Annotated in this window: 99 protein-coding genes, 5 tRNA genes and 1 pseudogene (1 of these 105 running past the window's edge); 62 read left to right on the top strand and 43 right to left on the bottom strand. The window is 59.0% G+C overall.

The genetic code is table 11. The features are described from left to right. Nucleotides 1–463 precede the first annotated feature (463 nt). The 4 genes from cydB to BM216_RS28450 form a co-directional block, all read right to left on the bottom strand. Entirely contained in the window at nt 464–1,468 is a 1,005-nt protein-coding gene (gene cydB, locus BM216_RS28435; protein WP_093002987.1) for a cytochrome d ubiquinol oxidase subunit II, read from the bottom strand. Next, entirely contained in the window at nt 1,458–2,879 is a 1,422-nt protein-coding gene (locus tag BM216_RS28440) for a cytochrome ubiquinol oxidase subunit I (RefSeq protein WP_093002989.1), read from the bottom strand. Before BM216_RS28440 ends, cydB begins: the two co-directional genes overlap by 11 nt. Nucleotides 2,880–3,857: 978 nt before the next feature. Further along, on the bottom strand, nt 3,858–4,100 hold the full coding sequence (locus tag BM216_RS28445) for a DUF982 domain-containing protein (RefSeq protein ID WP_093002991.1): 243 nt from the start codon (nt 4,098–4,100) through the stop codon (nt 3,858–3,860). Between the two features lie 488 nt (nt 4,101–4,588). Further along, complete coding sequence (locus tag BM216_RS28450; protein ID WP_093002993.1) at nt 4,589–6,952, bottom strand: FdhF/YdeP family oxidoreductase; 2,364 nt, start codon at nt 6,950–6,952, stop codon at nt 4,589–4,591. 361 nt (nt 6,953–7,313) lie between these two features. Between BM216_RS28450 and BM216_RS33740 the strand changes: the two genes are divergently transcribed. Beyond that, the gene (locus BM216_RS33740) at nt 7,314–7,556 is read left to right on the top strand and encodes a hypothetical protein (protein WP_143102891.1); all 243 of its coding nucleotides are present in this window, start codon (nt 7,314–7,316) and stop codon (nt 7,554–7,556) included. Nucleotides 7,557–7,670: 114 nt separating this feature from the next. Here BM216_RS33740 and BM216_RS35215 read toward each other — a convergent pair whose 3' ends face one another. Together BM216_RS35215 and BM216_RS35220 are read right to left on the bottom strand one after the other, a co-directional pair. Beyond that, nucleotides 7,671–7,811, bottom strand: coding sequence for a BA14K family protein (locus tag BM216_RS35215; RefSeq protein WP_348272025.1), 141 nt, complete (start codon nt 7,809–7,811; stop codon nt 7,671–7,673). Beyond that, complete coding sequence (locus BM216_RS35220) at nt 7,808–8,035, bottom strand: hypothetical protein (RefSeq protein ID WP_348272026.1); 228 nt, start codon at nt 8,033–8,035, stop codon at nt 7,808–7,810. Before BM216_RS35220 ends, BM216_RS35215 begins: the two co-directional genes overlap by 4 nt. A gap of 1,082 nt (nt 8,036–9,117) precedes the next feature. Between BM216_RS35220 and BM216_RS35125 the strand changes: the two genes are divergently transcribed. Continuing rightward, the gene (locus BM216_RS35125) at nt 9,118–9,252 is read left to right on the top strand and encodes a hypothetical protein (protein ID WP_280141713.1); all 135 of its coding nucleotides are present in this window, start codon (nt 9,118–9,120) and stop codon (nt 9,250–9,252) included. 313 nt (nt 9,253–9,565) lie between these two features. Here BM216_RS35125 and BM216_RS28470 read toward each other — a convergent pair whose 3' ends face one another. Together BM216_RS28470 and BM216_RS28480 are read right to left on the bottom strand one after the other, a co-directional pair. Then, entirely contained in the window at nt 9,566–10,504 is a 939-nt protein-coding gene (locus tag BM216_RS28470) for a DUF808 domain-containing protein (protein ID WP_093003000.1), read from the bottom strand. An 873-nt stretch (nt 10,505–11,377) separates the two neighbouring features. Next, nucleotides 11,378–12,262 (bottom strand): MBL fold metallo-hydrolase, encoded by an 885-nt coding sequence (locus BM216_RS28480; RefSeq protein ID WP_093003172.1) that lies wholly within the window; start codon nt 12,260–12,262, stop codon nt 11,378–11,380. 589 nt (nt 12,263–12,851) lie between these two features. Here BM216_RS28480 and BM216_RS28485 point away from each other — a divergent pair. Genes BM216_RS28485 through BM216_RS28495 form a run of 3 tightly spaced genes read left to right on the top strand, consistent with a single transcriptional unit; the run spans nt 12,852 to nt 14,777 of the window. Continuing rightward, complete coding sequence (locus tag BM216_RS28485) at nt 12,852–13,394, top strand: hypothetical protein (RefSeq protein ID WP_093003004.1); 543 nt, start codon at nt 12,852–12,854, stop codon at nt 13,392–13,394. After that, entirely contained in the window at nt 13,387–13,803 is a 417-nt protein-coding gene (locus BM216_RS28490; RefSeq protein WP_093003006.1) for a phage holin family protein, read from the top strand. The genes BM216_RS28485 and BM216_RS28490 overlap by 8 nt, the downstream gene beginning before the upstream one ends. Further along, nucleotides 13,803–14,777 carry a DUF3618 domain-containing protein gene (locus tag BM216_RS28495; RefSeq protein WP_093003008.1) on the top strand — a complete coding sequence of 325 codons (975 nt, stop codon included), beginning with the start codon at nt 13,803–13,805 and terminating at the stop codon, nt 14,775–14,777. The genes BM216_RS28490 and BM216_RS28495 overlap by 1 nt, the downstream gene beginning before the upstream one ends. Nucleotides 14,778–14,817: 40 nt before the next feature. On the opposite strand, the gene BM216_RS28500 is transcribed toward BM216_RS28495, so the two are convergent. Further along, nucleotides 14,818–15,060 (bottom strand): hypothetical protein, encoded by a 243-nt coding sequence (locus BM216_RS28500; RefSeq protein ID WP_093003010.1) that lies wholly within the window; start codon nt 15,058–15,060, stop codon nt 14,818–14,820. A 378-nt stretch (nt 15,061–15,438) separates the two neighbouring features. Here BM216_RS28500 and BM216_RS28505 point away from each other — a divergent pair, with 378 nt between their 5' ends. Then, entirely contained in the window at nt 15,439–18,966 is a 3,528-nt protein-coding gene (locus tag BM216_RS28505) for a hybrid sensor histidine kinase/response regulator (RefSeq protein WP_143102892.1), read from the top strand. A gap of 688 nt (nt 18,967–19,654) precedes the next feature. On the opposite strand, the gene BM216_RS28510 is transcribed toward BM216_RS28505, so the two are convergent. Next, a tRNA-Val gene (locus BM216_RS28510) sits at nt 19,655–19,730 on the bottom strand. Between the two features lie 275 nt (nt 19,731–20,005). Between BM216_RS28510 and BM216_RS28515 the strand changes: the two genes are divergently transcribed. The 20 genes from BM216_RS28515 to BM216_RS28610 all read left to right on the top strand — a co-directional run bounded on the left by BM216_RS28515 (nt 20,006) and on the right by BM216_RS28610 (nt 39,481). Continuing rightward, nucleotides 20,006–20,082, top strand: a tRNA-Asp gene (locus BM216_RS28515). A gap of 56 nt (nt 20,083–20,138) precedes the next feature. Continuing rightward, nucleotides 20,139–20,215: transfer RNA gene (locus BM216_RS28520), tRNA-Asp, on the top strand. 702 nt (nt 20,216–20,917) lie between these two features. Further along, nucleotides 20,918–21,283, top strand: coding sequence for an NADH-quinone oxidoreductase subunit A (locus BM216_RS28525; protein ID WP_093003014.1), 366 nt, complete (start codon nt 20,918–20,920; stop codon nt 21,281–21,283). Beyond that, nucleotides 21,274–21,855: a NuoB/complex I 20 kDa subunit family protein gene (locus BM216_RS28530; RefSeq protein WP_093003016.1), complete on the top strand. Its 582-nt coding sequence runs from the start codon at nt 21,274–21,276 to the stop codon at nt 21,853–21,855. Before BM216_RS28525 ends, BM216_RS28530 begins: the two co-directional genes overlap by 10 nt. A gap of 18 nt (nt 21,856–21,873) precedes the next feature. Beyond that, entirely contained in the window at nt 21,874–22,476 is a 603-nt protein-coding gene (locus BM216_RS28535; RefSeq protein WP_093003018.1) for an NADH-quinone oxidoreductase subunit C, read from the top strand. Nucleotides 22,477–22,560: 84 nt separating this feature from the next. Continuing rightward, the gene (locus BM216_RS28540; RefSeq protein WP_093003020.1) at nt 22,561–23,751 is read left to right on the top strand and encodes an NADH-quinone oxidoreductase subunit D; all 1,191 of its coding nucleotides are present in this window, start codon (nt 22,561–22,563) and stop codon (nt 23,749–23,751) included. A gap of 98 nt (nt 23,752–23,849) precedes the next feature. After that, nucleotides 23,850–24,782, top strand: coding sequence for an NADH-quinone oxidoreductase subunit NuoE (gene nuoE, locus BM216_RS28545; protein WP_093003022.1), 933 nt, complete (start codon nt 23,850–23,852; stop codon nt 24,780–24,782). 91 nt (nt 24,783–24,873) lie between these two features. Beyond that, nucleotides 24,874–26,178: an NADH-quinone oxidoreductase subunit NuoF gene (gene nuoF / locus BM216_RS28550; RefSeq protein ID WP_093003024.1), complete on the top strand. Its 1,305-nt coding sequence runs from the start codon at nt 24,874–24,876 to the stop codon at nt 26,176–26,178. Between the two features lie 82 nt (nt 26,179–26,260). Next, on the top strand, nt 26,261–28,342 hold the full coding sequence (gene nuoG / locus BM216_RS28555; RefSeq protein WP_093003026.1) for an NADH-quinone oxidoreductase subunit NuoG: 2,082 nt from the start codon (nt 26,261–26,263) through the stop codon (nt 28,340–28,342). 7 nt (nt 28,343–28,349) lie between these two features. Then, nucleotides 28,350–29,393: an NADH-quinone oxidoreductase subunit NuoH gene (gene nuoH, locus BM216_RS28560; RefSeq protein WP_093003174.1), complete on the top strand. Its 1,044-nt coding sequence runs from the start codon at nt 28,350–28,352 to the stop codon at nt 29,391–29,393. Nucleotides 29,394–29,432: 39 nt separating this feature from the next. Beyond that, a complete protein-coding gene (nuoI, locus tag BM216_RS28565; protein WP_093003028.1) occupies nt 29,433–29,921 on the top strand; it encodes an NADH-quinone oxidoreductase subunit NuoI in 489 nt (162 codons plus the stop codon). Between the two features lie 126 nt (nt 29,922–30,047). Beyond that, nucleotides 30,048–30,662 (top strand): NADH-quinone oxidoreductase subunit J, encoded by a 615-nt coding sequence (locus tag BM216_RS28570; RefSeq protein ID WP_093003030.1) that lies wholly within the window; start codon nt 30,048–30,050, stop codon nt 30,660–30,662. Between the two features lie 19 nt (nt 30,663–30,681). Then, nucleotides 30,682–30,990: an NADH-quinone oxidoreductase subunit NuoK gene (gene nuoK, locus BM216_RS28575; protein WP_093003032.1), complete on the top strand. Its 309-nt coding sequence runs from the start codon at nt 30,682–30,684 to the stop codon at nt 30,988–30,990. A 7-nt stretch (nt 30,991–30,997) separates the two neighbouring features. Next, the gene (nuoL, locus tag BM216_RS28580) at nt 30,998–32,998 is read left to right on the top strand and encodes an NADH-quinone oxidoreductase subunit L (protein ID WP_093003034.1); all 2,001 of its coding nucleotides are present in this window, start codon (nt 30,998–31,000) and stop codon (nt 32,996–32,998) included. Continuing rightward, nucleotides 32,998–34,509: an NADH-quinone oxidoreductase subunit M gene (locus tag BM216_RS28585; RefSeq protein ID WP_093003036.1), complete on the top strand. Its 1,512-nt coding sequence runs from the start codon at nt 32,998–33,000 to the stop codon at nt 34,507–34,509. Before nuoL ends, BM216_RS28585 begins: the two co-directional genes overlap by 1 nt. Nucleotides 34,510–34,527: 18 nt before the next feature. Beyond that, nucleotides 34,528–35,970, top strand: coding sequence for an NADH-quinone oxidoreductase subunit NuoN (nuoN, locus tag BM216_RS28590; protein ID WP_093003038.1), 1,443 nt, complete (start codon nt 34,528–34,530; stop codon nt 35,968–35,970). Nucleotides 35,971–35,972: 2 nt separating this feature from the next. Next, nucleotides 35,973–36,743, top strand: coding sequence for a biotin--[acetyl-CoA-carboxylase] ligase (locus BM216_RS28595; RefSeq protein ID WP_093003040.1), 771 nt, complete (start codon nt 35,973–35,975; stop codon nt 36,741–36,743). An 8-nt stretch (nt 36,744–36,751) separates the two neighbouring features. Next, on the top strand, nt 36,752–38,422 hold the full coding sequence (locus BM216_RS28600) for a ribonuclease J (protein WP_093003042.1): 1,671 nt from the start codon (nt 36,752–36,754) through the stop codon (nt 38,420–38,422). 266 nt (nt 38,423–38,688) lie between these two features. Then, nucleotides 38,689–39,093 (top strand): methylmalonyl-CoA epimerase, encoded by a 405-nt coding sequence (gene mce / locus BM216_RS28605; RefSeq protein ID WP_093003044.1) that lies wholly within the window; start codon nt 38,689–38,691, stop codon nt 39,091–39,093. A 112-nt stretch (nt 39,094–39,205) separates the two neighbouring features. Beyond that, the gene (locus BM216_RS28610) at nt 39,206–39,481 is read left to right on the top strand and encodes a DUF1467 family protein (protein ID WP_093003046.1); all 276 of its coding nucleotides are present in this window, start codon (nt 39,206–39,208) and stop codon (nt 39,479–39,481) included. A gap of 225 nt (nt 39,482–39,706) precedes the next feature. Here the strand turns inward: BM216_RS28610 and BM216_RS33745 are convergent, their stop codons facing one another. Then, a complete protein-coding gene (locus BM216_RS33745) occupies nt 39,707–39,922 on the bottom strand; it encodes a hypothetical protein (RefSeq protein ID WP_143102893.1) in 216 nt (71 codons plus the stop codon). 68 nt (nt 39,923–39,990) lie between these two features. Here BM216_RS33745 and proS point away from each other — a divergent pair, with 68 nt between their 5' ends. From proS to BM216_RS28625, 3 genes are all read left to right on the top strand, one after another. Next, entirely contained in the window at nt 39,991–41,313 is a 1,323-nt protein-coding gene (gene proS / locus BM216_RS28615; RefSeq protein WP_093003048.1) for a proline--tRNA ligase, read from the top strand. Nucleotides 41,314–41,402: 89 nt separating this feature from the next. Then, nucleotides 41,403–42,719 carry a lipoprotein-releasing ABC transporter permease subunit gene (locus BM216_RS28620; protein ID WP_093003050.1) on the top strand — a complete coding sequence of 439 codons (1,317 nt, stop codon included), beginning with the start codon at nt 41,403–41,405 and terminating at the stop codon, nt 42,717–42,719. Between the two features lie 6 nt (nt 42,720–42,725). Next, entirely contained in the window at nt 42,726–43,412 is a 687-nt protein-coding gene (locus BM216_RS28625; RefSeq protein WP_093003052.1) for an ABC transporter ATP-binding protein, read from the top strand. Between the two features lie 2,054 nt (nt 43,413–45,466). Here BM216_RS28625 and BM216_RS34825 read toward each other — a convergent pair. Further along, a complete protein-coding gene (locus tag BM216_RS34825; RefSeq protein ID WP_348272024.1) occupies nt 45,467–45,688 on the bottom strand; it encodes a HipA domain-containing protein in 222 nt (73 codons plus the stop codon). Further along, nucleotides 45,630–45,905 carry a HipA domain-containing protein gene (locus BM216_RS34830; protein WP_244530382.1) on the bottom strand — a complete coding sequence of 92 codons (276 nt, stop codon included), beginning with the start codon at nt 45,903–45,905 and terminating at the stop codon, nt 45,630–45,632. The genes BM216_RS34825 and BM216_RS34830 overlap by 59 nt, the downstream gene beginning before the upstream one ends. An 868-nt stretch (nt 45,906–46,773) precedes the next feature. Here BM216_RS34830 and dnaE point away from each other — a divergent pair. After that, nucleotides 46,774–50,268, top strand: a complete 3,495-nt coding sequence (dnaE, locus tag BM216_RS28640) for a DNA polymerase III subunit alpha (protein WP_093003056.1) — start codon at nt 46,774–46,776, stop codon at nt 50,266–50,268. A 29-nt stretch (nt 50,269–50,297) separates the two neighbouring features. Here dnaE and BM216_RS28645 read toward each other — a convergent pair whose 3' ends face one another. The 4 genes from BM216_RS28645 to BM216_RS28660 all read right to left on the bottom strand — a co-directional run bounded on the left by BM216_RS28645 (nt 50,298) and on the right by BM216_RS28660 (nt 54,110). Continuing rightward, nucleotides 50,298–51,629: a L,D-transpeptidase family protein gene (locus tag BM216_RS28645; RefSeq protein ID WP_093003058.1), complete on the bottom strand. Its 1,332-nt coding sequence runs from the start codon at nt 51,627–51,629 to the stop codon at nt 50,298–50,300. Nucleotides 51,630–51,762: 133 nt separating this feature from the next. Further along, entirely contained in the window at nt 51,763–53,079 is a 1,317-nt protein-coding gene (locus BM216_RS28650; RefSeq protein ID WP_244530376.1) for a DNA polymerase IV, read from the bottom strand. A gap of 64 nt (nt 53,080–53,143) precedes the next feature. Then, nucleotides 53,144–53,797, bottom strand: coding sequence for an HAD family hydrolase (locus BM216_RS28655; RefSeq protein WP_093003062.1), 654 nt, complete (start codon nt 53,795–53,797; stop codon nt 53,144–53,146). Nucleotide 53,798: 1 nt separating this feature from the next. Next, nucleotides 53,799–54,110, bottom strand: coding sequence for a DUF3572 domain-containing protein (locus BM216_RS28660; protein ID WP_244530377.1), 312 nt, complete (start codon nt 54,108–54,110; stop codon nt 53,799–53,801). A 131-nt stretch (nt 54,111–54,241) separates the two neighbouring features. On the opposite strand from BM216_RS28660, the gene BM216_RS28665 reads away from it, so the two are divergent. After that, entirely contained in the window at nt 54,242–54,613 is a 372-nt protein-coding gene (locus BM216_RS28665; protein WP_093003064.1) for a response regulator, read from the top strand. A 16-nt stretch (nt 54,614–54,629) separates the two neighbouring features. Further along, entirely contained in the window at nt 54,630–56,000 is a 1,371-nt protein-coding gene (locus BM216_RS28670; RefSeq protein ID WP_093003066.1) for a PleD family two-component system response regulator, read from the top strand. 558 nt (nt 56,001–56,558) lie between these two features. Here BM216_RS28670 and BM216_RS28675 read toward each other — a convergent pair. The 9 genes from BM216_RS28675 to topA form a co-directional block, all read right to left on the bottom strand. After that, nucleotides 56,559–56,897, bottom strand: coding sequence for a hypothetical protein (locus tag BM216_RS28675; RefSeq protein WP_093003068.1), 339 nt, complete (start codon nt 56,895–56,897; stop codon nt 56,559–56,561). Nucleotides 56,898–56,961: 64 nt separating this feature from the next. Next, complete coding sequence (locus BM216_RS28680; protein ID WP_093003070.1) at nt 56,962–57,258, bottom strand: addiction module antidote protein; 297 nt, start codon at nt 57,256–57,258, stop codon at nt 56,962–56,964. Then, nucleotides 57,259–57,510, bottom strand: a complete 252-nt coding sequence (locus BM216_RS28685) for a type II toxin-antitoxin system RelE/ParE family toxin (protein ID WP_244530378.1) — start codon at nt 57,508–57,510, stop codon at nt 57,259–57,261. It lies immediately after the preceding gene. A 1,007-nt stretch (nt 57,511–58,517) separates the two neighbouring features. Further along, nucleotides 58,518–58,685, bottom strand: a complete 168-nt coding sequence (gene rpmG / locus BM216_RS28690; protein ID WP_003547442.1) for a 50S ribosomal protein L33 — start codon at nt 58,683–58,685, stop codon at nt 58,518–58,520. Between the two features lie 91 nt (nt 58,686–58,776). Beyond that, nucleotides 58,777–59,961, bottom strand: coding sequence for an MFS transporter (locus BM216_RS28695; RefSeq protein ID WP_093003072.1), 1,185 nt, complete (start codon nt 59,959–59,961; stop codon nt 58,777–58,779). A 10-nt stretch (nt 59,962–59,971) separates the two neighbouring features. Further along, nucleotides 59,972–60,658, bottom strand: coding sequence for an NUDIX domain-containing protein (locus tag BM216_RS28700; protein WP_143102894.1), 687 nt, complete (start codon nt 60,656–60,658; stop codon nt 59,972–59,974). Next, the gene (locus BM216_RS28705; RefSeq protein WP_093003074.1) at nt 60,655–61,101 is read right to left on the bottom strand and encodes a DUF983 domain-containing protein; all 447 of its coding nucleotides are present in this window, start codon (nt 61,099–61,101) and stop codon (nt 60,655–60,657) included. Before BM216_RS28705 ends, BM216_RS28700 begins: the two co-directional genes overlap by 4 nt. Before the next feature lie 3 nt (nt 61,102–61,104). Next, nucleotides 61,105–63,408: a ribonuclease R gene (rnr, locus tag BM216_RS28710; RefSeq protein ID WP_093003180.1), complete on the bottom strand. Its 2,304-nt coding sequence runs from the start codon at nt 63,406–63,408 to the stop codon at nt 61,105–61,107. Between the two features lie 68 nt (nt 63,409–63,476). Next, complete coding sequence (topA, locus tag BM216_RS28715) at nt 63,477–66,161, bottom strand: type I DNA topoisomerase (RefSeq protein WP_093003076.1); 2,685 nt, start codon at nt 66,159–66,161, stop codon at nt 63,477–63,479. Between the two features lie 641 nt (nt 66,162–66,802). On the opposite strand from topA, the gene BM216_RS28720 reads away from it, so the two are divergent. Further along, complete coding sequence (locus BM216_RS28720; protein ID WP_093003182.1) at nt 66,803–67,411, top strand: recombinase family protein; 609 nt, start codon at nt 66,803–66,805, stop codon at nt 67,409–67,411. A 221-nt stretch (nt 67,412–67,632) separates the two neighbouring features. Here BM216_RS28720 and plsY read toward each other — a convergent pair whose 3' ends face one another. The 3 genes from plsY to BM216_RS28735 form a co-directional block, all read right to left on the bottom strand. Further along, complete coding sequence (plsY, locus tag BM216_RS28725; RefSeq protein WP_093003078.1) at nt 67,633–68,250, bottom strand: glycerol-3-phosphate 1-O-acyltransferase PlsY; 618 nt, start codon at nt 68,248–68,250, stop codon at nt 67,633–67,635. 80 nt (nt 68,251–68,330) lie between these two features. After that, entirely contained in the window at nt 68,331–69,620 is a 1,290-nt protein-coding gene (locus BM216_RS28730) for a dihydroorotase (RefSeq protein WP_093003080.1), read from the bottom strand. Beyond that, nucleotides 69,617–70,555, bottom strand: coding sequence for an aspartate carbamoyltransferase catalytic subunit (locus BM216_RS28735; protein ID WP_093003082.1), 939 nt, complete (start codon nt 70,553–70,555; stop codon nt 69,617–69,619). The genes BM216_RS28730 and BM216_RS28735 overlap by 4 nt, the downstream gene beginning before the upstream one ends. 342 nt (nt 70,556–70,897) lie before the next feature. Between BM216_RS28735 and BM216_RS28740 the strand changes: the two genes are divergently transcribed. From BM216_RS28740 to BM216_RS28750, 3 genes are all read left to right on the top strand, one after another. Beyond that, a complete protein-coding gene (locus BM216_RS28740) occupies nt 70,898–71,254 on the top strand; it encodes a hypothetical protein (protein ID WP_093003084.1) in 357 nt (118 codons plus the stop codon). A gap of 1 nt (nt 71,255) precedes the next feature. Then, on the top strand, nt 71,256–71,873 hold the full coding sequence (locus BM216_RS28745; protein ID WP_093003086.1) for a PIN domain-containing protein: 618 nt from the start codon (nt 71,256–71,258) through the stop codon (nt 71,871–71,873). 495 nt (nt 71,874–72,368) lie between these two features. Further along, the gene (locus BM216_RS28750; protein WP_093003088.1) at nt 72,369–74,021 is read left to right on the top strand and encodes an acyl-CoA dehydrogenase family protein; all 1,653 of its coding nucleotides are present in this window, start codon (nt 72,369–72,371) and stop codon (nt 74,019–74,021) included. Here the strand turns inward: BM216_RS28750 and BM216_RS28755 are convergent. Beyond that, nucleotides 74,003–74,938: an AEC family transporter gene (locus BM216_RS28755; protein ID WP_093003089.1), complete on the bottom strand. Its 936-nt coding sequence runs from the start codon at nt 74,936–74,938 to the stop codon at nt 74,003–74,005. The genes BM216_RS28750 and BM216_RS28755 overlap by 19 nt on opposite strands. 170 nt (nt 74,939–75,108) lie before the next feature. On the opposite strand from BM216_RS28755, the gene BM216_RS28760 reads away from it, so the two are divergent. From BM216_RS28760 to BM216_RS28785, 5 genes are all read left to right on the top strand, one after another. After that, nucleotides 75,109–75,753, top strand: coding sequence for a TetR/AcrR family transcriptional regulator (locus BM216_RS28760; RefSeq protein ID WP_093003092.1), 645 nt, complete (start codon nt 75,109–75,111; stop codon nt 75,751–75,753). Nucleotides 75,754–77,688: 1,935 nt separating this feature from the next. Then, nucleotides 77,689–79,848 carry a UDP-forming cellulose synthase catalytic subunit gene (bcsA, locus tag BM216_RS28770; RefSeq protein ID WP_093003096.1) on the top strand — a complete coding sequence of 720 codons (2,160 nt, stop codon included), beginning with the start codon at nt 77,689–77,691 and terminating at the stop codon, nt 79,846–79,848. Beyond that, nucleotides 79,845–82,268 (top strand): cellulose biosynthesis cyclic di-GMP-binding regulatory protein BcsB, encoded by a 2,424-nt coding sequence (locus BM216_RS28775; RefSeq protein WP_093003098.1) that lies wholly within the window; start codon nt 79,845–79,847, stop codon nt 82,266–82,268. Before bcsA ends, BM216_RS28775 begins: the two co-directional genes overlap by 4 nt. Beyond that, entirely contained in the window at nt 82,265–83,311 is a 1,047-nt protein-coding gene (locus BM216_RS28780) for a family 8 glycosyl hydrolase (protein WP_093003100.1), read from the top strand. Before BM216_RS28775 ends, BM216_RS28780 begins: the two co-directional genes overlap by 4 nt. Beyond that, nucleotides 83,302–85,512 carry a cellulose synthase gene (locus BM216_RS28785; protein ID WP_244530380.1) on the top strand — a complete coding sequence of 737 codons (2,211 nt, stop codon included), beginning with the start codon at nt 83,302–83,304 and terminating at the stop codon, nt 85,510–85,512. The genes BM216_RS28780 and BM216_RS28785 overlap by 10 nt, the downstream gene beginning before the upstream one ends. 64 nt (nt 85,513–85,576) lie before the next feature. Here the strand turns inward: BM216_RS28785 and BM216_RS35225 are convergent. After that, a pseudogene (locus BM216_RS35225) lies at nt 85,577–85,820 on the bottom strand (hypothetical protein); the annotation flags it as partial. A 926-nt stretch (nt 85,821–86,746) separates the two neighbouring features. Between BM216_RS35225 and BM216_RS34280 the strand changes: the two are divergent. Beyond that, nucleotides 86,747–86,914 carry a hypothetical protein gene (locus tag BM216_RS34280; protein ID WP_177230958.1) on the top strand — a complete coding sequence of 56 codons (168 nt, stop codon included), beginning with the start codon at nt 86,747–86,749 and terminating at the stop codon, nt 86,912–86,914. Beyond that, nucleotides 86,911–87,243 carry a DUF6105 family protein gene (locus BM216_RS28795; RefSeq protein ID WP_093003104.1) on the top strand — a complete coding sequence of 111 codons (333 nt, stop codon included), beginning with the start codon at nt 86,911–86,913 and terminating at the stop codon, nt 87,241–87,243. Before BM216_RS34280 ends, BM216_RS28795 begins: the two co-directional genes overlap by 4 nt. Here the strand turns inward: BM216_RS28795 and ruvX are convergent. Then, nucleotides 87,180–87,674, bottom strand: a complete 495-nt coding sequence (ruvX, locus tag BM216_RS28800) for a Holliday junction resolvase RuvX (protein WP_093003106.1) — start codon at nt 87,672–87,674, stop codon at nt 87,180–87,182. The genes BM216_RS28795 and ruvX overlap by 64 nt on opposite strands. Nucleotides 87,675–87,698: 24 nt before the next feature. Then, nucleotides 87,699–88,004, bottom strand: a complete 306-nt coding sequence (locus tag BM216_RS28805) for an alkylphosphonate utilization protein (RefSeq protein WP_093003108.1) — start codon at nt 88,002–88,004, stop codon at nt 87,699–87,701. Between the two features lie 246 nt (nt 88,005–88,250). Between BM216_RS28805 and BM216_RS28810 the strand changes: the two genes are divergently transcribed. The 9 genes from BM216_RS28810 to BM216_RS28850 all read left to right on the top strand — a co-directional run bounded on the left by BM216_RS28810 (nt 88,251) and on the right by BM216_RS28850 (nt 94,135). Continuing rightward, nucleotides 88,251–88,961: a metal-dependent hydrolase gene (locus BM216_RS28810; protein WP_093003110.1), complete on the top strand. Its 711-nt coding sequence runs from the start codon at nt 88,251–88,253 to the stop codon at nt 88,959–88,961. A gap of 113 nt (nt 88,962–89,074) precedes the next feature. Continuing rightward, nucleotides 89,075–89,362: an Asp-tRNA(Asn)/Glu-tRNA(Gln) amidotransferase subunit GatC gene (gatC, locus tag BM216_RS28815; protein WP_093003112.1), complete on the top strand. Its 288-nt coding sequence runs from the start codon at nt 89,075–89,077 to the stop codon at nt 89,360–89,362. Nucleotides 89,363–89,422: 60 nt separating this feature from the next. Next, a complete protein-coding gene (gatA, locus tag BM216_RS28820) occupies nt 89,423–90,904 on the top strand; it encodes an Asp-tRNA(Asn)/Glu-tRNA(Gln) amidotransferase subunit GatA (RefSeq protein ID WP_093003114.1) in 1,482 nt (493 codons plus the stop codon). Nucleotides 90,905–90,924: 20 nt separating this feature from the next. Then, nucleotides 90,925–91,407 (top strand): GNAT family N-acetyltransferase, encoded by a 483-nt coding sequence (locus BM216_RS28825; RefSeq protein WP_093003116.1) that lies wholly within the window; start codon nt 90,925–90,927, stop codon nt 91,405–91,407. Nucleotides 91,408–91,624: 217 nt separating this feature from the next. Further along, nucleotides 91,625–91,698: transfer RNA gene (locus tag BM216_RS28830), tRNA-OTHER, on the top strand. Next, nucleotides 91,697–91,768: transfer RNA gene (locus BM216_RS28835), tRNA-Leu, on the top strand. Before BM216_RS28830 ends, BM216_RS28835 begins: the two co-directional genes overlap by 2 nt. A gap of 299 nt (nt 91,769–92,067) precedes the next feature. After that, a complete protein-coding gene (locus BM216_RS28840) occupies nt 92,068–93,210 on the top strand; it encodes a slipin family protein (protein WP_093003118.1) in 1,143 nt (380 codons plus the stop codon). Between the two features lie 69 nt (nt 93,211–93,279). Beyond that, on the top strand, nt 93,280–93,549 hold the full coding sequence (locus BM216_RS28845) for a hypothetical protein (protein WP_093003120.1): 270 nt from the start codon (nt 93,280–93,282) through the stop codon (nt 93,547–93,549). Nucleotides 93,550–93,625: 76 nt separating this feature from the next. Next, the gene (locus BM216_RS28850; protein WP_093003122.1) at nt 93,626–94,135 is read left to right on the top strand and encodes a GNAT family N-acetyltransferase; all 510 of its coding nucleotides are present in this window, start codon (nt 93,626–93,628) and stop codon (nt 94,133–94,135) included. Here BM216_RS28850 and BM216_RS28855 read toward each other — a convergent pair. Both BM216_RS28855 and BM216_RS28860 read right to left on the bottom strand, forming a co-directional pair. Then, a complete protein-coding gene (locus BM216_RS28855; RefSeq protein WP_093003124.1) occupies nt 94,132–94,455 on the bottom strand; it encodes a DUF1294 domain-containing protein in 324 nt (107 codons plus the stop codon). The genes BM216_RS28850 and BM216_RS28855 overlap by 4 nt on opposite strands. Before the next feature lie 89 nt (nt 94,456–94,544). Further along, nucleotides 94,545–95,150, bottom strand: a complete 606-nt coding sequence (locus BM216_RS28860) for a LysE family translocator (protein ID WP_177230959.1) — start codon at nt 95,148–95,150, stop codon at nt 94,545–94,547. Nucleotides 95,151–95,379: 229 nt separating this feature from the next. Between BM216_RS28860 and gatB the strand changes: the two genes are divergently transcribed. From gatB to BM216_RS28890, 6 genes are all read left to right on the top strand, one after another. After that, nucleotides 95,380–96,882 (top strand): Asp-tRNA(Asn)/Glu-tRNA(Gln) amidotransferase subunit GatB, encoded by a 1,503-nt coding sequence (gene gatB, locus BM216_RS28865; RefSeq protein ID WP_093003128.1) that lies wholly within the window; start codon nt 95,380–95,382, stop codon nt 96,880–96,882. Between the two features lie 5 nt (nt 96,883–96,887). Continuing rightward, complete coding sequence (locus BM216_RS28870) at nt 96,888–97,394, top strand: GNAT family N-acetyltransferase (protein ID WP_093003130.1); 507 nt, start codon at nt 96,888–96,890, stop codon at nt 97,392–97,394. 25 nt (nt 97,395–97,419) lie between these two features. Continuing rightward, nucleotides 97,420–97,881 carry a GNAT family N-acetyltransferase gene (locus tag BM216_RS28875; RefSeq protein WP_093003132.1) on the top strand — a complete coding sequence of 154 codons (462 nt, stop codon included), beginning with the start codon at nt 97,420–97,422 and terminating at the stop codon, nt 97,879–97,881. Between the two features lie 100 nt (nt 97,882–97,981). Continuing rightward, nucleotides 97,982–98,380: an NADH:ubiquinone oxidoreductase subunit NDUFA12 gene (locus BM216_RS28880; RefSeq protein WP_093003134.1), complete on the top strand. Its 399-nt coding sequence runs from the start codon at nt 97,982–97,984 to the stop codon at nt 98,378–98,380. A 77-nt stretch (nt 98,381–98,457) separates the two neighbouring features. Continuing rightward, on the top strand, nt 98,458–98,889 hold the full coding sequence (locus BM216_RS28885; protein ID WP_093003136.1) for a DUF2155 domain-containing protein: 432 nt from the start codon (nt 98,458–98,460) through the stop codon (nt 98,887–98,889). Between the two features lie 267 nt (nt 98,890–99,156). Next, a complete protein-coding gene (locus BM216_RS28890) occupies nt 99,157–99,387 on the top strand; it encodes a hypothetical protein (protein ID WP_093003138.1) in 231 nt (76 codons plus the stop codon). A 67-nt stretch (nt 99,388–99,454) separates the two neighbouring features. Here BM216_RS28890 and aat read toward each other — a convergent pair whose 3' ends face one another. The 6 genes from aat to BM216_RS28920 form a co-directional block, all read right to left on the bottom strand. Then, nucleotides 99,455–100,072 (bottom strand): leucyl/phenylalanyl-tRNA--protein transferase, encoded by a 618-nt coding sequence (aat, locus tag BM216_RS28895; RefSeq protein WP_093003140.1) that lies wholly within the window; start codon nt 100,070–100,072, stop codon nt 99,455–99,457. 159 nt (nt 100,073–100,231) lie between these two features. Continuing rightward, nucleotides 100,232–101,578: an acetyl-CoA carboxylase biotin carboxylase subunit gene (gene accC, locus BM216_RS28900; RefSeq protein ID WP_093003142.1), complete on the bottom strand. Its 1,347-nt coding sequence runs from the start codon at nt 101,576–101,578 to the stop codon at nt 100,232–100,234. A 9-nt stretch (nt 101,579–101,587) separates the two neighbouring features. Beyond that, nucleotides 101,588–102,055: an acetyl-CoA carboxylase biotin carboxyl carrier protein gene (gene accB, locus BM216_RS28905; protein WP_093003144.1), complete on the bottom strand. Its 468-nt coding sequence runs from the start codon at nt 102,053–102,055 to the stop codon at nt 101,588–101,590. A gap of 29 nt (nt 102,056–102,084) precedes the next feature. Beyond that, entirely contained in the window at nt 102,085–102,522 is a 438-nt protein-coding gene (gene aroQ / locus BM216_RS28910) for a type II 3-dehydroquinate dehydratase (protein WP_093003146.1), read from the bottom strand. A 142-nt stretch (nt 102,523–102,664) separates the two neighbouring features. Continuing rightward, the gene (locus BM216_RS28915) at nt 102,665–103,426 is read right to left on the bottom strand and encodes a DsbA family protein (protein WP_093003148.1); all 762 of its coding nucleotides are present in this window, start codon (nt 103,424–103,426) and stop codon (nt 102,665–102,667) included. Nucleotides 103,427–103,720: 294 nt separating this feature from the next. Then, nucleotides 103,721–106,588, bottom strand: a complete 2,868-nt coding sequence (locus tag BM216_RS28920; RefSeq protein WP_093003150.1) for an Rne/Rng family ribonuclease — start codon at nt 106,586–106,588, stop codon at nt 103,721–103,723. Nucleotides 106,589–107,301: 713 nt separating this feature from the next. Between BM216_RS28920 and BM216_RS28925 the strand changes: the two genes are divergently transcribed. The 3 genes from BM216_RS28925 to prfB all read left to right on the top strand — a co-directional run bounded on the left by BM216_RS28925 (nt 107,302) and on the right by prfB (nt 112,417). Next, nucleotides 107,302–108,456, top strand: a complete 1,155-nt coding sequence (locus BM216_RS28925; protein WP_093003184.1) for an N-acetylmuramoyl-L-alanine amidase — start codon at nt 107,302–107,304, stop codon at nt 108,454–108,456. A 260-nt stretch (nt 108,457–108,716) separates the two neighbouring features. Then, the gene (locus BM216_RS28935; RefSeq protein ID WP_093003154.1) at nt 108,717–111,176 is read left to right on the top strand and encodes a penicillin-binding protein 1A; all 2,460 of its coding nucleotides are present in this window, start codon (nt 108,717–108,719) and stop codon (nt 111,174–111,176) included. 109 nt (nt 111,177–111,285) lie between these two features. Beyond that, nucleotides 111,286–112,417, top strand: a protein-coding gene (prfB, locus tag BM216_RS28940; RefSeq protein WP_143102896.1) for a peptide chain release factor 2 whose coding sequence is annotated in 2 segments (ribosomal slippage) — nt 111,286–111,354 and nt 111,356–112,417 — 1,131 coding nt in all. Because the reading frame shifts where the segments join, the coding sequence is not laid out codon by codon here. Between the two features lie 160 nt (nt 112,418–112,577). Here prfB and BM216_RS28945 read toward each other — a convergent pair. Beyond that, nucleotides 112,578–113,771, bottom strand: coding sequence for a multidrug effflux MFS transporter (locus tag BM216_RS28945; RefSeq protein WP_093003158.1), 1,194 nt, complete (start codon nt 113,769–113,771; stop codon nt 112,578–112,580). A gap of 169 nt (nt 113,772–113,940) precedes the next feature. Here BM216_RS28945 and BM216_RS28950 point away from each other — a divergent pair, with 169 nt between their 5' ends. Then, nucleotides 113,941–114,594 (top strand): TetR/AcrR family transcriptional regulator, encoded by a 654-nt coding sequence (locus tag BM216_RS28950; protein WP_093003186.1) that lies wholly within the window; start codon nt 113,941–113,943, stop codon nt 114,592–114,594. A gap of 21 nt (nt 114,595–114,615) precedes the next feature. Here BM216_RS28950 and BM216_RS28955 read toward each other — a convergent pair whose 3' ends face one another. Then, nucleotides 114,616–115,343, bottom strand: the 3' portion of a protein-coding gene (locus BM216_RS28955) for an NAD kinase (protein WP_093003160.1). 46 nt of this gene lie beyond the right edge of the window; the window shows 728 of its 774 coding nt (coding positions 47–774); its start codon lies beyond the right edge, outside the window; the stop codon is at nt 114,616–114,618.

The raw sequence follows: 115,343 nt of genomic DNA on the forward strand, positions 1-115,343 counted from the left end.
TATCATGCGGAAGCTCGTTGTCCTCGCAAATGCACTCCTGCGAAAACAGCAAAAATGGACGCCAAAACCCGCTTGATCAAAACGGATACTTTAGCCCTGGAAGAACCCTGACCTTGAAGACAAGATCGAGGCCGGCTCCCAAGGAGAGCTAACGCCAAGGCATACGCGCCTCGCGAACACACGAATCTTGGGGGAAGCCCGACTATTCGATGTCGCGCATCTGAGCGGTATCCACCAGCTTCCTCTCCAGTAAGTCAGCGAGACACGCCGGCATCAGCGGCAGGGCGAATACCTGTCGCGCGCCGAATATCAGCCGAGCAGTGAGCTGTGCGGCCTATTGTTATCTGGCGGATGAAGGTCAGCTCAGTAAACTGCGTACGACGAGCCCAACGAGCGTCACAGTAATGACGCCGGCTGCCCACAGCGCAAGAAACCATGCCACCTTACAAGCGGCTTCTCTCATTCAGTGATAACCTTCTTCAGGATCAATTTTGCCTCTGAACACCCAGTACGCATAGCCGGTATAACCAAGGATAGTGGGTACCAGAACGGCCGCTCCGACCAGCAGAAACTTGAGAGAGCTTTCCGGGGCCGAGGCATCCTCGATCTTGAGCACGCCCGGGATCATGTACGGATAGAAGCTAATTCCTAAGCCGGTGAAGCTCAGAACGAACAGCCCGAGGGCGGCGAGGAAAGGCTGCAGATGCCTGCCACGATTCAACCCATGCCAGAGAGCGAAAGCACAGACTGCCAGCAGTAGCGGAACAAATGACGAGAAAAAAGCTGTAGGCCATCCGAACCAGCGCTCGAAGTAGATCTCGTTGATGAAGGGCGTCCACAGAGACACAATACCGATCAAAGCCAAAAGCATGAAGCTCAGAGGCTTCGCGAGGCTGGCAGCGCGGGTCTGGATAGCTCCGCTAGTCTTGAGGTTCAACCAGGTGACGCCGAGAAGGGAATATCCGACGAGGACCGCAGACCCCGTCAAGACCGAAAACGGCGTGAGCCAGTCCCACCAGCCACCGGCATATTGCCTTCCCTCAACAGCGATCCCCTGGACAAGCGCTCCCAGAGCGATGCCTTGCATCAAAGCTGCAACAGACGATCCGATCCAGAAGGCAAAGTCCCACAGGTGGGACTCATGATGCGTGCGCCACCGGAACTCGAAAGCGACCCCTCGGAAGATTAGGCTGACCAGCATCAGCATAATCGGCATGTAAAGCGCGGGTAAAATGATAGCATAAGCAAGTGGGAAAACTGCCATCAGTCCGCCGCCGCCGAGCACCAGCCAGGTCTCATTGCCGTCCCACACCGGTGCGATGGAATTCGTCATGACGTCGCGGTCGCGGCGCTTGCGGAAGAAGGGGAAAACGATGCCGATCCCCAGATCAAAGCCGTCAAGGACGACATAGGCGAGCACAGCGAATGCGATGATTCCTGCCCAGATGAACGAGAGGTCAATGTCCATGACGTCCTCCTTGCGGATGATCCTGGGTCGGGCCGGGCGTGATGCCGGCGGTGCGTATTGGACCTGCGTTCAGTTCGTGATCCTCAAGCGGTGTAGGCGGCCTTCGCATCAGTTTTAGGAGGTAGTAGACGCCGGCACCAAAGACGATGAAATAAACAACGATGAAGGTGAGAAGCGACGCGCCGACGGCTGGCGCGGAAACGGGCGAGAGACTTTCGGCCGTCCTCAGGTGACCGTAGACGGTCCAGGGTTGTCGGCCCACTTCAGTTGTGTACCATCCAGCAAGAACGGCTATGAAACCGGAACCTCCCATTCCCACCGCTGCTCGGTGAAGCCACGTTGTCTCATAAAGCCGACCCTTCCAGCGCGCCCACAGCGACCAGATGCCGACAGCAAGCATTAGAAAGCCTATTCCGACCATCACCCGAAAAGTGATGAACGGCAATAGGGCCGGAGGACGCTGATCGCGAGGCCATTCCTTCAATCCCTTGATCTCGCCATTCAGCTCGTGCTTCAGAATCAGTGATCCAAGCTTGGGGACCTCTACCGCGTAGCGTGTGGTCTCCGCCGCGTCATCCGGGACGCCGAACAAAATGAGCGGAGCGCCATTCTTATGCGTCTCGTAATGTCCCTCGATTGCGGCAATCTTTGCAGGCTGATGTTCCAGCGTGTTCAAACCATGTAGGTCGCCCACAACGATCTGCATCGGCGTGACGATCGCGGCCATCCACATTGCCATGGAAAACATAATCCGCGCCTGTCGGTTCTCCTGGTCTTTAAGAAGATGCCATGCACCAACCGCACCCACGGCAAATGCCGTCGTCAGGAAGGCCGCCAGAACCGTGTGAGACATCCGGTAGGGAAATGAGGGGTTGAAGACGATTTGCCACCAATCCTGTGGGATGAAAACGCCATTGGCGTCGATCCTAAAACCCGCCGGGGTATGCATCCAGCTATTTGCCGAGGTGATCCAAGTCGCAGATATTAGCGTGCCGATCGCTACCATGGCTACAGCGATCATATGCGCCGTGTCACCTACCTTTTCGCGGCCAAACAGCGCGATACCGAGGAAGCCAGCCTCGAGGAAGAAGGCGGTCAGAACCTCGTAACCCATCAGCGGGCCAATGACAGGCCCTGCCTTATCGGAGAACACCGACCAGTTAGTACCGAACTGGTAACTCATCACGATCCCGGAGACGACGCCCATAGCAAAAGTCACAGCGAAGATTGTCTTCCAGTACTCGAATAGTTTCAGGTAAGCCGCGTCCCTCTTCCAGAGCCAAAGCGCATTAAGGACCGCAAGATAACTCGCCGTTCCAATTGAGAACGCCGGGAATATGAAGTGGAATGAGACAGTAAATGCGAATTGTATACGGGCCAGTATCTGCGCTTCGAGCCCCAAAAAGGTCATGACAATGTCCTCAATGAAAGAGTTCGCTGGCCAGGACCTGGCAGCCTATCAACCCACCAATCGTGAGCAACGCGAAGAGTTGCAGCGCCTAACCCGGGTACGATCATCGCGGGCGACCCCGGCAGCTCCTCAGGAAAATCATTCGCAAACTCTTCCTCAAGCTATTGAAATTTACAGCTTCGCCTTGAGCCCGAATTCTTAGATACTTTCGGTCGCGACTTTGAAGGAACGACCTTGATGAGCGGCCCTGATAGGGGCGGCACCGTTCGTCGGATCGCGCTCGAGCCTCTAACCTGAGCATACTTATCCTGATAGGGTGCCAAACAGCAGCTGAGGCCCCTAGTTCCATCTCTCGGCGCCGGTTTGTTCAAATTGGTGGTTTGACTGTCGACGCAGGGTGCCAAACGTTCCTAGGTTTGACCTCGGCCTGCCCTGCCTGTTGGAAGCTGGCTCAAAAAATGCGTGCCACTTGCTGGTGATTTGCAGGCATAGTTACAAACCAGCAGCAGGCTTGCGCGGTCTCTGGTCGCCGTCTTTTATCATTCGGCGAAGTTTCCAACACGCCGCTGGCGATGATGATGCTCGTGCGGCAAGTGCGCCCCCCGTCTCTGAGCCGCGGGTGGGGCCGTGTAAGCGAGCGAGACGAAACATAGCCAGATCAGTCACAGACGGAGCGGCAAGTCCAGTTCGAGAAGCACGCAAACTACGAGCGGCCGTGAATGGCTCGAGGCGACAGCTTCGATTCGGCATCAGGACATCTCCCGCATCGCCATTAGCTACTTCAGGGATGCCACACAGCTGAGCCGTTCGTAGAGATTTCCCCAACTCAACTAAATCAAGGGCGTTCTTGCGTGCCTTGGTTCGCGATCGCTCCCAGGTGACAGAACTCGATAGAAGCCGACAGCCTCTGCGGACGCTGCCGCTGACGTGGCAGGAGCGGACGCACCGTGCAACTGGCCCAGCGTTCACCAAAAGTTTTCATCGCTGAAACCGGCTTGCCTCTCTGGCCGCCCTTTCGAAGTCGCGGCGCGCTTGCTCCGGCGTGATGCGATCTTCAAGTGCTGCCCGGCAAGCGACTTTTGCTTTGATGAACGGCGCACCGGCCATCGTAGGCCAACCTTCGTTGAGCAGGGCCAACGCCTCGAACGGGCCAGCCACTTCACGATGCGCAAAACCCGGCAGCGCAATGATGACGGGTTTTTCCCAATCTCCGGTAGCCATGAGTTACTCCTTCCTTAACTGCCAGGCTAGATCTTGTCATCATCTCTTCCTAGTGCCCCGACCACATGCCCCCACGACCAAGCGGCCAGGTTGATCTGAGAGCGTGGAGGCCGCTGACAAGCCTCTCAACTCCGTGAGATCGATCGAACAGGCGAGCCTTACGAGAGTTCCCCTCGTTCTTGCCCAGTTTCGGCCAACCGCTGAAATCGAAGACGCCTGGAAACGTGGTTTGCTTCCGTCAGTTAGCGGCGGCACAACCAACACAGGAGCCGAAAATGGCAAACGCTGACCGAGAGCATATCGATTGAGGATCGCATCGTAAGGGTGACGAAACAGGTGCCATGACGGAACAACTAGGCAGTGGCATCCGACCCGTTGCCGTCTTCGTCAGCAATTAGCCATTGCCAGCCTAATGTGTCGGCTCGGGCATGGCCTGAGGCGCTCTACGTCTACTTTCTTACAGCTCGCTCATTTCACCGAGACCCATTCTATGCCACTGGATTGATCGCAGTCGGCCGGGCCGGATAGGATTCTGGTACTTCCGATTTACTGCACACAGGTGTGCCTGCGCGGCTGGCGGAAACGATCACAGGCACGGATTTGGCAGCTGGCGTATTGCTGCGACGGTCACGATGAGCGAGCGAGAGCAGGGCGTTCGTTTCAGGATAATAGGCCGCGCAACAGCCCTTCGGCACATCGTATGCGACAACCTTGAACCCTGCGGCGTGGCGTTCTATCCCGTCGCGCGTCGCAGCCGTGAATTCAACAATCGAACCCTCGCTCAAGCCATGCTCAACCATATCCGTGTCGTTCATGAAGACGACCATTCGCTCACCCGAGACGCCCCGGTAGCGGTCATTGTTCGAGTAAATGGTGGTGTTGAATTGGTCGTGGCTGCGAATTGTCATTAATTGAAGGTGTGGCTTTTCTGGTGTGTCATCGTCTTGGTCGCGAATATCCGGGTCAAAGAGAAAGTTTGCCTTGCCTGTGGGCGTGTCCCATTTGCGCTCACTTGCCCCGTTTGGCAGGCGGAATCCACCCGGTTGCGAGATGCGCGCGTTGAAGTCTACGAACTCATCCGGAAAGACTGCTTCGATTTTCTCTCGGATGCGGCTATAGTCTAAAATCAATGCATCCCAGTCGATTGCCGCACGGTCGGCGACGGTCTTCTTTGCGAGGTTTGCGATGATCCATGGCTCCGACCGGCATAACTCATTGGCCGGAGCGAGCCTCCCCGTCGAACCATGAACTACGCAGAAACTGTCTTCTACAGTGATGGTTTGTGCCTTCCCATCTTGCAGATCGAGCTCCGTGCGTCCCAAGGCTGGAAGGATATAGGCCTGCTTCCCGTGGGTGAGGTGGCTGCGGTTCAGCTTTGTCGCGACGTGCACGGTTAGCTCGATCTGGGGCACTTTCTTAGCAACGCGCTCACTGTCGGGTATCGCGCGAAAGAAATTGCCGCCCATTGCAAGAAATGCGTCAACGTCACCGCGAAGGATGGCCTCGCAGCACTCGGCGGCGTCATGGCCGTGTTCTCGCGGGCTGCGGAAGCCAAATGCCCGGTCAAGGTTGACGAGAAAATCCTCTGTCGGGGTCTTGTTGATGCCAACAGTCCTGTCACCCTGGACATTCGAGTGGCCGCGCACCGGACAAGCCCCGGTTCCAAGGCGACCGATATTGCCCCGAAGGAAGAGCAGGTTAAGGATCTGGTGCATCGCGTCACCGCCGTGCTTATGCTGGGTGATGCCCATGCCCCAGCAAGCAATGACCCGCTCCGCCTTCATATAGACTATCGCAGCCTGCTGGATCTGATCCCGGGTGAGGGCCGTATAGCGCTCGATCTCCTCCCACGTCAGCGCGCGGACGTGATCCGCGAAGGCTTCAAAGCCATGCGTATGCTCTGCAATGAAATTAAGATCCAGCAAACGAGCGGCCCCGTTGGTTTTAGCCAAATCATCGGCTGCAATCACCGCTTTGCAAATACCCTGCATTGCCATGATATCGCCGCCCGTCCGGAGCTGAAAATAATTAGAGCTAATTGGCTGGCCGCGGCCCGTCAGCATCTCAACCGGGTTTTGCGGATCGGTAAATCGTAGCAGAGCTCTCTCCTTCAACGGGTTGAAGGTAACGATGGGGATACCGCGCCTGGCCATGTCGTGCAGGTAGCCCATCATACGTGGGCTGTTGGTGCCGGGATTCTGGCCGATGATGAAAAGGGCGTCGCAATGCTCCCAATCCTCAAGCGTTACCGTCGCCTTGCCAACTCCAATACTTTCCGGCAGGGCCATGGTAGTTGTCATATGGCACATGTCTGAGCAGTCTGGAAAATTGTTGGTACCGAGTAGCCGGCCGTAAAGCTGCCAAAGGAAGGCTGCTTCGTTGGACGTTCGGCCTGAGGTATAAAGCTCCACGCGCTTCGGATCGAGACGGCGCAGAATTTCGCCAATTTCCGTAAGTGCCGTTTGCCAGTCTACGGATTGACACGTATCTGTCCGAGCGTTGTAGCGCAGCGGATGGGTCAGACGCCCATGGGCTTCGAGTTCATGGTCCGTCCAGGCCTTCAAATCTTCCACTCGATGCTGCGCAAAGAATTCCGGGCCTGTCCGCTTCTTTGTTGCCTCCCAAGCCACTGCCTTGGCACCGTTTTCGCAGTATTCCGCGAAATGCGGCTTGTCAGGATCTGGCCAGGCGCAGCTTGGGCAGTCGAAACCGCCGGGCTTGTTCATCGACAGAAGTGCCCGGTTGCCTTTGATCAACACCTGCTGATTGCTCAGGTGACGCTCAACAGCGTTGAGAGCGCCCCAGCCACCAGCGGGGGCCGGTTGCGCATCAGCTTTTCGACCGTCAGTCATCGATTATCCCTTTTGAGCCGGAAAAGGCTGCGAACAGGCGAGAGCCACTGAAGTTCCATTCCGGAGCGCATCAAGGTCTGAGCCCAACCGCGCTGCGGCAAGAGTCATCAACCTGGATCAAAATGCTCAGCCGCTGCCAAAAGTACGAACGCGGCGATCCCCAGATAACGATGGAACTCGCATCCACGGCTCCAGTTCGCGAGCGGTAACTTGTCGGTGGTCTGCCGAGGAAGCTGACCAGAGAAAGTTTCCCTGCTGCGGAAGCAACGAGGAACAGGCCGCACCGGGACGGCGAACAGACAGACCCGCTGCAAAACTGAAGCGGCCCGTGCGTTCCGCTGCGGGCAGGTCAGGAGGAAGAATGATGTCGTATTACGCGTGGAAAGTTTCAGCGCCCGGCCGACCGGATATCGAAGGTTTTGGTACACTTGGCGATCTTGAGGCATATTTGAACGCTTCGGGACTGGAAGGAGCCTCGCCATCGAGACCTATCATCGAGCATACGTTGCGAATGCAGCATGAGGGGCAGAGCTACTACAAACAACCGACGCCATCGCAGGAGCGATGGTCGCTGCTATGGATCGAACTCCCGGCCCGCTGCTAGGCGATGAGATTCCACACCCCCAGTTGGACTGCCTTTCAGCAGCTCGGCGAAAATGAGAAGGGTGTTCGGTAAGAAAAAGGCGGCATCTCAGCCGCCTCTCTCTGCTGCGATGCCTCAATTATAAGGTGAGTTGCACTGAGCGCGAACGCCTGCGCGCGGCGCGTACGTATTGTCATACGCCCGATAAGAACGATATCGATTAGCACACCACTGCTGATGGCTCCCGCTACCCGAGATTCTGGGCTGGCTTGTCACAGCACCGCCGATAATCGCACCCGCTCCGAACGCTGCCAGCGGATACCAGAAGCCATCGGAATGACGTCGATACCCGCGGCGGTAATCACGATAGCCGCGGTGACCTCCATAATAACCAGCACGGCGCTCGCGCCATTCACGGCGGTCGCGGCGTTCTTCACGCCACTCACGACGATCACGTCGCTCGCGCCAATCGCGGCGATCCCACTGAACGGATTGAACATCGGTTACCCGGGTGGGCTGCGACACCGACGGAAGCGGCATAGCAGAGGCTGAGCCGAGTGACGTGATCCCCATCATTGCGGAAAGCGAAAGGGCAGCTAAGGCTTTAGTGATATTTTTCATCTGTTTCCTCCTAAGGATAAGCCAAACGGCTTAACCCGTCTGAATGTTCCGCCAGGGGCAGACGGGACCGCGAATGCTCACCAGACGATCCCTCGCTTTCCGGCACCGTGAAAACAGGCTTGGAAGTCGCCGCGTGACCCGAAGCAGCGCGCGCATCTCATCTGATGCCATTGTTGATGCCATGGAACGTCCGCCGCCCGTGGGTTGTTCTATAGCCGCCCGTCGGCTTCTCCAGGACGATGGGTGGTCACGCCCCCTGCTGCGCCCCTCGTGGCAGGGGGAATTTCGTTTAACGATCGAAGCGACCCTCGTTCGGGTTGTAAGCTCTCCTGAGCGACTGGCTGAGCCCTCGCTTTGCGCGCAATCGACAGAATGTTGTTGGAGAACGCCAAGCCGCTGATTGCAGCATCATCTCTGACCATGGAGACCTCAAAAAAGAAGAGCGCTTCTCGCGACAACATCATCCGCGTATTCGAGGGGCACGCGCCTAAAGGGCAGCTTCTGTCCTGGGAATAAAATCTTGCGGCTTCCGCTGTGAAGCGGCGAGTGAATTCTTCTTGTTCCATGCTGATTTGCAAGCTCCTCGACTTTCAAAAACGAGGGGCGCCCCTCGCGAGCGTTTGCAAATTATTAAGGGAACGTCGCATCCGGACGGGCCCGAAGGTGGTTCACGTTAAGACCGCGGGATACAATGCCCACATGAGCAAGGGGTTAGGGGCCGAGTTCAAGGACTGCGCGACAACTGGAAGCCGACGGTTAGCGCTGCGCCCCGTCTGTTTGCTTTCAGGGGAGACTTCTCCTTTCCGTCGGCCGCTTGCGTAGTGACTAGTACTTCGACTGAGACGGAACTTCGGGACCGTATGCTAGTTCGTGCCCTACTGACGCCAAGGGTCCTAGGAGAGCTCGGTAAATGTATCATCGGCGGTATGATCTCCGCGAAGAGGGCGATGGGACTTGGACTGTGTTTGACATATTCACTGGTGTGGCAGCTGAAGTCTTCGACGAGCCCCTGATCGGGCTCGACCTAGATGAGGCCGAAGACATCATCCAGATCCTCAACCGGGTTGACCGTCAGCGGGTGGGGTCGTGGGTGTAGACAGTCGGTCATGCTGCGGCTGCGGCTTTTCGCGGCCCCGGATTCTGGCACGCGGCCAACCGCGGCCCATGTGCGCTCAACGTTAGGCGGCATTGCCCAGTTTCTGTTGCTGAAGGCACGCCGGCCAAGGTTGAGGATCACAACCGGCGGGGCCTCAGTCTTTGTGATTGCCTGTATCGGATTGCCTACCGAACACCACGAATTGGTATGAAGGCGGTGCCGGCGAACAGGTGGCTAGCTAAATCTAATCCGAATGCCCTTAGTGCGTACCACGCTGTTTAGCAGCGAATGCCGTTTCGCCTAGTCACTCAAACTATTTGACGCAATGCTTCCAGATTCCATGCATCGTGACCGCGACGGCACCGATGACTATGCCGACGATCGCTTGAACAAATGAGGTTGCGATCCAGCGTGTGATCGCCGGAACAACGACAATCGCTTGTTCAACAAAACGAGCGAAGCCTTCAATCATGTGTTCCGGGTAATGCAGACCCATTCCGGCAAGGCTGTGGACGACGATGCTGCCGCCCACCCATAACATCGCCGCCGTTCCGATGGCCGCAAGCAACCTCAGGAGCACAGGAACCCCTTTGACGAGGCCCACCCCAATCACCTTTGCTGAACGATTTTTGCTTTGCTTGAGGTATAAACCAATATCATCAGCTTTTACGATCAAAGCAACAACGCCGTAGACACCTGCAGTGATCAGAACCCCAACTGCCCCCAGAACCGCAGCCTGCGAATAAATAGTCAGGCTGGACACCCCCGCCAGCGTCAGTGCCATGATCTCCGCCGAGAGTATGAAGTCGGTGCGGATTGCGCCGGCAACTTTTTCGCTTTCCAACTTGGCCGGGTCGATCGACACTTTCTGGCCCGCATCGTGAAGCGAAGCATGGGGGAATACCGCCTGGTGAAGCTTCTCGGCGCCCTCATAACACAGGTAAATGCCGCCGAGCATCAGCAGAGGCGTGATCAGCCACGGCGCGAAATAACCGAGGACCAGGCAGATCGGCAGGAGAAAGATCAGTTTGTTCTTTAACGATCCAAGCGCGATTTTGCCGATGATCGGCAGTTCGCGGGCAGGGGACAGGCCCACAACGTAAGTCGGCGTGACAGCCGTATCATCGATAACGACACCCGCAGCTTTTACGCTGGCTTTCGCTGTTTGCGCCGCGACATCGTCAACCGACGCTGCGGCAGCCTTTGCAATTGCAGCGACGTCGTCGAGCAATGCAATCAATCCAGTCGCCAATGTCGTTCCTTTCGTTCTGATTTCTGATTTGAAGTAGGGCGCCGAACGGCGCGGTGAAGGCGGCTTTGCGGAGCGACCGGTCCAAGTTACATCAAGCTGAAGACCGCCAAAGAATTTGGCGCAGCAGCCTTGTAGCAAAGCGCCGAATTCATCCGAGACTAGACCGCCACTTCGGCTCGATGGAATCCGGCCATGTGTATTCCATCACCGAACCGTCCGTCAGGGGAGACGGAACGTCTTTCCAGCCCCGTCGTCGGTAGAACTGCGAACCGCCCCCGGTTGCCGTGAGATAAAGAGGTGATCGTCCCCGGTTGGCCGCTTGCTTGATCGCTTCGTTGACGAGCGCCGACCCAACACCGACCCGCCGGTGATTAGCGTCGACCCAAAGCGACGATAGCCAAGGCGATAAATCTCGACGGGGGGCCGAGTTGCTTTCGACGACGGACACCGTACCGAGGAATGCGCTTTGATCGAGCGCAACGAGAACGAACGGAAATGCGCGGCCCACTATTGCCTCTGAAATCCTAGAGCGAACAGTCCCAATTGTCCGTTCCTCCTCCCCCCAATGAGCCCATATCCGGTTTGCGACCGTGTCTACCAGCCATGGGCATTGATGGAGATCAGATATTTGCATGGGCACCACACGGAGCGGTTGGAGACGAGGCGACGGAACATAGCTTCCAAACGGTTGTAGCATGGGCGAGTTCGCCACGACCCGCCCAGCGCTCCGCGGTCAGCAAGACGCCAAGGGACGAATGCTTGCTGACGAGTTGACCGTCAACCAGCCCTGCAGCCTGAACAACTCGGCGTAGTAGTCCTCACGCGCGTGGGTGCTATGAGACTTGCATGAACCGTGCTGAATAAGGACCAGGGCTAGCGATAGGCGTCATTGCCGGTCTTGCCAGGCTTGGCAGGATCCAGCGCATAACGCCCACCCTCCGGTACTGCGATTGCCACAAAATTCGCGGCGAGTTCCTGCAACCGTTTGCGAGCATTATCTCCACGCACCGGGCGGCCATGGCCACTGATGATGAGTTCAGGCTCCAGCGCGGCGAGGATAGCAACCGACTGTTCGGCAGCCTCCCAATCTTGAGTCAAGTATCGGGGTGGCCCGTGCATTTCTGGCTTTTGGGTGATGACCTCATACACCGACTCCTGCCCGGTTGTAATAATTGCGTCTCCTGCGATCAGGGTCCGGTCGCTCTCGCGCCAAAGGGAGATGTGGCCAGGCGCATGGCCGGGTGTATGCAACCAGCGCCAGTCCGGCATCTCAGGTATGCTCTGATCAGAAGGCAATACCTTCAACCAAGGGCTTACGTCTACGGGCGAACGCGGAAAGAGCGGCGAGATCAACGCGATTGCTCCTCCGCCGACGAATGCGTCGGCAGGAGGATATGAAGATTGTCCGTTCAGATATGGAAATTCCAGTGGATGAGCATAGACCGGCACGTTCCAGTGTCGCGCCAACGGCTCCAGAGCACCCACATGATCGAAATGACCATGGGTTAGGACAATTGCCGAAGGCCGGGTGTTGCGACCAAATCGGTGCTCCGCCGCCTCGAGAATCGCGTTTTTCGACGTGGGAAGTCCAGTGTCGATCAGCACCCATTCATCGCCTCTTGAGGGAGTGCCATAAAAGACGACATTGACGATTGACATCCGCAGGTAGGAAAGATCAGGCGCGATGATCGACGTATCGGATCCGGCTTGTCTCACCGGCGCGAGATCATCTTCTTCGAGGGCGAGCTGTAAGGTCATAAAAAGCTCCTTTGTGGCTTGAGAACCAACCGACTTCCTCAAAGTTCCATGGCAGCTTTCCCAAATTTCAAGCGCAAACTTTTGTCGCATCCTGGTCAGCATGCAGTGGATCAGCCGCTATCTGGCACGACAACGCGGCGCCCGCATCTTTGATGAGCATCAATCGGAAATGAGCGATAGCGCCATGTCTTCTGAGTGCCAAACCGTCGGTTCGCACGATGAAGGATGATGAAGCTTGGATCGAGCCCGTCCCCCTCAGTGCGGAGTAGCAGATGGTCTGACCAGTTCCGATTGTGAGCATTTATTCGCGCAGAGGGGGGGCCAAGAAAGCCGCCATAGACGCCCGGGATAATGGGATGCCGCCGGGTCGAAACGCCATGATCGCGGTGCGAAGACATGCGGACGACCAATTCCCAGCAGCGATGAATTTCTCCTGCGGATACCCGGGGAAGCAACGACGATCTCACTATTACTGGACGGCTATCTTTGATCGAGCAGCTAGCCTCTACCGTCGCGCTTTTTTTGAGGAACAATCGGATTTCCCTGATGTTGAGCGTGCTCCAGCAACAGCCAACCCTTGGAGAATCCAATGATCGATCGTGGAGAAAGTGCTTCCGGGTCCGCGACGGCGGATCTCAAACAAAAAGTCAGTGAAGATATCCGATCTGTCTCTGATTTCGCTAGCCGGGAGGTCGCAAGCGCATCGGACAAGGCCAACGACGCTGCGACCGACCAGAAGAACATCTTGGCGGAGAAACTGGGTGTCGTTGCGCACGCCTTAGAAAAGGTCGCCACCGAACTTGATAGCGGTGACAATCGTGACGTCAGCAAAGTTACTCGAAATCTCGGAACGAGCCTCCGTAGCGCGTCTGATAGCATTCAGGATCGCAGCTTGAGCGAGATTGCTGGAATGGCTGAAGACTTCGGCCGCAAGCAGCCCCTCGCATTTCTGAGCATAGCGGCCATAGCGGGTCTTGCTGCAAGCCGCTTCCTGACATCTTCGGCTCCCAAGTCGGGTCGGTCACAAAGCCATGGGACCGCCGCCAGTCGCCAGCTCTCGCCTTCTGGAGGACCGTCGACATCTGTAGCGCCTACCGGCCTTACCGCCGCGGAGGACCGCGCCCATGACTAATTCAACTGATCACCGATCCCTTCCAGAATTGGTTACCGGCTTGGTCGGCGACATTTCGGGCCTCTTCCGGAAAGAGATCCAGCTCGCAAAGTCAGAGGCGTCGGAAAAGCTGTCGCATGCTTTGACGGGGGTGGAAGCCTTCGCGGCAGGCCTCGTGCTGGCGATCTGCGCGGTGGGCGTATTGCTGGCGGCATTGGTGAAAGGGATCACGGCGCTGCTGGTCTCGCAAGGCATGGCAGAACCCAGCGCCGATGCACTTTCGTCTGTAATAGTCGGCGTCGTAGTCGCGTTCTTAGCCTGGGCGATTGCTTCGCGAGGACTGAAGGCCCTCAAGGGCGAAAATCTTAAGCTCGAGCGCACCTCCGCCGCCATGCAGCGCGACGCTCAGATCGTAAAGGATAGAACCTAATGGCCTATATGTCAGACAATCCCCGATCGGTAGAGATCGAACAAGAGATCGCTCAGGACCGCCAGCGCATCGAGGAACGGCTCGACGCAATCCAGCAGCTGATGTCGCCGGGCCAACTGGTCGACGAAGCACTTGCCTACGTCAAGTCGAGCTGCGGCGGCGAATATGCTTTGATCTTGGGGGCCGCGGTAAAAAATAATCCAATACCGCTGGCCCTCATGGGCGTCGGCCTTGCATGGCTTATGGCTGGACCGAAAAACAGCGTGGCATCCTACGCCCAAAGCTCGAGCGAAACGTACCCGCTTGCCACCACCAGCGGCAATCTGCGTCGAATTGGCCCCCCGGAAGCGGAAGGTGACGTCCACTATAGCCACTTCAGTGATGCTGCGGGAAGCCGATTTAAGGCTTTGACGGATGGAACAGGCCGTCGCGCTGGACATTTCAACGATGCCAGCGGAAAAACCTACCGCGGCTTTGCAGACGCCACCGGTCGGCCAATCCATGATATCCGGGATGAGGCCGGGAACCTCTTTGACGAAGCCTCCGGTTGGATATCCAACTCTTGGCAATCGATCACCGGCTCTGCAGGCAAGGCTGGACAACAACTTTCAAATGCAGCCGGCAGTGCGACCGACGTGGGCTCGCAACTAAATGACGCGGTGCTGAAGCATTTCAAAGATCAGCCTCTCGTTGGCGGCGCGCTAGCATTTGCGCTTGGCGCGGCAATCGGAGCGACACTGCCGCATACCCAGACGGAAGATGAGGCCCTCGGAGAGGCATCTGATCGCTTGAAGGACACGGTCTCGGCTGAGGTCTCGAAGACGGTCGACAAAGCCGGCGAAGCGGCGTCGGAAGCGTATCACAAAGCGGTGACTATCGCGTCCGATGTGCACGATGACGCGAGGGCTAGGATCGTCGCAGAGTCCGCGCCTACCACGAGGGCGGGCCCAAACAACTCTGACAACGACATCTAGCCTATTGCCTGTTCTTCGTTCTCGCCGGACAGGCATCGAACTACGCCACGGAAGCTACCGCGAAGAACATGGCCCAGCCGATGGGGCGTCCGATCCGCTCGCCAAACATACAACTGATTTCGAGACGTGTGGTCAGGGTCCAACGGCTTGCTGCCCGTGCCTTGATCGCCAGGCTTTTTTCTTGATCAGGTTGCCGCTTGTCGGAGCCCTCCTGCTGCCGGAGCTCCTTGTCGACTGTCTCGCGCGAACCTTCCGAGAAATCCGTGTCTTTTGGAGCGGACATCACCCACCGGCCCCTGCCCAAAGTTCCTGAGAACGGTCGCGTATGGACAAGCGTGATGACAGGAGGCCCAGACGTTAGCGGGAATGCCGCTCCGTGACGTAATCTCGCCTGTGGGTCCAGTGGCGTCGACACGACTACGGCGCTACGGTCGCGCTGGAACATACCCTCGATTTTCATTCCCGGTAACGTCGATGCGTCATGCCGGCGCGCGCGCAACATTGGAACTCAATCGATTTTTTTGGGAAGCCCTATTCCAAGAGCGAAGTATCACTGAACACTTTTGCCAGCTACCCTGATGTTTTCTCTGAAGAGCTTGCTGAACAGTCCTATCGGCTTTATGCCCGGTTGGCCAAGCGAACTCTGACATAAGCTGTGATCATGACCGAAGACAAGCACCTTCAGATCGTCGAACGGCTCAGCGCCGCCCAAGCGGCGGGAGGCGTCGGAAGTTTTTCAATAGACATCGCCAACGATCTTGTCACGGCCACGCCTGAATTCTCGAAACTGTACGGCTTGGATCATCTCATGGTGCGACCGGCAACCGATTTCGAAGCTGTCGTTCTTGTGGATGACCAGCCGGTCGTCTCACATCCTGGTAACCGTCGGATGGGAAATGCTGCCACAGAGGTCGAATACCGGATCCGCCGGCACGATGGCGAAATCCGCTGGATCGCCCGAAAAGGCGAATTTGAGCGCGATGCAAGCGGCAATCCGATCCGTTTTATCGGTATCGCCCGTGATGTAACATCCAGGAGGGTAGCAGAGGACAATCTCAGGAAGACGCAGGAAAAGCTCACTCTAGCTCTGGAGGCGACCGGGGTTGGGACGTTTGACTATGATCTCGTCCATAACGTGCTTGAATGGGACGACAGGTGCCGGGAGCTGTTCGGGCTTCCGGACGAGGCTCCTGTCTCCTACGAGACATTCCTAAGCGGTTTGCATCCGGATGACCGGGACAAGATCGATGCTGCCGTCAAGGCAGCGGTCAACGTTGAGGGAAATGGGGAATACGACGTAGCCTACCGTACGGTTGGCGTCGTGGACGGCGTTGTTCGCTGGGTCGCGGCGAAAGGCCGGACGTTCTTCGAGAACGGGATAGCTCTCCGTTTTATCGGAACAGTCCGCGACGTGACTCAGGCGCGGCTGGAGGAGATGGCGCACAGGGAGACAGAGGAGCGCTATCATCTCGCAAGCCGTGCAACCAACGACGCGATATGGGACTGGGATTTCTCCACGAACTTCGTGCTGTGGAACGAGGCGCTTGTGAAGGCATACGGCCATCGCATGGAGAATGTTGAGCCGACGGGAGAATGGTGGATAAAGCACATCCACCCGGACGACCGCTCCCGCATCGACCGATCGATCCATGCGGCTATCGATGGATCAGATGCGGATTGGAGTGGCGAATATCGCTTCCGCCGGGCCGACGGGACCTATGCGCCCGTGCTGGATCGCGGACACATCATCCGGGATGAGATGGGCAGCGCAATCCGCATGATCGGCGCTATGCTCGATCTCACCCGCGTCCAGGAAGCAGAGGCCGCCCTTCGCGAGAGCGAGCTGCGTTATCGCAGTTTGTTTGCCTCTCTGGATGAGGGCCTTTGCATGATCGAATTTGTCGACGGTCCGGACGGACCGCTGAGTGACTACGTCCATCTCGAATACAACGAGGCTTACAAGCGGCAGTCCGGCGTGCCTGATATCATCGGGAAAACCGTTCGCGAGGCCTTCCCGCAGGAGGCCGATAAATGGGTCGAGTTCTATCGCACTGTTTTGGAGACAGGAGAGCCGCGGCGGCTTGAACTCGCATTTGACGAGACCAAGCGTATCCTCGATGTCGGTGCCTTCCGCGTCGAGCCGCCGAGCCGGCGCCAGATTGCAGTCATCTGTCAGGATGTCACCGCGCGCCGAAGGGCTGAACAGGCGCTACAGGAAATGAACGAGACGCTCGAGCGGCGCGTGGCGGAGCGAACCGCCGACCGCGACCGCATGTGGCGGCTGTCGACCGACATCATGCTTGTCGCCGACTTCTCCGCAAGGATAACTGCGGTCAATCCGGCCTGGAAATCCGTATTTGGCTGGGAGGAGGGTGAGCTGATTGGACGCTCCTTCATGGACCTCGTTCACCCTGACGATAGGCAATCCACGCTCGACGAAGTCGGTAAGCTTGGCCAAGGCGCGACGACTTTCCTATTCGAGAACCGTTACCAAGCCCATGACGGCAGCTATCGCACAATTTCCTGGACAGCAGTGCCTGATGACGCATTCATCCACGCTGTCGGGCGTGACGTCACCGAAGAGCGTGAAGCGGCGATCGCGTTGAAAAGGACGGAAACGGCCCTACAGCAGGCGCAGAAGATGGAGGCCATCGGAAACCTGACCGGTGGTGTGGCTCATGACTTCAATAACTTGCTTCAGGTGGTCGCCGGCAACCTGCAACTCCTTGCCAAGGACGTTGTCGAAAACGACCAGGCCCAGCGCCGTATCGTCAACGCTTTGGCCGGTGTTGACCGTGGATCAAAGCTCGCATCGCAATTGCTGGCCTTCGGTCGTCGCCAGGCTTTGGATCCCCGCGTTCTCAACATCGGGCGCCTCGTGCGCGGAATGGACGAGATGCTGCGTCGGACGATCGGCGAGGGTGTCGAGGTAGAGACGATCGTTTCGGGCGGTCTTTGGAATACGCTCGTCGATCCAATGCAGATCGAGAACGCGATCCTCAACCTTGCGATCAATGCGCGCGACGCGATGGACGGTTTCGGCAAGCTGACAATCGAAGTCGGAAATAGCCATATCGACGATGCCTATTCTAGGCTGCACCAGGACGTGCAACCGGGTCAGTATGTCGTCTTGGCTGTCACCGACACAGGCACGGGCATGTCGCCCGATCTCATAGAAAAGGTCTTTGAGCCATTCTTTTCGACCAAGCCGGAGGGGAAGGGGACCGGTCTTGGTCTGTCTATGGTTTATGGCTTCGTCAAACAGACCGGCGGTCACGTCAAGATCTACAGCGAGGTTGGCCACGGCTCGACCATCAAAATGTATTTGCCCCGCTCGATGGGGCAGGAAGATCTTGAGGTCGTGACCCTCGATGGCCCTATCGAAGGCGGCCCCGAGACCATACTCGTCGCTGAGGATGACGAGGGTGTGCGGGCCACCGTTGTCGAAATGCTACAGGAACTGGGGTACCGCGTCCTGAAAGCGCCCGATGCCAGCGCTGCTCTGAGCATATTGGAGAGCGGGATGCCAATCGATCTGCTGTTCACCGACGTTGTGATGCCTGGCCCTCTGAAAAGTGCCGAGCTCGCTCGCAAGGCGAAAGAACGGCTCCCTCACATCGCCATCCTGTTCACATCGGGCTATACGGAAAATTCGATCGTGCATGGGGGCCGACTCGATCCGGGAGTACAGTTACTTTCCAAGCCCTATACCCGGGAGGCTTTGGCGCGGAAAATCCGACATGTGATCAACAATGAGAAGCAGGTTTCGCTTGCGATGGCCGATCAGAAGGCTTCTGATCGGGCGCCGGCGGAACCGGATGCTTCAGCTGAGAGCACGCTTATTCGCGTGCTTCTCGTCGAGGATAACGTTCTGATCCGCATTTCTGACGCTGATATGGTCATCGATCTCGGATACGAGGTTCTCGAGGCAGGTTCGGCGGAAGAGGCGCTCAATCTGCTTGACAATGCAGACGTCGACATTCTCGTCACAGATCTTGGACTGCCGGGCATGTCCGGAGAAGAGTTTGCGCGCGAGGTGCGCCGTCGGTGGCCGCAGATCGGCATCGTTTTTTCTACCGGGATGAATACCGCTCCAGATTTGGAAGACAACGCGAGGACAGCCCTGTTGCAGAAACCTCATGGTTTGAACGACTTCAAAGCGGCGTTGGACGCTGTTACTGGAGATTAGGACCGATTGCATGCATGTCGGAGAAATCCACGCCGTCGCTCAATCGGAGGCTAACGTGACTATCCACGAGTTACAGCGCAAGTCGTCATCGGCGAGAAAAGCGTGTTCAAGAGGCATGACGCGGCGAGCACGCAGAGGTCGTGATAACGAAAGGAGTCGCCGGTACACGCGTCCAGGGTCGGGCCTGCCGCAGGATTCATGAGGAGGATGAGCGCTGGTTGCGGCTCACGGCGCACAAGGAACGTACGCGGTTTCCCCATGAGATCGAATCGGCGTCTTACGCCAGGTCTGTTCACGGCAAAGGGTAAAACCGAGACCGGCAGCCGGACGTACATGAACAGCTGGCGGCAAAGGCTTACAAGGCCACCAGCCCCAGGAATGCGTTCAAGGATTGGTGCGTCGAGTCTGATTTGCCAGAATGCTCGGCCGCACGGAACGCGTAAAGGAGTTGCCGTGGCAGATGCTGAAGCGGGCTCTACGCTTTCCGAATCACGCGTCGCGATCGGACGGGCGGATCTCCACAAAACCAAGTTTTTTTAGCGAACAGCCGGAAAAGAGGGGGATGCGTTGGAATGACTTCGATCGTCAAGAAGCCCGGGATAATCTAGATCTTCTCACTACCGCGGCAAAAACGCCACTAGACGAAGTGACCACTGCAACTTTGGAAGATGGACTTTGATCTGGGGAATGGTGGGCGATGAGAGACTCGAACTCCCGACATCCTCGGTGTAAACGAGGCGCTCTACCAACTGAGCTAATCGCCCTTCGCGAGACCGGGTCGTCCCCGCCGCGTCAGTGGCGCTGATCTATGCGGATCGTGAAAAAACCGCAAGAGCCTTCTTGATGTTTTTTTGAATTTTTCGTCGAAACCCTGCAAAATATGATGGTCGCAGTGGAAAGAGGAATTGCGTCATTGTTTTGTCTTGAAACCTGCTTGACACCCGTTCGCGAACCTCTTAGGAAGCCGCCAACCGAGCGATTGAGGTCGCCCGGCCAAGTGGTTTCCCCGAAGGTTCCGAGGGGTTCCCTTGAAGAATGTGCGGGTGTAGCTCAGTTGGTTAGAGTGCCGGCCTGTCACGCCGGAGGTCGCGGGTTCGAGCCCCGTCACTCGCGCCATTCTTCGTCTCTTTACTCTCTTCCGGTTGTCTGGAAGATGCCGAAAGGCAATATGCGCGGGTGTAGCTCAGTCGGTTAGAGTGCCGGCCTGTCACGCCGGAGGTCGCGGGTTCGAGCCCCGTCACTCGCGCCATTTTTTTCCGCATCGGTTAGTATGCTGGCGACCATGGTCGCACTTCGGGAGTGTGCTTGTTTTTCCCGCGGCTCACTCACCCGTTCCTATAGATCGTTTCGCTGCTTGTTGCCCTACATGCCGTGCCGCCGGTAAGGGCAGGAGTCGGCCGACTGGGTTGCGTAAGTTGCTCGGAGGGTTGGATGTTGCATCGCAATTACGTGATCGACCGCGATGTCCGGCTGCCGTTTTGTCTCCTGCGTCACCTACAGAGGATTGATTGGAGGCCTCCCGCATCACGCGAGTTCTCATTGTGCACTGCGGCAACCGTTTGATTACCCTACCGGCTTTTGGCGAGTTGATCTGGATCAATATGGTGCGACTCGGCTGCGCGGTATCGTCGCAGGATGTCCGGTCGTAGTCACAGTTGGCAAAACGCAAATCATCCTGCAAACCTTGAAGTTCCTGCTCCTGTTAATAATTATCCGAGATAATTTCGCTGCTGCAGCACGAGCATTTTCCCTGCGTTTCCGCCATTCTGGCACGGTGTGCGACATTTAGTCGTCTTCCACACCGCTATGCGTGTGCGGTGCGCCGTTAAAGCACTTGCGTGGGGGGCTCGGCTGCGCTAGTCACGGGCTTGTTTGCAATGCACGTTCGCTTGCCGTGCACTGGTTAGAATAAAGTGCTTCCCGGCGCTTATGCAGGCAGGGATGGAATATCATGAGTGAACTCCTCGCGTCATATATCCCGATTGCTATATTTATCGGAATCTCACTGGTCATCGGCCTGGCGCTTCTGGTTGCCCCGTTCGCCGTGGCATATAAGGCGCCCGACGCAGAAAAGCTTTCCGCTTACGAATGCGGCTTCAATGCTTTTGACGACGCGCGCATGAAGTTCGACATCCGATTCTACCTCGTGTCGATCCTCTTTATTATTTTTGATCTTGAGGTCGCCTTCCTTTTCCCTTGGGCCGTATCCTTCGGCGAAATGGGTTGGTTCGGCTTCTGGTCGATGATGGTCTTTCTTGGTGTTCTCACCATTGGCTTTATCTACGAATGGAAGAAAGGAGCGCTGGAATGGGAGTAGTCGATAGCGGCAGCACCCTCGTTGCGCCTCGGCCGAAAGGCATAATAGATCCGAATACCGGGAAGCCGATTGGCAGCGACGACGCTTTCTTCGGTGAAATCAACAATGAGCTGGCCGACAAAGGTTTTCTCGTTACCTCTACCGACGAGCTGATCAACTGGGCCCGTACCGGCTCCCTTATGTGGATGACCTTCGGTCTTGCCTGTTGTGCTGTCGAGATGATGCAGCTCTCCATGCCGCGTTACGACGTCGAACGTTTCGGCTTTGCGCCACGCGCCAGCCCACGCCAATCCGACGTTATGATCGTCGCCGGAACGCTGACCAACAAGATGGCGCCCGCACTGCGCAAGGTTTACGACCAGATGCCGGAGCCGCGTTACGTCATTTCGATGGGCTCCTGCGCCAATGGCGGCGGTTACTACCACTATTCCTATTCTGTCGTGCGCGGTTGTGACCGCGTCGTGCCGATCGATATCTACGTGCCGGGCTGTCCCCCCACGGCAGAGGCGCTGCTTTACGGCGTGCTCCTGCTGCAGAAGAAGATCCGGCGCACCGGTACGATCGAGCGTTGAGGGCTTGAGGAGGATATCATGACTGAAGCCCTGCACGATCTTTCCACCTATATCCGCGAAGCTCGTCCGTCGCTCGTGGAAGAGGCCATTCTTGCCTATGGCGAACTGACGCTCGTCTCCGATGGCGAAAGCGTCATCGAGCTCCTGAGCTTCCTGAGGGATGACGCCCGTTGCGGCTTCGTCAGCTTTATCGATATCTGCGGTGTTGACTACCCGGCGCGCGCCAAGCGGTTCGACGTCGTCTATCACCTGCTGTCGCCGAAGCAGAACCTGCGTATCCGCGTGAAGCTCGCAACGGCAGAGGACGAAGCCGTACCGTCTGCTTGCCAGGTTTACCCTGGAGCTGACTGGTTCGAGCGCGAAGCATGGGACATGTATGGGATCCTCTTCACCGGACATCCTGACCTTCGCCGCATTCTCACTGACTACGGCTTTGAAGGTCATCCGCTGCGTAAGGATTTCCCGACCACCGGTTATGTCGAGGTTCGATACGACGACAGCGTCAAACGGGTCGTTTACGAACCGGTCGAGCTTCGCCAGGAATTTCGCAGCTTCGACTTTTTGAGCCCTTGGGAGGGGACCGACTACGTTCTTCCGGGCGACGAGAAAGCCAAGACGTAACGACCTGACGCTGGCGCGGCGCCGCGCCGGACGCCTCCACGTTTTCCCCGCCCGGGCGCTTGAGCGCTGGCACGGAGCAACAGCATGACTGAGCATAACGTTCGCAACTTCAACATCAATTTTGGGCCGCAGCACCCGGCCGCCCACGGCGTCTTGCGCCTCGTGCTTGAGTTGGACGGCGAAATCGTCGAGCGCGTCGATCCCCATATCGGTCTGCTCCACCGCGGCACCGAAAAGCTGATCGAGGCGAAGACCTATCTCCAGGCTTTGCCCTATTTCGATCGTCTCGATTACGTCGCTCCGATGAACCAGGAGCATGGCTATTCCCTCGCCGTCGAAAAGCTGCTCGGGATCACTATCCCCATCCGCGGCCAGCTCATTCGCGTACTTTATTCGGAAATCAGCCGCATTCTGTCGCATCTTCTCAACGTCACAACCCAAGCGATGGACGTGGGCGCGCTCACCCCGCCGCTATGGGGTTTCGAGGAACGCGAAAAGCTGATGGTTTTCTATGAGCGTGCCTCTGGTTCGCGCATGCACGCAGCCTATTTCCGTCCCGGCGGCGTCCACCAGGATCTGCCGGTTGAGCTGGTAGAGGATATCGGCAGGTGGTGTGACGAATTCCCGGCCAAACTCGACGACATTGATAATCTTTTGACCGGCAACCGCATCTTCAAGCAGCGCAATGTCGATATCGGCGTCGTCAGCCTCGACGATGCTTGGGCCTGGGGCTTTTCCGGCGTCATGGTACGTGGTTCCGGTGCTGCCTGGGACCTGCGCAAGTCGCAGCCCTATGAGTGCTATAGCGAACTCGATTTCGACATTCCAATTGGCAAGAACGGCGACTGTTACGACCGCTATCTGATCCGCATGATCGAGATGCGCGAATCCTGTAAAATCATGAAGCAATGTGTCAATCGCCTGCTCAGCGATGCCAAGACTGGCCCAGTCTCTTCTATTGACGGAAAGATCGTGCCGCCAAAGCGCGGCGAGATGAAGCGGTCGATGGAAGCACTCATCCATCACTTCAAGCTTTATACCGAAGGCTATCACGTGCCGCCCGGAGAAGTTTACGCGGCCGTTGAGGCTCCGAAGGGTGAGTTTGGTGTGTTCCTCGTTGCTGACGGTACCAACAAGCCCTATCGATGCAAAATTCGTGCCCCAGGCTATGCGCATCTGCAGGCAATGGATTTCATGTGTCGCGGTCATCAGCTCGCGGACGTTTCCGCCGTGCTGGGCTCGCTTGATATCGTGTTTGGCGAGGTGGATCGGTGATGGCTCAAGTCATCGCTGCCATGTCTGCCTATGCTTGGAAGGCCGTTTTTTCGGCGGCGTCCCAGCGTGTCTCAACTACTGATAAGGCGTGATAAAGAATGTCCGTTCGTCGACTAGCCGAAGAGCAGTTCCAGCCGGTTAACTTCGCGTTTAGCGAGGAAAATGCGGCATGGGCCGAGGCAACGATCAGGAAATATCCGGAAGGCCGGCAGCAGTCTGCTGTCATCCCGCTGCTCATGCGAGCGCAGGAGCAGGACGGCTGGGTCACCCGCGCCGCGATTGAGCACATCGCTGCCAAGCTGGATATGCCCTATATCCGCGTCATGGAAGTGGCGACCTTCTACACCCAGTTCCAGTTAAAGCCGATCGGTACCCGCGCGCATATCCAGGTTTGTGGCACCACGCCCTGCATGCTGCGTGGCTCCGAAGACCTGATCAAGGTCTGTCAGCGCAAGATCCATCACGACCCGCTGCATCGCAACGAGAGCGGCACGCTCTCCTGGGAGGAGGTTGAATGTCAGGGCGCTTGCGTCAACGCACCAATGGTCATCATCTTCAAGGACGCCTACGAGGACCTGACGCCTGAGCGCTTGGAAGAGATCATCGACCAGTTCGAGGCAGGCAAGGGCGCAGACATCAAGACCGGTCCGCAGATCGATCGACACGAATCGGCCCCTGAAGGCGGCGCCGTGACGCTGCTTGAAGATATCAAACCGGTCCGCACCAATCTTGAGCCGAAGGCAGAGCCGGTCGAAGAGGCGGCATCCGTCCCGCCAGCTGATGCCGCGCGTCCAAAGGACACCGCGCCCGAGACCGACCCCAAGCTGAAGACACCCGTAACGGCGCCCAAGGCTGCAGCGAGAAACGCCAAGATCGCCGAAAAGGGCGAGGCGACGACGACCACTGCCAAGGCGGCTCCTAAGGCGCGTGGAAGCAAAGCGGAAGGCGCTCCTGCGGAGCCTGGTGTGCCGTCTGGTGAGACCAAGCCGAAACGGGTTCGCAAACCCAAGACCGAAGGCGAGGTCTCGTGATGCTGAAAGTAACCGTGGCACCGGTCGTATTTCCGGAAATGCCAGTAACGAAATTTGATATGCTAATGTCGGCCGAGTAGGTGGATAGATCATGCTGAAAGACCAGGACCGCATCTTCACGAATATTTACGGCCTCAAGGACAAGTCTTTGAAAGGCGCGATGAGCCGTGGCCATTGGGATGGAACGAAGACGATCATAGAAAACGGCCGCGACTGGATCATCAATGAGATGAAGGCGTCGGGACTTCGTGGTCGTGGTGGTGCAGGCTTCCCGACAGGCCTCAAGTGGTCCTTCATGCCGAAGGAGAACGACGGTCGTCCTCACTACCTCGTTGTCAATGCCGATGAATCCGAGCCCGGAACCTGCAAGGACCGCGAGATCATGCGCAACGATCCGCACACGCTGATCGAAGGCTGCGTGATCGCTGGCTTCGCCATGGGCGCGCACACCGCCTACATCTATGTCCGCGGTGAATACATGCGCGAACGCGAAGCCCTACAGGCCGCGATCGACGAATGTTATGCTGGTGGTCTGCTCGGCCCGAACAACAAGAACGGCTGGGATTTCGACATCTACGTCCATCATGGCGCCGGTGCCTACATCTGTGGCGAAGAAACGGCGCTGCTCGAAAGCCTTGAAGGTAAAAAGGGTCAGCCCCGTTTGAAGCCGCCGTTCCCGGCCAACATGGGCCTCTACGGCTGCCCGACCACGGTCAACAACGTTGAATCGATCGCCGTCGCCCCAACCATCCTGCGCCGCGGCGCCGCCTGGTTCTCGGCCATCGGCCGCCCGAACAATGTCGGCACCAAACTGTTTATGGTGTCGGGCCACGTTAACAAGCCCTGTACTTTCGAAGAAGCGATGGGTCGAACCTTCCGCGAGCTCATTGACACCCATTGCGGCGGCATCCGCGGCGGCTGGGACAATCTGCTTGCCGTTATCCCAGGTGGCGCATCCTGCCCGATCGTGCGGGGCGAGGACATGGCAGACGCGATTATGGATTTCGACGGGATGCGCGACGTCAAGTCCTCCTTCGGCACCGGCGGCATGATCGTCATGGACAAGTCGACCGACGTCATCAAGGCGATCTGGCGCATTGCGGCCTTCTTCAAACACGAAAGCTGCGGCCAGTGCACTCCGTGCCGCGAAGGCACCGGCTGGATGATGCGCGTTCTTGAGCGAATGGTCCGGGGTAATGCACAAAAACGCGAAATCGACATGCTGTTCCAGGTCTCGAAACAGATTGAAGGCCACACGATCTGCGCGCTCGGCGACGCAGCCGCTTGGCCGATCCAGGGTTTGATCCGCAATTTCCGTCCGGAGATCGAGGCACGGATCGACCAGTACACGCACAACGCGACCTCTCAGGGCGCCGTCATGGAGGCCGCCGAGTAACGCACTGGAAAGGGCGACCGGCTGTTGAAATGGACTAGTTCCGGGCGCAGGCTCGGGTTGAACACAGGACGTAAGTGATACGATGACGAAGCTGAAGGTAGACGGCAAGGAAATCGAGGTCCCGGATCATTTCACGCTGCTTCAGGCGTGCGAGGAAGCCGGCGCTGAGATCCCGCGCTTTTGTTTCCACGAGCGTCTGTCCGTGGCGGGTAATTGCCGCATGTGCCTCATCGAGGTGAAGGGTGGCCCGCCTAAGCCGGCAGCCTCCTGCGCCATGGGTGTGCGCGACGTGCGCGGCGGCCCGAACGGCGAATTGCCGGAAATCTTCACCAACACGCCAATGGTGAAAAAGGCCCGCGAAGGCGTAATGGAATTCCTGCTCATCAACCATCCGCTCGATTGCCCGATCTGCGACCAGGGCGGCGAATGCGACCTGCAAGACCAGGCCATGGCTTTCGGCATCGACAGTTCCCGCTATGGCGAGAACAAGCGCGCCGTCGAAGACAAATATATTGGCCCTCTCGTCAAGACCGTGATGAACCGCTGCATTCACTGCACACGCTGCGTCCGTTTCACGACCGAGGTTGGTGGCATCTCCGAACTTGGCCTGATCGGTCGCGGTGAGGACGCCGAGATCACGACCTATCTTGAACATGCTATGACGTCTGAGCTGCAGGGCAACGTGATTGACCTCTGCCCGGTCGGTGCTTTGACATCGCGTCCCTTCGCTTTCACGGCCCGTCCCTGGGAACTTGGCAAAACTGAATCAATCGACGTCATGGATGCAGTCGGCTCCGCGATCCGCGTCGATACCCGCGGCCGAGAAGTCATGCGCATTATGCCGCGTGTCAACGAGCAGGTGAACGAAGAGTGGATCTCGGACAAGACCCGCTTCATCTGGGATGGCCTGAAGACCCAGCGTCTCGACCGCCCTTACGTCCGCAAGGACGGCCGTTTGCAGCCAGCGACCTGGGGTGAAGCGTTCGGCGCCATCAAATCTGCCGTCTCCGCGACGTCCGGTGCCAAGATCGGAGCGATCGCAGGCGATCTCGCTTCCGTTGAAGAGATGTATGCGCTGAAGGAACTCCTCGCCTCGCTCGGCTCGGAAAACCTCGACTGTCGCCAGGACGGGACGGCGCTTGATCCGTCGCTCGGTCGTGCAAGCTATCTGTTTAACCCGACAATCGAAGGCATCGAACAGGCAGGCGCGCTGCTCATCATCGGTGCTAACCCGCGCCTCGAGGCCGCTGTTCTTAATGCAAGAATTCGCAAGCGCTTCCGTCGCGGCAACTTCCCGATCGGGGTGATCGGCGAGGTTAGCGATCTGCGGTATGCCTATGATTATCTCGGCGCCGGCTCGGAAACACTTTCCGATCTCGCATCGGGAGCAAACGGCTTTGCTGAAAAGCTTCGCAGCGCCAAGAAGCCGATGATTATCGTAGGGCAGGGGGCTCTATCCCGTCCGGACGGTCTGGCCGTTCTCCAGGCGGCTTCCCAGCTCGCCGGCTCAGTCGGTGCGTTGACTGAAGAGTGGAATGGCTTTGCCGTTCTCCACACCGCGGCATCGCGCGTCGGCGGCCTCGATCTCGGTTTCGTGCCGGGGGCGAAGGGTGCCGATGCGGCAACCATGCTGCGCTCGATGGACGTTCTCTTCCTGCTTGGCGCCGACGAGATGAACTTCTCTGCCAAGTACGCAAAGTGCACGGTCTACATTGGCAGCCATGGTGACGCCGGCGCAATGAACGCCGATGTCATTCTGCCGGGTGCCGCCTATACTGAAAAGTCAGGGACCTGGGTCAATACCGAAGGCCGCGTCCAGATGGGCAACCGCGCCGGCTTTGCGCCGGGCGAGGCTCGAGAGGAATGGGCAATCATCCGCGCGCTCTCTGACGTGCTTGGCAAGAAGCTGCCGTTTGATAGCCTGTCGGCATTGCGTGCGGCCCTCTACCAGACTTACCCGCACTTCGCCGCCATCGACGAAATCGCCGCAGGCTCTGTCAACGACATCGCTACGCTCGGCCAGAAAGCCGAAAGCTTGTCGAAGGGTGGTTTCACCTCGCCGGTCAAGGACTTCTATCTGACAAACCCGATCGCTCGCGCATCTGCCGTCATGGCGGAATGCTCGGCGCTGGCCCGCAACAATTTCCAGGCTGCGGCGGAGTAATATGAATATGGACTCGTTCTTTTGGACTTATGTCTGGCCGGCGCTGATCATGGTTGGTCAGTCACTGCTTCTGTTGGTCTGCCTGCTCGTCTTTATCGCCTACATCCTGCTTGCGGACCGCAAGATCTGGGCAGCTGTCCAGCTGCGTCGTGGACCGAACGTTGTCGGTCCTTTCGGCCTATTCCAGTCCTTTGCCGACCTTTTGAAGTTCATTCTAAAAGAGCCGATCATTCCGGCCGGTGCCAACAAAGGTGTTTTCCTTTTGGCCCCTCTGGTATCGGTAACGCTTGCGCTCGCCACCTGGGCGGTCATTCCGCTCAATGACGGCTGGGTCGTTTCCAACATCAATGTTGGCATCCTGTACGTCTTTGCGATCTCGTCGCTTGAGGTCTACGGCATCATCATGGCCGGATGGGCGTCGAACTCGAAATATCCATTCCTTGGCGCGCTGCGCTCGGCTGCGCAGATGGTGTCCTACGAAGTCTCGATTGGTTTTGTCATCGTCGCGGTGCTTCTTTGCGTCGGCTCGCTCAACCTGACGGACATTGTCTATGCCCAGCAGGACGGCCTTGGCACCAAGCTCGGTTTGCCGAACTCCTTCCTCGACTGGCACTGGCTGTCGCTCTTCCCGATGTTCGTGATCTTCTTCATCTCGGGTCTTGCCGAAACCAACCGTCCGCCCTTCGATCTTCCGGAAGCTGAATCCGAACTTGTCGCGGGCTACATGGTCGAATATGCGTCGGCCCCGTACATGATGCTGATGCTCGGTGAGTATGCCGCTATCCTGCTTATCTGCTCGCTGACGACGATCCTCTTCCTCGGTGGCTGGCTGCCGCCGGTTGACTTCTGGCTGATCAATTGGGTCCCGGGCATCATCTGGTTCGTGCTGAAGGCAACACTGGTTTTCTTCATGTTCGCCATGGTGAAGGCGTTCGTGCCGCGCTACCGCTATGATCAACTCATGCGTCTTGGCTGGAAGGTTTTTCTTCCTCTGTCACTTGCCATGGTCGTTGTCGTAGCATTTACGCTGAAGCTGACGGGATGGGCATGATCATGACCCTCCGCGCTTCCAGCATTATTGGAGAATAAGATGGCTATTGCTCAGGCTATCAACTCGCTGTTCCTGAAAGAATTCGTCGGCGCCTTCTTCCTGTCGATGCGCTATTTCTTCAAGCAGAAGGCCACGATCAACTATCCTTTCGAAAAGGGCCCGATCTCTCCTCGCTTCCGCGGCGAACACGCATTGCGCCGTTATCCGAACGGCGAAGAGCGCTGCATCGCGTGCAAGCTGTGTGAGGCGATCTGTCCTGCTCAGGCAATCACCATAGAGGCAGGTCCGCGCCGCAATGACGGCACCCGCCGCACGGTGCGTTACGACATCGATATGGTGAAATGCATCTATTGCGGTTTCTGCCAGGAAGCCTGCCCGGTCGACGCGATCGTCGAAGGCCCGAATTTTGAGTTCTCGACGGAGACCCGTGAAGAACTCTATTTCGACAAGGCGCGTCTCCTGGAGAACGGCGACCGCTGGGAGCGTGAAATCGCCCGCAATATCGCAATGGACTCGCCTTACCGTTAAGGCGCGTCCGCCGGCCGCTAGATGGTGCCGGCTCATTGAAATTTAGTTCCGATGCTTGAAATTTCGCATCGGTCAGGCGGGTAGGGCGAGAAGCCCGATCCCGACGAGGGACGAGAAGGCACCACTATGGGTCTGCAGGCTATATTCTTCTATCTGTTCGCGTTCGTCGCCGTGGCGTCGGCGTTCATGGTCATATCGGCCAAGAACCCGGTTCACTCGGTACTGTTCCTGATCCTGGTCTTCTTCAACTCGGCGGGTCTCTTCCTGCTGACGGGGGCGGAATTCCTCGCGATGATCCTGCTGGTGGTTTACATCGGCGCGGTCGCGGTTCTCTTCCTCTTCGTCGTCATGATGCTCGACATCGACTTCGCCGAGCTGCGCTCCGGCATCGTACGCAACGCGCCGGTCGGCGTGCTGGTCGGCTTGATTGTCGCGGCCGAGCTGATCGTCGTCATCGGCGGCAGCGTGCTGACGCCGGAAGCCGCCAAGTCGATCACCATGCCGATCCCCAACCCGGCGGAACGGACCAACACGGCCGCCCTCGGCGACGTGCTTTACACGAATTACGTCTACTTCTTCCAGCTCGCCGGCATGGTGCTGCTGGTCGCGATGATCGGAGCGATCGTACTGACGCTGCGTCACCGCCAGAACATCAAGCGGCAGGATATTTCCCGCCAGGTCGCCCGCACGCCGGAGACCGCCGTCGAGGTGGTCAAGGTGAAAGCTGGCCAGGGCCTCTGAGGGAAAAAGGAATAGAAAAATGGAAATCGGTCTTTCCCATTACCTCACGGTCAGCGCCATCCTGTTCACGATCGGCGTGTTCGGTATCTTCCTGAACCGCAAAAACGTCATCATCATCCTGATGTCGGTCGAACTGATCCTGCTGTCGGTCAACCTCAACATGGTGGCCTTCTCGTCTTTCCTGAACGACATCGTCGGCCAGGTCTTCGCATTGTTCATTCTGACCGTCGCGGCTGCGGAAGCCGCCATCGGTCTCGCAATTCTCGTCGTCTTCTACCGTAACCGCGGCTCGATCGCGGTCGAAGACGTCAATATGATGAAGGGCTGATCGGGTCATGATCTACAAGGCAATCGTCTTTCTTCCCCTGATCGGCTTCCTGATCGCCGGCCTGTTCGGCCGCCAGATCGGCGCCAAGGCATCCGAATACGTCACCAGCGGCCTGATGATCGTCGCTGCTATCCTATCGTGGATCGTCTTCTTCAACGTGGCACTTCACCACGGGGAAGCTGGCGAAGTGATCAAGGTCTCAGTCCTGCGCTGGATCCAGTCCGGCGGCATCGATGTCGAATGGTCCTTCCGCATCGACACCCTGACGGCTGTCATGTTCGTCGTCGTCAACACTGTGTCGACGCTCGTGCATATCTACTCGATCGGCTATATGCACCACGACCCGCATCGGCCGCGCTTCTTCGCCTACTTGTCGCTCTTCACCTTCGCCATGCTCATGCTCATCACGGCAGACAACCTGCTGCAGATGTTCTTCGGCTGGGAAGGTGTGGGTCTGGCATCCTACTTGCTGATCGGTTTCTGGTATAAGAAGCCGTCCGCCTCGGCTGCCGCAATGAAGGCCTTCATCGTCAACCGCGTCGGCGACTTCGGCTTCATCCTCGGCATTGCCGGCGTCTTTGTCCTGTTCGGCTCGATCAGCTTCGAAACCATCTTCGCTGCCGCCGCCAACTATCTGCCGGCAGAAGGCGCTGCTGACGCTAACGCGGTCATCGTCAATTTCTTCGGCATGGAACTGACCAAGAGCACCGCGCTTACCGTCACCTGCCTTCTGCTCTTCATGGGGGCCATGGGTAAGTCGGCGCAGTTCCTGCTGCACACCTGGCTGCCGGACGCGATGGAAGGCCCGACCCCGGTCTCGGCCCTCATTCACGCAGCAACCATGGTCACCGCCGGCGTCTTCCTCGTCGCCCGCATGTCGCCGATCTTCGAACTGTCCCATGATGCGCTGACCGTCGTCACCGTCATCGGCGCGATCACTGCGTTCTTTGCGGCGACCGTTGGTCTCGTGCAGAACGACATCAAGCGTGTCATCGCCTATTCGACCTGCTCGCAGCTCGGCTACATGTTCGTCGCACTCGGCGTCGGCGCCTATGGCGCGGCAGTCTTCCACCTCTTCACCCACGCCTTCTTCAAGGCGCTCTTGTTCCTTGGAGCCGGTTCGGTCATCCACGCCGTCGATGGCGAACAGGACATGCGCTACATGGGTGGTCTGAGGAAGCACATCCCGATTACATTCTGGATGATGACGATCGGCACGCTGGCGCTCACCGGCGTCGGCATCCCCGGCACCATGCTCGGTTTCGCCGGCTTCTTCTCCAAGGACGTGATCATCGAAAGCGCCTATGCCGCTCACTCCTCGGTCTCCGGCTTCGCTTTCGTCCTTCTCGTCATCGCCGCGTTGTTTACCAGCTTCTACTCCTGGCGCCTGGCCTTCCTTACCTTCTTCGGCAAGCCACGCGCGAGCCATGAGGTCATGCACCACGTCCATGAGAGCCCGTTGGTCATGCTAGCGCCGCTTTACATCCTTGGCATCGGCGCGGTGCTTGCCGGTGTTGTTTTCGAGGGGTACTTCTTCGGCCATCACTACGAGGAATTCTGGAAGGGAGCGCTGTTTACGCTACCGGAAAACGAGATCCTTGAGCACTTCCACCACGTACCGCTTTGGGTGAAGTGGAGCCCGTTCGTCGCCATGGCGACCGGTTTCATCACCGCCTGGTTCTTCTACATCAAGTCGCCGGAAACCCCGAAGAAGCTCGCTGCGTCGCAGCAGGGCCTCTACCAGTTCCTGCTCAACAAGTGGTATTTCGACGAACTCTACGACTTCCTTTTCGTCCGCTCCGCCAAAGCTCTTGGCCGGTTCCTGTGGAAGAAGGGTGACGTCGGCGTCATCGATACCTACGGCCCGAACGGCGTTGCCGCCCGCGTGGTCGACGTCACCAACCGGGTCGTCAAGCTGCAGTCCGGTTATCTTTATCACTACGCCTTCGCAATGATGATCGGCATCGCCGCCCTCGTCACCTGGATGATGCTCGGGAGCTCCATGTAATGACCGACTGGCCAATTCTCTCGACAGTCACCTTCCTGCCGCTGGTCGGCGTGCTCCTCCTCCTGTTCATGAACGGGGAAGGGGAGAACGGTCGTCGCAACGTCCTAAACATTTCGCTTGCGACCACGGTCGTGACCTTTATCCTGTCGCTCTTCGTCTGGATCGGCTTCGACAACTCGGATGCCGGCTTCCAGATGGTCGAGAAGCATGCCTGGCTCGGCACCGGCATCGCCTATCATCTCGGTGTCGACGGCATCTCCATGCTGTTCGTCATCCTGACGACCTTCCTCATGCCCTTCTGCGTACTGGCAAGCTGGACGTCGGTCGAGAAGCGCATCAAGGAATACATGATCGCCTTCCTGCTGCTGGAAGTGGTCATGGTCGGCGTGTTCGTCGCGCTCGACGTGGTGCTCTTCTACATCTTCTTCGAAGCGACGCTGATCCCGATGTTCGTCATCATCGGCGTTTGGGGCGGCAAGGATCGCGTCTACGCGTCCTACAAGTTCTTCCTCTACACGCTGCTCGGCTCGGTGCTGATGATGCTCGCCATCATGGCCATGTACTGGAACGCCGGCACGACCGATATTCCGGAACTCCTGAAGCACGGCTTCCCGGCCGGCATGCAGACCTGGCTGTGGCTCGCCTGCTTCGCTGCCTTCTCGGTCAAGATGCCGATGTGGCCGGTTCACACCTGGCTTCCAGACGCCCACGTTCAGGCACCGACGGCAGGTTCGGTCATCCTGGCTGGCGTCATGCTGAAGCTCGGCGGTTACGGCATGATCCGCTTCTCGCTGCAGATGTTCCCGCTGGCATCCGATTACTTCGCGCCGCTGGTCTTCGCACTTTCCGTCATCGCCATCATCTATACCTCGCTGGTGGCGCTGATGCAGGAAGACATTAAGAAGCTGATCGCTTACTCTTCCGTCGCCCACATGGGCTATGTCACCATGGGTATCTTTGCGGCCAATGCGCAGGGTCTCCAGGGCGCCATCTTCCAGATGCTGTCGCACGGCATCGTCTCGGGCGCGCTCTTCCTCTGTGTCGGTGTCGTCTATGACCGCCTCCACACCCGCGAGATTTCGGCCTATGGCGGTCTCGTCGGCAACATGCCGAAATACGCCGTAGCCTTCATGATCTTCACCATGGCAAACGTCGGTCTGCCTGGTACCTCCGGCTTTATCGGCGAATTCCTGACGATCATCGGCGTCTTCCGCGTCAACACATGGGTCGCGCTTTTTGCCGCCACCGGCGTCATCCTGTCGGCTTCCTATGCGCTGTGGCTCTACCGCCGCGTCATTTTCGGGCCGCTTGAAAAAGAAAGCCTGAAGTCGCTGCTCGATCTGTCGGGCCGTGAAAAGGTCATCCTCTATCCGATGATCGCGCTGACCATCTTCTTCGGCGTCTATCCGGCTCCGGTCTTCGATGCGACCGCAGCCTCGGTGGACCTCGTGGTGAACAACTATTCCGCAGCCCTGCAGGCGGCGGCGAACCTTGCACTCAACGTGCAGTGAGACGGGACGAAATTTGATATGACCCCTGAACTTCTCTCACTCAGCCTGCAGCTGACCATGCCGGAGATCATTCTGGCAGTGGGTGCGCTCGCGCTTCTGATGATCGGCGTCTTTTCCGGTGAAAAGTCGGCCACCATGGTCACGGTGCTGTCGATCATCCTTATTGCAATTTCCGGCCTCTGGCTGATCTTCGCCACCGGAGAGGGCGAAGCCTTCGGCGGCGCCTCCCTGCTCGATCCTTTCGGTCGCTTCATGAAGGTGCTGGCGCTCATCGGCTCCATGGTCGCAATGCTGATGTCGCTGTCGAGCGCCCGCTCGCAGCAGCTCGACCGCTTTGAATTCCCGGTCCTGCTGGTCCTGGCGACCCTCGGCATGATGGTCCTGATCTCGGCAAACGACCTGATCGCCTTCTATATGGGCCTCGAGCTCATGTCGCTGTCGCTCTATGTCGTCGCCGCCTTCAACCGTGACAGCATCAGGTCTACCGAAGCGGGTCTCAAGTATTTCGTGCTCGGCGCCCTGTCGTCCGGCATGATGCTTTACGGCATGTCCCTGGTTTACGGCTTCACCGGCAATACCGGCTTCGACGAGATCGCCCGCGTCCTGACCTCCGATACCCGCCAGCTCGGCGTCATCTTCGGCATGGTCTTCATCCTTGCCGGCGCCTGCTTCAAGATCTCGGCCGTGCCGTTCCACATGTGGACGCCGGACGTCTATGAAGGTGCGCCGACTGCTGTCACCGCCTTCTTTGCATCGGCGCCGAAGGTGGCCGCCATGGCGATCCTCGTGCGCATCGTCTCGGAAGCCTTCCTGCCGATCGTCGCCGAATGGCGCCAGGTCATCGTCTTCGTGGCGATCGCCTCCATGCTGCTTGGCTCCTTCGCCGCAATCGGCCAGAAGAACATCAAGCGCCTGATGGCCTATTCGTCGATCGGTCACATGGGCTATGCGCTGGTTGGCCTCGCCGCCGGTTCGGAAACCGGCGTCTCCGGCGTCGTGCTCTACATGACCATCTACATGGTCATGACGCTTGGCACCTTCGCCTGCATCATGGCGATGAAGCGCGAAGATGGCACCTATGTCGAAAGCGTCGAGGATCTCGCCGGCCTGTCGTCCACCCGTCCGTTTATGGCGGTCGTTTTGACGGCGCTGATGTTCTCTATGGCCGGCATTCCTCCGCTTGCAGGCTTCTTCGCGAAATATTTCGTCTTCGTCGCGGCGATCGAAGCCAAGCTTTATGCGCTCGCCATCATCGGCGTGTTGTCCTCGGTCGTCGGCGCTTACTACTACCTGCGTCTCGTCAAGCTGATGTGGTTCGACGAGCCGAAGGGCGAATTCGCCCGCACCTCCGGCGAGCTGCGTCTGGTCTTTGGCCTCTCCGGCCTGTTCGTGACGGCCTACGTCCTAATCGGCGGACCGATCGGTGTGGCGGCCAATGCGGCAGCCCGGTCATTCTTCTGAGCATGGCTAGAAATAGCGGACGCTTCTCGCTGGAAGCGTTCCGCCATGTCGCTTTCAACGACATAGGCTCCACCAATAGTGAATGTCTCGCCCGCGCTCGCGCGGGCGATTCCGGTTTGTTGTGGGTGACCGCTGCACGCCAGACTGCGGGCCGTGGCCGACGCGGCCGTGCCTGGACCTCCGAGCCCGGCAATCTCTATGCCTCCTTGCTGCTCGTCGATCCGGCGCCGATCGCGCTGACCGCGTCATTGCCCCTCGTCGTTGCCATCGCCGTCCATGAGGCCATCCGTGCCGTGCTACCGCCGGGGGACGACGCACTGCAGGTGAAGTGGCCGAATGACATTCTGATCAACCGCAGAAAGACCTGCGGCATTTTGCTCGAGGGTGAACCTGTTGCCGACGGAAAACGGGCCTTGGCGATCGGCATCGGCATCAATATCCGCCACATGCCAGACAGCGCACCCTATGGCGTCACCCGGCTGGTGGACCACGGCGCGGCCGTCTCCCCGGACGAGCTTTTCGCTCATCTTTTCAAGTCGATGGCGGTGACGTTGGAATCATGGGATGAGGGGCGTGGCACGGTCGAAATCGTCAGCCGCTGGCGCAAGCTCGCCTGCGGCATCGGCGAGCGGATCACCGTCAATCTCCCCGACCGGTCGATCGAGGGCATTTTTGCCGGGATAGACGACAATGGCCTCCTGCTTCTGGACAGGGGGGATGGACAAGTCATGCCAATCGCGGCAGGTGATGTATTTTTTGCGAGAACGGAATAAGAAGAAGAATGGCTAAGCAAGACGAACTGGTGTTTCTGCCGCTGGGCGGCGTGGGCGAGATTGGCATGAACCTCGCTCTCTACGGCTATGGGCCGGCCGAGAAGCGCCAGTGGATCATGGTCGATTGTGGCGTGACCTTCCCGGGGCCTGATCTTCCGGGCGTCGATCTCGTGCTGCCCGATATCCGCTTCCTTGCCTCGCAGCGCAACAATCTTAAGGGCATGATCATCACTCATGCGCATGAGGACCATTACGGCGCGATGAACGATCTCTGGCCCGGCCTTAACGTGCCGGTCTATGCCTCGCCCTTTACGGCCGGCATGCTGGAAGCCAAGCGCAAATATGAGGGCAACCGCGCCGAAATCCCGATCACCATCTTCAAGGCCGGGGACCGCATCAATGTCGGCCCGTTCGAGATCGAGGCCGTTGGCGTCAACCATTCCATCCCTGAGCCGATGTCGCTGGTCATCCGCACGCCACTCGGCAATGTCGTCCATACCGGCGACTGGAAGATCGACGCCAAGCCGACGCTTGGGCCGCTAACCGACGAAGATCGCTTCCGCGCCATCGGCGACGAAGGCGTGCTGGCGCTGATGTGCGACAGCACCAATGCCTTGCGTGACGGCGTCTCACCCTCGGAAGAGGAAGTCTCCAAGGGGCTGCAGAAGGTTATCGAAGAGGCCAAGGGCAGGGTAGCCATCACCACCTTCTCGTCGAATGTAGGCCGCATCCGTTCGATCGCCGAAGCGGCAGACGCCGCCGGCCGTGAAGTTCTGCTGCTCGGTTCGTCGTTGAAGCGCGTCGTCAACGTCGCCCAGGACATCGGCATCATGGAAGGCGTCAAGCCCTTCATCGCCGAGGACGAATACGGCTATATCCCGCGCGACAAGGTTGTCGCCATCCTCACCGGCAGCCAGGGCGAACAGCGCGCGGCGCTGGCCAAGATCTCCCGCGACGAGATGCGCCATGTGGCGCTGACCAAGGGTGATACGGTTGTCTTTTCATCGCGTACCATTCCCGGCAACGAAAAGCCGATCATCGAGATCAAGAACGCGCTGATCGAGCAGGGCATCAAAATCGTCACCGATTCCGATGCGCTCGTACACGTCTCCGGCCACCCGCGCCGCAACGAGCTGCTCAAGATGTACGAGTGGACCCGGCCGCAGATCCTCGTGCCCGTCCATGGCGAGGCTGCTCACCTGACGGCCCAGGCCGAACTCGGCGCCTCCGCCGGCATCGCCACCATCCCGCGCGTTCGCAACGGCAACATCCTGCGCCTGGCACCCGGTCCGGCCGAGGTGATCGACGATGCACCCCATGGCCGTATCTTCAAGGACGGCAAGCTGATCGGCGATTTCGACGAGATGGCGATCGGTGATCGCCGCAAGCTTTCCTTTGCCGGCCACGTCTCGGTCAACGTCCTGCTCGACAGCCGCTACGAATTCCTTGCCGATCCCGACCTCGTCTCCTTCGGCCTGCCGGAATTCGACGACGAGGGCGAAGATATGGACGACGGTCTCTACGACGCCGTCCTCGGCGCCGTCGAAAGCATTCCACGCGCGCGCCGCAAGGATCTCGACATGGTGCGCGAAGCGATCCGCCGCGCCGTCCGCGCTGCCGCCAACATGGCCTGGGGCAAGAAGCCGGTCGTCACGGTGTTTCTGACGAGGGTGCAGTAGGGCGCTTCGGTAATCCGTCTTCCCGCCATGACGGGGAGACGGTGCCGGCAGGTGGATGAGGGGCAGACGGTCCGCAAGGCAGGTCCCTCACTCGGCATTGAACCTATCCCCGTGGGGGAGAGGCTTCGGAGCGGTGGCCGAAGGCAGAAATCGATGAAATCGATTTCAGGGAACGGAGGCCTGAGCGCGATGCCACGCGAAGGCAATCAAGATCTTAGCTTCGGCTAGGTCTCGGTGGTGAGGGGATCCGAGGAGGATGAAGACATATGATCGGCCGCGTCAATCACATCGCCATCGCCGTTCCGATCCTCCATGAGGCGGCGGCACTCTATCGCGATACGCTCGGTGCGCAGGTCTCCTCGCCAAAGGCACTTCCCGAACACGGTGTGACCGTCGTCTTCGTCACGCTGCCCAACACCAAGATCGAACTGCTCGAACCTCTCGGCGACGGGTCGCCGATCGCCGCTTTCCTGGAGAGAAATCAGTCGGGCGGCATCCATCACATCTGCTACGAGACCGACGATATCGAGAAGGCGGCAAAAAATTTGCAGGCCTCGGGCGCCCGCATTCTGGGTGATGGCAGGCCGAAGACCGGAGCCCATGGCAAGCCTGTCCTGTTCCTGCACCCGAAAGATTTTAACGGCACGCTGATCGAGCTGGAGGAGGTTTGATGCACGACGAAATTATGAATGAAAACAACGGTCTAGAAGCACGTTCGGAATCGCTTTCGCAGCGCCTTGAATCTATGTCGGAGGTCGCTCGCTGCGCCGGAGGTGACACGCCATGCCCATTCTGACCGTCGCGGCGATCTATTTCATTCTCTGGTGGACCGTCCTGTTCATCGTGTTGCCGCTCGGCTATCGCAGCCAGCAGGATGATGGCGATGTGACGCTGGGTACCGTTGAAAGCGCACCCGCGAGGTTCCGGGGCGGGCGGGTCATCCTGCTGACGACCGTCATCTCGGCCGCCCTCTATCTCGCCTATCATCTCGCCTCGACCTATTTCGGATTTGGCGTAGGCAGCATCCCGAACATCATTCCGAGCTTCAGCCAGGTTTGATCGACTGAAGATATGTCACTGACATACAATAATAATTTTCGGTGGAGGGATGGCCGGGCTTCCTTAAAGTCAAAAAAAAACAAGGCGGTTAAGCCTTGTTTTTCAGTTTCGCGTGACCTTCACCGTTGCCGGGGCTGCGACAAGCGCGCCAGAGATCTCATCCTCCCAAGACTTTGACCGCGAATGGCAAGAATTTGAACTTCATGCCTGTTTTATGAGCTGAAACTAGCTCACCGCTTGGGCTTTGTCATCATCTTTTTTGTATTTTTGCGACAGTTTGGCAAAAAAATCCTGTTGACGAATATGTCGCACCTCTTCCTTCATAAAAAACACATGTTCGCGACGCGGCTCGTCTTTTGAGCGCATTCGCCGCAACGTCTTCCCCCTGGCTTTCTTGCAGATCCGGGTTTCCTTGGCGCTTGGGAACCGATATGAAGCCACGCCATATGGTCCTTAAATCGGCCGATTCCCGATCGATCGGGATCGGCAAGCAAACGTCGGAAAGCTAGATGCGTCTATCCCGCTATTTCATGCCCATCCTGAAGGAAAACCCCAAGGAAGCGGAGATCGTTTCGCACCGGCTCATGCTGCGCACCGGCATGGTCCGCCAGCAGAGCCAGGGCATCTATTCTTGGCTGCCGCTTGGCAAGCGCGTGCTCGACAAGGTGAACGCGATCATCCGTGAGGAACAGAACCGCGCCGGCGCCATCGAGCTTCTGATGCCGACGCTGCAGTCGGCCGAACTCTGGCAGGAAAGCGGCCGCTACGAGGCCTATGGCAAGGAAATGCTGCGCATCAAGGACCGTCAGGAGCGGCCGATGCTCTACGGACCGACCAATGAGGAAATGGTCACCGATATCTTCCGGTCATATATCAAGTCCTACAAGAACCTGCCGCTCAACCTCTACCACATCCAGCTCAAGTTCCGCGACGAGATCCGTCCGCGCTTCGGCACGATGCGGTCGCGCGAATTCCTGATGAAGGACGCCTATTCCTTTGACTTAAACAAGGAAGATGCCGTCCATTCCTATAACAAGATGTTCGCGGCCTATCTGCGCACCTTCGACCGTCTCGGCCTGCGCGCCATCCCAATGCGCGCCGATACCGGCCCGATCGGCGGCAACCACAGCCACGAATTCATAATCCTCGCTGAGACCGGCGAATCTGAAGTCTTCTCGCACCGCGATTTCGTCAATTTCGACATTCCCGGCGAAGACACCAATTTCGACGATGTCGCCGGCATGCAGGCGATCTTCGATAAATGGACCTCGGTCTATGCCGCGACGTCTGAGATGCACGATGCGGCGGCGTTCGACGCGATCCCCGATAGCGATCGGCTCTCCGCTCGGGGCATTGAGGTTGGCCACATCTTTTATTTCGGCACCAAATATTCCGAGCCGATGGGCGCCAAGGTGCAGGGACCGGACGGCAAGGAGCACCTTGTCCACATGGGCTCCTACGGCATCGGCCCGACCCGCCTCGTTCCCGCCATCATCGAAGCCTCCCATGACGAGAACGGCATTATCTGGCCCGAATCGGTCGCGCCCTTCGATGTCGTGGTGATCAACATGAAGCCCGGCGACGAAGCCTGCGACCGGCTCTCGGAAAACCTCTATGCGACGCTCGGGAATGCCGGCAAGGACGTGCTTTACGACGACACGGACGACCGCGCCGGCACCAAGTTTGCCACCGCCGATCTGATCGGCGTGCCGGTGCAGATCATCGTCGGCCCGCGCTCGGCAGCCGTAGGCGAGGTCGAGGTAAAGGTTCGCCGTACCGGCGCCCGCGAGGTCATGACCCTCGAGGCCGCCCTGAACCGCATCACCGGCTGACGGCTTATCTGCCGTTCCGGTTCTATAGCATTGGGTGCGAGGACGGCGTACGGTCCGGTCCCGCACCGACCAAGACGAGGAAAGCGTGAATGTCGAGCATCGCTGCGGGTGGTGAGAAGGAAAAGGCGGAGAAGGCTCCAAAAGCCCCGCGCGCCGGAGCCTTTTCGGCCTTCGAGCGCATGGTTGCATGGCGCTACCTGCGCTCACGCCGCAAGGAGGCCTTCATCTCCGTCATTGCCGGCTTTTCCTTCATCGGCATCATGCTCGGCGTCGCAACCCTGATCATCGTCATGGCGGTGATGAACGGCTTTCGCACCGAGCTGATCTCCCGCATTCTCGGCATCAACGGCCACATGATCGTCCAGCCCATCGATCAGCCGCTCAACGATTATGCCGAATTGACCAAGAAGTTTTCCGCCGTTCCCGGCGTCAAGATGGCCTTGCCCTTGGTCGAAGGCCAGACGCTTGCATCGGGCAAGGGCGGTGCGGGCTCCGGCGCATTGGTGCGCGGTGTGCGTGCAGAAGACCTCGAAAAACTCCCGGAAGTCGCCGGCAACATCAAGCAAGGCGATATCGTTGGTTTTGCCTCGGGGCAAGGGGTGCTCGTCGGCTCGCGCCTCGCGGCTCAGCTCGGTATCACCGCCGGTGACCAGATCACGCTGATCTCGCCGGAAGGCGATGTGACCCCTATGGGCGTCAATCCGCGAGTGAAATCTTACCCTGTTTCGGGCGTCTTCGAGATCGGCATGTCGGAATACGACGCGACGATCATCTACATGCCGTTGGGTGAATCGCAGCTCTATTTCAATGCCGAAGGCATCGTCCAGTCGATCGAGCTGTTTATCGACGATCCCGACAATGTCGACGTGATGCGGCCGAAGATCGAGGAAGCTGCCGGCCGGCAGATCTTCATCACCGATTGGCGCCAGCGCAACCAGACCTTCTTCTCCGCGCTCCAGGTCGAACGCAACGTCATGTTCATGATCCTGACGCTGATCGTGCTGGTGGCGGCGCTCAACATCATCTCCGGCCTCATCATGCTGGTGAAGGACAAGGGTTCGGACATCGCCATCCTGCGCACGATGGGCGCAAGCTCTGGTGCCATCATGCGCATCTTCTTCATGACGGGCGCTGCGATCGGTCTGGTCGGCACGCTCGCCGGCGTGGCGCTCGGCGTCATCGTTTGCCTCAATATCGAATCAATCCGTCAGTTCTTCTCGTGGATTTCCGGCACGGTTCTGTTCAATCCGGAACTCTATTTCCTGAGCGAACTGCCGGCCGAAATGAGCATCAGCGAAACCGTGTCGGTCGTCACCATGGCGCTGACGCTCTCTTTCATTGCTACCATCTTTCCGGCGTGGCGGGCCTCCAGGCTCGATCCCGTCCAGGCCCTCCGATACGAATAGGTCTCCATGGCACTGCGCAAATCCGTCTTGAAGCTCACGGGCGTCGAACGCCATTACGGTCAGGGCGAAACCACGCTGTCGATCCTGAAGGGCGCCGATTTCGAATTGAGATCCGGCGAAATCGTCGCACTCGTAGCACCTTCCGGCACCGGCAAGTCGACCCTCCTGCATCTCGCCGGTCTGCTCGAACACCCCGATGGCGGTGACGTCTCGATCGGCGGCAGGTCGTGCAATGACCTTCCAGACGAAGACCGAACGGCGATCCGTCGCGCCGAGATCGGCTTCGTTTACCAGTTCCACCACCTCCTGCCGGAATTTTCGGCGATCGAGAACATCATGATGCCGCAGCTGATCGGCGGCCTGTCCAAGGTCGAGGCGAGGGGGCGTGCAGCCCAGCTTCTTGATTATATGCGCATCGGCCATCGCGCCGAACATCGCCCGGCGGAACTTTCCGGCGGTGAACAGCAACGCGTCGCCATCGCCCGCGCCGTCGCCAATGCGCCCCGCTTGCTTCTTGCAGACGAGCCCACCGGCAACCTTGATCCGAAGACCGCATCTTACGTGTTCGATGCGCTTGAAGCCCTGGTACGCCAATCGGGGCTTGCCGCCCTGATTGCGACCCATAACCACGAACTCGCTGCCCGCATGGACCGTCGAGTGACGATCGAAAGTGGCAAGGTAGTCGAGTTCTAGGAACTGAGCTGCAAGACTTCGATGCCGCGGTCGTGGTGGCCAGGAATTCCTTCGGAGCTCCGTTAGTTGCCATGAAATTTGCAGTCAGATCAAGGCTACCGGGTTCGTCGTTTAGCTATCGCGGTCGCGATCCGTGGCGCGTTTGTTGTGCGCAACGTCGTACATAACCCGCCGGCAATCGAAGCGGGATTGGCAGGGCTCGATGACGGCGGAGATTTTGCAGACGGTGGTGATCGCCCTTCTTAGCGCAGTCCAAAAAAGCTTAGGATTGCAAGTACGATGACGACCGCTCCGACGAGCCAGATGATGCTGTTCATTGAATTTCCTCGAAAATGTGAGTGCCTGACGGAAGCCAGAATGCGGCAGCTCTCGATATGTTCCTGACTTTTGAAAGCCGCCGTGTAAAGTTGCTCTCGGGAGATAGCTGACCTGAACATCAGAAGCTTGTCATCATCCAGTAGGTGGTGTGCGCCTGAACAGCACCGCATTTCTGAGGTTGTCAAATGAGAGGGTTCAACTTCTCCGTAAGAGGGAACTGCCCTTAGGCGCCAGTTGCCGCCAACGGTCGCGCTGACCCGTCCTGTCAACACCGCGATCCCATAATATGAGTGGTGGGTGGTGCGAAAAGCGGGGCACGTCCGAGCTTGAACGCTGTCTTCTCGAATAGCTTCAACTAATCCGCGCTTCCGGTCGCTGTGTTTGGCCGACGGAACCGAGCTGCCTAGCAACACCGCAAAATCCTGGGGACTTACGGCGTTGCCTCAATGTTTCATCCGAAAGGCCCACGTTCGAGCGTATTGTCAGTGGAGCGGCGGTGGTCGTGATCGGTTGCCCTCAGGAAGGCTAGTTGGTTAACAGTGCTTGTGCAGCTTAAGACCGGCTGAGCCAAACAGCTGATGGAGGGCGCGGTCCGCGCTGTTGGTGTCACAAGATGTCCTGCCGTGATAGCAGTTTTGTGTATGTGGAACTTTATGTTTCGATAAGAATGGTCAATGGCACTCGCAGTTCGAGGCGCTATGAAATAACCGCTTGGCGGGCGGCCGTAGACCCGAATAGCGCTAAGCAGGGCACCGCGAGCGGTTGCAAGCGCGTCCTCAACCGACCGGTTGGACTTCTGCATGATACGAATGATGGTCGAAAGGGCGCCGCGAGGGGAGAAGTTTGAGGGACTTCTGCGTTTGAGACATCACAACCCTCGCGGCACTACAGAACCGTCGCTCTTCCATTATGTTCCCGCAAAGCCGATGCTTACTCTATAAGCAGGTCGCGCCTCCACCACCAGGGCCTGATCCTACATCTCGATCGAGATCAATCATGCGACAGTGTGCGCATGGCGATCTGTCGTCACAGCGTTTTCCTAGATCCCGTTCTGGTCCCTTCGAAGGGCATGTGGGTACCCCCGACGTTTCAAAGACGGTAGAGCACCATGAATCACCCCAACCAAATACATGTGATTTGACGACTACACGTGCAGGTGGCATCGTGGCGTCGAACTGATCGGTTTGGTGAGCCACCATCTAGCTATCGGTGAAACTTCATGACCTTCAGTATATCCCCGGCGCGTTCCCTGCGCGTCGGGGCCGTCTCTTCAACCAGCGGCGTGTCGTAATCGCCCGTGCCTTCACCTGCGACGCATACTTGCAGACGCTTTCACCGGCTTTCTCAATCCGAAGACCGCGTTGTGGGTATTCGGTTGAAGCGCCCCAGGGGCAGTCTGATCTGGCTGGTTGCATCGCCAGCCATAATCACGGACACGCCGTCCGCGTGGACCATGACTAGTTGCGATAATCTCGCGCAAATAGATAACGACTGCCACCAGCTCGTAGCAGTGGTTTAACGCCTCGGGCTGGCCCTGCGCATATCGTCATCCCTCGTGGCGTCGGACGTTCATGTTGGCCGAGAAATACTATATTCATCCCGACCATGCGGCACGTGAAGTGTCTAATCCGGCCGACTACCGTCTCAGAGTTTGTCGAGTTCTTTAGTCCGGGCTTTAGATAGTCCAACTGTTTCAGCAAATCTTGGCCATCGGTCCACTGCCATTCGCACTTGATCTATAACATCCTTGGCATCTTGATTCGGGATTGATGCCCCCTAGCGACGGCTAAGAGGTGAGGCATTCCAGGCGTCCTACCTTCCCCGGCGATTGTAGCGCTTTGTTCCCCGCCTGGACCTGACGAAAAGGTAAGATCGTATGCAGGCGCCGAAAACCAACGATCATTTCCGTCCATGAGAAAAGCATGGTTTTTCGCGTGGTCGTCGCGGTTTTTTTGCATAGACGTTAAACACCATGTTTCGGAACATCTTGAGAACTTCCGCGGCGTCACGGGTCATCACATGCTCAAGCTTGTGCAGTTGCTCATAGTTAAGTGAGGGCTCGCGATGGCTGGCATTCAACAGGCCGCTCGCCGTATGCATGCGCAGTCTGCCATCAGCTGTTCTATCGAAACGTTTTGTCGCGAAAAGCCGTCTTCCTTTGCGGGTGTCAAACAGGCGGGTTCGGCCATCTCTAGTCCTGCTGCTAGCGCCATAAGGGCATAGGCTTTTTCTTCGGCGCCGATTTCCCGCGGGTCATCAGAACTTGCAGCCTTAACCATCCATCTTTCGAACCCCGGATTTATCTGCTGGCCATAGTCGAGCACACACCTTTTTCGTCCCCGTTGAATCCGATCATGATCTTTGGTCGTGCGCTCGCGGACCCGCCTTGCGCGCGCTGCAAGCTATCGATCTCAGCGATTGGGACCAGAGATGAGGGACTGGCCGCGGGAAAAGATGGATTTGGATCGTAGGGATAGTACCGCGTCAGATGTATTTCGCGCCTTATCTGCTCGACTGGCCGCTCGATCAACTCGCGGGGCAGCAAGCTTGCCGGAATGACTCGTGGTTCTCCCGCCATCGCGGGTGAGCGTCGCATGTCAATGTAAATTTGATCCGAGCTATGGCGACTTCATGCAAAACACGGAGCTCGGAAGGAAGGAATCCGTCATGTTTTCCCTCTGCATCTCGATATCCGCACGTAGTCAGTTTACGCTTCATTCACCTTCATGGCGGGGATAGTGCGGAAATTTCGTTGTCGGTTTGTTCTTTTGTTGACTCGTGTACTAAAGCGGAACAAAATAGAAACATAACGAACACGGAGACAACGATGACCGACCTTTTTCGTGACATTGCCGCTTTCGCATCCATCGCAACTTTCGTGACGACCCTTTCGATGATCATGATGGCGATGTAGGTAACAACCGGTGGCGCCTGTTTCTCGCGCCACCCGTTTCAAAACAAGTTGACGGTCGTATTCCGAACTGGACTTGCGGCCCCCGGCGCCCGAAAATACACCGATTGATTCAATGGGTACGGCGCGGATATGGCAGAGCAGAAAAGCACGGGATCGTCAGACGAGATCATCGGGGCGACACCGCAGTTTGTCCACCTGCGCCTGCATTCGGCCTATTCCCTGCTTGAAGGGGCGCTGCCGCTCAAGAAGGTTCTGGGCAAGGCGGTTGCGGACAATCAGCCTGCGATCGCGATTACCGACACCAACAACCTATTCGTCGCCCTGGAATTCGCCCAGAAGGCGATCGGCGACGGCCTGCAGCCGATCATCGGGTGCCAGTTGTCGATCGACATGGAGGACCAGACCGAAGAGCGACGCGGCAACCAGCTTGCCAAGCTGCCGGCGATCATTCTGCTTGCCGCCACCGCCGCAGGCTATGAGCGTCTCGTCGATCTCGTCAGTCGGGCCTATCTCGGCGGTGAAGGCAACAGCGAGACCTGCATCCGTGCCTCCTGGCTGGACGAGTCCGGCACGGATGGCCTGATTGCGCTCACGGGTGCCGGGTCCGGGCCGGTCGACAAGCCGATGAAGGATGGAAATGCCGGACAGGCCGCCGCCCGGCTGCTGCGGCTTAAGGATCTGTTCGGCGATCGCCTCTATATCGAACTGCAGCGTCACGGCAGCTATGATCGCCGCCACGAAAACCGGATGATTGATCTCGCCTATGAGCACGACGTGCCTCTTGTGGCGACCAACGAAGCCTTCTTCCTGACCAAGGCTGACTACGACGCCCATGACGCTTTGATGGCGGTCGCACATGGCGCGATCGTTTCCGACGACAGCCGTTTTCGCCTGACGCCGGATCACTATCTCAAGAGCCGCGAAGAGATGGCGAAACTTTTCGCCGATCTTCCCGAGGCGCTGGAGAACACGGTCGAGATCGCTCGCCGCTGCTCTTTCATCCTGAAGACCCGCAACCCGATCCTGCCGCGCTTCACCGGCGCGACCGATGATCCGGCGGAGGCTGAACGCGCAGAGGCGGACGAACTGCGCCGCCAGGCGGTCGAAGGCCTCGAGAACCGAATGGCGGAACTCGGCCTCAGCGCCGGGTTCACCGAAAAAGATTATCGCGAGCGCCTGGATTTCGAGCTCAGCGTCATTGAGAAGATGAAGTTCCCCGGCTACTTCCTGATCGTTGCCGACTTCATCAAATGGGCGAAGATCCAGAACATTCCGGTCGGCCCCGGCCGCGGTTCGGGTGCAGGCTCGCTGGTCGCCTATGCGCTGACCATTACCGATGTCGATCCGCTGCGTTTCTCGCTCCTGTTCGAGCGCTTCCTCAACCCGGATCGTGTCTCGATGCCGGACTTCGACATCGACTTCTGCCAGGATCGCCGCGAAGAGGTGATCCGCTATGTACAGCGCAAATACGGGCGCGAGCAGGTGGCGCAGATCATCACCTTCGGTTCGCTGCAGGCACGCGCTGCGCTGCGCGACGTCGGTCGCGTGCTAGAAATGCCCTATGGCCAGGTCGACCGCATCTGCAAGCTTGTGCCCAACAATCCGGCCAACCCGACGCCTCTGTCGAAGGCGATCGAGGAGGAGCCGAAATTCCAGGAAGAGGTCGACAAGGAGCCGGTTGTCGGCCGCCTGCTCGATATCGCCCAGAAGATCGAGGGTCTCTACCGCCACGCCTCGACCCACGCCGCCGGCATCGTGATCGGCGACCGGCCGCTGTCGAAGCTCGTGCCGATGTATCGAGACCCGCGCTCGGACATGCCGGTCACCCAGTTCAACATGAAGTGGGTGGAACAGGCCGGCCTCGTCAAATTCGACTTCCTCGGCCTGAAGACCCTGACCGTGCTGAAGACGGCTGTCGATTTCTGCCGCAAGCGGAATATCGAGGTGGATCTTGCAAAGATCCCGCTCGATGACGAACTGACCTACGCCATGCTGTCGCGCGGTGAGACCGTCGGCGTGTTTCAGGTGGAAAGTGCGGGCATGCGCAAGGCGCTGATCGGCATGCGGCCGGACTGCATCGAGGATATTATTGCGCTCGTAGCACTCTACCGCCCAGGTCCGATGGAGAACATCCCGACCTACAATGCCCGCAAGCATGGCGAGGAAGAGATCGAGTCCGTCCATCCCTCAATTGATTACCTCCTCAAGGAAACCCAGGGCGTTATCGTCTACCAGGAACAGGTCATGCAGATCGCTCAGGTCCTGTCGGGCTATTCGCTCGGCGAGGCCGACCTTCTGCGCCGTGCCATGGGTAAGAAGATCAAGGAGGAGATGGACAAGCAGAGCGAACGTTTCGTCGATGGCGCCATCAAGAACGGCGTCTCCAAGCCACAGGCGAAGAACATTTTCGAACTGCTCGCCAAGTTCGCCAATTACGGCTTCAACAAGAGCCATGCCGCGGCCTACGCGATCGTCTCCTACCAGACGGCCTACATGAAGGCCCATTACCCGGTCGAGTTCCTGGCCGCATCGATGACCTACGATATGGCCAATACCGAAAAGCTCAACGACTTCCGTGAGGATGCCGGCCGCCTCGGCATCAAGGTCATCCCGCCCTCGGTCCAGACCTCGTTTCGCCATTTCGAGACGGGTGAGGCGAAGATCTATTACGCGCTCGCCGCTATCAAGGGCGTCGGTGATTCCGCTGTCGAGCACATTACCGAAGTGCGCGGTGACAGGCCCTTCGCCAGCATCGAGGATTTCTGCCTGCGGGTCGATCCGAAGCAGATCAATCGTCGCGTCCTGGAGAGCCTGATTTCCGCCGGTGCCTTCGACTGCTTTGGCATCGACCGCGCTCAGTTGAGTGCCGGTCTCGACCGCGTCATCGGTTATGCCCAGCGAGCCCAGGAGGAGAAGGTCTCTGGCCAGTCGGATTTCTTCGGTTCATCGGCCAGTTCCGGGCCGGAAAAGTTGGTCCTGCCGACCTTCAATCCTTGGATGCCGTCGGAAATGCTGATGCGCGAATATCAGGTGCTCGGCTTTTATCTCTCGGCCCATCCGCTCGACACCTATGCCGATGTTCTCGCCAAGCTGCGCGTCCAGACGTTTGCCGATTTCGCGGCTTCAGTCCGTCAGGGCGCGACGGCCGGGCGGCTCGCCGGAACGGTGACGGGACGCCAGGAGCGCAAGACCAAGACCGGCAACAAGATGGGCATCATCACCTTCTCGGACTCTTCCGGTCAGTTCGAGGCGGTGCTGTTTTCAGAGGCGCTTGCGCAATATCGCGACCTGCTCGAACCAGGGAAATCGCTGGTCATCACCGTGCAGGCCGACGAGCGGCCGGAAGGTATCGGCCTGCGCATCCAGACGGCGCAGTCGCTGGAAGAGCAGTCTATCCGCATGCAAAAGGCGCTACGCGTCTTCGTGCGCGACGCGCGTCCGGTCGATACCGTCAAACGTCACCTGAAAGCCAGGGGCGAGGGTCTCGTCTCCTTCATCGTTATCAAGGATGACGGTCGGCGCGAGATAGAGGTCGAGCTGACGGACCGCTTCCGCCTGTCGCCTGAAATTGCCGCGGCGCTCAAGGCGGCGCCAGGTGTTCTGGATGTGGAATTGGTGCAATAGAAACGGGGCTTAAAGCCCCGTTTTGTCAATTAGTACAGACCGATACCGCCGACATATGAATCTCTTTTGGAGCGGCGTGCGGGTTTCTGACTGCTCTGGGCAGGCTGGGCCTGTACGAGGCTTGCCTCGGACTTCGTCAGCGTCACGAAATCCGTGCCCTTGCCGGTCTCCGGACCGAGGCCTTGATCGGTAATCGTCAGCGACGTGCCGTTGGTCATCAGCACGGCGATTTCCTCGCGAACGTCCTTCGGGATTTCGAGACGGTCGAGGGCGGCGGCTGCTGCATTCGGCTGGCTTGCATCGGCTGCCTTCTCGATGCCGAGATCCCGCATCTCGTCAGCGGTCAGCTTGTTCTCAAGCGTCACCGCATGCCATTCCGCCGTCTCGGCATCGCGCTTGATATGGTCGGCGGTGTAAAAATGCGTACCAAGCGCGCGCTCCGGATCCTTGATGCCGACCGGCGCCTCGAACAGCGGCTCGAAGCTGCGGCGCACGAGGATCTGTCCCGCGGGCGCTGCTTCCTGACCGGCCGAGTGATAGAGTGCTGCAAGGAACTCCTTGGAGACCAGCGGTCCGTTCAGTGGTAGGCCCTTCCAACGTTTGTAGCCGGCGATCGCATCGCGCGTCATCGGACCAGGAATGCCGTCTGCGGCGCCCGCATCGAAGCCGAGGCCGAGCAACAACGACTGTACGTCCATCATCGTCTCGCGGGCACCACGGCGGTGTACGAGGATGCGCAGCGGCGGCGCGTCTTCCGGCACGACGGCCTGCAACGAGCCTGTCGTCATCGGATCGGTTCCGGCCATGGCTACGCGATAGGGGCCATCTGAGGCTTTCTTCATGACGGTCGGGCGCAGGTCGACGTCCGACATGAATGGGGAATTTGGCGATGGCTTCAGCGGCATGAAGAGATTGGCGTTATCGATCTTCACCGGCGCCACCGGCGCGTCGGAAATGACCACATGTACGCCGCGATCGGTCATGTCGAAAATCGTCTTGGCCGTGCCAGGCGGAATACGCACGCAGCCGTGAGATGCCGGATAGTTCGGCACATGGCCTTCGTGTAGCGCGATACCCGACCATGTCAGGCGCTGCATGAACGGCATCGGCGCGTTCGAATAGATGTTGGATTCGTGGTACTTGCGCTTCTCGAGGATCGAAAAGATGCCGCTCGGTGTCGTATGCCCAGCCTTGCCGGTCGACACCTTCGTCGTCTGCACGACCGTCTCACCGTCATAGACGGTCATGGACTGCTTGTCTTTCGAGACGATAATCTGGAGGGTCGCGGTGTCGGCAAATGCGGACTGAGAGAGAATGGTCCCGGACAAGAGCCCGAGGCTGAACAAGACGCCACGCAACATGAAGACCTCATACGCAATACAATGGCAGACATGCTAGCGCAGCGAACTTAATGAAAATTTTACGAAAAGTGGCGGGATCGTGGCGCCGCATCACAAATCGTTGAACTTCGCCGCTTCGCGGCTTTGAAATCTCCTACCGGCGCTTGTCGCCAAACGTATAGCCGGTCTCGACGGCGGCTTTGCCGAACTTATCGCGCAACTTGTCCATTGCTGCTTCCGCCGCCGCGCGTCGTCCGGCCTGCTGGTCGACGAGGTCCGGCGGATCGGCGAGCGCCGGATCGCAGAGATCGGTGACGCCGATGCCGAGAAGACGAAACTTCGTCCCGTCAGTCTCCCGCTCCATCAACGACAGGCCGGTGCGAAAAATCTTGTCGGCAAGTTGGGTCGGATCTTCCAGCCGCTTGTTGCGCGTCCGGCTCTTGAAGTCGCTTGTCTTCATTTTGAGGACGACGGTCTGACCGGCAATCTCATGCTTCTTCAGCCGTGCCGACACCTTTTCCGAAAGACGCCGGAGAATGGGCACGAGTTCGTCATGGCGCGAAATGTCGTCGAAGAAGGTCGTTTCGGCAGACACGCTCTTGGCCGGGTCGTTCGGATGCACGTCGCGATCATCTATGCCGCGGGCGAGGCGATAGAGCCGCTGGCCCATCGTCCCGTAGCGCCGCATGAGGTCGCTTTCCTCCATCGTCTGGAGCTGGCCTATCGTGCGGATACCGTCAGCCTCAAGCGTGCTGTTGAATGCTTTGCCGACACCCCAGATGGTGGTGACTGGGCGGGGGGCTAGAAAGCCTTTCGCCTCGGTCTCGCCGATGACCGAAAAGCCGCGCGGCTTCTGCAGATCCGAAGCAACCTTGGCGAGGAATTTGCAATAGGAGAGCCCCACCGAGATCGAGATGCCGAGCTCGCTTTCAACGCGATTTGCAAGCTTTGCCAGGATGCGGGCCGGCGGGTCTCGGTGCAGCCGCTCGGTGCCGGCGAGTTCGAGAAAGGCCTCGTCGATTGACAACGGCTGGACGAGGGGCGTCAGTTCCATCATTAGCTGTCGCACCTGCCGGCCGACGGTCACGTATTTCTCCATGTTGGGGCGCACCACCACCGCGTCGGGGCACAGCTCCATTGCCTTGAACATCGGCATGGCCGAGCGCACGCCACTGATGCGGGCGATGTAGCAGGCGGTCGACACCACCCCGCGCTTGCCGCCGCCGATGATCACCGGCTTGTCGGCGAGGCTCGGATCGTCACGCTTCTCGATCGTAGCGTAAAAGGCGTCGCAGTCGATATGGGCGAGCGTCAGGTCATAGAGTTCGCTGTGATAGACAAGCCGCGGACTGCCGCAGGATCGACATCTCTTGATGTCGTTTTTCTGCTCGGCGAGGCAGTCGCGGCAGAAGCCGGTCTTCTTGTCGGTCACGGGAATGAGATCCGGAACAAATATTGAACATCGCCACACTAGGCCGTAATCCCGCATTTCTCAAGGGGATTGAGGGCTCTACCGGGCGCATGTCACATCGTCCTTAAGTGTGGGAGACATTCTCGATATGGGTGCGGATGAGGCTTTCGGCATGGGGCCAGTCCATCGCCCTGACGATCCCGTCATCTGGCTTCGGCGCCAGAAGATGCAGCGGCGAGTCGGGCATCATGTGGATGACGAGGCAGTTCTCGACATTGTCCCTGACGGAGTGGAGATTATGGGCCATGTCGTCCATGAACACCGAGGGCAGGGCGCGTCCGGCATGCAGCTTGTGCATGACCGGCCCTTTCGGCTCCAGCGTCGCCACCAGCGGAAAATCGAAGCCCAGCCGGTCCAGAAGCCGGCGCCGCGGCTCCTGGTAACGCGGCGGCATGGCGGTCAGGAAGACGACGTCGGCATCGTCGCCGAGCGTCTTTAAGGTTTCTACGGCAAGGTCGAAAGGCATCTGCCAGTCTTCCTGTGCCTCGAAGAAGCTTCCGATCAGGCCTTTGACCTGCGCCTCCTCCAGAGCGATCTGGGTTTCGATCGAGACGATATTGCCGGTCAGCCGGAATGAGCGGGGCAGCAATTCATGCCCGCCGCGACGCAGATAGTCGGCGAAGGGGGCGGCGAAATTCAAGACGACATCATCGACGTCGCAGACGATGAGAGGCCTGTCGCGAAGCCGGACATGGGAAATGTCGACGATCTCGGTCAATTCAGTATTCCCCCGAACCGAAATCAGGCCCCGAATAATGATGGGATGCAGCCACCACCGCTTCAGGCTTCGTCCCGGTCGCTTCGCAAAAGGCAAGCAGCGTCGGTTCGTGCCCCATGATGAAATCGATCATGCCCGCCAGAAAGCCCGGATCCGATATCGCATGACGAATCTGATCCGGGGTTACTCCGGAAAGTGCCAGGAAGCGCTGGAATATGTCCGGTTCGCTTGCCAGCCACCCGAGAACTGCCGCAGCCGTTTCCTCCGCTTGCACGCCCATTGCCTGCTGGTTTGCCGTGATTTTCGGGGGCATGTTCCTGAGGTTACCTCTTTTTCAACTAAATAGCTTTAGCGTCGTCGCGAGCGAAGTTCTGTGGAATCGATTTTCCGGGAGCTTATATGTCGAAGGAATGCTTGCAAGGCGTGATTTAAGGAACGGACCCCATGCCCAAACGGGTCATGATTGTTGAAGACAACGAGCTGAACATGAAGCTCTTCCGCGATCTGATCGAAGCATCGGGCTACGAAACTATTCAGACGCGCAACGGCATGGAGGCACTGGATCTGGCGCGCAAGCACCGGCCGGACCTCATTCTTATGGATATCCAACTGCCGGAAGTCTCCGGCCTCGAAGTAACCAAATGGCTGAAGGAAGACGACGAGCTTCACGTCATCCCGGTCATCGCAGTCACCGCATTCGCGATGAAGGGCGATGAGGAGCGCATCCGCCAGGGCGGCTGTGAGGCCTATGTCTCCAAGCCCATCTCGGTGCCGAAATTCATCGAAACGATCAAAACCTATCTCGGCGACGCGTGAGGACGGAAACAATAAGATGACGGCACGGATCCTGGTTGTCGACGATGTTCCGGCCAATGTAAAGCTATTGGAAGCTCGCCTCCTAGCAGAGTATTTCGATGTGCTGACGGCCGAGGATGGCTACAAGGCACTCGCCATCTGCGAAGGCACCCATGTAGACCTGATCCTGCTCGATATCATGATGCCCGGCATTGATGGTTTCGAAGTCTGTCAGCGTCTGAAGTCGAACGCCCGCACCGCCCATATTCCAGTCGTCATGGTGACTGCACTCGACCAACCTTCTGACCGTGTTCGTGGCCTCAAGGCCGGCGCCGATGACTTCCTTACCAAACCGGTAAACGATACTCAGCTGATTGCCCGCGTGCGCAGCCTTGTCCGGTTGAAAAGCCTGAGCGACGAACTGCGGATTCGTGCCGACACTGCTCAAAATCTAGGGATGGAAGACGTATCGAGAGGATTGGACGGTCGCGAAGAGTCGGCGCAGATCCTGCTCGTTGACGGCCGCGCAAGCTCCCAGGAGCGCATCATCAAGGCCCTGAAGTCAATCGGCGAGGTCACCGCGATCTCCGACCCGCAGGCAGCCCTGTTCGAGGCGGCCGAGAATGCCTGGGACATGGTGATCGTCAACGCCAATTTCGAAGACTACGACCCGTTGCGGCTCTGCTCGCAGCTGCGCTCCCTAGAGCGCACCCGCTTCTTGCCGATCCTGTTAGCGGCAGAGGTGGGGGCCGAGGATATGGTCGTACGAGCGCTCGATCTTGGGATCAACGACTACATTCTCCGGCCCGTCGATCCAAACGAGCTCTTGGCCCGTGCGCTGACGCAAATCAAACGCAAGCGCTACAATGATCGTCTGCGCATGAGCGTCCGCCAGACGATCGAACTCGCCGTGACAGATCCTCTGACCGGCCTTCACAACCGTCGTTACCTCGACAATCATCTTAAGATGCTGTTCGACCGTTCGGCTGCCAGAGGGCGCCCGCTCTCGGCCTGCATCGTCGATATAGATCGGTTCAAGTCGGTCAACGACGACTTTGGCCATGATGCCGGCGATGAGGTGCTCAAAGAGTTTGCCAAGCGCATCCGCGCAACCGTTCGTGGTGCAGATCTAGCGTGCCGCTTCGGGGGCGAAGAATTCGTCGTTGTCATGCCGGATACCGACTCCGAGACCGCTGGCGTCATCGCGGAAAGGCTGCGGGCGATGGTGGAAAGCACACCATTCGTCGTCAAGAGCACGGGGACGCGGCTGGAAATGACGGCTTCCTTTGGCCTTTCTTGCAGTGCAGAGGGCGCCGAGACGCCGGCACAACTGCTCAAACAGGCCGACCTGGCGCTCTACAGGGCAAAGGCCGAAGGACGCAACCGAGTCGTCGCCAACGCAGCTTGACCGCAGGTCGAGCTGGGTCGCCTCGGGCGCAGCTGGCTGGCGTGCCCATTTCCACCGTTGATAACAATTAATTGCGGGTGTGAATTAAGGTAGGATCTTCTTCGCGCCGATCGACCTGTTCAAGGCAGATACCTCTTGTGGCGTGAGCGTATGATAGTTCGGCCAAGTCTTTCGGTCGCCATGTGAGGGAAGTTGCAAGCGGCGTCAGCCCACATCATTTATTTCTGTAGGGGGCTTGGATTTCATATCTGCAATCAACATGTAAGAACGGCGTAGGCGAAGCGCCAGAGATTTGCTCGGTGACCGGAATTACTTACAACTTTTGGTGATTATCTGAGGTCGGAAGAACTTGGGCATTCAAATTTTAACCAACACCGAACCCAAATTGGTCGCCGCGTTAAGAATCTATTGATTTTCTTTTTGCTTTGCGCAATTTTGACTCTAACGGAAGATTGTGCCTTTGCGCACTCTGATACCCCATGATGCTCAGGTCCGCCGCATCTCCTGGGTCGTGGGGTCGGTCGACCGGCAGGCATGCTACTACGGTTCCTCGTGCCGTTATTGCCGGCTGGTCGACCCCCTTTTCCAAAAGCGCCGCTCCCGGCCGGGATGCGGCGCTTTGTCGTTTCCAGGCCAAAGGCCTGCGGAGCGGCAATCGACGTCCTGGATGTCGTAGCACTCCTGGCTTTCCAGCGTTGCAACTGACCAGCTTTCACAATCCGGGGAAAGCGCCGTAGCGGCAAGCCAACATAGGCCACAGCCTGCTTGATCGACCTTATCCGCGATCGGAAGATGCGAATATTCAAATACGCTGGCCGCGATTACGACCGGCAGGGTGACCAGCGTGTGAGCAAGAATGATGCCGCTCAGCGAGCTATTGAGACCGATCGCGGACAACTTGGGCTCCCGGTCAGGCGAGGAGCCGTTCTCAACACCGCCGGTCTAGAAAACGGTAAGTGGTTCAAGCCGCCTTTCCGGCTTGAACCACGGTAAGTTGGAGCCCGAGCGCCTTCATCACGCCAAGCAAGGTCGAGAGCTTGGGGTCGCCTTTTTCGCTGAGGGACTTGTAGAGTGCTTCACGGGTTATCCCGGCATCCTTGGCGACGGCCGTCATGCCTTTCGCCTTGGCGATGTTGCCGAGGGCTATGGCAATATCGGTGGTGTCGCCATCTTCAAAAGCTATTTCGAGATACTCCTGGATAGCTTTGTCGCTTGTGAGAAGTGCGCTTGGGTCCCACGCAGTTGTTTCGATAGCCATTCAGACCTCCTTCGCCATCTCTATGGCGCGTTTGATATCTCGATCCTGCGAGCCCTTATTGCCGCCGGAAAGCAGGATCACCACTTCCTTGCCTTGCTGGACAAAGTAGACGCGATAGCCGGGGCCGTGATCAACACGTAGTTCACCGATGCCGCTAAAATACTTGGCGTCACCGAACAGACCGACGCCAAGACGATCAATCCGCTTCTGGATGCGAAGCTGGGCGGTACGATCCTTGAGGACAAGAACCACCTGGCGAATACATCTGTTTGGCGGATTTCAATCATGTGTAACCTTTAGATTACGGGTGCTGCCTCGTCAAGGAGAGTGTGAACTATAGGTTACGGATGTCAGCTAAGCTACCTTGGTGATAAGCAGGTACCGAGCACGATAATTTCAAGTCCGTCATCGTCGAACTGGTCGAAGTCGGGTTTCAGATGCGGACGTAGTTTCTGCGCCAGCGTCTTGTCATCGATGGCTTCTCCATAGAAATCTCCTCCTGTCAGCGTCGATTGAACTTTCCCTTGAACTCAGCATCTCCATGGTAGCACGGATGGCCGCTGATAGACTGAGGCGGCCGAGTTGAAGCGGCCCACAGCCTCGTTAGGCACGAAAAAGATTTGCATCTGCCGCGCGTCAGCGACTGCCTGTAGGGTCGCAGCCTCCGGGTTGATTTCAGCACACTCGAGAAGAGAAGTATCGGCCTAGTCGAGGCAATCAGTGCCCGAGGTCACGTGAGACATCAACGCAGCTTTTCTCAAAGCTCTGCCTTGCTTCAAAAATGACAGCACGTCTCGCACCTACTGATTGTGCATGATTATATCGGATGAAAATATTAAGATTTATTAGGCCTGCGATATCGGTGCCTGAGATGAATTTAGCTACATAAAATACCAGAAATATGAAGTTAAAATCATTTTTGTCCTTTCGGAGCCCGCTGACCTTGTGGACACGCCGATGCAAAGCATGGGCCGGTCAGGCATGAAACAGCGTATGAATAACGACAGTGGAGGCGCTTGCAGCCCTTGGCCAGCCGAGCGTAGTCGGCGCGTGGCACGTGATCTTTGAGGCGGCACCAAAATCCGCCGATGCTGTTTTCACACTCTTGAAATCATGAACCGTTGATCTGAAAAGGACCGCCAAAGCCGCCCGCGGGAGTAAAACGAGCAGCGCGGTCTGCGCAAAATCGGCGAGAGAGCCCGAAAAGAAAAGGCGCCTGATCTTTCGATCGGCGCCTCTTAAAACCGGAAGATCAAGAATTACTTGATCTTGGTTTCCTTGAATTCAACATGCTTCTTCGCGACCGGGTCATACTTGGTCTTGGTCATCTTGTCGGTCATCGTGCGGCTGTTCTTCGTGGTAACGTAGAAGAAACCGGTGTCAGCCGTCGACAGCAGCTTGATCTTGATGGTCGTAGCTTTCGCCATGGTTGTTCTGCCTCTAAGAATAGGGAAGCCGCGGACGCCTATGTGCTCCACGGCTAAATCTGGCGCGAAATTACAAATCGCGCGCCAAAAGTCAACTCCGTTTTGGTCGGAAAAACGGGCGGCTGAGCGCGATAGCCACGTAAAAGCCGAAGAAAGCCGCCAGCGCCCAGGCGAAACCGCTATTGCCTGCCACGTCCATGGCGGCACCGATGCTCTGCGGACCGGCCACGGTTCCGACCGCATAGCAGAAGATGAAGGCCGCGTTCGCGGCCGCCAGATCGGCTCCGCTCAGGCGCGATCCGAGATGCGCAAGGCCTACGGTATAGAGCCCCGAGACGCATCCACCCCAGAAGAAGAGGATGACGGCCATGAGGATCCAGTTATGGACGAGCATCGGAAGTGCAAGCGATCCGAGCACGCCGAGCACAGCCATGCCGGCGAGCAGGGGGCGTCTGTCACGCATTTTGTCTGAAATCAGTCCGAGCGGGATCTGAAACGCCATATTGCCGATGCCCATCACGGTGAGCAACACGGCTGCCTGTGATTCCTGCAGTGATTCGCGCAGCGCGTAGATCGGAAACAGCGAGAGACCGCCGGCCGAAACCGCGCCGAAGGCGAAGACCGCCGCGGTCGCAGTGGGCACCAGGAAGATGTAGTGGAAGAAGTGACGCTCGGGCTTGGTGTCGAGCACCGGGCTTTCATGCCGCGCGACGAAGATCGGGATGAGCGCCATCAGGATGATGATCGCACCGACGAGGAAGGGCAGGATGCCGTCGCTGCCGAGCAGCGAGAAGAGCAATGGTCCCAGAGCAAAACCGACCGCAAGGACCGTCGCATAAATGCCGAGCACGAGGCCCCTGCGCCGCGGCGGTGCTGCCTCGTTGATCCAGAATTCCGACAGGATGAACAGCGTCGTCGTCGCGCCATGGAAGGTGAAGCGCAGCGGAAACCACATCCAGAACGATTGTGCATAATAGAAGCCGATGGCGCTGACGGCTGCGATGACGACGGCGAACATCATCGTTCGGGCCACGCCGCAGCTATGGGCGAGCTTGGTCGTCAGCGGCGCGGCGAGCATCGAGGCAATGCCGGCCATGGCGGCATTGAGACCGATCAGGGTCGAAGGAATGCCGCGCTTTTCCAGGATGATGCTGAGAAGGGGAAGACCGAGGCCGATCGCGATGCCGACCGCACTGATGGCGGCCGTGGCTGCGATCAGCGACGGCCAGTGGATCTCCTCGACATGGCCGTTCTCATCGGTCGTCGGCTGCGGCATTCACTATTCCTTACAGTCGGCTTTGGACGAAACGCCCGTGACGCATGGAGTAAAAGGTGACGGGGTTCCCGAACGGGACAGACGGATCGGTCTTCATCAGATCTCTGACATCCTCCAATACCGTCTGCGTAATCCGCGCGAGTTTCAGACCAGAAATTGTAGCGATGTCAACCCATTGCAAGTCCTGCAACTCGTCCGTATCGCCGAAATACGTCAGGTCAAAGACGCCGTCCTGGCAAAACGCAAGAAAGAAGCGGGTATCGTAACGTCTTATGTGGCCCGGCGGTGTGATGGCGCGGCTGACATAGCGCAACTGGCCAAGATCAGGCCCAGCTTCACCGGCCGGGACTATCCCGGTTTCCTCGCGAAGTTCACGCAATGCCGCAAGCGCCAGAGCGCGGGCACGCGCCGGCATCATGCCGCGAGGGCGGTCACCCGTCAGTTTGGCGAGTACGAGCGGATGAAGGTCGCGGCCGAAGGGCAGGGCATGGTCGCCGCGATCGCGGCGGCCGCCCGGAAACACATAGACATCCGGCATGAAGACATGGGCACTGGCGCGCCGCCCCATCAGGACGCGCGGTGTCGATCCATTACTGTCGATGAGGATGAGGGAGGCAGCATCGCGGGGACGCACGCCGATATGGAACTCGCGGCCATCCACCACGTATTCGAGGGGAGACGTATCTGCCGGTTTCATGGCAGGGGGGCGCCGCGTCCCGGATCGTTGTCGTCATCGACACCGCCGAAGCCGTGCATGCGGTTGGCCCATTGCAGGCCGATGACGCCACCCTTGATGGGCTGGATGGTGACAAGCGCGGCAAGCACCGCAAGCGGCACCCAGATCGCCATATGGACCCAGGGCGACACGCGCCAGACCATGTCGGTGAGCATATAGCCCGTCATCAGCACATGGCCGACGACGACGATGACGAGATAGGCCGGCAGATCGTCCGCTCGCTGGTGAGTGTAGTCCTCGCCGCAGACGGCGCAGCGGTCAACTGGCTTGAGGAAAGCCCGAAACAGCCGGCCTTCACCGCAATGCGGGCAGCGGCACAGGAGGCCGCGCTTGATCGATTGTCCGAGATGACGGTCGGGCGCGCGGCCGCCATATTTCACGGTCGATCCGGCGCGCTCGTCCATCACCTATCTCCTGCGGCCGCGGGGCGGGCGGGTGCCCGGCTTCTTCGGCCCACCACCCGGCCTGTTGCGGCGACCGGCCTTGTGGAAGGAACGCGTCGCGGTCGGCAGTTTCTTGCCTTCGCTCAGCATCTCGAATTGCAACGCACCGGCGAGCGGCACGGCAGCTTTCAGCCGCACATCGACGGTATCACCGAGCTGGTAGCCGAGACCGGTGCGTTCGCCCGACAGTGCCTGATGCGCCTCGTCATAGATGTAGTAATCCTGCCCGATCGTCGAGATCGGCACGAAACCGTCGGCGCCATAGGTCGGCAACGAGACGAACAGGCCGGCCTTGGTGACGCCGGAAATGCGACCCTCGAACTCTTCGCCGATGCGTGTTGAAAGATGGTGGGCGACGAGACGATTGACGGTATCGCGTTCGGCTGCCATCGCACGGCGCTCGAAGGTCGAGATTTCGGCGGCGATATCGTCGAGCTGTGCTTCTTCTTCTGGCGTGATGCCGCCTTCGCCCAAGCCGAGCGAACCCACCAGCGCGCGATGCACGATGAGGTCGGCGTAACGACGGATCGGCGAGGTGAAATGCGCGTATTTCATCAGATTAAGGCCGAAATGGCCGATGTTTTCTGGGCTGTAGATCGCCTGGCTCTGGGAGCGCAGCACCATCTCGTTGACCATGATCTGGTGTGGCGTGCCTTCCGCCTGCGACAGGATGCCGTTGAACGAGTTGGAGCGCATCTGGCCGCCCTTGACCATCGAAATGCCGAGCGTGTGGAGAAACTCGCGCAGCGTCTCCTGCTTGGCAAGCGACGGGCCGTCATGGATGCGGTAGATCAGCGCCTGGCGCTTCTTCTCCAGCGTCTCGGCGGCGCAGACATTCGCCTGGATCATCATCTCTTCGATGAGCTTGTGGGCGTCGAGACGCTCCGGCACGAAGACCCGGTCTACGGTGCCGTCGGGCTTCAGCAGGATCTTGCGTTCCGGCATGTCGAGCTCGAGCGGCTGGCGGCGGTTGCGGCCAACCGTCATGATCCGGTAGGCGTCCCACAGGGGCTTGAGGATCGGTTCGAGCAGCGGTCCGGTCTTGTCATCCGGTTTGCCGTCGATCGCGGCCTGTGCCTGCTGGTAGGAGAGTTTCGCCACGCTCTTCATCATGACGCGATGGAAGGTATGACCCGCCTTGCGGCCTTCCTTGGAGAAGACCATGCGTACGGCCATGGCCGGCCGGTCCTCGCCTTCGCGCAAAGAGCAGAGGTCGTTGGAAATCCGCTCCGGCAGCATCGGCACGACGCGGTCGGGGAAATAGACCGAATTGCCGCGCTTCAAAGCTTCGCTGTCAAGCGGAGACTTGGTACGCACGTACCAGGAGACGTCGGCGATCGCGACGGTGACGATCACGCCGCCCGGATTGTCGTCAGACGTGTCCGGCTCGGCATAGACGGCGTCGTCATGGTCCTTGGCGTCGGCGGGATCGATCGTCACCAGCGGCACGTCGCGCCAGTCCTCGCGCTTCGACATGGAGGCGGGCTTCGCAGCCTCCGCCTCGTCCATCACCTGCTTTGGAAAGATATGGGGAATGCCGTGGGAATAGATGGCGATCATCGAGATCGCCTTTTCGGATGCGACCGAGCCCACGACCGAAAGCACCCGGGCACGCGGCAGGCCGAACCGGCCGGACCGTACGGTTTCGCTCTCGACCAGGTCGCCGTCCTTGGCGTCTCCGAGGCCATCGGGCTCGATCACCATTTCCTCGCCGCGCCGGTCGGTCGGCAGCAGGCGGATTTCACCGTCGGCCAACTTGTGGACGACGCCGAGCGTCGCGCCACGGCGCTTGTCGATCACCTTGATGACGCGTGCCGTGTAGGCGGGACCGGTGCGATCCTTGTTCGGAAAAATCTTTGCGAGGATGCGGTCGTTGAGCCCGGCTGCCGGCGTCTTGCCCTTGCCGCGTTGCTCGTTGGACTGGCGGATCAGCACGGCCGGTGCCGCGCCCTGATCCTCGGGCCATTCCGCCGGACGGCCGATCAGTTCGCCATCCTTGTCGCGGGTGGTGATGTCGAGGACTGTAACCGGGGGCAGGGCGCCGGGGCGGGTCAGAGACTTGCGGCCTTTCTTCAGCAGCCCTTCGTCTTCGAGCTGGCGAAGCAGATCCTTCAGCTCGACGCGTGTTTCACCCTTTAGGCCAAAAGCCTTGGAGATCTCCCGCTTCGACGCCTTGTCCGGATTGTCGGAGATGAACTCAAGCAGGACTTCGCGCGGAGGGATCACGCCCTGGATGATGGCGGGCTTGCCCTTGGAGCCGGTGGACATGCCACGCTCGGCTCGCTCAGTGCGCTTCCGCTGGCGGTGCGATCTGTTGCCGTCGTCCTGCTCTTCGCTCACGTATCCGTCTTCTTCGTCTTTGCAGCGGTTTTCTTGGCCCCAGCCGTTTTAGAGGGGGCCTTCTTGGCGGCAGCCTTCTTCGGCGCGGACTTTTTCGTATCGCCGTCAGCCTTGGCGGCAGCCTTTTTCGGCTTGGCCTTGGACTTGGCCGGTGCGGCCTTTCCACCCTTTTCGATGATCAGCGCCATGGCCTGTTCCATCGTAACCGACTGCGGGTCCATGCCCTTAGGCAGGGTCGCGTTGACCTTGCCCCAGTTGACATAAGGACCGTATTTGCCGTCGCGCACGGTAACCGAACCGCCATCCGGATGGTCGCCGAGTTCCTTCAGCGCCGCCGGTGTTCCGCGGCCACGGCCGCCCGGACCCTTGGCAACCTTTTCGGCCAGCACGGTCACGGCGCGGTTGAGACCGACCGAGAACACGTCTTCGATGGACTCGAGATTGGCATAGGTGCCGTCATGCAGCAGGAACGGTCCGTAGCGACCGAGGCCGGCCGATATCATCTTGCCGGTTTCCGGATGCGGGCCGACGTCGCGCGGAAGGCTGATCAGCGACAACGCCTTCTCGTGGTCGATGTCTTCCGGCTTCCAGCCCTTCGGCAGCGAGGAGCGCTTGGCTTCCTTGCCGTCTCCGCGCTGGATATAGGGTCCGAAACGGCCCGACCGCAGCGTCAGCGGCTCGCCGGTCGTCGGATCCTCGCCGAGCGCCTTCGGCTCGTTGAGGCCGGATGCATCCGCCTCCGCACCGCCTTCGGAGGAAAGCTGGCGGGTGAAATTGCATTCCGGATAGTTCGAGCAGCCGACGAAGGCGCCGTACTTGCCGAGCTTCAGCGATAGGTTGCCGGTGCCGCAGACCTGGCAGATGCGCGGATCCGAACCGTCTTCCCGCTTTGGGAAGACCAGCGGCGCGAGTGCTTCGTTCAGAGCATCGAGCACGTTGGTGACTCTCAGTTCCTTGGTGTCCTCGATCTGGGCGAAGAAGTCCTGCCAGAAGTCGCGCAGGACCTGCTTCCAGTCGAGCTCGCCGGCGGAAATCTTGTCGAGCTTCTCTTCAAGGTCGGCTGTGAAATCGTATTCCACATACTTGGTGAAGAAGCTTTCCAGGAAGGCAGTGACGAGCCGGCCCTTAGAATGCGGGATCAGTTTGCGCTTTTCGGTGACGACATATTCGCGGTCGGACAGCGTCTTCAGCGTCGCGGCATAGGTGGAGGGCCGGCCGATGCCGAGCTCTTCCATCTTCTTGATCAGCGATGCTTCCGAATATCGCGGCGGCGGCTCGGTGAAGTGCTGGCTGGCATTCACCTTTTGTCTGTCGAGCTTCTCGCGGGCGTTGATTTCCGGCAGGCGGCCGTCCTCGTCGTCATCCTCGGACTTATCGTCCTCGTCGCGGCGATCCATGTAGGCGCTAAGGAAGCCGTCGAAACGGACGACGGAACCGACAGCGCGCAGGCCAGCCTTATCCGGACCGTTTGCGGCGATGATCTCGACCGTGGTGCGCTCCATTTCGGCCGACGCCATCTGGCTGGCGATGCCGCGCTTCCAGATCAGCTCGTAGAGGCGTGCCTGGTCGGCATCGAGGAACTTGCGCACCTGGTCAGGCGTGCGGTTGAAATCGGTCGGGCGGATCGCTTCGTGGGCTTCCTGGGCGTTCTTTGCCTTGGTGGAATAGAAGCGCGGCTTTTCCGGCAGGTAGCGGTTGCCGAACTGATCGACGATGGCGGCACGCGCAGCATCGATCGCCTCGGGTGCCATCTGCACGCCGTCGGTACGCATATAGGTGATGAGGCCGACCGTCTCGCCGCCGATATCGATGCCTTCATAGAGCTTCTGTGCCACCTGCATGGTGCGGGAAGCGTTGAAGCCGATGTTGGAAGACGCTGCCTGCTGGAGGCTCGACGTGGTGAAGGGAGGGCCGGGATTACGCTTGACGGGCTTTGCCTCGACGCTCTCCACCGCGTAAGCCGCACCTTCAAGCAGTGTCTTCAGGCGGTTCGCATCGTCGCCGGTCTTGATGCCGCGCGGCTGGATCCGCTTGCCGTCCGCCTGGACGAGCTTGGCCTCGAATTCGTCGCCGCGCGGCGTTTTCAGGAGAGCCGAGAGGTTCCAGTATTCTTCGGAGACGAAACGCTCGATCTCGTTTTCGCGGTCGCAGACGAGGCGCAGCGCAACGGACTGGACGCGACCGGCGGAGCGGGCGCCCGGCAGCTTGCGCCACAGGACCGGCGAGAGGTTGAAGCCGACGAGATAGTCGAGGGCACGACGGGCTAGATAGGCATCGACCAGAGGCACGTCGATGTCGCGCGGTGCGGCCATGGCATCGAGCACGGCCTTCTTGGTGATGGCATTAAAGACAACGCGCTTGACCGGCTTGTCGCCGAGCACCTTTTTCTTCTTCAAGAGATCGAGCACGTGCCAGGAAATGGCTTCACCCTCGCGATCCGGGTCGGTCGCGAGAAACAGGCCATCGGAGCCCTTCACGGCATCGGCAATATCCTTCATGCGCTTCTGCGACGCACTGTCGACCTCCCAGGACATTTCAAAGTCCTGGTCGGGAAGCACCGAGCCATCTTTCGCGGGAAGATCGCGGACGTGACCAAAAGATGCGAGAACCTTATAGCCCGAGCCAAGATACTTATTGATCGTCTTGGCTTTGGCTGGAGATTCTACGACGACAACATTCATTTTTGTTTCTCTGTATAGAGCAGGGCCCGAAAGTGATGGTGATCCAGGCGACGTTTGACTTCCCGACATGGAGGGCGTTTGTGCCGCGGTCAAGGCCCTAAGTGAAAATAGCGCTTTCTGTGGCGCAATCATGGGATGCGGATGGCTTGTCTGCAATCAACTCGATCAAGCGCCAGCTTCACAGTGAGGCTTCTTTCGAATCGAGACTGTCAGCGGTGGTCCACCCCCAGCTCGATTATCCATCGCAGGGCGATCTTGGTCATGGTTTGGGCTGGCCGGCAGCCGCTGTTGTCGCCGAGGCATACTTGCCTCAGAGCTGCAAAAGACGCAGCACCTCATCTACCTTTTGGCGCGCCGGTCTGTGCCGGGTTTGGGTGACCGGCTCGTCCAACGGAATCTTGCACCAGGATTAGGTATCGCAAGGTCGAAGGAGGTATTCCCAGCTTCTGCAGGTTCCGGCAATGTTAGCACTGGCCAGCGCGCCACTCCCACATTCAGACGTCCAGATTTCGCATGGCGATTATCGTCATCTTAGGCTACGATCTTTGGACTGGCGTTGAACGTTGCTCGTGATGTCGCCCAGTCAATTTTTAGATGAGGTTATCGAGCTAACGATCCAATGTTACCTTAGGGGGCTACAAATGGCAGGCTACGAAATTGGTTATTCGCGCATATCGCCGATTAGCCATTCTGCAGACCTGGAGGCCCAAGCAAAAGATCTGGCCGGCGCCGGTTGCCAAAGGATCTTCAGGGAAGAAGTTGTATCCTCAGATCCAAGTCGCCCGCAAATGAACAATGCCTTGGATGCCATTGGTTCGGGCGACACATTGGTCGTGACGAAACTCGACCGGCTTGCAAGGTCGATGGCCGATCTTATGGATATCCTGGCAAGACTAAAGGTTAAAGGTGCACAGCTTCGCGTTTTAGCGCTCAACCTGGATACGGGAACACCGCAAGGCGAACTAATGGTCGATATGATGCGATCCATCGCCCAATTCGAACGGGATCTCGTGATCGAACGGCAGCGGGAAGGTATCGCCAAAGCCAAAGTCGAGGGTCGGTTTGTCGGCAGAGCGCCAACTGCGAGGCGAAAGACCGACGAGGTCATGCGGTTAAGTGAGCAAGGCCATAAGGCCCGCGCTATAGCAAACCAGCTCAAAATAAGCGAAACCAGCGTCTTTCGTATTCTCCGCTCTATGTCTTCAACGGCCAAACCTGCGACTGCGGATAGAACGCCAAATATGCAATGAAGCGCAACGAGACTCCGCGGGCGTTTCGGCCAGCTTAATCCGTAGACACGGCTGACGCGAACCCGAAAAGCTCATATCATAATACTTTGCCGTTAAAATCATTTGACGTTGCCGGGGCATGCTGTGCCAGCATTTTGAAAGGATCGGCTGAACGAGCGGTCCTTTGCGTCTCGCCTCTCAATCCTGTGCCATTCGCTTTCAGGGCGGGCTCCGATACGGATCTATCCCTTTTTGCCTATCCTGCTTTCAGTTCCGGCAATTAGCCGCTCGATATTGGCCTTGTGCTTCACCCAGGAAATCACCGTCATCAATGCCATGACGGCAGCGATTTTCGGTTCCTGGATGAACCACAGCACAGCCGGGATAACGAGCGTCGCGACGAGTGCCGAGAGCGATGAATATTTGCTGATCTTGGCGACTGAAAGCCAGACGGCTGCGAAGACGAGTACCATCCAGGGCGCAACACCGAGAAGGGTGCCGATATAGGTTGCGACACCCTTGCCGCCTTTGAAGCCGAGCCAGACCGGAAAGAGGTGACCGATGAACGCGGCAAAGCCCGCGAGCAGGCCGGCTTCCGATCCGAACGCATACCAGCCGATCAGCGCTGCGACTGTGGCCTTCAGCGCATCGAGCAACAGCGTCGCGGCGGCAAGCTTTTTATTACCCGTCCTGAGAACGTTGGTGGCGCCGATATTTCCGGAACCGATCGAGCGGATATCGCCGAGACCGGCAGAACGTGTGAGCAACAGGCCGAAAGGGATCGAGCCGAGAAGGTAGCCCAGGATCAGCGCCCCGGCTGCGATCGGCAGGGTGATCTGCCAGTTGAGTAGTTCGCTCATTCGTAGCCTCGGGTCCTTTGCCCCTCATCCGCCTGCTGTCCCCTCCCGACATGCGGGGAGAGGGGCATTCTACTATCGCGTCACCCGAGATTATGCACGCATTTCCCAGCTACATAAGTAGCAACGGCGCGGCCCGAGAAACGCGCTTCGTCGAACGGCGTGTTCTTGGAGCGAGAGACGATCGCGTCCTTCGAGACGATCCACGGATCGTCGAGATCGATCAGGGTGATGTCTGCCTTGGCGCCCGGCTTCAGCGTGCCGGCATCGAGGCCGAAGATCTGCGCCGGCCTCGTCGACATCGCATCGATCAGGCGCATCAGCGGAACGCGGCCGTCGTGGTGCAGGCGCAGCGCCGCCGACAGCATGGTCTCCAGCCCGATGGCGCCATCTGCCGCATCGGCAAACGGCAGTCGCTTGGTATCAACATCCTGCGGGTCATGTGACGAGACGATGATGTCGATGTCCCCCTTCGCCAGCGCATCGGCCATCGAAATCCGGTCGTCTTCGGATCTCAGCGGCGGCGAGAGCTTGAAGAAGGTGCGGTACTCGCCGATGTCGTTCTCGTTCAGCGACAGATGGTTGATCGAGATGCCGCTGGTCACGTTGGCGCCGCGCGAGCGCGCGACCTTCATCGCCTCGACCGATTCCGGCACCGAGATCTTGGCCGCGTGATACTTGCCCTTGGTGAGAGCGGCGATCCGCAGGTCGCGTTCGAGCGGGATCAACTCGGCTTCCTTCGGCACGCCCGACAGGCCGAGCCAGGAGGCGAACAGGCCTTCGTTCATCACCCCGTTGCCGAGATATTTTTCGCGCAGTTCGAGCGAGATGACCGCATCGAATTCGCGCGCATAGGTCATCGCCCGGCGCAGCAGCAGCGTGTCGTTGAGGCCGTGGCGGCCGTTGGTAAAGGCAACCGCACCGGCTTCCTGCAACAGGCCGAACTCGGTCATCTCCTTGCCTTCCAGACCCTTAGTCAGGGCCGCGGCCGCGTGGACGTTCACGATCGCCTTGTCGCGCGCCGTCTTGTGGACGAATTCGACGAGCGCGATGTCGTCGATGACCGGATCGGTGTCCGGCATCATGATGAAGGAGGTGACGCCGCCGGCAGCTGCGGCGCGGCTGGCGGACTCGATCGTCTCGGTGTGCTCGGCGCCGGGTTCGCCGACATGGACGCGGGCGTCGACGAGGCCAGGCGTGGCGATGAGGCCCCGGCAGTCTCGTACGGCGGAACCCTCGGGCGCGCCCTGGTTCTGCGCGTCCTTGCCTGCGGCGAGGATGCGGCCGTCATCGCCAATGATGATCGTGCCGGTTTCGTCGAGATTGCGAGACGGATCGAGGATGCGCAGGTTCTTCAGGACGGTAGCGGTCATGCAAACTCTCCCTGGTTGGAGGTAAGCAGCGTCTCCATCACGGCCATGCGCACGGCGACCCCCATTTCCACCTGCTGCTCGATGACGCTCTGCGGACCATCGGCGACTTCCGAGGAAATCTCGACGCCGCGGTTCATCGGGCCGGGATGCATGACGAGCGCATCGTCCTTGGCTGCCTTCAGCTTTTCGGCGTCGAGGCCGTAGAAGCGGAAATATTCGCGCACCGACGGCACGAAGGCGCCGGCCATGCGCTCGCGCTGCAGGCGCAGCATCATGACGACATCCGCATCCTTCAGGCCTTCTTCCATCGAATGAAACACCTCGACGCTCATGTCGCGGATGCCCGAGGGGAGAAGCGTGGAGGGAGCGACGACGCGAACCCGTGCGCCCATCGCATTGAGAAGAATGATGTTGGAACGCGCGACGCGCGAATGCAGCACATCGCCGCAGATCGCCACCGTGATGCCCGTCAGCGTTCCCTTGGCGCGGCGGATGGTGAGTGCGTCGAGCAGCGCCTGGGTCGGATGCTCGTGCTGGCCGTCACCGGCATTGACCACCGAGCAGGCGACCTTCTGGGCGAGCAGGGCGGCCGCACCGGCAGACGAATGGCGCAGCACCAGCACATCCGGCCGCATCGCGTTCAGCGTCATCGCCGTGTCGATCAAGGTCTCGCCCTTCTTCACCGACGAATTGCCGACCGACATGTTCATCACGTCGGCGCCAAGCCGTTTTCCGGCGAGTTCGAAGGAGGATTGCGTTCTGGTCGACGCCTCGAAGAAGAGGTTGATCTGTGTCAGGCCGCGCAGGGTGGACGTCTTTTTCTCCCGCTGCCGGGATATCTTCACGGCCTCGTCGGCCTTGTCGAGAAGATAGGTGATGTCCTGGTGGTTGAGACCCTTGATGCCGAGGAGGTGGCGGTGGGGAAAGAAGACCATAAGGCGTGTCTCCGCTTGCGTTCGGCGGTCTATACGTTTTGGGGGGGCAGGCTGCAAGCCGTGGCAGATTTTATCTACGGCTTGTTGATCCAGTCCGGCTCCGTTGGCATCTCGACTTTTGGATATCACAGCACAAGGCCGTCATCCTCGTCCCCGGTTAAAGACTGAAGCTGTGTATGTTTCAGCCTTTGTTCCCTGCGCCTAGGGAGTACCCCCACCGAAAACACCGCGGGCAAGCACGATGCTAGCCGGATGTTTTGGGATACGTCGTTCGTTGGCCATGATCGAAAATCGGTGTGCTAAGGAGTATATAGAAACGGTGTATTTCTATAGGAGCGTGCTGTGTCTTCTACTGTCTCTGCGAACGTTGATGGGAAGATGGCCACCAAATTAAAAATGGTGGCCTCGATAGAGAACAGGTCCGTGTCGAATGCCGTTTCCAGCGCTATTACAGTTTTTGTTGGGCTTCCAAAGGGTGTCCGCGATTTCTTGCTTGAGCTGAACGCACAGGATGATCAAGACACCATCGTAAGGCTTGGCCGCGAAATGATGGCGGCGGCAGCGCGGGTCCGCCTTGAGAAGGCAACGATCGACCTTTCTTCGGAGCATCGATTCGGAGGGTCATCAGGCCCGTCAAACGAGATCGACATCTTAGAAGAAGCGACGGCACTAACACGTGCCTCTGCGACCGCGAAGTAAGATGGATCGTCCTGTCCGAGTGCTGCTCGACGTGAATATCTTCGTCGGCAACATAATCGCGTACGACCGTGGTCATCGAGGAACTGCGACGCAGACCTTGCTGTCTATGGTGAGCAGCCAGAAGTGGGGTCTAGCTGATAAAGCACAACTAGTTATTTCGTTCGAGATGATCGAAACGCTTGAGGCGGTACTGCGCCGACGGCAATTTGCCGAGAACCGCATCAAGGCATATACCGGATCGATCATCGACATGATGAAATATGGGCCAGAGGCGCTCGATCCGTACCTCATCTTGGGCGGGGAAGAACGTCTAGCCACGTCTGACGCAGAGGACGCAGGTGTGCTGGCTACGGCCATTGGAGCTGGAGCGGATATACTGGTTACGGATAATCTGAAAGATTTCGCGACCAAGGACGCCTCGATCCTCGATACCCAAGTCGTGACATCCGCTTTTTCGGGGCAGCGAACTCTCCAGGCTCTCAGATATGAGATCGGTCGTACGGATCTCATCTTTGCGCATCCGTTCGATGTAAAGCTGTGGATGCGTTTGGGACACGACTTTATGCCGGCCAATCTCTGGAACGCCATTCAGAGATCTGGAAACCAGCTTCGCCGCTGAGGGCGCAACGCTTCCTTACATTCGCAACCTTGTTGGCATTTACTTCCTGATTTCCAATTTTTATCTCGTTGGATTATCCTCGATAGAAGTAGGCTTATGCCCCTAGAAAGCGGTCGTCCACGGCGTGGAGCCGCTTTGCTTGTGGAGATGGCTCGAACAAAGGAAGTTGCTACCGTCAATGGACGGCTGTCACGCGTAGATCGTTCCCCAAACGCCACAAGAGCCTTCGTCCGACGTGAGTATCCGCGCCATATTGCACCCCAGACAAACCGGAAGCACTTGGCAGAGCAAAATGCGTTGAAGATCTTTCCGACAGTTTTGACGGGTTCGCTCCCATCCAGCATACGCAAAAGCCGCGACTTCGAGCCCTGATTCTTCACCAAGTTCGCAACAGCTATACATCTGCCTCCCCGAGCCTGCGGCCTTTTGTTGAGAAGAACGATTTGCCGTCGCAGAGCCGTTTCCACTATGAACAAGTTCCGCTAGAACCGGGGCATGAACGACATGTCCCGCGCCGAAGAAAAATTTGCCGAACTGAACCAGCCTGCGCCCTGGTCCGGCATCAATGCCTATCGCTCCGATCCGCTACTGGTCGATCTGACCGCTGGCCTCAATCGGTCGATCCGCGAGGAATATGATCAGCTCGGACGCTATGTGACCTCGCCGGAAGCGCAGGAACTGGCGCGTATGGCGAATGAAAATCCGCCGAAGTTGAAGACCCATGGTCCGCGCGGCGAGCGCATGGATATCACCGAATTCCATCCGGCCTGGCACGCGCTGATGCGCCGCTCGATGCAGAGCGGCCTGCATTCGTCGATCTGGGAGAGCGTGCCGGATGCCAAGGGCAGCGAACACAAGGTGCGTGCAACGCGTTTCTACCTGACGGCGCAGCTCGAATGCGGGCATCTGTGCCCGCTCACCATGACCAGCGCTTCCGTCGCCGCCCTAATGGCCTCGCCGCGGGTTCAGAAGGAATGGGCGCCGAAAATCCTGTCGCGCAAATACGATTCGACCAATCGTCCGGCGATGCAGAAATCGGCTATCACGCTCGGCATGGGCATGACCGAAAAGCAGGGCGGCACGGACGTACGCGCCAACCGCTCGACGGCGGAGCGGGTGGGTGAGGGGATCTACCGTCTCTCTGGCCACAAATGGTTCATGTCCGCTCCGATGAGCGACGGCTTCATCATGCTGGCCAAGACGAGTGATGGCATCGGCTGCTTCCTCGTGCCTCGTCTTCTGGAGGACGGTTCGGCGAACGGCCTGCAGTTCCAGCGCCTGAAGGACAAGGTCGGCAACCGCTCGAATGCCTCGTCCGAAGTCGAGTTCACCGATGCGTTCGGCTATCTGCTCGGCGAATCCGGCGCCGGCATTCGCACCATCCTCGATATGGTGACACTGACGCGGCTCGACTGCGCGCTTGCATCTGCCGGCATCATGCGCGCCTCGCTGGCGGAAGCCGTCCATCATACGCGCGGCCGCAGCGTGTTCGGCAAGAAGCTCGTCGACCAGCCGCTGATGACCCGCGTTCTGGCCGACATGGCGCTGGATGTCGCCGCTGCGACGGCACTGAGCTTCCGCCTAGCCGAGGCCTTCGACCGTGCTGCGAGCAACCCGGCCGACGCGGCCTTTGCCCGCGTCATGACGCCGGTGATCAAATATTGGAATTGCAAGCTCGCCCCATCGCTGATCTACGAGGCAATGGAGTGCCTTGGCGGCAATGGCTATATCGAGGAGCGGCCGATCGCCCGCCACTATCGCGAGGCCCCGGTCAACGCGATCTGGGAAGGCTCCGGCAATGTCATGGCGCTGGATGTCCTGCGTGTCCTGTCGCGCGGCCGCGATCTGTTCGAGATCGTGCTCTCCGGCTTCGAGCGGGACCTCGGCTCATCCGGCCGCAAGACGGTCGAGGTACTCAGGGCGGCCATGGCACTCTGCGAACGGGATGAGGGGGCGGCGCGCCTGCTCGTGGAACAGCTGGCGCTGGCCGCCGGTGCCGCCGAATTGGCAAGGCTTGGTGCCGGCAAGATCGCCGACGCCTATCTGGAAACGCGTCTCGCCGGCGGCTGGCGCTCGACCTACGGCATGCTCGATTCCCGCTTCGACGCCAGCTACATCGTCGATCTGCTTTATCCGCCGGCCACATAGGCGGCGAGCGTCATCACAACGGGTATGCTGAAGAACGACACCGCGACCTGAAGCGTCGCGGCGGCCGCGTAGAATTCCGCGTCGCCGTTCATCTGTTTGGCGAGCAGGTAGCCGTTCATGGCCGTCGGTACAGCGGCGCAGAGCGCCAGCATGACGATGCCTTCGCCCGTGATGCCGAGCGCGAAACCAATGAGGACGCCGACGATCGGGAAGGCGAAGAGCTTCAGAACTACGGCGAGTATTACGAGCGGCCTGGGTTTCAAGGCGTCCATGACCCTTAGCCCGGCACCGACGGTCAGAAGCCCGAGACTGAGCGATGCCTGCGACAGCAGATCAATCGTCTGCAGGACTGGCGCATAAAGCGGAATGCTCGCGAGATTGACCAGGATGCCGAGAGCGGTCGACAGGATCAGCGGATTGGTGACGATCTTGTAGGCGAGCGCCCGGTAACTCCACTCGCGGCCGGAAAACCACAGCAGGACGGCGACGCTGATCAGGTTGAGCGGGATGATGATGGCCGCCATCACCAGTCCGACCATCGTCAGCCCGGGCGTGCCTGATGTCTTGGCGGCGATCGCCAGCGCCACGAACCCGTTCCAGCGTGTCGTGGTCTGGAACAGCGACGTATAGGCCGGCGGCTTGACGCCGATGCGTTTCAACAGCGGCCAGATCACGAGCACGCCGATGGACATGGCGATGACGGCAAGGATGGCAGCGAAGCTGACCGTGACATTCTGTGTGTTGGAGAAATCCGCTTCCACCATCGTCAGGAACAGCAGCGCCGGAAACAGCACGAAATAGCTGCATTGTTCGAGCCCGTCCCAGAAGGACGGGTTGATCACCGGGGCGCGTTTCAGCGCGATACCGAGCAGGACGAGCAGGAAGATCGGGAGGATGCTTTGGAAGACGAGGAGCATAAAGACAGTTTCACATCAGTCCTCCCATCTTCCTTTTGCAGTGGCCTGATTTCAAAAGCAACGCTGTTTTGGAATTTGGCTTATCCTGTGCATGGTTTCCCAATCGACTTGCCGGGCTCCACTCTGCGCTTTATCGCCTCTTCTAAGGTTTGTTAGGAAACGGGCGGACGATGCTGCAGGTCCTCGATATGACGGCGCAACAGAACCAGGCGATGAGGCCGCGCAACCGCGCCGGCACCGAACGCGCCATTTTTCTCGCCGCCCGGGCACTTCTCGCCGAACAGGGTTTCCAGGGCTTCGGCATCAATGCCGTGGCGCGCCGTGCCGGCTGCGACAAGCAGCTGATCTACCGCTATTACGGCGGCCTTGACGGCCTGATCGATGCGATCGGTGAAGAACTCGGCAGTTGGGTGAAAGATAAAATCCCTCAGGATACCGGCGGCATGTTCATCCTCACCTATGGCGACCTGATGGAAAAGCTCTCCATGTATTTTATGGAAGCGCTAAGGGACGATCCGCTGGTTTGCAAGATCGTTGCCTGGGAAGTCTCGCAGGATACGCCGCAGGTCCGCCGTCTGTCGGAATCGCGCATGAAGGCGCTCGGCAAGTGGCTGGAAAAGATGCAGGGCTCGCTGAAGCCGCCGAAGGGCGTCGATACCGCCACCACCAATGCGCTGCTTTTCGCATCGATCCAGCACATGGTGATTTCCGCCGCCGTCAGTGAACAGTTCGCCGGCATTCCGTTGAAGACGGAAAAGGACTGGGAAAAGGTTGCCGCCGCCGTGCGCCGCCTGGTTCGCGCCATCTACGGATGATCTATCGCTCTGAAACGGGGGCAATCTGTTCGTGCGCGATCTTCCTCGGCTATCGGTCGACACTGATCTGATCGATCTGCCGCCTGAACCGCTCGTCGCTATCAACGAGGCGATGAAGCGCCTGGCAGGCGAGGCAGGCGCGTAGATGAATCCAAGGTGCGCCGAGTCCTATCTCGTTGGTGACGTCAATCAAATTATCGCTTACACCAGTGTGCGACGGCCCAAGCAACGCGCTCAGCCAAGCGCCTTTCCGAGCGCCATATGAGGCCTCGGCCCCAGGTATCGGGTGCTGAATTGCCGATAGAGAAAATGTCGCTGAGCCCTCTTGGTCGGTGTCTAATGAGTAGCAACAAGCAGCGAATGTTCCAACATGCCGCTCTTAGATAACAATCTGACTTAGACAAACCAGCGGTTCATTCTTAGCGCAGTGGTGCACAACCGAAACTTATCGCTCAAAATCGAGACCTAGAAAGCGGTGCGTGGCTACTAGCGCACCCTTTCAGCCCTTGTTCATATCATGGATTACCCAACGAAAGAACAAAACCACTGCCGTTGCGATAAGGGCAAGTGAAATCAAACCGGAAAAATCGATCATCGCTTCTCTCAAGTTTTACAACTACGTCATGTAGCTGGGTTTGGAGATAGCGCCTGAATATTAAAATCTCAGTAATGGGATTAGCGCACCTGTCCGATGTTACTGCTTGTGCTCCCTACTGCGTCTCGGTGACGCTCTAAACCAAACCGCACTTTTGCCGTCGGGGTTATCAAAATGCTAATATTCGGCGCCTAAATTTACCAATCATTAACCATGATCGTGAGTAGGTAGACTTAGTTTTTTTCGTGCGTCGTCGCTCAACGGCATTTGACGTTGCGGACCCCGGTTAGGATTGTGTCGTGGCAACTGGTCACCAAATGGGATGGATCGTTTTGCTGATCGCTACCGCAGCAGCGGTGTCCGGATGCGGCACGACTGGATCGATCAAGCAGTCGGGTGAATCTGAGCTCGTCGATCTCGAGAAAGCAATGGTGATGCCGCCGCCTGGTGGTCCCGCAATTGTAGGTGTCGTGCAGAAAAGTTACAGGAACGGTCTCGAGCAAACGCTTTCGCTTGCAACTTCGTCAAGCGTCCCAGGCCAGAACTATATGAAGGTCGCCATTATTGGCGGACGTGGAGAGGGAAGTTCGAAGCTATCCTACAGGCCGCTTCGAGCAGGCGCGCTGCAGCAAGAGATTGTCAGGGCTGCACCTGGTGTCCGTCTGTCTCGTTCACCAATTTTTCTGCAAAATTCTTACGGTCCTTTCGGGTATGCATTTGGCCACGGTCGCAGCGGCGATGCTTGTCTTTATGGTTGGCAGCAAATCCGGTCTGGGAGTCAAAATCGCGGCACACCGACTGATCTCGGTATGATTCAGGTTAGGCTTAGGCTTTGCGACCGCCGTGCGACCGACGAGGAACTGCTGAGTGTGCTTTACGGCTACACTATCACTGGGAGTTTTGACGGCCAGCTGTGGAACCCGTTCGGTCGTCCTACGGCGATCGATTCGCGAATCGGGAAGTCGGGTCAGCCCATCTATCCATCGAGCGCCAGAGACGAAAAGGATTTCACCTTTAGCTATTCTGCGGGTCAAGCGTTGAACCCCGTACCTCGGTCTGGGCGCGCATCTGTCCCTCAGGAGGTTCGTGTGTCCGCGCCGACTGCACTAGACGTTCCAGCAGTTTCCAATCGTCCGCTAGTCCCTTTGCCTGGCAGCGCCGCGTCAGCGAGTGTCGCCTCGGACGTAAGCGAAACGCGCCAAAATGGATCGAGCACGGAAGCTTTATCCGGGACTGTTCCTTCACCAGACTGTCTAGGTGCACTGGCACCGGCGGCAAGCTGCAAGTAATGATGACAAGAGGCTGTTACCTCGCGGACCGCGTTCACCTAAGGAAAATAGATGCGTAAAGCTCTGGCTGTCATCATATGGGCTGCGATAGCGGTGTGCGTCATCGCCCTGATCACGCTCCCGGTAAGCCTGCAGACGCAATTAATCGCAAGTATCAGCGTTGTCACCTTCATGGCCATACTCAAGGTTCTCGGCGCGGACGGTCGCTGGCGACTTGTTGCGTTGGCCTTTGGAACGGCGATCGTTCTGCGTTACGTGTATTGGCGAACTACGGAGACCCTTCCACCAGTCAATCAATTGGAAAACTTCATTCCGGGGCTGCTTCTTTACCTCGCAGAGGTCTACAGCGTCATGATGTTGACGCTGAGCTTTTTCATTGTCGCTACGCCGCTTCCGTCCCGACCCTCCAGGGCGAAGTCGCTAACGCATTTTCCGTCTGTCGACGTTTTCGTCCCTTCGTATAATGAAGATCCGGTACTGCTTGCGAACACTCTCGCTGCCGCCAAGGCGATGGATTACCCGGCCGAGAAGCTGCAAGTCTGGCTGTTGGACGACGGCGGCACGCTACAGAAGCGAAATGCTCCTGATATGCTAGAGGCTGAGACTGCGAATGGCCGTAATCGAGAGCTCTCGCAGCTGTGTGAGCAGCTTGGCGTGCGGTATCTCACCCGCGAGCGGAACGAGCATGCAAAAGCTGGAAACCTCAACAACGGCCTTGCCCATTCTGATGGCGAACTCATTGCCGTCTTTGATGCCGATCATGCGCCAGCGCGTGACTTTCTGCTTGAGACGGTTGGTTACTTTGATGACGACCCAAAACTGTTTCTCGTCCAGACTCCGCACTTCTTCTTAAATCCTGACCCTCTGGAACGTAATTTACGTACCTTTGATACCATGCCGAGCGAGAACGAAATGTTCTACGGCATTATCCAGCGAGGTCTCGACAAGTGGAATGCGTCCTTCTTCTGTGGTTCCGCGGCGGTCTTGAGCCGCCGCGCTCTTCAGGTCACCGACGGCTTCAGTGGCGTAAGCATTACCGAAGACTGCGAGACTGCCCTTGCCCTGCACGGCGCCGGATGGAACAGTGTTTATGTCGACAAACCATTGATCGCTGGGCTTCAGCCTGCAACGTTTGCCAGCTTTATCGGTCAACGAAGCCGTTGGGCGCAAGGGATGATGCAGATCCTGCGTTTTCGAATGCCGCTGTTTAAGGGCGGCCTCACTATCCCGCAGCGACTCTGCTACATGTCATCGACCTTGTTCTGGTTGTTCCCTTTTCCACGCACCATCTTCCTCTTCGCGCCTCTGTTTTACCTTTTCTTCGATTTGGAAATATTCAACGCGTCAGGTGGCGAGTTTTTGGCCTACACTCTCGCTTACATGCTCGTGAACCTCATGATGCAAAACTATCTTTACGGCTCTTTTCGGTGGCCTTGGATTTCCGAGCTTTATGAGTTTGTCCAGACCGTGCATCTACTGCCAGCTGTCGTATCAGTCATCCTCAATCCTCGTAAGCCGACCTTCAAAGTAACTGCGAAGGACGAGTCCGTTGCAGTCAGCCGCTTGTCTGAAATCAGTCGCCCCTTCTTCGTTATATTCGCCGTGCAGATCTTAGCCCTGCTGGTGACGATCTATCGTGTCTACGCTGAACCATACAAAGCTGACGTGACACTTGTTGTCGGCGGTTGGAACGTCATTAACCTCATCCTTGCGGGTTGCGCACTCGGGGTGGTCTCGGAACGAGGCGAGAAGGCGGCCGCCCGGCGTGTGAAGGCTCAACGGCGCTGCGAGTTTGGGGCGGGCGGTCAATGGTACTCAGCGTCAATCGAGGACGTGTCCGTAGGCGGAGCTCGGTTGCAAATCTTCGGGCGCGACGCCGCGACGCTAGAGCCAGGCACGACCGCTGAGATTCGTTTCAAACCACATAGTGGCGGCGAGAGTGCAGTTTTGCCTCTGATTGTGCGCGCCGTAGAGCGCACCGGTGAGGTGTCGCTCCTTGGGTGTCAGTACCAGCCAAGAGATGCGCTTGATCATCGTTGGATCGCCGACCTTATTTTTGCGAACTCCTCCCAATGGGAGAATTTTCAGAAAAGCCGCCGTCGTAATCCAGGTCTTATCCGAGGTACGATTTGGTTTCTGGGCATGGCGCTATACCAAACTAGTCGAGGACTTGTATATTTTTCACGTGGACTTGGCAGGAGCGCACGATGAAAAAGCAGGCCCTTCGCGATGTTCTCTTACTGCCTGTCATCATAGCATTACTCGGTACGACGGCAGGGCCCGCCAAATCGCAGCCAGCCCCCTTCGACATGACGCCAGAGAGGCCCGCGGAGCCGCCTGCAGCTCCAAGTTTTCGCTGGCCGCAGGCTGGGCACCCCACTGCCTCGCCCCCCTTCAGTGTCCCGACCGCCCCAACACCTCCAGCCACGGAGCCGCGCGCGAAACCGAACAATCCCTCGGCGCAGACGCGACCAGAGATCGGCACGCGCCGTTATATTATTCCTAGCAAGAGCCTTGTAATGGAAGGCGAGGAGGACCGTCGCGTCTGGTCAATTTATCTCTCTGAACAGCAGGCAAAAGCTAAAGCAAAGTTTCACCTGGGCTTTCAAAATGCAGTCGTCATCGCTCCGGAAATCTCCCAAATTTCTGTGCTGATCAATGGCCAGTTGGTCGGAGATGCGTCGGTTGCTTTCCCGGACGCTCCAGGATCGCGTGTCTTTGACATACCGTCGACCTTACTCCAACCAGGCTCGAACCGAATTGAAATTCGGTCTGTTCAGCGTCATCGGACGGATTGCAGCATCGACTCCACCTATGAACTGTGGACCGACATTGATCCGGCCGAGACTTTTTTGAGCTTCGACAGCCTGCCAGATGCCCGGCCTTCGTTAGCTGATGCGATCCGGGCGATTGGTCCAGATGAAAACGGCAATACAGACTTCGAGGTTCTGATGCCAGCAGTTGGCCAGGCCGCGGCCGGCGAAACACTGGTTCGGTTGTCGCAAGGGCTCTCTCTTTTGTCCGGTATGCCAAATCAAAATTTCAAGATAGAGCGATCGCAGCTGGGCGCTCCGGCACCGGGCCGCATCGGTATCGTCATCGGCACTGCATCAGAGCTTCAGCCCATCTTTGGTGACCTTCCTGCCGGATCACAAACTGCCCCCGTCGCGACACTCGCGACCGATCCTCGCACGGAGGGTCAAGTGCTGTTGATTACTGGGCCGGACTGGAGGGGAGTTGCGGCAGCCGTCGATTCTATCGTGTCCCCGCTCGCGCCTCCCCGTGACATTCGTCGCGACGCAATTTCCACACAGCGCTGGAGCGCACCGGACGCCCCGCTCTTATTCGGCGGTGAGCGCTTAAGTCTGTCTGAGCTTGGGGTCGATAATGTCGAATTTGCGGGACGACGGATCAGGGCAAATTTCAATATCGGCGTTCCTGCTGATTTCTATGCCAATGCATACGGAGAGGCGACACTGCTCCTGGACGCGGCTTTTGCCGAATCCGTTTTGCCAGGGAGCCACTTTGATGTTTACGTAAACGGCAATATAGCCTCGACCATGCCGATCACGTCGCAGAAAGGCGGCATACTTCGTCACATGCCAATCAGAGTAACACTTCGGCATTTCAAGCCGGGTGTTAACAACATCGCCCTAGAAGCTGTCGTGTTGACTGAAAGCGACAAAGTCTGTCAACCTGGCGCTACGTCATTAAAAGAGCCAAGGATCGCGGTGTTTGGAACTTCCGAGTGGGCGATGCCAACCTTCGCTCGAATCGGTCAAATCCCAAATCTGGCGGGCCTCGCTGGAACAGGGTTTCCCTATGGCAGAGGAACCGAGCCCTTGCTCCTGGCGTCAGCACGACTTGACGCAGATACACTTGCTGCGACGTCAACTTTTATGGCCAGGCTAGCGCTTTCTGCTGGGCGGCTCATTCCGATCGAGATACTTGCAAGCCAGAGCACGATCGGTGAGCGCAACGTGCTGTTCTTCGGCGCGCTCTCGGACATGCCGGACAAGTTTTTCGCGCAGCTGAAAATCGATCCAAACAGCGTCGCGGCTTGGCGATCGGTTGGCGACCTGACTGTAAACGGCGTCAATTCCCCGGTGAGCTTTGATGAATGGCGTTCACGGGTGCGGGGTGGTGCTTGGAGTGGTCAAATCAGTGCATTGCAAGAATGGTTGCGCCGCAACTTTGATATCACTCTTTCATCCCTTCAGTTTGCTCCAGGCAAAGAGCCTGCCTTTGCGCCAACCCTTAACCAGAGTCTCGTGATTGCGCAGGGCAGCAGTCCGCAAGGGGCTGCGATTTGGACCGCAGTGACCGCGCCGACCGTTGAAGAACTTAGCAAAGGGGTTAAGGCGATCACTATGCGAGAGCAATGGAGCAAGGTTTCGGGGCGGATCGCAGCTTACGAGGTAAAATCGGGAGAACTGACTTCAGTCAGCGCCAATGATGTGAAGTTCGTCAGAACGATGTCAGAGTCTTCGCTGAACAACTATCGCTTAGTAATCGCGAACTGGTTGTCGACGAACGTTCTTACGTACGCTGTGCTGCTCGTCGTGCTAGCCACAGTACTCGGGCTTGCCACCGCGGCGATGCTCGGAAGTCTCGGGCGGCGAGATCGATGAGAGGGTTTGCGCTGGTTCTTGTGGGCCTGCTTGCCACGTTCACTGGTGGTGCCACAGCGCAAACGCAACAAGAGCTTGTTAACCCTAGCCATTGGCAAGAATATAAAAGTCGCTTCTTAGACCGGAGCGGCCGGATTGTCGATAATGGAAATAGCGGCATCAGTCATAGCGAAGGGCAGGGGTATGGATTGTTGCTCGCCTATTTGTCAGGCAGCAGTGCCGACTTCGAGCAAATCTGGTCTTTCACCAAAACGGAGCTTCTACTGCGGGACGATGGCCTTGCAGTCTGGAAGTGGGATCCGAAATCTGAACCACACGTGGTCGATACAAATAACGCCACGGACGGCGACATTCTGATCGCCTACGCGCTGGCCCTGGCAGGATCTGCTTGGAATAGGGAGGAGTACTTGGCGTCGGCATCAAAAATCGCGAAGGCGATTCTGACGAAGACCGTGGTTGTTGCTGCAGGCAGAACCATTCTCCTGCCAGGAGTTCAGGGGTTCGGTGCAGCTGATCGACAGGATGGACCCGTCATCAATCCGTCCTACTGGGTATTCGAGGCTCTTCCCGTGATGAAGGTGCTTGCCCCCTCGGACAAATGGGACCGTTTGAAAGACGACGGACTGCGATTGATTGAAGCTCTCCAGCTTGGCCCGAAAAAATTGCCGCCAGAGTGGGCTAGTCTCAAGTCGCGGCCGAAGCAAGCGGAACGTTTTGCCCCTCAGTTTTCCTACAACGCTATACGAATACCGCTTTATATGATGCGCGCAGGTATCAATGATCCTGCCAATCTACAGAGGTTTTTGGACAACATGGGCGGGGCTGAGGGAATTGCGTACACCATTGATTTGCCAAGCGGACAAACTCTTGAGCCATTGTCCGATCGCGGTTATCAAATCATTAACCATATTATGGCTTGTGTATTGTATGGGGCTCGGTTGCCGCAGGCCGACCTTCAGTTTGCGCCTGAGCTATATTACCCATCAACACTCCAGTTGCTCGGGCTTGCTCTAGTTAAGGAGAGACACCCGGAGTGTCTGTGAAGCTGTCATTTATCCTACTAGCAGCTACCGCAGCGGGCGCGAGCCTGCTTGCGACGATGAATGACCGCGTCACCGCTACACCATCCTCCGAGGTAACCAGCAGCAGTGCGAGTGGCCGCCAGAGCCGACTTACATCCGAATCCGCGACGACCGGTCCGAAACTACTCGCAACACAAATCAAGGCGGTGCAGTTCGCACAGAACGCACCGTCCGGAGCGTCTCAAGCATCAATGGAGTCTGGCTTACCCGCGATCACCCCGTCGCAACCGGCTCCGCCATACACAACTCAGGCACAGGCCACGCCTGGTCCCAGTTCGGGTAGCACTGGAACTTCCGATCCGAAGGCAGATCAGGTCGAGCCGGATTTAGCTGCGCTCCGCTATTTCGCGCAGCAGGGGGATACCGCGCGGCTGCAGGCCGAAATCGCGCGGCTTCGTGCCCTGTATCCAACGTGGGTGCCTCCGGATAATCCGTTAGCCGTTCCAGTCAATCATGACCGTCAATTGGAAGACATGTGGAGGCTCTATTCGGAAGGGCAATATGCCGAGGTACGCAAGTTAGTCGCGGCGCGTCAGGCTTCCGACCCGTCATGGCAGCCACCACAAGACCTTCTTGAACGGCTTGACGTTGCTGAGACAAGAGCGCGTCTCATAAACGCGTCGGATTCAAGCCAATTCGGGACTGTCGTAACGCTCGCGGCATCAACACCAAGTCTGTTGAACTGCGGAGATCCGGATGTTCTTTGGCGGTTGGCGGAAGCGTTCGAGCGAACGGACCGGACACAACGTAGCCTTGATGTGTACCGATACGTCCTGCAAAATTGCACGGACCCGAAACAACGGTTGGCGACCGTCCAGAAGGCTGCGGGCCTACTGCCTTACAAAACTTTCGCCACACTCTTATCATTCGAGAAGAATGACGAGTTTGCTAGCGTCCGGAACGATCTGGTTCGCCGTCAAGTCGCTGACGCCAATAAAACTCCAGGAAGCATTGTCGGACCTGACGTTCTCGATCGTCTAAGGGAGCTGGCTTCAGAGGGGAGGGATGCTTCCGACATGCTCCTCCTCGGTTGGTACGGAATTCGCCATAACAACATGGCCGACGCCGAAAACTGGTTTAGGATGGCGCGCGCACAAGGCGATAGCAGTTCCGCATCCCAAGGCTTATCGCTTGCTTTGGTAAGCCGCGGCGCTGCGGCAGAAGCCGAGCAGGTTATGCTTATCTGGAAGGATGACTCGGAAGAGGCGGGTGCGGTATATCTAGCGGCGACCGCCAGCCTCCTGTCTCAAAATCCGCCGTCAAAATTACCAGACGATGTCCTGCAGCGGATCGCAGCAGCGGCATTCGAGAAAAGGTATGTTCCGACAGCACAACTCCTTGGTTGGTATGCAAGGGCTTTCGGCCAACCGCAGACAGCTGCACGATGGTTCGAAACGGCTCTCGATTGGAAACCTGACGATGAGCCGTCAGCCTATGGCCTAGCGATCACTCGTCAGCAACTAAACGACCGTAGTGGCGTGGCAACGATCCAGCAAAGCTGGGCTGGGCGATCTGACCGTATCGCAAACCTGGGCTTGCTTGTGCCAAAGACGGTTCGTCCTTCCGCCATCGAGCCTACTCCGCAGACAGGAGTGCAATCGCGCTCACAGCCGACCGCCGAGCTTTCACGACCACGCTCTGCGCCTGCGCGACAACGCGATTGTTTGGCGACAGGGAGTTCAGCGAGTATGTCGGCATCCGCGGCCCTCGCGCGGGGATGGTGCTTGATGGAACTCAATCGACCGTTGGAAGCAGCCGAAGCATTTGAAACTGCACTCTTGAAGGGCGATGACAGGTCACGTTCCGATGCCTCTTATGGCCAGAGCCTCGCGTACTTGAGGCTTGGTCTGACGAATAAGGCGGCTGTCGCCGCAGCGAAAGCTCCACAGAGAAAGGGAAGATCAGTCGAATTACAACTGGCAATCCTAGCGGACCGCGCCAACTCTGCGTTCAATGCTGGAAGGTTTCGTGAGGCGATCGTTCATCTTGATCAGCGCGCCAGGTTCCAGCCTGAAGCCTCCGATCTAATGGTATTGAGAGCCTACGCTTTGCAGAACCTTGGTGATAACGTCCAAGCACTCAGGCTCTTCGAAGCGGTCGCGGAAACCGGAAATCGTGACGCGATCCGAGCGGCGGCGGATTTAAGGACATCATTACAATAGTCTCTGCGATGATCCAGTTAATGCGGCTATTGCAGAAACGGCGCTGCGTGCTTGGGCAACTCCGCGCTGGCAGGGCCCGGCCGACTCTGTCGTTACTGATGTCGGCGACTTGGCTCAGTCCATCTAGCAAGCCGAGTGCTTGAAGGACGCCTGTATAGAGGCCAATGCCGACATTGGCGTCGCCAGCCTCGATCTTTGAAGCGTTGGGCGTGAAGTGAAGGCGCGCTCGCCTACTACGACATCGGCAGGCGGCGATGTCGGCGTGCGTCGTGGATGTCCGCACCCAGTTTGCGCAGCGCGCGCCGCACAGCGGCCGGAGGGTCATGAGGTGTTGGCTATTGCTCGCTTTGCACGACAGATTTGCCGAATATGTAGCACGAAGATTACAATTTCAGAGGGGTTGCCTAGTTGGACGCTGATAGTTTCGGTGCCAGTGGCACGGGTTGGAGCGGGAGCAGGTCACATACAGGAATCTGCGCGCTTAGCCCTCTCGGTCGGCAGCTAGTGACGTAATCAGAAGCCGCGGATGTTCAAATACGGCGATCTTGCAATAGACAAATCGAGAAAGCAGTGGCTTAGACAAGTCAGAGTAATGGGTCGGCGGTTCCAATAAGACCACGTATTGACTATGCCTGCAAACGTACCCGGACGCGTACGCAAATGCTCATCCCTCAGGTCGCGCATTTTGCTGGCGGGAAACGCTCTGGATATGGGAACCGCCGCGCCGTACTTGAAAGAGCTCGCCAGGTTAGGTCACCTCCGACGCCCTAAGCCTGTTCTTTGTCACCAGCGAAAAGGGGCAGCGCCGTTCAGACGCTGAGATGCGGGGGGAAAGGAAGAGGGAGCGGCACGGGACCGGGGAGTAGAGGTTTTCGCTTCCATCCTTCGTGTCAAAACCGACTTACGCATGCTTGGACAGAGGCCCGAAGCAGATCGATCTCGACAAGCTCGCCCCAAAAAACATCGATGCGGATAGCTTATCCGAGCTAGCAATTCCATTTAATAATAAAACCGCTTCGGTTGTCCGCAACGGATAATTTGCATGCTGGTCGTCACAAACAGTTTCGGCATCCGCTCGTAGCGTCGGCTGTGCGACTAGGTTCAGCGCAAAGCGTTCGTCCACAGGCGCGATTGATGAAATTAACCATATTCACCGGTTTGCATTGCGCAAAATCAGCGCTCGCCTAATTTCGTTAATATGTTGTTAACCAGCTTCCTTAAGGCCTCATCCCGGATGATAATCCTATCCAGGCAGTATGCGATGCTGGTCGCCTCGACGGCCGCCTTTGCCGTTCTGGCGCTCGACATTGCCTATCCGGCGATGGTTCTGAGCATCATGGCGGCGATGCGCTGGCTTCTGCCGGAGCTTTATCTGGCAACGGCGAGGGAACTGGCTGCATGAAGTGGTTCATCATTCTCTGGGCTGGCCCCGTGGCGCTTCTCGGCAGCTGGTACGGCCTTTCCTATTACGACATGAGCTTCGGCTTCTTCATGCTGACCCGCCAGACCCATGACCTTGTTTTCCAGGTCTATGGCAATGTTCTCGGCATTCCGCCGGAAACCATTCCGCCGCTCGTCGCCCGTGCCATCGCATTCGACAGCCTGATCGTGCTGGCCATTGTCGCTTTCCGCAAGCGCAAGGCGATCGCCGCATGGTGGCGCCGGCGTCAGTCTTCGAAAGGGGAACTGGCCTCAGCGCGCAGCGAAGAGAGCCTGTCCAGCGCTCCCTGAAGAATGAAGCTTGCGGCGGCCGAATCGATCCGCTCGGCCCGCTTGGCGCGCGAGACGTCCATTTCCAGCAGCGCCCGCTCCGCCGCGACGGTTGAAAGCCGCTCATCCCAGAAGACGAAGGGCAGGGCGGTCTTTTCCGACATCGAGCGCACGAAGGCACGCGTCGCCTGGACGCGGGGACCGGCCGAGCCGTCCATATTCGTCGGCAGCCCGATGACGAAGGCAGCCACCTTTTCCCTGGCCGCAAAATCCAGGAGCGTCACCGCATCCTGTGTGAACTTCACCCGTTTGATCACCTGCCGTGGCGACGAGAAACGGCGGCCGAGATCCGACATGGCAAGCCCGATCGTCTTGGTGCCGAGGTCGAGCCCGGCAATCGCCTGGTTCGGCTGGAGCTTTTCGGCCAGTTCCTCGATCGTCAATGTTGCCATATCTCTTGTCCTGCCTTTTGAGCGTTAGGTCTTCTTGCGGACGAATTCGGTGCGCAGCACCAGGCCCTTGATCGTATCATGCCGGCAGTCGATTTCCTCGGGATTGTCCGTGAGGCGGATCGAGCGGATGACGGTGCCCTGTTTCAGTGTCTGACCGGCACCCTTGACCTTCAGGTCCTTGATCAGGGTCACGGCGTCGCCGTCCACGAGCACATTGCCAGATGCGTCCCGCACAGCCGATTTTTCGGCAGCCTTTGCCGCGGCTTCTGAAGCGGGCAGCCATTCGCCCGTTGCTTCGTCGTAAACATAATCGTCGTCACTGGTGGACATGCCAAATCCTTGCGTCATGAAAAATAGCGACGCTGCGGTTATGATGTTTGATGAAACGGCAACGTCGGTGGTCGCTTATCGCACGCGTGTAGGGCTTGCAACCAAAGTGGCCTGTTTCTCTACTTCCGGTCTGTCGTCTTGTCCGTGGCTTTGCGTAGTGCTTGCCTGCAGGCGTTGCCACCGATTCGAACCGCCTTATATTTTGCCCTCATATTCCTCCCGCCCCGTATTCCAAGGAGTTCCCCCATGAAGATCACCTGGCTCGGCCATGCCGCGTTCTGTATCGAGACCGCGAAGGCGAAGATCCTGATCGATCCCTTCCTCTCCTATAACCAGCCCTTTGCCGATGCCGGCCTCGACATCAAGGACGTGACGGACGGCATTACCCACATCCTGCTGACCCACGGTCACGCCGACCATGTCGGTGATACGGTCGCCATCGCCAAGGAAAAGGGCGCTGTCGTTCTCGCCAATGCCGATCTCGGCTCCTGGCTCGGCACCAAGGGCCTAGAAAAGATCGAGATGGGCAATACCGGCGGTACTGTCGGCTTCGAAGGCTTTACCGCGACCTTCACCCAGGCGCTGCATTCCTCCGGCCAAGTGGATGAAATGGGCGTCGCCCATTCGCTCGGCTCTGCCAACGGCCTGATGCTGCATCTCGACGACGAGATGTCGGTGCTGCATATGGGCGATACCGATATCTTCACCGACATGGGGCTGATCAACGAACTGCACCAGCCGGATATCGGCATCGTGCCGGTCGGCGACCGCTTCACCATGGGCGGTGCGGTCGCGGCGCTGGCCTGCCAGCGCTTCTTCGATTTCAAGCACGCCATTCCCTGCCATTATGGCACTTTCCCGATCATCGATCAGACGCCGGAAAAGTTCGTCAAGGGCATGGAAGGCATGAAGACCAATGTCGAGGCTCCGAAGCCCGGCGCGACGCTGAGCTTCTGAGGCTCGACGAAGACTAAAGGGCGGCGCCGGTGAAATGAACGGTGCCCCCTGTTGCGAAGGGCGGGTATGGTCATTATAGCGAAGGGGATTTCTTATTGCCCCGGAGTTTAGCCATGTCCGTCGATCTCGCCACCGTCAAGCGCGTCGCGCGCCTTGCCCGCATTGCGGTCTCGGAAGAAGATGCCAATCGCATGGTCGGTGAGTTGAACGGCATCATCGATTTCGTCGAGCAGCTTTCCGAAGTGGATGTGACCGGCGTCGAGCCGATGACCTCGGTGACGCCGATGGACATGCGCAAGCGCCAGGACGACGTGACCGACGGCGACAAGGCCGAGGATATCGTCGCCAACGCGCCGTCCACCGACCGCAATTTCTTCCTGGTGCCGAAGGTTGTCGAATAAGCCGCTCGTCTGAGAAGCGCTTCCGACCCTCTCCACGCATTCGAACATTTTGAAGAGACCATGACCGAACTCACCAGCCTCACCATTGCCGAAGCCCGCGAGAAGCTCGCGTCGAAGGAAATCACCTCGGTCGAGCTGACCAAGGCCTATGTCGATGCGATCGATGCCTTCAACGGCACGTTCAATGCCTATGTCACCACCACGCCGGAAAAGGCGATGGAGATGGCGAAGGCTTCCGACGAGCGCCGCGCCGCCGGCACGGTCGGCGCGCTGGAAGGCATCCCGCTCGGCATCAAGGACCTGTTCGCCACCGAGGGGGTCCACACCCAGGCCGCCTCGCACATTCTCGACGGCTTCAAGCCGAAATACGAATCGACCGTTACCCAGAACCTCTGGGACGATGGCGCCGTCATGCTCGGCAAGCTCAACATGGACGAATTCGCCATGGGCTCGTCCAACGAGACCTCGTTCTATGGTCCGGTGATCAACCCTTGGAAAGCCGAAGGCTCCAACCAGCAGCTCGTGCCCGGCGGCTCGTCCGGTGGTTCGGCGGCAGCCGTTGCCGCACATCTCTGCGCCGGCGCGACCGCCACCGATACCGGCGGTTCGATCCGCCAGCCGGCAGCCTTCACCGGCACCGTTGGCATCAAGCCGACCTATGGCCGCTGCTCGCGCTGGGGCACGGTCGCGTTTGCTTCCTCGCTCGACCAGGCCGGCCCGATCGCCCGCGACGTGCGTGATGCCGCGATCATGCTGAAGTCCATGGCCTCCGTCGACAAGAAGGACACGACCTCGGTCGACCTTCCGATCCCGGACTACGAGGCGGCTCTCGGCCAGTCGGTCAAGGGCATGAAGATCGGCATTCCGAAGGAATATCGCGTCGACAACATGCCAGAAGATATCGAAGCACTCTGGCAGAAGGGCATCGCCTATCTGAAGGACGCCGGTGCCGAGATCGTCGACATCACCCTGCCGCACACGAAATATGCGCTGCCGGCCTATTACATCGTGGCGCCTGCCGAAGCGTCGTCCAACCTTGCTCGCTATGACGGCGTTCGCTACGGCCTGCGCGTCGACGGCAAGGACATTGCCGACATGTACGAAAAGACCCGCGCCGCCGGCTTCGGCACCGAGGTCAAGCGCCGCATCATGATCGGCACCTACGTCCTGTCGGCCGGTTATTACGATGCCTATTACCTGCAGGCGCAGAAGGTTCGCACGCTGATCAAGCGCGATTTCGAGCTGGCCTTCCATGCCGGTGTCGACGCGATCCTGACGCCGGCCACGCCGTCGTCGGCCTTCGGCATCGCAGACGAGAACCTCGCTGCCGATCCGGTCGCCATGTACCTGAACGACATCTTCACGGTGACGGTCAACATGGCCGGCCTGCCGGGCATCGCGGTACCTGCCGGCCTCGACAAGAAGGGCCTGCCGCTCGGTCTGCAGCTCATCGGCAAGCCGTTCGAGGAGGAGACGCTGTTCCGCACCGCTCATGTCATCGAACAGGCAGCCGGCAAGTTCACGCCGGCCAAGTGGTGGTAAGCGGGCTGGAAATTCGAGAAATGACTGTCGCCGACCACCTAGTGGTCGGCGAAGTCGGTTTTGCGGCCTGGAAATCCAGTGACGCCTTCAAGGGGATGCTGCTCGCCCCCGACGTGATCGAGCGGACGCGCGAGGCCTACGAGAGCTTTGCGCCGCAGACACAGGGCGAGGTCTGGATCGCGGACATCGACGGCGAGGTCGTCGGTTGGGCGGCACGCGATGGCGCGCCGAACTATATTTCAGATGTCTGGATCAGGCCCGATCATCAGGGCAAGGGCAAGGGCAAGGGCAAGGGCATCGGCAGAGCCCTTGTCGAACATGCCTGCGAGCGGATCGAGGCAGAAGGCCATGCGACGGCCACCATCCACAGCCATGCTCGAAACGCCTCTGCGATCCGTCTATACGAGCGCTGCGGTTTTTCCACTGTCTGGCGCGGCATCGAGCCTTCCAAGAGCATGGGCATGGACCTCGAAAAGATTCATCTTGAAAAGCCACTCACTTGAAAATTCAGCGTTTCTAATGTGTTGCGTTTGCGCAACGTTGTTCCGGCGACTGATTCGGCGAGGCTTATCGGCGGTTGCCGGGAACAAGTCTTTCCCCTAAATGCGCCCTCCCGGTCGTCAGCCGGTATGGATATCAGCGGATGGAGTTACAAACCTCCTCCCGTGCAGTGCGGCTTTGCCGGTCTGTATGCGGATGCCATGCCGGAGGTCGGAATATTGCGATGTAGCTCAGCGGTAGAGCACCGGCATTTCAGCCGGAGGTCGCGGGTTCGAGTCCCGTTATTGCAGCCATTGGATAGCTCAGTGGATAGAGCATCAGATTTAGGTTCTGAAGTCGAAGGTTCGAATCCTTCTCCAGCACCCTGCAACGGTGTTCCAATATTTGACGGTTCGGGGACCGGAATGCCGATGAAGGGGAAGGAGCCGAAAGGCTTCCGATCTTTCTGACACCAAGGGCGCAAGCCAGAACGACTGCGAAGATCGCGCCGCATGCCGGTCAGCTAAGGAGCTTCTCCGAGGCCCGCCCGTGTGCTGCAACGTCCTCTCCTGCCGTTCCGCGAGCGCCCCTTGCCACCGGTCCCCGGATCAAAATGCCGGGAAGAATGAAAACTGAACTGAAAGGACATATCGGCCGATGATATAGCCGAAGGAGTGAAGAACATGACTGGACTTTTCGAGATGATTTTGGGACGCAAGCGCGTCCTCGTGAAGGAAAACGAACGCGTAATTGCCCTGAACAAGGGCCAGATCCTGGGCATATTCGGGCCCGGCATGCATTGGATGCCGAACACCCGCAACAGCCTGGAAATCGCGCGTTACGACCTGAGCACCCCCGCGTTCAATTCGCTGTACGAAAAGCCTCTGTTCGATAAGCTCCCGGATGTGGCCGAACGCAATCTCGCCGTTTTCCGAACGGGCCCGAGCGAGGTGGCGGTCATTGAGCGCGATGGCGCGATCCATGCCGTGCTGATGCCGAACCAGAAGCTGATCGTCTGGAAGGATGCCGGTCCGTGGTCTGAGACGCGTATCGACGTATCGGGCGATCTTTCGGTCGCACCGGCGTTGATGCGCCGCCTCGCCCAGGCCCGTCATGCGGCTGCGATCAGCTCCTATGTCGTCAACGAGGGGCAGGTCGGCCTGCTCTTCATCGACGGCGCACAGGCCGGCATATTGTCGGCCGGCGTGCACGGGTTCTGGAATGTCGGCAAGGCGTTCCAGGTCAAGGTGATCGACCTCAAGTGGCAGTCGCTCGATGTGACGGGCCAGGAGCTCCTGACCCGTGACCGCGTGACGATCCGCATCAACATCTCCGCCGAATACCGTGTCACCGACCCGGTCAAGGTGGTGACGGTGGTGAAGGACTTCTCCGACGCGCTGTACCGCGCGCTGCAGTTCGTCTTCCGCCACACGCTCGGCAGCCTGACGCTCGACCAGATCCTCGAGCGCAAGGTGACGATCAATGCGGAAGCGGCCGAAAAGGTGCGCATCGACATGGCGGCGATCGGCATCGAGGTGGCGGGCATCGAGCTCAAGGACGTGATCCTGCCGGGCGAGATGCGCGAGATCCTCAACCAGGTCGTTGCCGCCGAAAAGCAGGCCGAGGCGAACGTAATCCGCCGCCGTGAAGAAACGAACGCCACCCGTTCACTTCTCAACACAGCCAAGGTGATGGCCGAGAACCCGGTCATGTTGCGCCTGAAGGAACTCGAGGCGCTCGAAACCATCGCCGGCAAGGTTGGTCACCTGACCATCCACAACGGCACCGGCGGGTTGATGAACGACATTATCAACCTGCGCGACTGAAGAGAACAGGCGCCGCCCGACAAGACCGGCGGCGCCTTTTTCGTTCGGGAACGAGAAGGAAGAACGGCGATGCCGAAACAGGATCTTGGCCATCTTATCGAAGCCCTCGACAGGCTGGCCGTCGCCGATTTTGCGATGGGGCCGGAATGGCAGGCCGTGCACGACATCTGTCAAGCCCATGAGGGAGAGCAGCCCTTCGATTGGGGCCATGCGCTCTGCCATCGGATCGAAGGCGACGACTGGAATGCGGGCTACTGGTATCGCCGCGCTGGAAAGCCGGTTGCAAATGGCGCCTTCGCAGACGAATGGGCGGCCATGAAGGTGGAAATTTCAACCTAAACGGAAATGTGTGCGTATCGCCGTCTGGTCAAAAGACCAGACTCAATGCTCTACTGTTCCGACAACAGGGGCAAGCATGGCCACAACCCGCAACGCGCGTGAAGACGAAGTGGACGTCCTGGCGGAAATCGGTTTCCGCGCGTGGGAAAAGGCGATGGAGTCGATCGGCGAGATGACCGATATGCGCGACAGCGCATTGTCCGCCTTCCGCAATTTCGCCCGCTCCTCCTGGCTCACCATCACCGTCGTCGAGCAGCATGGCTATCAGGCCGGCTGGGCTGCCCGCGAACATCTCGACGAGCTGATCTCGGATTTCTGGATCGATCCGCATTATCGCAGGCAGGGGCTCGGCAAGGCGCTTCTGGCCGAGGTGGAGTCCGAGATCCTGCGCCAGGGTTTCGAGGCGGCCCGTATCGAAACCCACGCCCAGAACAGCGAGGCGACCGGTTTCTTCGAGAAGCACGGCTACCGCATCAACTGGCTGTCGATCGCCTATTCGCCGAAGATCGACCGCGACGTGCAGTCGGTCGGCCTTACAAAGGCGCTCGTCGAAGCGCCGCCCGCTGCTTATGGCCACGAATTTTAGCTATCCATGCTCCAGTGCCGGAGCAAGGCAACGAGCCCGTCCGGCGCTGCGATGACGGCGAAGAGACAGGCAAGCTGCAGGATGAAGAAGAAGGGCAGGGCCACATTGAATGGCGGCTTGCGTGTCTTGTGGCGAAGCAGCCTCTGTGCTGCGAGCGCTCCTGCGCCTCCACCGGCGAAGGCGAGGAGCAGAAGGGTCGATTCCCGTATGCGCCATTCATTTCTGCGAGCTGCCCGCTTGTCCCACCAGTAGACCAGGAAGACGGCCGCGTTCAGCATGAGATAGGCGAGCAGGAGATGCGGGTAGTATCCGGGTTGCATGCCTGCTTCTACGCGACGGGCGGTTAATCAATGTCACCCGCGAATGCCACGCCTGGTCGGATCGATGTGAAGCTCCTGTCGCCGACGCATCAGGCGGAGACCAGAAGCGCAATTGCCGGCAGCATGATCAGACCTCCGAGAGCGATATTGAGGAACCTGGCGATTTCCTTCCTGGCGAGCAGAAACCGCAATCCCTGTCCACCGCTCGCGTAGAGAAGAAGAGATGCCAGTTCGATGACCACGAGCAGCGCGACGAGCTGTAGGGCCTGGGGCATGAGCGGCCGCTGGGGAAGGAGCAGGGCCGGCAGCATTGCCGTATAGAGGATCCAGGCCTTGGGATTGCTCGCCGCGACGAAGAACCCCAATCTGGCGAGAGCAAAGGGCGAGTCCGCCTGGCCGGATATTTGCTGATCTGTTTCTGGTTGGGCGGAAAACATGACGCAGGCCCCGACATAAAGCAGATAGGCGCTGCCCAGGACCGTCATTGCCTTGTAGGCAAGCGGATTGCCGAGAAAGAGTGTCGAGATGCCCATGAGCACGAAGGTTGCGATCAGCGCCACCGCGCACAACTCGCCGGCCATCATCCAGAGTGTCCGGCCGACACCGATCCGAAGGCCGAGGTTCAGTGCCAGAAGCATGCACAGGCCGGGCAGAAGAGAGACGGAGATCAGTACGGGTATCGCGTTGGTCAGCATCATCTATCCCAGGCAGGTTCAAAAGTCCTGGGGCGGACAAGATACCGCTTTGATCACCCGTTTGTTTTAAGGGTGCCCGGATGCTCTTACAGCTGTAATGGCGGCAGGGCTTGCGCGCGCCGGCAGTTTGGCCGCGGCGATGCTGTACCAAGCCGCCGCAAGCCTTGCGTCACAGCCGCATTTGCTCTACCTCACGGGCTAGCAATCGACACTATTCCAAGAGCATAAGATGACCCTGATCGACGTCCGTACCCCCGATCCGAAACGCTTCATCCCCGGCGCCACCGGCGACTGGGAAGTGATCATCGGCATGGAGGTTCACGCTCAGGTCCTCTCCAATTCAAAGCTCTTCTCCGGCGCCTCGACGGAATTCGGCAAGCCGGCAAACGGCAATGTGTCCCTCGTCGATGCCGCCATGCCAGGGATGCTGCCGGTCATCAACGAGGAATGTGTCCGTCAGGCGGTGCGCACCGGTCTCGGCCTGAAGGCCCAGATCAACAAGCGCTCGATCTTCGACCGCAAGAACTATTTCTATCCCGACCTGCCGCAGGGCTACCAGATCTCGCAGTTCAAGGATCCGATCGTCGGCGAGGGCCAGATCGTCATCTCGCTCGGTCCGGATCGTCAGGGCCAGTTCGAGGATATCGAGATCGGCATCGAGCGCCTGCACCTGGAACAGGACGCCGGCAAGTCGATGCATGACCAGCATCCGACCATGTCCTATGTCGACCTCAACCGCTCCGGCGTCGCGCTAATGGAAATCGTGTCGAAGCCCGACATGCGTTCCTCCGACGAAGCCAAGGCCTACATGACCAAGCTGCGCTCGATCGTGCGTTACCTCGGCACCTGCGACGGCAACATGGACGAAGGTTCGATGCGCGCCGACGTCAACGTCTCCGTGCGCCGTCCGGGCGAGGGTTTCGGCACGCGCTGCGAGATCAAGAACGTCAACTCGATCCGCTTCATCGGCCAGGCGATCGAATACGAGGCACGCCGCCAGATCGCCATCCTCGAGGACGGCGGCTCGATCGACCAGGAGACCCGCCTCTTCGATCCGGGCAAGGGCGAGACCCGCTCGATGCGCTCGAAGGAAGACGCGCATGACTACCGCTATTTCCCCGATCCGGATCTGCTGCCGCTCGAATTCGACGATGCCTTCATCGACATGCTGCGCGCAGACCTCACCGAACTGCCGGACGACAAGAAGGCTCGCTTCGTGTCGGAACTCGGCCTGTCGATCTATGACGCCTCGGTTCTCGTCTCGGAAAAGGCGATCGCCGATTATTTCGAAGCCGTTGCCGAAGGCCGCGACGGCAAGATGGCGGCAAACTGGGTCATCAACGACCTGCTGGGTGCCTTGAACAGAATCGGCAAAGATATTGAAGAGACTCCGGTTTCTCCGGCTCAGCTCGGCGGCATCATCGACCTGATCAAGGCCGAGACCATTTCCGGCAAGATCGCCAAGGACCTGTTCGAGATCGTGCTCACCGAAGGTGGCGACCCGGCCGAAATCGTCGAAGCCCGCGGCATGAAGCAGGTGACCGACACCGGCGCTATCGAGAAGGCCGTGGACGAGATCATCGCCGCAAACCCGGATCAGGTCGAGAAGGTGAAGGCCAAGCCGACGCTTGCCGGCTGGTTCGTCGGGCAGGTGATGAAGTCGACCGGGGGTAAGGCAAACCCGCAGGCCGTTCAGGCGCTGGTCAAGGCCAAGCTCGGAATCGAGGAGTAGACCTTATGGTCTACTTCGTTCGCACCGCCGGCGAGGAGGACGTGGAGAAGATCCGCGACCTTCTCGGCGAAACCTTTCACGATACCTACGATCCGTTCTACGGCACCGATCAGGTGACGCGTATGGTGAGCGGCTGGCATTCCGCCAACGCGATCCGTCAGCGCATCGGCAAGAAGGACGGTGAGTTCCTGGTGGCCGATGATGGTCGCAGGATCGGCGGCATCGCCTACGCTGCCATGTATCCGAAAATGGCAAAGACCGTGATGCTGCATCAGCTTTACGTCCGCCCGTCCTGCCAGAACGAAGGCATTGGCCGCGATCTCTTTGCTGAGGTCGAAACCTGTTTCCCGGATGCCGAAATCATGCGCGTCGAGGTGGCTTTGCCCAACGTCCGCGCCATGTCCTTCTACGAGCGCCTCGGCTTTTCCGAGGTCGATCGCATGGAGGAGTGGGGCGCGCCGAATTCGGGCCTGCCCGCCGTCATTCTGGAAAAGCGATTGCTGCAGCATTGAAACGGACCGCGGGAGGAATAGGCCGATGAGCGAACTGATCATCCGACGGGCGAGGGAGGCGGATCTTCCCGACCTCATCGCCATCTTCGCGGCCGACGACAAGGGCGGCCATGGCGATACGACGGATGAGACGGCCTTTGAGGATTATCTGCGCGCCTTCCACATGATCGATGCCTCGGGCAACGAGCAGCTCTTCGCCGCCGAGCTTGACGGCGCCATCGTCGGCACCTTCCAGATCCTGTTCAACCGCACGCTCACAGGCCGCGGGTCGCTGTCGATGATCATCGAAGCGGTGCAGACCAAGCCGGACATGCGCGGCCGTGGCATTGGCGCCCAGATGATTGCCTATGCGATCGACGAGGCCAAGCGCCGGGACTGCCGGCTGATCCAGCTGACCTCAAATCTGGCCCGCACGGATGCCCATCGCTTCTATGAGCGGCTGGGTTTCACAAAGAGCCATGCGGGCTTCAAGATGAAGCTCAAATAGCAGCGAGCAGTTTTAGAATCGCTGGACATCAACCTGTGTTGGCGTCATAAGCAAGGTGCCCTTAGCGGCTGTCTCATGTGTCAAATCGACGGAATGCCCCATGAAAAATCTTCTTCTGCAGATCTTCACCTGGTGGAACGGCCAAACCATGGGGACGCGCTTCTTCACGTGGCGTCACGGCAAGAAGGTCGGCGAGGATGAATTGGGCAACGTCTATTACGAAGGCCCGATGACCTCCTGGGGCAAGCCCAAGCGTTGGGTGATCTACAAGGGGGTTGCCGAAGCTTCCGCCATTCCTCCGGGCTGGCACGGCTGGATGCATTACCGCACCGACGTCGCCCCGTCGCAGGAAACCTACACTGCACGCGAATGGCAGAAGCCGCACAAGGAAAACCTGACCGGCACGCCGTTTGCCTATCGTCCGCAGGGCTCGCTTGCGGCAGGCGGTGAACGCGCCCGCGTCACCGGCGATTACGACGCCTGGACCCCCGGCAACTGATCGGCGAAATAACGCTGTTTTGGCCACAATCGCGGTCTACTCAACGACGCGAACACTGAAGTCGCGACGGGACGGATATGAAATCGAAGACGCCTTTTTCACGCAAGCTGGTTCTCGGCGCCTTGATCGCAGCCATTCCGGTTCTTGCTGCTGAGACGGCTTTCGCGGCTCGCATTTCCAATCCGGTTGCCGTCTTCGCCGGTATCGACAAGATCACCGGCCGCATCACCACATTCGACGTCTACGTCAACGAGACGGTCCAGTACGGCGCGCTGCAGGTGACGCCGAAGGTCTGCTATTCGCGTGACGAAACCGAAGCGCAGAAGATCGACGGCTTTATCGAGGTCGACGAGATCACTCTCGACCGCAAGATTCGCCGCATCTTCTCCGGCTGGATGTTCGCCGACAGCCCCGGTCTTAACGCCGTCGAACATCCGATTTATGACGTCTGGCTGACCGGCTGCAAGCAGCAGTCCGACGTCCCGCCCCCGGCAGACGCAACGAACTGATCTTCCCTATTTATCGTTCAATAGCAGTCCATAAGCTCGGAACTGTCGGTGCATGGCGCCGAGTAAGTAAGAGCGTTATGAGTGTGCTTTTCACAATGATGAATTCACGCTTTGATTTGAGAATAGTGCGGCTGGCCGATAACGCCGGGTTGATCTACATCGTGTCGACCAATCGACGGTTTTTCTATACAAAGAATCATCGTCATCCGTTATGAGCCGTGGCGCCTGGGGGATAAGACGCGCTCTCGCTCACAGCGGAGTTATTCCATGTCGGATCAGTCTGAAATCGACCAGCGTGTTCGTAAAGAAGCTGACGAAGCTTTTGTTTTGGCTATGAAAGTGGCCGCGGATACGGCGAAGCGACTATCCAGTGGACCTGTCGCGTCGCAGGTAACGGCGGAGCAGATGCTCCTTGTATTCGCTAACATCATCAAGGACGTCAATCGCCAGAACTTCCGGGAGGTTCTGCGGTACTCACCATTGCCTACGCAACAGTGACGTCACGCCAAACATCTCCTGAGTTTGGGGAAGGTCGCGGGTAGGGGCTTGGATATAGCGTTACCGCCTAGAAGGGAAGGTGCGGGAAGTCCACCGCAGCCCTGAGCAGGATCAGGTATTCTTCCTTGGGAATGTCGACCGCACCGAACGTTTTCAGGTGATCGGTGGTGAACTGCGTGTCCAGCAGTTGAAAACCATTGCCTCGCAGGCGCTCGACAAGATGCACGAGGCAGATCTTGGATGCGTCGGTGCGCCTGGAAAACATGCTTTCGCCGAAGAATGCGGCGCCCAGCGAGACACCGTAGAGCCCGCCGACCAGAGCATCGCCATCCCAGGCTTCGACGCTGTGGGCATGTCCCATCCGGTGCAGTTCGCCGTAAAGCTGGCGAATGGTACCGTTGATCCAAGTGCTCGTACGGTCCGGCGCGGGTTCCGCGCACAGGCCCATAACCTCGTCGAACGCGTTGTCGAAGCGGATTTCGAAAGGGGCCTTGCGGATGGTCTTCGAGAGGCTCTTCGGGACGTGGAAATCGTCGAGCGGGATAATGCCCCGCATTTCCGGCTCGACCCAGAAGATCTCCGGGTCGTCGGCGGATTCCGCCATCGGGAACAGCCCTATGGAATAGGCTCGCAACAGAATGTCCGGGGTAATTGCCGGGTAGTACCTGCCGCGCCGCCCTGCCATTTCGCTCCCTGGCGCATCGGCCCGAAAACCGGGGTCGGTTTGCGGAACATACGATGCGAATAATTCGAAATCTGTCTCGCCCTTTATGCGTCCTGTGAGACGCGTAAAGGGCGAGACAGGGAAACGCCCGGAAGCATCGGCTCCGGGCGTTTCATTATCTCAGTGTTCCTTGCCGCCGGCCAGATAATTTTCCAGCCAGTGGATGTCGTAGTCGCCATTGGCGATGTCGGGATTGTCGACCAGATCCTGGAACAGCGGCAGCGTCGTCTTGATCCCGTCCACGACGAACTCGTCCAGCACGCGGCGAAGGCGCATCATGCATTCGACACGGGTGCGTCCATGCACGATCAGCTTGCCGATGAGGCTGTCGTAGTAAGGCGGGATCTTGTAGCCGGCATAGGCGCCCGAATCGACGCGAACGCCGAGGCCGCCCGGTGCGTGGAAATGCGTGATCGTGCCGGGCGACGGCACGAAGGTGCGCGGATCCTCGGCATTGATGCGGCACTCGATCGCGTGGCCCTGGAACTGGATCTCTTCCTGGCTGACCGACAGGCCGGCGCCGGAAGCGACGCGGATCTGCTCGTGAACGAGGTCGATGCCGGTGATCGCTTCGGTGATCGGGTGCTCCACCTGCAGGCGGGTGTTCATTTCGATGAAATAGAACTCGCCGTTTTCGTAGAGGAACTCGATCGTGCCGGCGCCGCGATATTTCATCTTCTTCATCGCATCGGCGCAGATCTGACCGATCTTCATGCGCTGATCGACGTTGAGGGCAGGGGAGTTTGCTTCTTCCCAGACCTTCTGGTGGCGGCGCTGCAGCGAGCAGTCGCGTTCACCGAGATGGATCGCGTTACCTTCGCCGTCACCCACGACCTGGATTTCGATGTGGCGCGGCTTGCCGAGGTACTTTTCCATGTACACGGCGCCGTTGCCGAAGGCAGCGAGCGCCTCGGTGCGGGCGGTGTTGAAGGCCTCGTCGAGATCGGCTTCGGTCTTGGCGACCTTCATGCCGCGTCCGCCGCCACCGGCCGTCGCCTTGATCAGGACAGGGAAGCCGATCTCTCTGGCGATTTGCATGGCGTTTTCGGGCGTGACTTCGCCCTCGGAGCCCGGAACGACCGGGATGCCGAGTTCGACTGCAGTCTGCTTGGCAGTGATCTTGTCACCCATCAGGCGGATGTGCTCGGCGGTCGGTCCAATGAAGGTGATGCCGTGCGCTTCCAGGATATCAGCGAACTTGGCGTTCTCCGAGAGGAAACCGTAGCCCGGATGCACGGCGTCGGCGCCGGTGATCTCGCAGGCCGCCACGATCTGGTGGATGTTGAGATAGCTGTCGCGCGACGGCGGCGGGCCGATGCAGACACTCTCGTCAGCAAGGCGCACATGCATGGCATCCGCATCGGCCGTCGAGTGGACGGCTACGGTCGCGATGCCGAGTTCCTTGCAGGCGCGCAGCACGCGCAAGGCGATCTCACCGCGGTTGGCTATGAGGATCTTGGAAATCATGGACTGGCCTTATTCGACAATGACGAGAGGCTGACCGTATTCCACCGGCGAGGAGTCGGCGACCAGGATCTCTGTGACCTTGCCGGAGCGCGGTGCCGGGATCTGGTTCATGGTCTTCATCGCTTCGATGATGAGCAGCGTCTGGCCTTCCTTGACCGTCGCACCGACTTCGATGAATGCCTTGGCGCCCGGGGCTGGAGCGAGGTAGGCGGTGCCGACCATCGGAGCGGTGACGGCATTCTTGTTATCGGCGGCGGCCGGAGCAGCAGCGGCTGCGACCGGGGCAGCGGCAACGGGTGCGGCGGCTGCGACCGGAGCGGCCATCGGAGCCTGGACGTACTGCGTAGCCGACTGGCGCGACACGCGGATGCGCAGGTCGTCCTGTTCGACTTCGATCTCGGTCAGGTCGGTATCGTTGAGGATGTTCGCGAGGTCGCGGATCAATCCCTTGTCGATCCCGTTCTTCTTCTCAGACATGGCAAACCCTATTGTTCTGTTTTATCTTGTCAGTTGGTTGTGTATTTCAAGGCATGCAGGGCGAGAACATAGCTCGCTGCGCCAAAGCCGCAGATGACGCCCTTGGCTGCGGGCGCGATCATGGAGGTGTGGCGGAATTCTTCCCGCGCGTGAACATTCGAGATGTGCAGTTCGATCACCGGCACCGAGACGGCCTTGATGGCGTCGTGAAGCGCAATCGAGGTGTGGGTATAGGCACCGGCATTGATGGCGACGCCCACAGCCTTCTCTCCGGCCTCCTGGATCCAGTCGATCAGCGTGCCTTCATGGTTGCTCTGGCGGAAATCGACATCGAAGCCAAGCTCCTGGCCCATCGCAAGGCACTGCTGCTTCACGTCTTCCAGCGTCTGCCCGCCGTATATGCCGGGTTCTCTCTTGCCCAACATGTTGAGGTTGGGGCCATTGAGGACGAAAACCGTCTTGTTCATCACCGATCTATTGTTCCATCCGAATTTAGCGGCCACCTATAGACCGCTAGGACGTCAAGGGAAAGCCCCTGCCGCGCCGAAAGGCCGGTGGTCCACCGATGGAGTGATATAAGCTGCTGGAAACCGTCCCGATACACTGCGATCAGCAGCTGGCCTTGCCGCAGGACCTGACGTTCCCGACCTTTTCTTCGATCTGATCGAGACCGACGGCGCCGAAAACGGCTTCGTCGCCGACGACATAGGTCGGGGTGCCTGTGATGCCGATCGCATTCGCCAACTGATAGGCCTGCCTGACGATGTCGTCGTTGGGCTGCTCCTGCATCGACTTGCGGATTGCTGCCTCATCGACCCCGAGATCACTTGCAACCGAAATGGCGGTCGCCTCCGAAGCGTGTTCCTGGCCGACCAGAAGCTCGCGATGGAATTCGGCGTATTTGTCCGGAGCGACAAGGCGCACGGCATTCGCCACCTTGTGGGCGGCCATGGAATCCGGTCCGAGGATCGGGAATTCCTTCAGCACGAAGCGGACCTTGGTATCCTTCTTCAGGATCTCGTCCATGTCGCCCATAGCGCGCTTGCAGTAGCCGCAGTTGTAATCGAAGAACTCGACGACGGTGACATCGCCTTCCGGATTGCCGAGCACGACGTCGGTGGGCGAAGAGAATATCTCGTCCTTGTAGGTCGCCACAGCCTTGGTGGACTGATCTGCCCGCTGAGCCTGCTGCTTGGCCTCCAGCGCGTTCTGCACCTCGATCATCACTTCCGGGTTCTGGATGAGATATTCGCGGATGAACGCACCCATTTCCTTCTTTTGGCTTTCGTCCAGGGCAAGCGCCGGACCGGCGGCGGAAAGCGCGAGCGACAGGAAGGTGCCGGCGGCGAAGGTTTTGAACAGGCGGGACATGGATTTCCTCTCCGGACATGGCGGTCGCGAATCTCGACCACCAGCATTTCAATATTGCGCCAAGGCTAAGCCACCCGGCACGCGCAAGGAACAGGAAATCTGCATTGCGGCATGAGCAAGGCTTCACATCTGCGTGGAAGGCTCGCAGGGGCGGCGGGTATTAGCCTTTGCGGTTCAGTCGTTTGCAGGTGTTTCCTGAATCACTTTTTGACCGTGTTGCCGCGGTGCTTCAACCCTATGGAAGAAATGAAAATGGCCGCTTTCGCGGCCATTTTCGTTGAATTGGTCTCAGGCTCAGAAGAAGCCGCGGCGCTGCCACCAACCGGCCTTCTTCGGCTTGGTCGGTTCGCCATCGCCTTCAGGTGCCTTTGTCGGATCGGAGCTCTTCACCACGGCCTCGCTGGAGGACGAGATGTTCGAGGCGCGGTTGGCGCGCACCGGCTTGTTGTCGTCGGCTTCTGCCACGACTTCTGCGGCGACCGGTTCTGCGACGGCTTCTTCAGCCTTGGGCTCTTCGCCAAGTGCCGCATCGACCTGTTCGACGATGGCTTCGACAACCGGAGCCGGTTCTGCTGCTGCAGCCGCTTCGGCCTCTACGGCCTTCTTGCTGCGGCGTGCACGCTTCGGCTTCGGCGCTGGCTCGGCTTCCAGAGCGGCCTCGACAGCTGCCGCAGGGGCGTCTTCGGCGACGACTTCGACCGGAGCCTGTTCCGCAATCTCTACCGGAGCGGCAGCGTCTTCGGCGACTTCTTCGCCGTCATCACCCGACGCTTCGTCGTCGCCCTCGGCGCTGGCTTCGATGCCATCTTCGCCATTGCGATTGCGACGGCCGCCACGCTTGCCACGGCGGCGACGCTTGCGGCGACCATTTTCATCGTCACCTTCGGAGATCGTGTCGGCACCGGATTCCGCTGCGACGACCTCGACAGCGTCGTCCTCGGCGCCGTCTTCATCCTCGTCGACGTCATCGCCGGCTGCATCATCGGACTGTGCCTGGGCATCGCCGTTGCGCTCGCCGCGGTTACGACGACGGCGGCGACGCTTGCGCTTGCGGCCATTCTGATCGTCACCCTCGGCGCGCTCCGGCTTGCTGGTTGCCTGTGCGGGTGCCAGCTCCTCGTCTTCTTCCTCGTCGATCTCGACGATGACATCGTCATCCTCGTCTTCGACCGGGATGGCAGCGAACTGCATCAGGCTTTCGATCTTGACCGGGTTCTCGACGGCTTCGCCGCGATCGATCGCGAAGTGGCTGGAGCCGATGCTGACGTCCGATTCGATGAAGATCGAGACACCGAAGCGGTTCTCGTAATCCATCACGGTCTGGCGCTTGTGGTTCAAGAGATAGAGCGCGATGTCCGGCGTCGTGCGCACAGTGATATCGTGCGTGGTGTTCTTGAGGAGATACTCCTCCATGCCGCGCAGAACGTGGAGCGCGACGGACGACTGCGAGCGGACGTGGCCGGTGCCACCGCAATGCGAGCAGATCTGCGTCGTCGATTCCAGCACCGACGCGCGGATGCGCTGGCGCGACATTTCCAGAAGACCGAAATGCGAGATGCGGCCGACCTGGATGCGGGCGCGGTCGTTCTTCAGGCAATCCTTCAGCTTCTTCTCGACGGCGCGGTTGTTGCGCTTTTCTTCCATGTCGATGAAGTCGATGACGACGAGGCCCGCAAGGTCGCGCAGGCGCAGCTGGCGCGCGACTTCTTCGGCGGCTTCGAGGTTGGTCGCGAGTGCGGTTTCCTCGATCGAGTGTTCGCGGGTCGAACGGCCCGAGTTGACGTCGATCGAAACCAGCGCTTCCGTCTGGTTGATGATCAGGTAGCCGCCGGACTTCAGCGTCACCTGCGGCTGCAGCATGCGGTCGAGCTGCGCTTCGATGCCGGAGCGAGAGAAGATCGGGTGCAGGTCGCGATAGGGCTGAACCACCTTGGCATGGCTCGGCATCAGCATCTTCATGAAGTCTTTCGCTTCACGATAGCCGTCTTCGCCGGACACGATGATCTCGCCGATATCCTTGTTGTAGAGGTCGCGGATCGAACGCTTGATCAGCGAGCCTTCCTCGTAGACGAGGCAGGGGGCGGTGGAGTTGAGCGTCAGCGTGCGGACGTTTTCCCACAGGCGCATCAGGTATTCGAAGTCACGCTTGATCTCGACGCGGGTGCGGTTTGCACCGGCGGTGCGCAGGATGACGCCCATGCCCTGCGGCACGTCGAGCTCGCGAGCGATTTCCTTCAGGCGCTTGCGGTCGGTCGGCTGGGTGATCTTGCGGGAGATGCCGCCGCCACGGGCGGTATTCGGCATGAGAACGGAGTAACGGCCGGCGAGCGACAGGTAGGTCGTGAGCGCTGCGCCCTTGTTGCCGCGTTCTTCCTTGGCTACCTGAACGAGCAGGATCTGGCGGCGCTTGATGACTTCCTGGATGCGGTACTGCTTGCGCGGCTTGCGCTGCACGCGATCGGGAACTTCTTCCATCGCATCTTCGGCGCCGACGGACTCGATCTCTTCCTTTTCATGGTGATCGTCGTCGTCATCATCACTGTCGTTGCCGCGGCGGCGGGCATCGACATCCTCAGAGATGGAGTCGGTCTCGACCATCGCCGCCATGGAATCGGGCGTCGAGTCATCGCTGCTGTCGGCGGCCGGTGCATCGCCATCGGTGGCGGACGCCTCGGCTGCAGGTGTTTCTTCAACTGCCTTCTTGCGCGAACGGGCACGCTTCGGCTTAGCCTTCTTTTCCGGCTCTGCGGCAACGGCTTCGGACGCTGCGGCCTTCGCCGGAGCTTCGGCGGCAACGATGCCGACATCCGGCTGGTCCTCGTTAGCGAGGTCGACGACCGGATCGGCGGATTCCGCTTCTGCGATCTTGCGCTGGTCTTCAGCTTCCTGCTGCATCAGCGCCTGACGATCGGCGAGCGGGATCTGGTAGTAATCCGGATGGATTTCCGCAAATGCGAGGAAGCCGTGGCGATTGCCGCCGTAATCGACGAACGCCGCCTGCAGGGACGGTTCGACGCGGGTTACCTTCGCAAGGTAGATGTTGCCGCGGATCTGCTTCTTATGCTGCGATTCGAAATCGAATTCTTCGATGCGATTGCCGCGTACAACGACTACGCGCGTCTCCTCTTCGTGAGACGCGTCGATAAGCATTTTGTCTGCCATTGAAATTCTGCTCCTCGGCGCGACCGTGCAAATGCACGAAAGCCTGTCGCGAGGACAGGCTCGTTATGCAAAACGGTCAGGACGCCGGACAAAGGTGATCCCGTCGGGGAGGGGCGAGACGGCAACCGGAAAGACAGCAAAGCCATGGGCTTCCTTCCGCTTTCCGTGATCTGAAAATATTGCCGCAACATTAAGAACCAGACGAGAATGACGATAACTGGATCCTTGCGGATCCGATGGGGTGCTCCTCGGAGCGTTGGGTGGCACGCCACCCGGTATTTTTCCGACGATAGCCGGAGTGATCGATTACCTGAGATCGAGTGTTGCGACGGCGGATGTTTGCCGGTACTTGGCGCCAAAACAACGGTTGGCCAGCCCATCGGCAGACTATCCCGTCAACCCTCTAACCTCTTTGGCTTTGTATGGTTTATCTGTCACAATAGCAAGGGAAAAGCCGTATCCGCCATATTGTAGATGGATTTGACGGTCTTATCGGAAAATGCGTTTCTCCCGGCCGATTCGTGCGGGCTGAATCAGAAATGCCTGAAATGCAGGCTCTTCGTGCCAGTGACTGGCTGGGCGCGAAGGTTCAAGAGGCGGAATACGGCTTGAAGTTGGATAGAGTGCTAACGATCGGGGACGCGGTCGGCGTGGCCGAAACAGTGCGATTTTTCCGAATCGCGTGTCGAATCATCCTGCTTGCAACGATTGGCATGGGCGCGGTGGCGTCCGGTTCTTATGCCTCGCAGCAACCGATGCTTGCATTTTCGGCAAGGGTTGCCGGAGATGCCGCCAGAACCCGCGTCGTCATTGATTTCGAAGGCAAGCCGGAATTCTCCATCCACTATGTCGGTGGTCCCGAGCGCATCATCGTCGATCTCTCGGCGACTGCCTTCGGCTTCCCAGCAGCGGACCTCGCGCCCCGCGGCCTGTTCAAGGACATCCGTTACGGGACGATGGAGGCCGACAGCGCCCGTATGGTCTTCACCACCGAACGGCCCGTGAAATTGGTTCTCGCTGAAGTCCAAGAGAACGAGAATGGCGGCCATCGCCTGGTGCTGGATGCCGAGATCACCACCAAGGACAAGTTCGCCGAAATGCTGAAGACTCAGGATTGGAACGCGTCCGCAGCCGTGCCTTCGGCGGATGAAGTCGGTCCGGTGGTCGAGGACGGGGTCTTCACCGTTGCCGTCGATGCCGGACATGGCGGGATCGATGCCGGCGCCACCGGTGCGGCGACGAAGACTTCCGAAAAGACCGTGACGCTCGATTTCGCCCGGCTGCTGTCCGAGCGCCTCAACAAGATCGAAGGCGTGAAGGCATTTCTGACGCGTGAGGACGACACGTTTCTTTCGCTTTCCGAGCGCGTCGTGCTTGCCCGCCAGCGGCACGCCGATCTCTTCATTTCGCTGCATGCCGATACGCTGTCCCAGAAGGACATTCGCGGCGCGACCGTCTATACGCTGTCCGACCGCGCATCGGACCGCATGGCGGAAAATCTCGCCGCCCGCGAAAACCTCTCGGACCAGCTGGCGGGCTTCAGCATCGACCACGGCCGTCCGGAGGTTGCGGATATCCTGCTGGACCTGACCCGCCGCGAGACGCAGGCCTTCTCCGTCTCGCTTGCCGAGAATGTCGTAAAATCCTTCGAGGGGCAGGTGGGGCTCATCAACAATCCCCATCGGCAGGCGAATTTCCAGGTTCTGCGGGCTCCGGACATTCCGTCCGTGCTGCTCGAACTGGGCTTCCTGTCCAATGCCGAGGACGAGAAGCTGCTACTTGACGAGACGTGGCGCACCAAGGTTGCCACGCGCATTTCGGAAGCCGTCGATCGCTATCGCAGGCGATCGCTTGCGAATGGCGGCTGATGCTGCGATCCGGCGGCGTGGCCTCGATACCACACTCGCGTGTCGATTGCCGAAATGCTATAGGGAAGCAGCGGAAATACCTGGGAAAAGCCCTAGTTTCCTCACATTCGAAGAGCAGGTCGCGGATATATTTCGCATGACCAGCGTTTTCGCAGAGTTGATCCGGTCGCCCTTGCACTGATGTAAGCGTCGTGCAAAAGGCCTCCATGCATGCGATGGCGCATTTTGCGCTAAGAGAAAGCTTAAACGGTAGCTCCGACATGATCAGACTAATTGGATATTTCTTTGGTATGGCGTGCGTGCTCTTCCTGGGCGTCGCCGCAGCCGTTGCCATCTACTTGAGTGGCATGACCAAGGATTTGCCAGACTACGAAGTGTTGAGCAGCTACGAGCCGCCGGTCGCTACCCGCGTCCACGCCGGCAACGGCGCGCTGATGACCGAATATGCACGCGAACGGCGTCTGTTCCTGCCGATCCAGGCCGTTCCTGACCGGGTCAAGGCTGCCTTTCTTTCCGCTGAAGACAAGAATTTCTACAATCACCCGGGCGTCGATATCTACGGCCTCGGTCGCGCCGTGATGCTGCTGGCGAGCGGTGGCCCGATGCAGGGCGGCTCGACGATCACCCAGCAGGTGGCGAAGAACTTCCTTCTGACGAACGAGCGCTCCTTCGAGCGCAAGATCAAGGAAGCGATCCTCTCCTTCCGCATCGAGCAGGCCTATTCGAAGGACAAGATCCTCGAGCTCTATCTCAACGAGATCTTCTTCGGCCTGAATTCCTACGGCATCGCCGGTGCGGCACTTACCTATTTCGACAAGTCGGTGACGGAGCTCACGACGGCCGAGGCGGCTTATCTCGCCGCTCTGCCGAAGGGACCGAACAACTATCATCCGTTCCGCCACGAAAAGGCCGCCCTTGAGCGCCGCAACTGGGTCATCGACCGCATGGCGGAGAACGGCTACATCACCCAGGTGGATGCCGACGACGCCAAGAAGCAGCCGCTTGGCGCCCAGCAGCGTCGCGGTACCGGCACCGTTCTCGCGTCGGAATATTTTTCCGAGGAAGTGCGCCGCCAGATTATCGATCGTTACGGTGACAAGGCGCTTTACGAAGGCGGTCTTTCCGTCCGCACCTCGCTCGATCCCGATCTGCAGGTCATCGCCCGCAAGGTCCTGCAGAACGGCCTTCTCGATTACGATGAGCGCCGTGGCTATCACGGCCCGGCCGCAACCATCGAAACTTCGCCGGACTGGGCCGTTTCGCTTGCGACCCTGATCGCCGACAACAAAGTGCCGGTCTTGCGCGACGTTCCCGAATGGAAGATCGCCGTCGTGCTCGGCGTTTCTGCAACCGAAGTCGAGATCGGTCTTGAGCCGGAGAACGGCAGCAAGACGGATCCGGATCGCGAGACCGGCAAGATCTCGGCCGATGACATGAAGTGGGCGTATCAGGACTCGGAAGGCGAGCGCCGGACAGCGAAGGGACCCGATGGCGTCCTGAAGCCGGGCGATGTCATCTATGTCGAAGCGCTTCAGCCGGGCGGCAGCGCCTATCGTCTGCGCCAGCCTCCGAAGGTCCAGGGCGGCTTCGTCGCCATGGACCCGAATACCGGCCGCGTTCTCGCCATGGTCGGCGGCTTCTCCTATTCCCAGTCCGAATTCAACCGCGCCACCCAGGCCAAGCGCCAGCCCGGTTCGTCGTTCAAGCCTTTCGTCTACGCGGCCGCGCTCGACAATGGCTACACACCGGCATCCGTCGTTCTGGACGCGCCGATCGAGATCGTCTCCGGCAATCAGGTCTGGCGCCCTTCGAACTACGGTGAAAAGGATGGAAACGGTCCGGCGACGCTGCGTACCGGGATCGAGCTTTCTCGTAACCAGATGACCGTACGACTTGCCCAGGACATGGGCATGGAGCTGGTGGCCGAATATGCCGAGCGTTTCGGCATCTACGACAAGCTGGCCCCCTATCTGCCAATGGCCCTCGGGTCGGGAGAGACGACGGTCATGCGCATGGTTTCGGCCTATGCCGTCATCGCCAATGGCGGCAAGCAGATCAAGCCGACCATCATCGACCGAATTCAGGACCGTTACGGCAAGACGATCTTCCGTCACGAGGAACGGGGCTGCGAGGGCTGCAATGCCAGCGAATGGGCCAACCAGGAAGAGCCGACCCTGATTGACAATCGCGAGCAGGTCCTCGACCCGATGACGGCCTACCAGATCACCTCGATGATGGAAGGTGTCGTTCAGCGGGGCAGTGCCGCCGGCAAGATCCCGGTCAAGGACCGTTCCGTGGCCGGTAAGACAGGCACCACCAATGATGCGAAGGACACCTGGTTCGTCGGCTTCACGCCGAACATCGTGGCGGGCCTCTATCTTGGTTTCGATACGCCTGCGCCGCTCGGAAACCGCGCGACGGGCGGAGGTCTCGCGGCCCCGATCTTCGGGGCATTCCTGGAGCAGGCCGCAAAGCGTATGCCGGCCGAAAAATTCCAGGTGCCGGAGGGCATGCAGTTCATCGCGGTCAATCGCAAGACCGGCATGATGGCCTTCGACGGCGAGCCCGACACCATTGTCGAGGCATTCAAGCCCGGCACCGGTCCGGCCGACGTCTTCCAGATTATCGGCGATGGCGAATACATGACCCAGGACCAGATTCTGGAATCCTCGCCGCAGACGCAGCAGGCGATCACCAACGGCCAATCCGGCCTCTACTGATCTGGCCCGAGTTTCCTTGCAGCCGGGTGCGGGCTTTACATCCGCTCCCGGCGCAACTATGTCCCACCGCATCTCCAATCCTTTAAGATTACAGAGAGAAGAATACGCCATGCGCGCGGAAATGCTGAACGTTGTCGACGAAATCAAGCAGGCCATAAGCCTGCTGAGGAGGCATCTTTGACTGGGATCAGGCTGTAAGAAGACTGGACTGGTTGAACAACAAGGCCGAGGACCCAACCCTCTGGAACGACGCCCAGGAAGCCCAGAAGCTGATGCGCGAGCGCCAGCAGCTTGAAGAGGGCATCAACGGCGTCAAGGCCATGGAAGCCCAGCTTTCCGACAATATCGAGCTGATCGAGCTCGGCGAGGAAGAAGGCGACGAGGCGATCGTCAAGGACGCCGAAGAGGCGTTGAAGGCACTGAAGACCGAGGCCAATCGCCGCCAGGTCGAGGCCATGCTTTCCGGGGAAGCAGACAGCAACGACACCTATGTCGAAGTCCATTCCGGTGCAGGTGGTACCGAGAGCCAGGACTGGGCGAACATGCTGTTGCGCATGTATACCCGCTGGGCCGAGCAGCAGCGCTTCAAGGTCGAACTGCTGGAAGTGCATGACGGCGAAGAAGCCGGCATCAAGTCCGCGACCATCCTGGTCAAGGGCCACAATGCCTATGGCTGGCTGAAGACCGAATCGGGCGTCCATCGCCTCGTTCGCATCTCGCCCTATGACAGCAACGCACGCCGCCACACGTCCTTCTCGTCCATCTGGGTCTATCCGGTGGTCGATGACTCGATCAATATCGACATCAACGAGAGCGATTGCCGCATCGATACCTATCGTTCGTCGGGTGCGGGCGGCCAGCACGTCAACACGACCGACTCCGCGGTGCGCATCACCCACATACCGTCGGGCATCGTGGTTGCCTGCCAGCAGGAACGCTCGCAGCACAAGAACCGCGCCAAGGCCTGGGACATGCTGCGTGCACGCCTCTACGAAGCGGAACTGAAGAAGCGGGAAGAGGCAGCCAATGCCGAAGCCGCGTCCAAGACCGATATCGGCTGGGGTCACCAGATCCGTTCCTACGTGCTGCAGCCTTACCAGTTGGTCAAGGACCTGCGGACGGGCGTGGCCAGCACCGCGCCGGACGACGTACTGAACGGTGATCTGAACGAGTTCATGGAAGCGGCTCTCGCGCACCGCATCAGCGGCAAGCCGGATGTCGACGTCGGCGACCTCGAGTAACGACGATCGAACCGAGGATTGGAAAAGCCGGGCTCAAGCCCGGCTTTTTGTTTTAGAGCAGTTCCAGCAAAAGTGCGTAGCGATTTTGCGTCCGGAGCTGCGTAAAATCAAAGAGTTAGCGCCGTTTCGCGTTTTGGAGAAGGGCAGAACGGCTCTAGGGTCATTCTGCAGCCGTCGCGCCTTCGCGGCTACGCAGCACGAAGACCGACAGCATCAGCGCTACGGCGGAACAGAGCGCGATGATCATCACCATCGGCCGCGCCGTGCCGTCGACCACCAGTCCGCCGAGACCGACGACCACGGCCGAGGTGACGAACTGGCCCATGCCCAGCATGGCGGATGCCGCGCCGGCAATACGGCCATGGTGTTCGAGCGCGAGCACCGCGGCCGTCGGAATGATCAGGCCGAGAAAGCCGTAGCCGCCGAACAGGAAGGCCGCCATCACTTCCAGCTGGTCGAAGCCGAGCGACATCATCACGGCCATCATCACCATCATCGAGGAATAGCCGATGGTGGCGCCACGGATCACCCGGCGCAGCCCGATCCGGCGTGACAGCCAGCCGTTCAGCTGCGACATGCCGATGAAGGCGACGGCATTGATGGAGAAGACGATGCTGTAGAAGGACGGCGACAGCCCGTAATGTTCGATCAGCACGAAGGACGAGTTGGCGACATAGATCATGTAGCTCGCCATGCCGAAGGAAGCGATCAGCACCAAGCCGACAAAATAGGGATCGCGCAGCAGCGTGCCGTAGGAGCGCAACGCGCCGGCGACGCTGCTCTCGCTGCGCGCCGCGGGCGGGCGGGTTTCCTCCAGGAAGAACAGCAGGACGGCAAGTCCGGCAAAGCCGGCCACGACCATGACCCAGAAGATCAGCCGCCAGCTTCCGAAGGCCGAGACGATGCTGCCGGCGAGCGGCGCGAGGATCGGCGAGACGCTGAAGACAAGAAGCAGGCGGGACATCAGCTGGGCGGCTGCCGGCCCGGTATGAAGGTCGCGGACGATGGCGCGCGAAATGACGATGCCCGCGCATCCGCCCATGCCCTGCAGGAAGCGGCAGGCGACCAGCCAGTCGATCGAGGGGGAAAGCGCACAGCCGACGCTGCCGATGACGTAGAGCGCAAGCCCGACATAGAGCGGCAGCTTGCGGCCGACCATGTCCGAGACCGGGCCATAGATGATCTGTGAAGCGGCCATGGCCGCGAAGAAGGAGATAAGGCTTGCCTGGACGGCGTGACTGTCGGCCTGCAGGTCGCGGCTGATCGAGGGCAGGGCCGGGAGATACATGTCGAGCGCGAAAAGCCCGACGGCGGAAAGCAAGCCAAGGGACAATGCGTGGGGAGGAGCTCGCATTGGATAATACCTTTCTCGTCGCCAAACTATCGCTCGAGGCGATAGGGCGAAACACGAATATGGGAGATGAAACAGGTGGCATGCCGGCTGTCTCGCGAGGAAATGCCTAGTCACGTCCATAATGTTGGACACAATTGTCCAATTCGTCAATGCCTGCTATGGGCAGATCATGAACGTTTCATCTGTAAACCCCGCAAACGTGATCGACGGCTGGCCGCCCGCGACCAGCAAGCGCCAGGCTATTCTGAACGCTGCAGCCGACATTTTTGCCGAGGACGGATTTGCCGGCGCCAGCATCGACGCGATCGCCGTAAGGGCAGGGGTGTCCCGCCAGACGGTCTATAACCAGCTGGGCGACAAGGATAATCTCTTCAAGGTGGTGGTTTCCGAGATCACCGACCGGTCGAGTGCCGGTTTCTTCCGCGTGCTCGACACCTTTCCCGTGGCGCCCGAGAACCTGGAGGAAGAGCTGGCCGCTTTTTCCGGCCAGCTGTTGCGCAAGGCGATCTGCGATCCGAACGGCCGCTGGCTGCGCAAGCTGGTGGAAACCGAGGGAACCCGCTTTCCAGAACTGTTCGAGACCTGGCGGGAATACGGGCCGGGCAAGAAATATCCGGCGATTGCCGCGCGGCTGGCGCAGCTCGCCCATGGCGGCTATCTGGATATCGACGATCCGGCGCTCGCCGCCCGCCAATACATGGCGCTACTGGCGATGGATCTTCGGCTCAATCAACAGATCGGCCGCCCGACGCCCGAATCGGAAATCGATCGAATGGCGGCTGCGGCGACACGCACCTTCATCAGGGCCTTCGGCAAGCGCTGAGCGCAGCCACTCTCCGGCGGATCAGTTGTTGAACTGCTCGGCGAGGATGCGATCCGACCAGGAATGGTCGGGATCGGAGAGAATGCGTGCGGTAATGTCCGTCGATTGGGCGATGCGCACATGCAGGACGGATTTGACCTCGACATTGTCCGCGACCGCGTTGACCGGCCGTTTTTCCGGCTCGAGGATCTCGATATCGACGCAGACCCGGTTCGGCAGAAGGGCGCCGCGCCAGCGTCTTGGCCGGAAGGCGGAGACCGGTGTCATCGCCAGAAGCGGCGCTTCGAGCGGCAGGATCGGGCCGTGGGCTGAAAGATTGTAGGCGGTCGATCCCGCCGGTGTCGCGACCATCAATCCGTCGCAGATCAGTTCCGCCAGGCGCACATGGCCATCGATCTCGACCTTCAGCTTCGCCGCCTGATAGGACTGGCGAAACAGGTAGACCTCGTTGATCGCCAGTGCATCGGCGGTGACGCCATCGGCAGTGGTCGTCGTCATCTTCAGCGGGTGGAATTCGTTCTCGACGGCCGCCGAAATGCGCGCGGGCAGGTCGTCGATATTATAGTCGTTCATCAGGAAGCCGACCGAGCCGCGGTTCATGCCGTAGACCCGCGGACCCGAATCGATCGTCTCGTGCAGGGTCTGCAGCATGAAACCGTCGCCGCCGAGCGCGACGATCACGTCCGCCTCGTTAACCGGGACAGTGCCGTAGCGCCCGACCAGAACTTCGAGGGCGGCCTGCGCATCCG

It is taken from the genome of Rhizobium sp. NFR07 (genome assembly GCF_900111905.1).
Classification (GTDB): domain Bacteria; phylum Pseudomonadota; class Alphaproteobacteria; order Rhizobiales; family Rhizobiaceae; genus Neorhizobium.

Bases quoted from the DNA above. Each gene is read 5' to 3' on its own strand.
- BM216_RS28480 (WP_093003172.1), bottom strand. From the start codon at position 12,262: ATGACCTTACAGCTCGCCCTCGAAGAAGATGATCTCGCGCCGGTGAGA.
- nuoG (WP_093003026.1), top strand. From the start codon at position 26,261: ATGACGAAGCTGAAGGTAGACGGCAAGGAAATCGAGGTCCCGGATCAT.
- gatA (WP_093003114.1), top strand. From the start codon at position 89,423: ATGACCGAACTCACCAGCCTCACCATTGCCGAAGCCCGCGAGAAGCTC.
- BM216_RS28705 (WP_093003074.1), bottom strand. From the start codon at position 61,101: ATGGACGAGCGCGCCGGATCGACCGTGAAATATGGCGGCCGCGCGCCC.
- BM216_RS28880 (WP_093003134.1), top strand. From the start codon at position 97,982: ATGAAAAATCTTCTTCTGCAGATCTTCACCTGGTGGAACGGCCAAACC.
- nuoH (WP_093003174.1), top strand. From the start codon at position 28,350: ATGGACTCGTTCTTTTGGACTTATGTCTGGCCGGCGCTGATCATGGTT.
- rnr (WP_093003180.1), bottom strand. From the start codon at position 63,408: ATGTCCACCGGCTCCAAGGGCAAGCCCGCCATCATCCAGGGCGTGATC.
- mce (WP_093003044.1), top strand. From the start codon at position 38,689: ATGATCGGCCGCGTCAATCACATCGCCATCGCCGTTCCGATCCTCCAT.
- BM216_RS28735 (WP_093003082.1), bottom strand. From the start codon at position 70,555: ATGGTCTTCTTTCCCCACCGCCACCTCCTCGGCATCAAGGGTCTCAAC.
- BM216_RS28490 (WP_093003006.1), top strand. From the start codon at position 13,387: ATGACTAATTCAACTGATCACCGATCCCTTCCAGAATTGGTTACCGGC.
- BM216_RS28750 (WP_093003088.1), top strand. From the start codon at position 72,369: ATGAACGACATGTCCCGCGCCGAAGAAAAATTTGCCGAACTGAACCAG.
- BM216_RS28625 (WP_093003052.1), top strand. From the start codon at position 42,726: ATGGCACTGCGCAAATCCGTCTTGAAGCTCACGGGCGTCGAACGCCAT.
- BM216_RS28620 (WP_093003050.1), top strand. From the start codon at position 41,403: ATGTCGAGCATCGCTGCGGGTGGTGAGAAGGAAAAGGCGGAGAAGGCT.
- topA (WP_093003076.1), bottom strand. From the start codon at position 66,161: ATGAATGTTGTCGTCGTAGAATCTCCAGCCAAAGCCAAGACGATCAAT.
- BM216_RS28805 (WP_093003108.1), bottom strand. From the start codon at position 88,004: ATGTCCACCAGTGACGACGATTATGTTTACGACGAAGCAACGGGCGAA.
- accC (WP_093003142.1), bottom strand. From the start codon at position 101,578: ATGATTTCCAAGATCCTCATAGCCAACCGCGGTGAGATCGCCTTGCGC.
- BM216_RS28440 (WP_093002989.1), bottom strand. From the start codon at position 2,879: ATGACCTTTTTGGGGCTCGAAGCGCAGATACTGGCCCGTATACAATTC.
- BM216_RS28775 (WP_093003098.1), top strand. From the start codon at position 79,845: ATGAAAAAGCAGGCCCTTCGCGATGTTCTCTTACTGCCTGTCATCATA.
- BM216_RS28950 (WP_093003186.1), top strand. From the start codon at position 113,941: ATGAACGTTTCATCTGTAAACCCCGCAAACGTGATCGACGGCTGGCCG.
- gatC (WP_093003112.1), top strand. From the start codon at position 89,075: ATGTCCGTCGATCTCGCCACCGTCAAGCGCGTCGCGCGCCTTGCCCGC.
- BM216_RS28840 (WP_093003118.1), top strand. From the start codon at position 92,068: ATGACTGGACTTTTCGAGATGATTTTGGGACGCAAGCGCGTCCTCGTG.
- BM216_RS28645 (WP_093003058.1), bottom strand. From the start codon at position 51,629: ATGTTGCGTGGCGTCTTGTTCAGCCTCGGGCTCTTGTCCGGGACCATT.
- BM216_RS28760 (WP_093003092.1), top strand. From the start codon at position 75,109: ATGCTGCAGGTCCTCGATATGACGGCGCAACAGAACCAGGCGATGAGG.
- BM216_RS28530 (WP_093003016.1), top strand. From the start codon at position 21,274: ATGGGAGTAGTCGATAGCGGCAGCACCCTCGTTGCGCCTCGGCCGAAA.
- BM216_RS28680 (WP_093003070.1), bottom strand. From the start codon at position 57,258: ATGGCTATCGAAACAACTGCGTGGGACCCAAGCGCACTTCTCACAAGC.
- BM216_RS28855 (WP_093003124.1), bottom strand. From the start codon at position 94,455: ATGCAACCCGGATACTACCCGCATCTCCTGCTCGCCTATCTCATGCTG.
- BM216_RS28875 (WP_093003132.1), top strand. From the start codon at position 97,420: ATGAGCGAACTGATCATCCGACGGGCGAGGGAGGCGGATCTTCCCGAC.
- proS (WP_093003048.1), top strand. From the start codon at position 39,991: ATGCGTCTATCCCGCTATTTCATGCCCATCCTGAAGGAAAACCCCAAG.
- BM216_RS28795 (WP_093003104.1), top strand. From the start codon at position 86,911: ATGAAGTGGTTCATCATTCTCTGGGCTGGCCCCGTGGCGCTTCTCGGC.
- BM216_RS35220 (WP_348272026.1), bottom strand. From the start codon at position 8,035: ATGTTCAATCCGTTCAGTGGGATCGCCGCGATTGGCGCGAGCGACGTG.
- BM216_RS28610 (WP_093003046.1), top strand. From the start codon at position 39,206: ATGCCCATTCTGACCGTCGCGGCGATCTATTTCATTCTCTGGTGGACC.
- bcsA (WP_093003096.1), top strand. From the start codon at position 77,689: ATGCGTAAAGCTCTGGCTGTCATCATATGGGCTGCGATAGCGGTGTGC.
- BM216_RS28495 (WP_093003008.1), top strand. From the start codon at position 13,803: ATGGCCTATATGTCAGACAATCCCCGATCGGTAGAGATCGAACAAGAG.
- nuoL (WP_093003034.1), top strand. From the start codon at position 30,998: ATGATCTACAAGGCAATCGTCTTTCTTCCCCTGATCGGCTTCCTGATC.
- cydB (WP_093002987.1), bottom strand. From the start codon at position 1,468: ATGGACATTGACCTCTCGTTCATCTGGGCAGGAATCATCGCATTCGCT.
- BM216_RS28450 (WP_093002993.1), bottom strand. From the start codon at position 6,952: ATGACTGACGGTCGAAAAGCTGATGCGCAACCGGCCCCCGCTGGTGGC.
- plsY (WP_093003078.1), bottom strand. From the start codon at position 68,250: ATGAGCGAACTACTCAACTGGCAGATCACCCTGCCGATCGCAGCCGGG.
- BM216_RS33740 (WP_143102891.1), top strand. From the start codon at position 7,314: ATGATGTCGTATTACGCGTGGAAAGTTTCAGCGCCCGGCCGACCGGAT.
- BM216_RS28890 (WP_093003138.1), top strand. From the start codon at position 99,157: ATGTCGGATCAGTCTGAAATCGACCAGCGTGTTCGTAAAGAAGCTGAC.
- gatB (WP_093003128.1), top strand. From the start codon at position 95,380: ATGACCCTGATCGACGTCCGTACCCCCGATCCGAAACGCTTCATCCCC.
- BM216_RS28925 (WP_093003184.1), top strand. From the start codon at position 107,302: ATGGGCGCGGTGGCGTCCGGTTCTTATGCCTCGCAGCAACCGATGCTT.
- BM216_RS28505 (WP_143102892.1), top strand. From the start codon at position 15,439: ATGACCGAAGACAAGCACCTTCAGATCGTCGAACGGCTCAGCGCCGCC.
- BM216_RS28500 (WP_093003010.1), bottom strand. From the start codon at position 15,060: ATGTCCGCTCCAAAAGACACGGATTTCTCGGAAGGTTCGCGCGAGACA.
- BM216_RS28665 (WP_093003064.1), top strand. From the start codon at position 54,242: ATGCCCAAACGGGTCATGATTGTTGAAGACAACGAGCTGAACATGAAG.
- BM216_RS28540 (WP_093003020.1), top strand. From the start codon at position 22,561: ATGACTGAGCATAACGTTCGCAACTTCAACATCAATTTTGGGCCGCAG.
- BM216_RS28570 (WP_093003030.1), top strand. From the start codon at position 30,048: ATGGGTCTGCAGGCTATATTCTTCTATCTGTTCGCGTTCGTCGCCGTG.
- BM216_RS28780 (WP_093003100.1), top strand. From the start codon at position 82,265: ATGAGAGGGTTTGCGCTGGTTCTTGTGGGCCTGCTTGCCACGTTCACT.
- aroQ (WP_093003146.1), bottom strand. From the start codon at position 102,522: ATGAACAAGACGGTTTTCGTCCTCAATGGCCCCAACCTCAACATGTTG.
- BM216_RS28810 (WP_093003110.1), top strand. From the start codon at position 88,251: ATGAAGATCACCTGGCTCGGCCATGCCGCGTTCTGTATCGAGACCGCG.
- BM216_RS28585 (WP_093003036.1), top strand. From the start codon at position 32,998: ATGACCGACTGGCCAATTCTCTCGACAGTCACCTTCCTGCCGCTGGTC.
- BM216_RS28485 (WP_093003004.1), top strand. From the start codon at position 12,852: ATGATCGATCGTGGAGAAAGTGCTTCCGGGTCCGCGACGGCGGATCTC.
- BM216_RS28920 (WP_093003150.1), bottom strand. From the start codon at position 106,588: ATGGCAGACAAAATGCTTATCGACGCGTCTCACGAAGAGGAGACGCGC.
- BM216_RS28915 (WP_093003148.1), bottom strand. From the start codon at position 103,426: ATGTCCCGCCTGTTCAAAACCTTCGCCGCCGGCACCTTCCTGTCGCTC.
- BM216_RS28730 (WP_093003080.1), bottom strand. From the start codon at position 69,620: ATGACCGCTACCGTCCTGAAGAACCTGCGCATCCTCGATCCGTCTCGC.
- BM216_RS28670 (WP_093003066.1), top strand. From the start codon at position 54,630: ATGACGGCACGGATCCTGGTTGTCGACGATGTTCCGGCCAATGTAAAG.
- BM216_RS34280 (WP_177230958.1), top strand. From the start codon at position 86,747: ATGATAATCCTATCCAGGCAGTATGCGATGCTGGTCGCCTCGACGGCC.
- BM216_RS28845 (WP_093003120.1), top strand. From the start codon at position 93,280: ATGCCGAAACAGGATCTTGGCCATCTTATCGAAGCCCTCGACAGGCTG.
- BM216_RS28745 (WP_093003086.1), top strand. From the start codon at position 71,256: ATGGATCGTCCTGTCCGAGTGCTGCTCGACGTGAATATCTTCGTCGGC.
- nuoN (WP_093003038.1), top strand. From the start codon at position 34,528: ATGACCCCTGAACTTCTCTCACTCAGCCTGCAGCTGACCATGCCGGAG.
- BM216_RS28935 (WP_093003154.1), top strand. From the start codon at position 108,717: ATGATCAGACTAATTGGATATTTCTTTGGTATGGCGTGCGTGCTCTTC.
- BM216_RS28850 (WP_093003122.1), top strand. From the start codon at position 93,626: ATGGCCACAACCCGCAACGCGCGTGAAGACGAAGTGGACGTCCTGGCG.
- BM216_RS28595 (WP_093003040.1), top strand. From the start codon at position 35,973: ATGGCTAGAAATAGCGGACGCTTCTCGCTGGAAGCGTTCCGCCATGTC.
- ruvX (WP_093003106.1), bottom strand. From the start codon at position 87,674: ATGGCAACATTGACGATCGAGGAACTGGCCGAAAAGCTCCAGCCGAAC.
- BM216_RS28870 (WP_093003130.1), top strand. From the start codon at position 96,888: ATGGTCTACTTCGTTCGCACCGCCGGCGAGGAGGACGTGGAGAAGATC.
- BM216_RS28445 (WP_093002991.1), bottom strand. From the start codon at position 4,100: ATGGCTACCGGAGATTGGGAAAAACCCGTCATCATTGCGCTGCCGGGT.
- accB (WP_093003144.1), bottom strand. From the start codon at position 102,055: ATGTCTGAGAAGAAGAACGGGATCGACAAGGGATTGATCCGCGACCTC.
- nuoK (WP_093003032.1), top strand. From the start codon at position 30,682: ATGGAAATCGGTCTTTCCCATTACCTCACGGTCAGCGCCATCCTGTTC.
- BM216_RS28535 (WP_093003018.1), top strand. From the start codon at position 21,874: ATGACTGAAGCCCTGCACGATCTTTCCACCTATATCCGCGAAGCTCGT.
- nuoF (WP_093003024.1), top strand. From the start codon at position 24,874: ATGCTGAAAGACCAGGACCGCATCTTCACGAATATTTACGGCCTCAAG.
- BM216_RS28600 (WP_093003042.1), top strand. From the start codon at position 36,752: ATGGCTAAGCAAGACGAACTGGTGTTTCTGCCGCTGGGCGGCGTGGGC.
- BM216_RS28700 (WP_143102894.1), bottom strand. From the start codon at position 60,658: ATGAAACCGGCAGATACGTCTCCCCTCGAATACGTGGTGGATGGCCGC.
- rpmG (WP_003547442.1), bottom strand. From the start codon at position 58,685: ATGGCGAAAGCTACGACCATCAAGATCAAGCTGCTGTCGACGGCTGAC.
- BM216_RS28755 (WP_093003089.1), bottom strand. From the start codon at position 74,938: ATGCTCCTCGTCTTCCAAAGCATCCTCCCGATCTTCCTGCTCGTCCTG.
- BM216_RS28885 (WP_093003136.1), top strand. From the start codon at position 98,458: ATGAAATCGAAGACGCCTTTTTCACGCAAGCTGGTTCTCGGCGCCTTG.
- BM216_RS34825 (WP_348272024.1), bottom strand. From the start codon at position 45,688: ATGCAAAAAAACCGCGACGACCACGCGAAAAACCATGCTTTTCTCATG.
- BM216_RS28695 (WP_093003072.1), bottom strand. From the start codon at position 59,961: ATGCCGCAGCCGACGACCGATGAGAACGGCCATGTCGAGGAGATCCAC.
- nuoE (WP_093003022.1), top strand. From the start codon at position 23,850: ATGTCCGTTCGTCGACTAGCCGAAGAGCAGTTCCAGCCGGTTAACTTC.
- BM216_RS28660 (WP_244530377.1), bottom strand. From the start codon at position 54,110: ATGCCCCCGAAAATCACGGCAAACCAGCAGGCAATGGGCGTGCAAGCG.
- BM216_RS28860 (WP_177230959.1), bottom strand. From the start codon at position 95,150: ATGCTGACCAACGCGATACCCGTACTGATCTCCGTCTCTCTTCTGCCC.
- aat (WP_093003140.1), bottom strand. From the start codon at position 100,072: ATGGCAGGGCGGCGCGGCAGGTACTACCCGGCAATTACCCCGGACATT.
- nuoI (WP_093003028.1), top strand. From the start codon at position 29,433: ATGGCTATTGCTCAGGCTATCAACTCGCTGTTCCTGAAAGAATTCGTC.
- BM216_RS28720 (WP_093003182.1), top strand. From the start codon at position 66,803: ATGGCAGGCTACGAAATTGGTTATTCGCGCATATCGCCGATTAGCCAT.
- dnaE (WP_093003056.1), top strand. From the start codon at position 46,774: ATGGCAGAGCAGAAAAGCACGGGATCGTCAGACGAGATCATCGGGGCG.
- BM216_RS28525 (WP_093003014.1), top strand. From the start codon at position 20,918: ATGAGTGAACTCCTCGCGTCATATATCCCGATTGCTATATTTATCGGA.
- BM216_RS28825 (WP_093003116.1), top strand. From the start codon at position 90,925: ATGACTGTCGCCGACCACCTAGTGGTCGGCGAAGTCGGTTTTGCGGCC.
- BM216_RS28945 (WP_093003158.1), bottom strand. From the start codon at position 113,771: ATGCGAGCTCCTCCCCACGCATTGTCCCTTGGCTTGCTTTCCGCCGTC.